The sequence below is a fragment of the Ectothiorhodosinus mongolicus genome (genome assembly GCF_022406875.1).
GTDB lineage: Bacteria > Pseudomonadota > Gammaproteobacteria > Ectothiorhodospirales > Ectothiorhodospiraceae > Ectothiorhodospira > Ectothiorhodospira mongolica.
Genome location: NZ_CP023018.1, coordinates 1,064,455 through 1,175,510 on the forward strand (window position 1 = coordinate 1,064,455; position 111,056 = coordinate 1,175,510).

The 111,056-nt window shown below is 54.3% G+C and carries 118 protein-coding genes, 3 tRNA genes, 2 pseudogenes and 1 riboswitch (2 of these 124 only partly in view); of the genes and pseudogenes, 53 read left to right on the plus strand and 70 right to left on the minus strand.

The window, feature by feature from the left end; translation table 11 throughout:
- Window positions 1-206: the 5' end (the start) of a thiazole synthase gene (locus CKX93_RS04915; RefSeq protein WP_076755571.1), read on the minus strand. Its footprint begins 580 nt before the window's first position; the window shows 206 of its 786 coding nt (coding positions 1-206); it begins with the start codon at window positions 204-206; its stop codon lies off the left edge, out of view.
- Window positions 207-236: 30 nt separating this feature from the next.
- Complete coding sequence (gene thiS, locus CKX93_RS04920) at window positions 237-470, minus strand: sulfur carrier protein ThiS (RefSeq protein ID WP_234982814.1); 234 nt, start codon at window positions 468-470, stop codon at window positions 237-239.
- Window positions 471-505: 35 nt separating this feature from the next.
- Here thiS and CKX93_RS04925 point away from each other — a divergent pair.
- The 3 genes from CKX93_RS04925 (at window position 506) to CKX93_RS04935 (ending at window position 2,202) form a co-directional block, all read left to right on the plus strand.
- Window positions 506-579: transfer RNA gene (locus CKX93_RS04925), tRNA-Gly, on the plus strand.
- A 43-nt stretch (window positions 580-622) separates the two neighbouring features.
- Window positions 623-1,711 carry a glycine oxidase ThiO gene (gene thiO, locus CKX93_RS04930; protein WP_076755572.1) on the plus strand — a complete coding sequence of 363 codons (1,089 nt, stop codon included), beginning with the start codon at window positions 623-625 and terminating at the stop codon, window positions 1,709-1,711.
- Window positions 1,712-1,770: 59 nt separating this feature from the next.
- On the plus strand, window positions 1,771-2,202 hold the full coding sequence (locus CKX93_RS04935; protein WP_076755573.1) for a Fur family transcriptional regulator: 432 nt from the start codon (window positions 1,771-1,773) through the stop codon (window positions 2,200-2,202).
- Here CKX93_RS04935 and ntrC read toward each other — a convergent pair.
- The 3 genes from ntrC to glnA form a co-directional block, all read right to left on the minus strand.
- Window positions 2,193-3,605, minus strand: coding sequence for a nitrogen regulation protein NR(I) (ntrC, locus tag CKX93_RS04940; RefSeq protein ID WP_076755574.1), 1,413 nt, complete (start codon window positions 3,603-3,605; stop codon window positions 2,193-2,195). The two genes, CKX93_RS04935 and ntrC, sit on opposite strands and share 10 nt — an antisense overlap.
- On the minus strand, window positions 3,592-4,662 hold the full coding sequence (gene glnL / locus CKX93_RS04945) for a nitrogen regulation protein NR(II) (RefSeq protein ID WP_076755575.1): 1,071 nt from the start codon (window positions 4,660-4,662) through the stop codon (window positions 3,592-3,594). Before glnL ends, ntrC begins: the two co-directional genes overlap by 14 nt.
- A 109-nt stretch (window positions 4,663-4,771) precedes the next feature.
- Window positions 4,772-6,181 carry a glutamate--ammonia ligase gene (gene glnA / locus CKX93_RS04950; RefSeq protein WP_076755576.1) on the minus strand — a complete coding sequence of 470 codons (1,410 nt, stop codon included), beginning with the start codon at window positions 6,179-6,181 and terminating at the stop codon, window positions 4,772-4,774.
- Window positions 6,182-6,462: 281 nt separating this feature from the next.
- Between glnA and glyQ the strand changes: the two genes are divergently transcribed.
- From glyQ to CKX93_RS04965, 3 genes are read left to right on the plus strand one after another with little or no spacing between them, the layout of a single operon-like run.
- Window positions 6,463-7,389 (plus strand): glycine--tRNA ligase subunit alpha, encoded by a 927-nt coding sequence (gene glyQ / locus CKX93_RS04955; RefSeq protein ID WP_076755577.1) that lies wholly within the window; start codon window positions 6,463-6,465, stop codon window positions 7,387-7,389.
- On the plus strand, window positions 7,386-9,461 hold the full coding sequence (gene glyS / locus CKX93_RS04960) for a glycine--tRNA ligase subunit beta (protein WP_076755578.1): 2,076 nt from the start codon (window positions 7,386-7,388) through the stop codon (window positions 9,459-9,461). The genes glyQ and glyS overlap by 4 nt, the downstream gene beginning before the upstream one ends.
- Window positions 9,462-9,465: 4 nt before the next feature.
- Entirely contained in the window at window positions 9,466-10,233 is a 768-nt protein-coding gene (locus tag CKX93_RS04965; protein ID WP_076755579.1) for a lysophospholipid acyltransferase family protein, read from the plus strand.
- Here the strand turns inward: CKX93_RS04965 and CKX93_RS04970 are convergent.
- Window positions 10,202-10,984, minus strand: a complete 783-nt coding sequence (locus tag CKX93_RS04970; protein ID WP_076755580.1) for a TatD family hydrolase — start codon at window positions 10,982-10,984, stop codon at window positions 10,202-10,204. The genes CKX93_RS04965 and CKX93_RS04970 overlap by 32 nt on opposite strands.
- A gap of 114 nt (window positions 10,985-11,098) precedes the next feature.
- Here CKX93_RS04970 and CKX93_RS04975 point away from each other — a divergent pair, with 114 nt between their 5' ends.
- On the plus strand, window positions 11,099-11,839 hold the full coding sequence (locus CKX93_RS04975) for a ferredoxin--NADP reductase (RefSeq protein ID WP_076755581.1): 741 nt from the start codon (window positions 11,099-11,101) through the stop codon (window positions 11,837-11,839).
- On the opposite strand, the gene CKX93_RS04980 is transcribed toward CKX93_RS04975, so the two are convergent.
- Window positions 11,817-12,326, minus strand: a complete 510-nt coding sequence (locus CKX93_RS04980; protein ID WP_076755582.1) for a Fur family transcriptional regulator — start codon at window positions 12,324-12,326, stop codon at window positions 11,817-11,819. The two genes, CKX93_RS04975 and CKX93_RS04980, sit on opposite strands and share 23 nt — an antisense overlap.
- 76 nt (window positions 12,327-12,402) lie before the next feature.
- On the opposite strand from CKX93_RS04980, the gene CKX93_RS04985 reads away from it, so the two are divergent.
- Window positions 12,403-12,609: a YdcH family protein gene (locus CKX93_RS04985; RefSeq protein ID WP_076755942.1), complete on the plus strand. Its 207-nt coding sequence runs from the start codon at window positions 12,403-12,405 to the stop codon at window positions 12,607-12,609.
- 50 nt (window positions 12,610-12,659) lie between these two features.
- On the opposite strand, the gene CKX93_RS04990 is transcribed toward CKX93_RS04985, so the two are convergent.
- The 4 genes from CKX93_RS04990 to fnr (CKX93_RS05005) form a co-directional block, all read right to left on the minus strand.
- Window positions 12,660-13,958: an NAD(P)/FAD-dependent oxidoreductase gene (locus CKX93_RS04990; protein WP_076755583.1), complete on the minus strand. Its 1,299-nt coding sequence runs from the start codon at window positions 13,956-13,958 to the stop codon at window positions 12,660-12,662.
- Between the two features lie 13 nt (window positions 13,959-13,971).
- The gene (locus CKX93_RS04995) at window positions 13,972-14,289 is read right to left on the minus strand and encodes a c-type cytochrome (protein WP_234982815.1); all 318 of its coding nucleotides are present in this window, start codon (window positions 14,287-14,289) and stop codon (window positions 13,972-13,974) included.
- Window positions 14,290-14,441: 152 nt separating this feature from the next.
- Window positions 14,442-15,305 carry a lysophospholipid acyltransferase family protein gene (locus CKX93_RS05000; RefSeq protein WP_076755944.1) on the minus strand — a complete coding sequence of 288 codons (864 nt, stop codon included), beginning with the start codon at window positions 15,303-15,305 and terminating at the stop codon, window positions 14,442-14,444.
- 280 nt (window positions 15,306-15,585) lie between these two features.
- Complete coding sequence (fnr, locus tag CKX93_RS05005; protein WP_076755584.1) at window positions 15,586-16,353, minus strand: fumarate/nitrate reduction transcriptional regulator Fnr; 768 nt, start codon at window positions 16,351-16,353, stop codon at window positions 15,586-15,588.
- A 147-nt stretch (window positions 16,354-16,500) separates the two neighbouring features.
- Between fnr (CKX93_RS05005) and hisB the strand changes: the two genes are divergently transcribed.
- The 11 genes and pseudogenes from hisB (at window position 16,501) to CKX93_RS05060 (ending at window position 23,518) form a co-directional block, all read left to right on the plus strand.
- Window positions 16,501-17,094 carry an imidazoleglycerol-phosphate dehydratase HisB gene (gene hisB, locus CKX93_RS05010; RefSeq protein WP_076755585.1) on the plus strand — a complete coding sequence of 198 codons (594 nt, stop codon included), beginning with the start codon at window positions 16,501-16,503 and terminating at the stop codon, window positions 17,092-17,094.
- An 11-nt stretch (window positions 17,095-17,105) separates the two neighbouring features.
- Window positions 17,106-17,753 carry an imidazole glycerol phosphate synthase subunit HisH gene (gene hisH, locus CKX93_RS05015; RefSeq protein WP_076755586.1) on the plus strand — a complete coding sequence of 216 codons (648 nt, stop codon included), beginning with the start codon at window positions 17,106-17,108 and terminating at the stop codon, window positions 17,751-17,753.
- A 22-nt stretch (window positions 17,754-17,775) separates the two neighbouring features.
- Complete coding sequence (gene hisA / locus CKX93_RS05020; protein ID WP_076755587.1) at window positions 17,776-18,513, plus strand: 1-(5-phosphoribosyl)-5-[(5-phosphoribosylamino)methylideneamino]imidazole-4-carboxamide isomerase; 738 nt, start codon at window positions 17,776-17,778, stop codon at window positions 18,511-18,513.
- Between the two features lie 14 nt (window positions 18,514-18,527).
- Window positions 18,528-19,301, plus strand: a complete 774-nt coding sequence (gene hisF / locus CKX93_RS05025; RefSeq protein WP_076755588.1) for an imidazole glycerol phosphate synthase subunit HisF — start codon at window positions 18,528-18,530, stop codon at window positions 19,299-19,301.
- A 1-nt stretch (window position 19,302) separates the two neighbouring features.
- Window positions 19,303-19,698, plus strand: coding sequence for a phosphoribosyl-AMP cyclohydrolase (gene hisI / locus CKX93_RS05030; protein WP_076755589.1), 396 nt, complete (start codon window positions 19,303-19,305; stop codon window positions 19,696-19,698).
- Complete coding sequence (locus CKX93_RS05035) at window positions 19,698-20,027, plus strand: phosphoribosyl-ATP diphosphatase (RefSeq protein WP_076755590.1); 330 nt, start codon at window positions 19,698-19,700, stop codon at window positions 20,025-20,027. The genes hisI and CKX93_RS05035 overlap by 1 nt, the downstream gene beginning before the upstream one ends.
- A gap of 76 nt (window positions 20,028-20,103) precedes the next feature.
- Window positions 20,104-20,346 (plus strand): Sec-independent protein translocase subunit TatA, encoded by a 243-nt coding sequence (tatA, locus tag CKX93_RS05040; protein WP_076755591.1) that lies wholly within the window; start codon window positions 20,104-20,106, stop codon window positions 20,344-20,346.
- A 10-nt stretch (window positions 20,347-20,356) separates the two neighbouring features.
- Window positions 20,357-20,644 (plus strand): annotated as a pseudogene (gene tatB, locus CKX93_RS05045) (Sec-independent protein translocase protein TatB); the annotation flags it as partial.
- 193 nt (window positions 20,645-20,837) lie between these two features.
- A pseudogene (gene tatC / locus CKX93_RS05050) lies at window positions 20,838-21,564 on the plus strand (twin-arginine translocase subunit TatC); the annotation flags it as partial.
- Window positions 21,565-21,709: 145 nt separating this feature from the next.
- Window positions 21,710-23,242: a 2,3-bisphosphoglycerate-independent phosphoglycerate mutase gene (gene gpmI / locus CKX93_RS05055; protein WP_076755593.1), complete on the plus strand. Its 1,533-nt coding sequence runs from the start codon at window positions 21,710-21,712 to the stop codon at window positions 23,240-23,242.
- 66 nt (window positions 23,243-23,308) lie between these two features.
- Entirely contained in the window at window positions 23,309-23,518 is a 210-nt protein-coding gene (locus CKX93_RS05060; protein WP_076755594.1) for a cysteine-rich CWC family protein, read from the plus strand.
- A 15-nt stretch (window positions 23,519-23,533) separates the two neighbouring features.
- On the opposite strand, the gene CKX93_RS05065 is transcribed toward CKX93_RS05060, so the two are convergent.
- The 5 genes from CKX93_RS05065 to CKX93_RS05085 are packed head-to-tail and all read right to left on the minus strand — an operon-like array spanning window position 23,534 to window position 28,738.
- The gene (locus CKX93_RS05065; RefSeq protein ID WP_076755595.1) at window positions 23,534-24,868 is read right to left on the minus strand and encodes an MFS transporter; all 1,335 of its coding nucleotides are present in this window, start codon (window positions 24,866-24,868) and stop codon (window positions 23,534-23,536) included.
- The gene (gene speA / locus CKX93_RS05070; RefSeq protein WP_076755596.1) at window positions 24,865-26,742 is read right to left on the minus strand and encodes a biosynthetic arginine decarboxylase; all 1,878 of its coding nucleotides are present in this window, start codon (window positions 26,740-26,742) and stop codon (window positions 24,865-24,867) included. Before speA ends, CKX93_RS05065 begins: the two co-directional genes overlap by 4 nt.
- A 4-nt stretch (window positions 26,743-26,746) precedes the next feature.
- Window positions 26,747-27,541, minus strand: a complete 795-nt coding sequence (locus CKX93_RS05075) for an ABC transporter permease (RefSeq protein ID WP_076755597.1) — start codon at window positions 27,539-27,541, stop codon at window positions 26,747-26,749.
- A 3-nt stretch (window positions 27,542-27,544) separates the two neighbouring features.
- On the minus strand, window positions 27,545-28,180 hold the full coding sequence (locus tag CKX93_RS05080; RefSeq protein WP_076755598.1) for an ABC transporter ATP-binding protein: 636 nt from the start codon (window positions 28,178-28,180) through the stop codon (window positions 27,545-27,547).
- A gap of 24 nt (window positions 28,181-28,204) precedes the next feature.
- Window positions 28,205-28,738, minus strand: coding sequence for a GspH/FimT family pseudopilin (locus CKX93_RS05085; RefSeq protein ID WP_084178664.1), 534 nt, complete (start codon window positions 28,736-28,738; stop codon window positions 28,205-28,207).
- Window positions 28,739-28,831: 93 nt separating this feature from the next.
- Here CKX93_RS05085 and typA point away from each other — a divergent pair, with 93 nt between their 5' ends.
- From typA to CKX93_RS05110, 5 genes are all read left to right on the plus strand, one after another.
- Complete coding sequence (typA, locus tag CKX93_RS05090) at window positions 28,832-30,655, plus strand: translational GTPase TypA (RefSeq protein WP_076755600.1); 1,824 nt, start codon at window positions 28,832-28,834, stop codon at window positions 30,653-30,655.
- A gap of 37 nt (window positions 30,656-30,692) precedes the next feature.
- Window positions 30,693-30,759: riboswitch (S-adenosyl-L-homocysteine riboswitch) on the plus strand.
- A gap of 84 nt (window positions 30,760-30,843) precedes the next feature.
- A complete protein-coding gene (gene ahcY / locus CKX93_RS05095; RefSeq protein WP_076755601.1) occupies window positions 30,844-32,259 on the plus strand; it encodes an adenosylhomocysteinase in 1,416 nt (471 codons plus the stop codon).
- A 15-nt stretch (window positions 32,260-32,274) separates the two neighbouring features.
- The gene (gene metF / locus CKX93_RS05100) at window positions 32,275-33,141 is read left to right on the plus strand and encodes a methylenetetrahydrofolate reductase [NAD(P)H] (protein WP_076755602.1); all 867 of its coding nucleotides are present in this window, start codon (window positions 32,275-32,277) and stop codon (window positions 33,139-33,141) included.
- A gap of 91 nt (window positions 33,142-33,232) precedes the next feature.
- Entirely contained in the window at window positions 33,233-33,976 is a 744-nt protein-coding gene (locus tag CKX93_RS05105) for a hypothetical protein (RefSeq protein ID WP_076755603.1), read from the plus strand.
- Window positions 33,977-34,111: 135 nt separating this feature from the next.
- The gene (locus CKX93_RS05110) at window positions 34,112-34,645 is read left to right on the plus strand and encodes a TorD/DmsD family molecular chaperone (RefSeq protein WP_076755604.1); all 534 of its coding nucleotides are present in this window, start codon (window positions 34,112-34,114) and stop codon (window positions 34,643-34,645) included.
- Here the strand turns inward: CKX93_RS05110 and bioD are convergent.
- A complete protein-coding gene (bioD, locus tag CKX93_RS05115; RefSeq protein ID WP_076755605.1) occupies window positions 34,642-35,316 on the minus strand; it encodes a dethiobiotin synthase in 675 nt (224 codons plus the stop codon). The genes CKX93_RS05110 and bioD overlap by 4 nt on opposite strands.
- Before the next feature lie 6 nt (window positions 35,317-35,322).
- Window positions 35,323-36,219, minus strand: a complete 897-nt coding sequence (locus CKX93_RS05120; RefSeq protein WP_076755606.1) for a phosphoribosylaminoimidazolesuccinocarboxamide synthase — start codon at window positions 36,217-36,219, stop codon at window positions 35,323-35,325.
- A 126-nt stretch (window positions 36,220-36,345) separates the two neighbouring features.
- On the opposite strand from CKX93_RS05120, the gene CKX93_RS05125 reads away from it, so the two are divergent.
- Window positions 36,346-37,287: a dihydroorotate dehydrogenase gene (locus tag CKX93_RS05125; protein ID WP_076755607.1), complete on the plus strand. Its 942-nt coding sequence runs from the start codon at window positions 36,346-36,348 to the stop codon at window positions 37,285-37,287.
- A 61-nt stretch (window positions 37,288-37,348) separates the two neighbouring features.
- Here CKX93_RS05125 and CKX93_RS05130 read toward each other — a convergent pair whose 3' ends face one another.
- From CKX93_RS05130 to CKX93_RS05155, 6 genes are read right to left on the minus strand one after another with little or no spacing between them, the layout of a single operon-like run.
- The gene (locus CKX93_RS05130) at window positions 37,349-38,116 is read right to left on the minus strand and encodes an FKBP-type peptidyl-prolyl cis-trans isomerase (protein WP_076755608.1); all 768 of its coding nucleotides are present in this window, start codon (window positions 38,114-38,116) and stop codon (window positions 37,349-37,351) included.
- Between the two features lie 27 nt (window positions 38,117-38,143).
- Window positions 38,144-38,617 (minus strand): tRNA (uridine(34)/cytosine(34)/5-carboxymethylaminomethyluridine(34)-2'-O)-methyltransferase TrmL, encoded by a 474-nt coding sequence (trmL, locus tag CKX93_RS05135; protein WP_076755609.1) that lies wholly within the window; start codon window positions 38,615-38,617, stop codon window positions 38,144-38,146.
- A 15-nt stretch (window positions 38,618-38,632) separates the two neighbouring features.
- Complete coding sequence (locus tag CKX93_RS05140) at window positions 38,633-39,250, minus strand: class I SAM-dependent methyltransferase (RefSeq protein WP_076755610.1); 618 nt, start codon at window positions 39,248-39,250, stop codon at window positions 38,633-38,635.
- Window positions 39,251-39,297: 47 nt separating this feature from the next.
- Window positions 39,298-40,020: an LrgB family protein gene (locus CKX93_RS05145; RefSeq protein ID WP_076755611.1), complete on the minus strand. Its 723-nt coding sequence runs from the start codon at window positions 40,018-40,020 to the stop codon at window positions 39,298-39,300.
- On the minus strand, window positions 40,017-40,367 hold the full coding sequence (locus tag CKX93_RS05150; protein WP_076755612.1) for a CidA/LrgA family protein: 351 nt from the start codon (window positions 40,365-40,367) through the stop codon (window positions 40,017-40,019). Before CKX93_RS05150 ends, CKX93_RS05145 begins: the two co-directional genes overlap by 4 nt.
- Window positions 40,367-40,990 (minus strand): NAD(P)-dependent oxidoreductase, encoded by a 624-nt coding sequence (locus CKX93_RS05155; RefSeq protein WP_159435528.1) that lies wholly within the window; start codon window positions 40,988-40,990, stop codon window positions 40,367-40,369. The genes CKX93_RS05150 and CKX93_RS05155 overlap by 1 nt, the downstream gene beginning before the upstream one ends.
- Window positions 40,991-41,113: 123 nt before the next feature.
- Here CKX93_RS05155 and CKX93_RS05160 point away from each other — a divergent pair.
- The 3 genes from CKX93_RS05160 (at window position 41,114) to CKX93_RS05170 (ending at window position 42,537) form a co-directional block, all read left to right on the plus strand.
- Window positions 41,114-41,189, plus strand: a tRNA-Thr gene (locus CKX93_RS05160).
- A 71-nt stretch (window positions 41,190-41,260) separates the two neighbouring features.
- Window positions 41,261-42,025 (plus strand): SDR family NAD(P)-dependent oxidoreductase, encoded by a 765-nt coding sequence (locus CKX93_RS05165; protein WP_076755613.1) that lies wholly within the window; start codon window positions 41,261-41,263, stop codon window positions 42,023-42,025.
- 32 nt (window positions 42,026-42,057) lie between these two features.
- Window positions 42,058-42,537, plus strand: coding sequence for a hypothetical protein (locus CKX93_RS05170; RefSeq protein ID WP_076755614.1), 480 nt, complete (start codon window positions 42,058-42,060; stop codon window positions 42,535-42,537).
- Here CKX93_RS05170 and fnr (CKX93_RS05175) read toward each other — a convergent pair whose 3' ends face one another.
- On the minus strand, window positions 42,538-43,311 hold the full coding sequence (gene fnr, locus CKX93_RS05175; RefSeq protein WP_076755615.1) for a fumarate/nitrate reduction transcriptional regulator Fnr: 774 nt from the start codon (window positions 43,309-43,311) through the stop codon (window positions 42,538-42,540).
- Window positions 43,312-43,488: 177 nt separating this feature from the next.
- On the opposite strand from fnr (CKX93_RS05175), the gene ppsA reads away from it, so the two are divergent.
- Together ppsA and ppsR are read left to right on the plus strand one after the other, a co-directional pair.
- A complete protein-coding gene (ppsA, locus tag CKX93_RS05180) occupies window positions 43,489-45,861 on the plus strand; it encodes a phosphoenolpyruvate synthase (protein ID WP_076755616.1) in 2,373 nt (790 codons plus the stop codon).
- A gap of 2 nt (window positions 45,862-45,863) precedes the next feature.
- Window positions 45,864-46,679: a posphoenolpyruvate synthetase regulatory kinase/phosphorylase PpsR gene (ppsR, locus tag CKX93_RS05185; protein WP_076755617.1), complete on the plus strand. Its 816-nt coding sequence runs from the start codon at window positions 45,864-45,866 to the stop codon at window positions 46,677-46,679.
- 7 nt (window positions 46,680-46,686) lie between these two features.
- On the opposite strand, the gene cysQ is transcribed toward ppsR, so the two are convergent.
- Together cysQ and nudE are read right to left on the minus strand one after the other, a co-directional pair.
- Complete coding sequence (gene cysQ, locus CKX93_RS05190) at window positions 46,687-47,496, minus strand: 3'(2'),5'-bisphosphate nucleotidase CysQ (RefSeq protein WP_076755618.1); 810 nt, start codon at window positions 47,494-47,496, stop codon at window positions 46,687-46,689.
- The gene (gene nudE, locus CKX93_RS05195; protein ID WP_076755619.1) at window positions 47,496-48,062 is read right to left on the minus strand and encodes an ADP compounds hydrolase NudE; all 567 of its coding nucleotides are present in this window, start codon (window positions 48,060-48,062) and stop codon (window positions 47,496-47,498) included. The genes cysQ and nudE overlap by 1 nt, the downstream gene beginning before the upstream one ends.
- 78 nt (window positions 48,063-48,140) lie before the next feature.
- Here nudE and CKX93_RS05200 point away from each other — a divergent pair, with 78 nt between their 5' ends.
- A complete protein-coding gene (locus tag CKX93_RS05200) occupies window positions 48,141-48,848 on the plus strand; it encodes a sulfite exporter TauE/SafE family protein (RefSeq protein ID WP_076755620.1) in 708 nt (235 codons plus the stop codon).
- A 3-nt stretch (window positions 48,849-48,851) separates the two neighbouring features.
- Here the strand turns inward: CKX93_RS05200 and CKX93_RS05205 are convergent, their stop codons facing one another.
- The 15 genes from CKX93_RS05205 to CKX93_RS05275 all read right to left on the minus strand — a co-directional run bounded on the left by CKX93_RS05205 (window position 48,852) and on the right by CKX93_RS05275 (window position 61,131).
- The gene (locus tag CKX93_RS05205; RefSeq protein ID WP_076755621.1) at window positions 48,852-49,406 is read right to left on the minus strand and encodes a YggT family protein; all 555 of its coding nucleotides are present in this window, start codon (window positions 49,404-49,406) and stop codon (window positions 48,852-48,854) included.
- A 13-nt stretch (window positions 49,407-49,419) separates the two neighbouring features.
- Window positions 49,420-50,247 carry a pyrroline-5-carboxylate reductase gene (gene proC, locus CKX93_RS05210; RefSeq protein WP_076755622.1) on the minus strand — a complete coding sequence of 276 codons (828 nt, stop codon included), beginning with the start codon at window positions 50,245-50,247 and terminating at the stop codon, window positions 49,420-49,422.
- 11 nt (window positions 50,248-50,258) lie between these two features.
- Entirely contained in the window at window positions 50,259-50,957 is a 699-nt protein-coding gene (locus CKX93_RS05215; RefSeq protein ID WP_076755623.1) for a YggS family pyridoxal phosphate-dependent enzyme, read from the minus strand.
- On the minus strand, window positions 50,954-51,838 hold the full coding sequence (locus CKX93_RS05220; protein WP_076755624.1) for a dihydroorotate dehydrogenase electron transfer subunit: 885 nt from the start codon (window positions 51,836-51,838) through the stop codon (window positions 50,954-50,956). The genes CKX93_RS05215 and CKX93_RS05220 overlap by 4 nt, the downstream gene beginning before the upstream one ends.
- Before the next feature lie 2 nt (window positions 51,839-51,840).
- A complete protein-coding gene (locus CKX93_RS05225) occupies window positions 51,841-53,127 on the minus strand; it encodes a dihydroorotase (protein WP_076755625.1) in 1,287 nt (428 codons plus the stop codon).
- Complete coding sequence (locus CKX93_RS05230) at window positions 53,124-54,131, minus strand: aspartate carbamoyltransferase catalytic subunit (protein ID WP_076755626.1); 1,008 nt, start codon at window positions 54,129-54,131, stop codon at window positions 53,124-53,126. The genes CKX93_RS05225 and CKX93_RS05230 overlap by 4 nt, the downstream gene beginning before the upstream one ends.
- Window positions 54,124-54,636: a bifunctional pyr operon transcriptional regulator/uracil phosphoribosyltransferase PyrR gene (pyrR, locus tag CKX93_RS05235; protein WP_076755627.1), complete on the minus strand. Its 513-nt coding sequence runs from the start codon at window positions 54,634-54,636 to the stop codon at window positions 54,124-54,126. Before pyrR ends, CKX93_RS05230 begins: the two co-directional genes overlap by 8 nt.
- Window positions 54,633-55,091 carry a Holliday junction resolvase RuvX gene (gene ruvX, locus CKX93_RS05240; RefSeq protein WP_076755628.1) on the minus strand — a complete coding sequence of 153 codons (459 nt, stop codon included), beginning with the start codon at window positions 55,089-55,091 and terminating at the stop codon, window positions 54,633-54,635. The genes pyrR and ruvX overlap by 4 nt, the downstream gene beginning before the upstream one ends.
- 109 nt (window positions 55,092-55,200) lie before the next feature.
- Complete coding sequence (locus tag CKX93_RS05245) at window positions 55,201-55,938, minus strand: energy transducer TonB (protein ID WP_076755629.1); 738 nt, start codon at window positions 55,936-55,938, stop codon at window positions 55,201-55,203.
- Window positions 55,935-56,450 carry a Gx transporter family protein gene (locus CKX93_RS05250; RefSeq protein WP_076755630.1) on the minus strand — a complete coding sequence of 172 codons (516 nt, stop codon included), beginning with the start codon at window positions 56,448-56,450 and terminating at the stop codon, window positions 55,935-55,937. Before CKX93_RS05250 ends, CKX93_RS05245 begins: the two co-directional genes overlap by 4 nt.
- On the minus strand, window positions 56,450-56,809 hold the full coding sequence (locus CKX93_RS05255) for a NusG domain II-containing protein (RefSeq protein WP_076755946.1): 360 nt from the start codon (window positions 56,807-56,809) through the stop codon (window positions 56,450-56,452). The genes CKX93_RS05250 and CKX93_RS05255 overlap by 1 nt, the downstream gene beginning before the upstream one ends.
- Window positions 56,809-57,846, minus strand: a complete 1,038-nt coding sequence (locus tag CKX93_RS05260; protein ID WP_076755631.1) for an FAD:protein FMN transferase — start codon at window positions 57,844-57,846, stop codon at window positions 56,809-56,811. Before CKX93_RS05260 ends, CKX93_RS05255 begins: the two co-directional genes overlap by 1 nt.
- Window positions 57,843-58,808 carry a glutathione synthase gene (gene gshB / locus CKX93_RS05265; protein WP_076755632.1) on the minus strand — a complete coding sequence of 322 codons (966 nt, stop codon included), beginning with the start codon at window positions 58,806-58,808 and terminating at the stop codon, window positions 57,843-57,845. The genes CKX93_RS05260 and gshB overlap by 4 nt, the downstream gene beginning before the upstream one ends.
- A gap of 53 nt (window positions 58,809-58,861) precedes the next feature.
- Window positions 58,862-59,608 (minus strand): 16S rRNA (uracil(1498)-N(3))-methyltransferase, encoded by a 747-nt coding sequence (locus tag CKX93_RS05270; protein WP_076755633.1) that lies wholly within the window; start codon window positions 59,606-59,608, stop codon window positions 58,862-58,864.
- 2 nt (window positions 59,609-59,610) lie between these two features.
- Entirely contained in the window at window positions 59,611-61,131 is a 1,521-nt protein-coding gene (locus CKX93_RS05275; protein WP_076755634.1) for a YifB family Mg chelatase-like AAA ATPase, read from the minus strand.
- A gap of 123 nt (window positions 61,132-61,254) precedes the next feature.
- Here CKX93_RS05275 and CKX93_RS05280 point away from each other — a divergent pair, with 123 nt between their 5' ends.
- Window positions 61,255-62,898: a tetrathionate reductase family octaheme c-type cytochrome gene (locus tag CKX93_RS05280; protein WP_234982816.1), complete on the plus strand. Its 1,644-nt coding sequence runs from the start codon at window positions 61,255-61,257 to the stop codon at window positions 62,896-62,898.
- Window positions 62,895-63,485, plus strand: coding sequence for a cytochrome b/b6 domain-containing protein (locus CKX93_RS05285; protein WP_076755636.1), 591 nt, complete (start codon window positions 62,895-62,897; stop codon window positions 63,483-63,485). Before CKX93_RS05280 ends, CKX93_RS05285 begins: the two co-directional genes overlap by 4 nt.
- 8 nt (window positions 63,486-63,493) lie before the next feature.
- On the opposite strand, the gene CKX93_RS05290 is transcribed toward CKX93_RS05285, so the two are convergent.
- Window positions 63,494-63,955: a hypothetical protein gene (locus CKX93_RS05290; protein ID WP_076755637.1), complete on the minus strand. Its 462-nt coding sequence runs from the start codon at window positions 63,953-63,955 to the stop codon at window positions 63,494-63,496.
- Window positions 63,955-64,212, minus strand: a complete 258-nt coding sequence (locus CKX93_RS05295) for an accessory factor UbiK family protein (RefSeq protein ID WP_076755638.1) — start codon at window positions 64,210-64,212, stop codon at window positions 63,955-63,957. The genes CKX93_RS05290 and CKX93_RS05295 overlap by 1 nt, the downstream gene beginning before the upstream one ends.
- Before the next feature lie 287 nt (window positions 64,213-64,499).
- On the opposite strand from CKX93_RS05295, the gene CKX93_RS05300 reads away from it, so the two are divergent.
- From CKX93_RS05300 to CKX93_RS05310, 3 genes are all read left to right on the plus strand, one after another.
- Window positions 64,500-65,177 carry a TorF family putative porin gene (locus tag CKX93_RS05300; protein WP_076755639.1) on the plus strand — a complete coding sequence of 226 codons (678 nt, stop codon included), beginning with the start codon at window positions 64,500-64,502 and terminating at the stop codon, window positions 65,175-65,177.
- A 76-nt stretch (window positions 65,178-65,253) separates the two neighbouring features.
- Window positions 65,254-65,592 carry a P-II family nitrogen regulator gene (glnK, locus tag CKX93_RS05305; RefSeq protein ID WP_076755640.1) on the plus strand — a complete coding sequence of 113 codons (339 nt, stop codon included), beginning with the start codon at window positions 65,254-65,256 and terminating at the stop codon, window positions 65,590-65,592.
- A gap of 39 nt (window positions 65,593-65,631) precedes the next feature.
- Window positions 65,632-66,885, plus strand: a complete 1,254-nt coding sequence (locus CKX93_RS05310; RefSeq protein ID WP_076755641.1) for an ammonium transporter — start codon at window positions 65,632-65,634, stop codon at window positions 66,883-66,885.
- Window positions 66,886-66,952: 67 nt separating this feature from the next.
- On the opposite strand, the gene ispH is transcribed toward CKX93_RS05310, so the two are convergent.
- From ispH to rpsT, 7 genes are all read right to left on the minus strand, one after another.
- A complete protein-coding gene (gene ispH, locus CKX93_RS05315) occupies window positions 66,953-67,888 on the minus strand; it encodes a 4-hydroxy-3-methylbut-2-enyl diphosphate reductase (protein WP_076755642.1) in 936 nt (311 codons plus the stop codon).
- A gap of 44 nt (window positions 67,889-67,932) precedes the next feature.
- Complete coding sequence (locus CKX93_RS05320) at window positions 67,933-68,373, minus strand: FKBP-type peptidyl-prolyl cis-trans isomerase (protein WP_076755643.1); 441 nt, start codon at window positions 68,371-68,373, stop codon at window positions 67,933-67,935.
- A complete protein-coding gene (gene lspA / locus CKX93_RS05325; protein WP_076755644.1) occupies window positions 68,373-68,843 on the minus strand; it encodes a signal peptidase II in 471 nt (156 codons plus the stop codon). Before lspA ends, CKX93_RS05320 begins: the two co-directional genes overlap by 1 nt.
- An 8-nt stretch (window positions 68,844-68,851) precedes the next feature.
- The gene (gene ileS, locus CKX93_RS05330; protein ID WP_076755645.1) at window positions 68,852-71,677 is read right to left on the minus strand and encodes an isoleucine--tRNA ligase; all 2,826 of its coding nucleotides are present in this window, start codon (window positions 71,675-71,677) and stop codon (window positions 68,852-68,854) included.
- A complete protein-coding gene (gene ribF, locus CKX93_RS05335; protein ID WP_076755646.1) occupies window positions 71,674-72,621 on the minus strand; it encodes a bifunctional riboflavin kinase/FAD synthetase in 948 nt (315 codons plus the stop codon). Before ribF ends, ileS begins: the two co-directional genes overlap by 4 nt.
- A 69-nt stretch (window positions 72,622-72,690) precedes the next feature.
- Window positions 72,691-74,250: a murein biosynthesis integral membrane protein MurJ gene (gene murJ / locus CKX93_RS05340; RefSeq protein ID WP_076755647.1), complete on the minus strand. Its 1,560-nt coding sequence runs from the start codon at window positions 74,248-74,250 to the stop codon at window positions 72,691-72,693.
- Between the two features lie 72 nt (window positions 74,251-74,322).
- Window positions 74,323-74,583 (minus strand): 30S ribosomal protein S20, encoded by a 261-nt coding sequence (gene rpsT, locus CKX93_RS05345; protein ID WP_076755648.1) that lies wholly within the window; start codon window positions 74,581-74,583, stop codon window positions 74,323-74,325.
- Window positions 74,584-74,682: 99 nt separating this feature from the next.
- On the opposite strand from rpsT, the gene CKX93_RS05350 reads away from it, so the two are divergent.
- A complete protein-coding gene (locus tag CKX93_RS05350; RefSeq protein WP_143339929.1) occupies window positions 74,683-75,183 on the plus strand; it encodes a DsrE family protein in 501 nt (166 codons plus the stop codon).
- 7 nt (window positions 75,184-75,190) lie between these two features.
- Here the strand turns inward: CKX93_RS05350 and proB are convergent, their stop codons facing one another.
- The 4 genes from proB to rplU all read right to left on the minus strand — a co-directional run bounded on the left by proB (window position 75,191) and on the right by rplU (window position 77,982).
- On the minus strand, window positions 75,191-76,315 hold the full coding sequence (proB, locus tag CKX93_RS05355) for a glutamate 5-kinase (protein WP_420828600.1): 1,125 nt from the start codon (window positions 76,313-76,315) through the stop codon (window positions 75,191-75,193).
- Window positions 76,302-77,324, minus strand: a complete 1,023-nt coding sequence (gene cgtA, locus CKX93_RS05360; protein WP_076755650.1) for an Obg family GTPase CgtA — start codon at window positions 77,322-77,324, stop codon at window positions 76,302-76,304. The genes proB and cgtA overlap by 14 nt, the downstream gene beginning before the upstream one ends.
- A 69-nt stretch (window positions 77,325-77,393) precedes the next feature.
- Window positions 77,394-77,651 carry a 50S ribosomal protein L27 gene (gene rpmA / locus CKX93_RS05365; protein ID WP_076755651.1) on the minus strand — a complete coding sequence of 86 codons (258 nt, stop codon included), beginning with the start codon at window positions 77,649-77,651 and terminating at the stop codon, window positions 77,394-77,396.
- A gap of 19 nt (window positions 77,652-77,670) precedes the next feature.
- The gene (gene rplU / locus CKX93_RS05370) at window positions 77,671-77,982 is read right to left on the minus strand and encodes a 50S ribosomal protein L21 (RefSeq protein ID WP_076755652.1); all 312 of its coding nucleotides are present in this window, start codon (window positions 77,980-77,982) and stop codon (window positions 77,671-77,673) included.
- 174 nt (window positions 77,983-78,156) lie between these two features.
- On the opposite strand from rplU, the gene ispB reads away from it, so the two are divergent.
- Both ispB and CKX93_RS05380 read left to right on the plus strand, forming a co-directional pair.
- Window positions 78,157-79,125: an octaprenyl diphosphate synthase gene (gene ispB, locus CKX93_RS05375; protein ID WP_076755653.1), complete on the plus strand. Its 969-nt coding sequence runs from the start codon at window positions 78,157-78,159 to the stop codon at window positions 79,123-79,125.
- Window positions 79,126-79,216: 91 nt separating this feature from the next.
- Window positions 79,217-79,293, plus strand: a tRNA-Pro gene (locus CKX93_RS05380).
- Window positions 79,294-79,310: 17 nt separating this feature from the next.
- Here CKX93_RS05380 and CKX93_RS05385 read toward each other — a convergent pair.
- Entirely contained in the window at window positions 79,311-80,264 is a 954-nt protein-coding gene (locus CKX93_RS05385; protein ID WP_084178666.1) for an alpha/beta fold hydrolase, read from the minus strand.
- 167 nt (window positions 80,265-80,431) lie between these two features.
- Here CKX93_RS05385 and CKX93_RS05390 point away from each other — a divergent pair, with 167 nt between their 5' ends.
- The 4 genes from CKX93_RS05390 to spoT are packed head-to-tail and all read left to right on the plus strand — an operon-like array spanning window position 80,432 to window position 84,616.
- Complete coding sequence (locus CKX93_RS05390) at window positions 80,432-81,439, plus strand: class 1 fructose-bisphosphatase (RefSeq protein ID WP_076755655.1); 1,008 nt, start codon at window positions 80,432-80,434, stop codon at window positions 81,437-81,439.
- Window positions 81,440-81,472: 33 nt separating this feature from the next.
- Window positions 81,473-82,105: a guanylate kinase gene (gene gmk, locus CKX93_RS05395; protein WP_076755948.1), complete on the plus strand. Its 633-nt coding sequence runs from the start codon at window positions 81,473-81,475 to the stop codon at window positions 82,103-82,105.
- Window positions 82,106-82,140: 35 nt separating this feature from the next.
- Window positions 82,141-82,398 (plus strand): DNA-directed RNA polymerase subunit omega, encoded by a 258-nt coding sequence (rpoZ, locus tag CKX93_RS05400; RefSeq protein ID WP_076755656.1) that lies wholly within the window; start codon window positions 82,141-82,143, stop codon window positions 82,396-82,398.
- 28 nt (window positions 82,399-82,426) lie between these two features.
- Window positions 82,427-84,616: a bifunctional GTP diphosphokinase/guanosine-3',5'-bis pyrophosphate 3'-pyrophosphohydrolase gene (gene spoT, locus CKX93_RS05405; protein WP_076755657.1), complete on the plus strand. Its 2,190-nt coding sequence runs from the start codon at window positions 82,427-82,429 to the stop codon at window positions 84,614-84,616.
- Window positions 84,617-84,627: 11 nt separating this feature from the next.
- Here spoT and CKX93_RS05410 read toward each other — a convergent pair whose 3' ends face one another.
- Window positions 84,628-84,915 carry a hypothetical protein gene (locus CKX93_RS05410; RefSeq protein ID WP_076755658.1) on the minus strand — a complete coding sequence of 96 codons (288 nt, stop codon included), beginning with the start codon at window positions 84,913-84,915 and terminating at the stop codon, window positions 84,628-84,630.
- An 80-nt stretch (window positions 84,916-84,995) separates the two neighbouring features.
- Window positions 84,996-85,631 (minus strand): thiol:disulfide interchange protein DsbA/DsbL, encoded by a 636-nt coding sequence (locus tag CKX93_RS05415; RefSeq protein WP_076755659.1) that lies wholly within the window; start codon window positions 85,629-85,631, stop codon window positions 84,996-84,998.
- Window positions 85,632-85,857: 226 nt separating this feature from the next.
- Between CKX93_RS05415 and CKX93_RS05420 the strand changes: the two genes are divergently transcribed.
- On the plus strand, window positions 85,858-86,619 hold the full coding sequence (locus CKX93_RS05420) for a sulfite exporter TauE/SafE family protein (protein WP_076755660.1): 762 nt from the start codon (window positions 85,858-85,860) through the stop codon (window positions 86,617-86,619).
- 8 nt (window positions 86,620-86,627) lie between these two features.
- On the opposite strand, the gene CKX93_RS05425 is transcribed toward CKX93_RS05420, so the two are convergent.
- The 5 genes from CKX93_RS05425 to gltB all read right to left on the minus strand — a co-directional run bounded on the left by CKX93_RS05425 (window position 86,628) and on the right by gltB (window position 95,934).
- Window positions 86,628-87,953 carry a TRAP transporter large permease gene (locus CKX93_RS05425; protein ID WP_076755661.1) on the minus strand — a complete coding sequence of 442 codons (1,326 nt, stop codon included), beginning with the start codon at window positions 87,951-87,953 and terminating at the stop codon, window positions 86,628-86,630.
- Window positions 87,943-88,419 carry a TRAP transporter small permease subunit gene (locus CKX93_RS05430; protein WP_240076646.1) on the minus strand — a complete coding sequence of 159 codons (477 nt, stop codon included), beginning with the start codon at window positions 88,417-88,419 and terminating at the stop codon, window positions 87,943-87,945. Before CKX93_RS05430 ends, CKX93_RS05425 begins: the two co-directional genes overlap by 11 nt.
- A 165-nt stretch (window positions 88,420-88,584) precedes the next feature.
- Window positions 88,585-89,703 carry a TRAP transporter substrate-binding protein gene (locus CKX93_RS05435; RefSeq protein ID WP_076755663.1) on the minus strand — a complete coding sequence of 373 codons (1,119 nt, stop codon included), beginning with the start codon at window positions 89,701-89,703 and terminating at the stop codon, window positions 88,585-88,587.
- Window positions 89,704-89,804: 101 nt separating this feature from the next.
- The gene (locus tag CKX93_RS05440) at window positions 89,805-91,271 is read right to left on the minus strand and encodes a glutamate synthase subunit beta (protein ID WP_076755664.1); all 1,467 of its coding nucleotides are present in this window, start codon (window positions 91,269-91,271) and stop codon (window positions 89,805-89,807) included.
- Complete coding sequence (gltB, locus tag CKX93_RS05445) at window positions 91,264-95,934, minus strand: glutamate synthase large subunit (RefSeq protein ID WP_076755665.1); 4,671 nt, start codon at window positions 95,932-95,934, stop codon at window positions 91,264-91,266. Before gltB ends, CKX93_RS05440 begins: the two co-directional genes overlap by 8 nt.
- 265 nt (window positions 95,935-96,199) lie before the next feature.
- On the opposite strand from gltB, the gene CKX93_RS05450 reads away from it, so the two are divergent.
- The gene (locus tag CKX93_RS05450) at window positions 96,200-97,084 is read left to right on the plus strand and encodes a patatin-like phospholipase family protein (protein WP_076755666.1); all 885 of its coding nucleotides are present in this window, start codon (window positions 96,200-96,202) and stop codon (window positions 97,082-97,084) included.
- Here CKX93_RS05450 and CKX93_RS05455 read toward each other — a convergent pair.
- From CKX93_RS05455 to ccmE, 6 genes are all read right to left on the minus strand, one after another.
- Complete coding sequence (locus CKX93_RS05455) at window positions 97,081-98,139, minus strand: Coenzyme F420 hydrogenase/dehydrogenase, beta subunit C-terminal domain (RefSeq protein ID WP_240076647.1); 1,059 nt, start codon at window positions 98,137-98,139, stop codon at window positions 97,081-97,083. The genes CKX93_RS05450 and CKX93_RS05455 overlap by 4 nt on opposite strands.
- A gap of 159 nt (window positions 98,140-98,298) precedes the next feature.
- Complete coding sequence (gene ccmI, locus CKX93_RS05460; RefSeq protein ID WP_076755668.1) at window positions 98,299-99,573, minus strand: c-type cytochrome biogenesis protein CcmI; 1,275 nt, start codon at window positions 99,571-99,573, stop codon at window positions 98,299-98,301.
- Window positions 99,570-100,049 carry a cytochrome c-type biogenesis protein gene (locus tag CKX93_RS05465; RefSeq protein ID WP_084178667.1) on the minus strand — a complete coding sequence of 160 codons (480 nt, stop codon included), beginning with the start codon at window positions 100,047-100,049 and terminating at the stop codon, window positions 99,570-99,572. The genes ccmI and CKX93_RS05465 overlap by 4 nt, the downstream gene beginning before the upstream one ends.
- A complete protein-coding gene (locus CKX93_RS05470) occupies window positions 100,049-100,585 on the minus strand; it encodes a DsbE family thiol:disulfide interchange protein (protein WP_076755669.1) in 537 nt (178 codons plus the stop codon). Before CKX93_RS05470 ends, CKX93_RS05465 begins: the two co-directional genes overlap by 1 nt.
- The gene (locus tag CKX93_RS05475; protein ID WP_076755670.1) at window positions 100,582-102,615 is read right to left on the minus strand and encodes a heme lyase CcmF/NrfE family subunit; all 2,034 of its coding nucleotides are present in this window, start codon (window positions 102,613-102,615) and stop codon (window positions 100,582-100,584) included. Before CKX93_RS05475 ends, CKX93_RS05470 begins: the two co-directional genes overlap by 4 nt.
- Window positions 102,616-102,617: 2 nt before the next feature.
- Complete coding sequence (ccmE, locus tag CKX93_RS05480; RefSeq protein WP_076755671.1) at window positions 102,618-103,088, minus strand: cytochrome c maturation protein CcmE; 471 nt, start codon at window positions 103,086-103,088, stop codon at window positions 102,618-102,620.
- A 215-nt stretch (window positions 103,089-103,303) separates the two neighbouring features.
- Between ccmE and ccmA the strand changes: the two genes are divergently transcribed.
- From ccmA to ccmD, 4 genes are read left to right on the plus strand one after another with little or no spacing between them, the layout of a single operon-like run.
- On the plus strand, window positions 103,304-103,948 hold the full coding sequence (ccmA, locus tag CKX93_RS05485) for a cytochrome c biogenesis heme-transporting ATPase CcmA (protein WP_076755672.1): 645 nt from the start codon (window positions 103,304-103,306) through the stop codon (window positions 103,946-103,948).
- A complete protein-coding gene (gene ccmB / locus CKX93_RS05490; protein WP_076755673.1) occupies window positions 103,945-104,622 on the plus strand; it encodes a heme exporter protein CcmB in 678 nt (225 codons plus the stop codon). Before ccmA ends, ccmB begins: the two co-directional genes overlap by 4 nt.
- 11 nt (window positions 104,623-104,633) lie before the next feature.
- The gene (locus tag CKX93_RS05495) at window positions 104,634-105,383 is read left to right on the plus strand and encodes a heme ABC transporter permease (protein WP_076755674.1); all 750 of its coding nucleotides are present in this window, start codon (window positions 104,634-104,636) and stop codon (window positions 105,381-105,383) included.
- Entirely contained in the window at window positions 105,380-105,550 is a 171-nt protein-coding gene (gene ccmD / locus CKX93_RS05500; RefSeq protein WP_076755675.1) for a heme exporter protein CcmD, read from the plus strand. The genes CKX93_RS05495 and ccmD overlap by 4 nt, the downstream gene beginning before the upstream one ends.
- On the opposite strand, the gene CKX93_RS09575 is transcribed toward ccmD, so the two are convergent.
- Window positions 105,547-105,783 (minus strand): NapC/NirT family cytochrome c, encoded by a 237-nt coding sequence (locus CKX93_RS09575; RefSeq protein WP_076755676.1) that lies wholly within the window; start codon window positions 105,781-105,783, stop codon window positions 105,547-105,549. The genes ccmD and CKX93_RS09575 overlap by 4 nt on opposite strands.
- A 348-nt stretch (window positions 105,784-106,131) precedes the next feature.
- On the opposite strand from CKX93_RS09575, the gene tkt reads away from it, so the two are divergent.
- The 4 genes in view from tkt to pyk are tightly spaced (at most 48 nt apart) and all read left to right on the plus strand, a layout consistent with a single transcriptional unit that may run on beyond the window.
- Window positions 106,132-108,129, plus strand: coding sequence for a transketolase (tkt, locus tag CKX93_RS05505; RefSeq protein ID WP_076755950.1), 1,998 nt, complete (start codon window positions 106,132-106,134; stop codon window positions 108,127-108,129).
- Window positions 108,130-108,177: 48 nt separating this feature from the next.
- Window positions 108,178-109,176: a type I glyceraldehyde-3-phosphate dehydrogenase gene (gene gap, locus CKX93_RS05510; RefSeq protein WP_076755677.1), complete on the plus strand. Its 999-nt coding sequence runs from the start codon at window positions 108,178-108,180 to the stop codon at window positions 109,174-109,176.
- Window positions 109,177-109,186: 10 nt separating this feature from the next.
- A complete protein-coding gene (locus tag CKX93_RS05515; protein WP_076755678.1) occupies window positions 109,187-110,365 on the plus strand; it encodes a phosphoglycerate kinase in 1,179 nt (392 codons plus the stop codon).
- A 3-nt stretch (window positions 110,366-110,368) separates the two neighbouring features.
- Window positions 110,369-111,056, plus strand: partial view of a pyruvate kinase gene (gene pyk, locus CKX93_RS05520; RefSeq protein ID WP_076755679.1) — the 5' end (the start) only. Its footprint extends 755 nt past the window's final position; the window shows 688 of its 1,443 coding nt (coding positions 1-688); it begins with the start codon at window positions 110,369-110,371; the stop codon falls past the right edge of the window.

The following is a 111,056-nucleotide window of genomic DNA, read 5'->3' on the forward strand; positions in this document are numbered from 1 at the left end:
CGATCAGGCGGCAGGACATCCAGCAGATTGGCTTCGTTAGGATTTTGGCCGATATTGGTGCGGCGAATAGCGACCGTGACAATTTCCGCTCCAGAGGCTTCGGTAGCCAGTCGAGTTTCCTCGAGATCCTGGTACTTGCCGGTACCGACCAACAAGCGCGATTGGTAGGTTTTGCCGGCGAGGGTAAATGCATCTGTATTCGACATCTAAGCTTCCCTAAGAGACTGGGTTAAACACTAGCCACCACCGATGGCCTGAACAATCTCAACCTTATCACCTGAGCGCAGTTGATGGCTGGCAAAATGGCTGCGTGGTAGAAGCTCACCATTGATTTCCATGGCCAAGCGGCGCTCGGTAAGACCCAGGTGTTGAATAAGCTCTGCAGCCGTCAAAGGATCCGAAAAATCTTGGGTGGCGCCATTCACTTCCAGCTGCATAGCTTTGTCCTGTTGTTCCTGCATTGCACTCATTTTATCGCAATCTATCATGTAAACTATGAGGCTTCGCGGGTGTAGTTCAATGGTAGAACCTCAGCTTCCCAAGCTGATGACGTGGGTTCGATTCCCATCACCCGCTCCAAATATCTATGGAGTCTCAGTCCGATACTCCTGGGAGATATGGCATGACCGATTGTGTCATCGTCGGTGGCGGCCTGATGGGCATGTTGTCCGCACGCATGCTCCATGACAAGGGATTGAACGTCACTGTGGTGGATAAAGGCACCCCCGGACAAGAATCTTCCTGGGCAGGTGGCGGCATTCTCTCACCTTTGTATCCTTGGCGTTATCCCGAGCCGGTAACCCGACTAGCAGCTCTTACGCAAGGGGCCAGCGAAGTCTTGGCTCAGGAATTGCTCGAGGAGACTGGTCTCGATCCAGAGTGGACGCAAAGTGGCTTATTGGTCATCGATTCCGAGGAAGCATTGACAGCCACCGCTTGGGCGGATGAGCATTCCGACATTCCGCTTCATCTTCTTCATGGACAGCAAGCTATAACGGCAGTCGAGCCAGCCATTGCAGCGTTGCATAACGAGGCTATTTGGATGCCGCAGATTGCCCAGTTTCGCAATCCGCGCTTGGTTAAAGCGCTGCGCGCGAGTCTGAAGCACCGAGGCATACCAATACTGGCCGATTGTGCGGTCACAGAAATTCAGGTGACTCAGGGCAAAGTCATCGGTGTCAACACGGAGCAGGGGCCTATGCCGGCGGGTCAAGTGTTGGTGTGTAGTGGTGCGTGGTCAGCGCGTCTTGTGGAATCTTGGGCCAGCTTGCCGGTCGAGCCAGTAAGAGGACAGATGTTGGCTTTTGCTGCGCCTCATGGCCTTCTTAATCGTATGGTCTTACACCGTCAGCATTATTTGATTCCACGTCGAGATGGGCTGATCCTGGCGGGTAGCACCATTGAGCACGTGGGTTTCGACCACTCGGTAACACAGTCAGCGCGTGATTCATTGACTTCTGCTGCCATTGATATTTTGCCGGCACTGAAAGACTGCCAGATTGCCCATCACTGGGCAGGTCTGCGGCCGGGGTCACCCAATGGGGTCCCCATCATCGGCGAGCACGCGGACATCAAAGGGCTTTTTATCAATGCGGGTCACTATCGAAATGGTGTGGTGATGAGCTGGGGATCTTGTCAGTTATTGACGCAATTGATGTTGGGCGAGGTGACCTGTTGTGACCCACAGCCGTATCGGTATGCTTTCAACTGAAGCGGCTTTATCCGAGGGTTTTACTGGACTTTAGCGCATTCCCGCCTATACTTTGAGCTATGGGGCATAGCACACTCTCAAAAACGCCAAGCCGCGAAGACATCCTGGTTAAGCTGCGCGATCACGATGTCACGCCGACACAGCAGCGCTTGGATATTGGTATGGTGCTGTTTGAGAAACCTCAGCATTTATCGGCTGATCAGGTGCTCTCCAAGGTGAATGAGAACGGCCCATTGGTCTCTAAAGCCACGGTTTATAACACTTTGGGATTATTCGCTCGCCAGGGACTGGTCCGCGAGGTGGTGGTTGATCCCACGCGCCTGCTCTATGACTCCAACCTAGACCCACATCACCATGTGCTCGATGTCGACACTGGCGATATGCATGATGTTGAGGTGGCCGGTGTCCACGTACACCAACTGCCGCCCCTGCCCCCAGGTGTGGAGGTAGAAGGTATTGATGTGGTGATTCGTATTCGCCATCAGTCTTGATGCGTTCCTGAACTCATATCTAATTCGTTGATCTTGCGCGTCAGGGTATTTCGACCCCAGCCAAGTAGGCGGGCCGCGTCTTGTCGCCGTCCACCGGTTCGTTTTAAAGCCGCTTGAATCATGATGCGCTCGAAAGTAGGCAGAGCCTGGTCAAGAATACCGCTGCGTCCTCGAGCCAATTCTTGTTCAGCCCAGTGTGCGAGATTGTGCTCCCAGCTGCCCCCGGCTGTCTGAGTGTCGCGTTCATGCAGCTCTGGGGGTAGGTCATCAATATGTATCTCTCTGCCCGAGGCCATAACAGTTAGCCAGCGACAGAGATTTTCCAGCTGACGCACATTGCCGGGCCAGTCCAAGGCCGATAGGTAATCGATCACCTCAGGAAGAGGTACTTTGCGCTCCACGTTGAGCTCCGAGGCCGCCTGAGCTAAAAAATAATTGAGTAACAGCGGTATGTCTTGGCGACGGTCGCGCAGCGAAGGGACATGAATGCGAATGACATTCAGTCTATGGAACAAGTCTTCTCGGAATAACCCGTCTTTGACGCGCGCCTCAAGATTCTGATGAGTCGCGGCAATAATACGGACATCAACGCGAACCGGCATATGCCCGCCCACGCGATAGAACTCCCCATCAGCCAGAACCCGCAACAAGCGCGTTTGCAGTTCAGCCGGCATATCGCCGATTTCGTCTAAGAACAGTGTGCCGCCATCAGCTTGTTCAAAGCGGCCGCGGCGAGAACTTTGCGCGCCCGTGAATGCCCCTTTTTCGTGTCCAAATAGTTCGGACTCCAGCAGATCGCGAGGAATAGCTGCGGTGTTGAGTGCGATGAAGGGCATGTTGGCGCGAGGACTATGACGATGCAGCGCATCTGCCACCAATTCCTTACCAGTCCCGGACTCGCCATTGATGAGTACCGTGATATTGGAGCGCGATAAGCGACCAATGGCACGAAACACTTCCTGCATCGCCGGTGCCTCACCAATGATTTCAGTGGTTTTCGTGAGTCCTTGTGCCGATTCTTTGCCCTGTTCACGGCGTGCCTGACAGGCGCGGCGCACCAAGGAAACCGCTTCATCGACATCAAAAGGTTTTGGCAAATATTCGAAAGCTCCGCCCTGATAAGCAGAAACGGCACTTTCTAGATCAGAGTGTGCGGTCATGATGATGACGGGCAGGTCGGGGTGATCTTTTTTGATGCGGTCAAGCATTTCTAGTCCGTCCATGCCAGGCATGCGAATGTCGGTGAGTAAGGCATCAGGTACCTCCTCATGTAAAGCTTGTAAGGCATCACCGGCACCGGCAAACGAGGTGACACTGATATCGGCACGGTTCAGTGCACGCTCTAAGACCCAGCGAATGGAACGATCATCATCGATCACCCAGATGTGCTCACGATGCGTCATCTTGTGACTCCACAGGTAGTAAAATTGAAAAATTGGTTTCACCGGGCCTTGATTCACATTCAATCAGGCCGCCATGCTGGTTGATCAGGGCTTGGGCAATGGATAGACCCAAGCCCGTGCCCCCATCTTTACCCGACACCATGGGAAAAAAAATCCGCTCACTTATGTCTTGGGCTATACCCGGCCCATTGTCGATCACCTCGATTTGCGCCACGAGCTTATGCCGCGTCTGTCCAATGGTGAACTGACGAAGCACACGTGTGCGTAAAATGACGTTGCCCGATTGATCCAAAGCTTGAATGGCATTGCGTACGATATTCAGCAGTGCTTGGATCAGCATATCTCGATCGGCGCTGATCTCAGGGATGCTGGGGTCATAATCGGTCACCCAGGTGATGGCCAAAGGCGCTTCAGCAGAGACCAATTGGCGCACATGTTCGAGGATTTCATGCACATTGATGTGCTGCATTCGGGGCAGGTTGTTGGGCCCCAGCATGCGATCTAAGAGGTCCTGCAGGCGATCGGCTTCACCGATAATGATGCGTGTGTACTCTCGTAATTCGGCATCGGGAAGTTCGCGTTCCAGTAGCTGGGCCGCACCTCGCAACCCTCCTAGAGGGTTTTTGATTTCATGGGCGAGACCGCGCAGCAAGGCGCGTGCTGCAGCATGTTGGGTGAGCAATTGTTCTTCTTTGAAGATCCGCATTTGGCGATCGATTTGCGTGATTTCCATGAGCAATTTGCGCTCGTGGCCGGGCTCGGAAATCGGCGATACTGTGATATCCACCGTCAATTCGCGGTCATGAGGCAGGCGCAGGGGTCGCTCACGCTCGGTAAACGGGTGTCCGGTTTGCAAGGACTGCCGCAAGCTGGCAATCAAGTCATCATGATCCAGTAACCACTCAGTTGCGGGCAGGCCCTCGACCCGTTTAAAGCTGTTCTCCAGCAACATTTCCGCAGCGGGATTCAAATAGCGCAGCCGCAATTGCGCATCTAGCATCACCACTGAAGTGGTCATGCTATCTAGCAGTTGACGGTGTACGCTGAGGATTTGCATGTTTTGGTTTAGTGCCGCTTAGTAATGTGCCTATGGTTTGTTGTTAGGAAAAAAAACCCCCGGCGTTGGGGCCGGGGGTTTCGGATCCCAAGTTGGATCGCAGCCCCTCTTACAGGCTGTAATACATATCGAACTCTGCGGGATGCGTGGTCATGCGCAGGCGCGTGACATCTTCCATTTTCAGGTCGATATAGGCATCGATCATGTCGCTGGAGAAAACGCCGCCAGCCATCAGGAATTCACGATCTTTGTCTAAAGCATCTAGAGCTTGATCCAAGGAATGGCAGACTTGCGGGATCATCTTTTCCTCTTCCGGCGGCAAGTCGTACAAATTCTTATCCATGGCTTCACCTGGATCGATCTTGTTCTGGATGCCATCAATGGCCGCCATGATCATGGCCGAGAAGGCCAGATAGGGGTTAGCGGTTGAGTCGGGGAAGCGCAACTCGATACGGCGTGCCTTCGGGCTGGTCACATAAGGAATACGGACCGATGCCGAGCGGTTACGAGCTGAGTAGGCTAGCATCACCGGTGCTTCAAAACCGGGCACCAGACGCTTGTAGCTGTTGGTTGACGGGTTAGTGAATGCATTGAGTGCACGGGCATGCTTAATCAAACCGCCGATCGCATACAGAGCTTCCTGAGATAGGCCACCATATTTGTCACCGGCGAAGATATTTTTGCCGCCCTTGGACAAAGAGAAGTTCACATGCATGCCGTTACCGTTATCGCCCACCAACGGCTTTGGCATGAAGGTAGCGGTCTTGCCGTAGTTATGTGCCACGTTGAGCACAACATATTTGAGAATAAGCACTTCATCGGCTTTACGGGTCAGTGCATCGGCGCCAACGCCAATCTCACACTGACCAGCGGTCGCCACTTCATGATGGTGCACTTCGGTTTTAAGGCCCATCGCATCCAAGGCCAGACACATCGCTGAGCGCAGGTCCTGTAGGCTATCAACCGGCGGCACGGGAAAATAACCGCCCTTGACAGTGGGTCGGTGACCAATGTTGCCGTCTTCAAAGACTTTCTCTGAGTTCCAAGAGGCTTCGTCAGCATCGATCCGGAAAAATGAGCCGTGAATTGAGTTGCCCCATTTAATGTCGTCAAAGACAAAGAATTCGTTTTCTGGACCAAACATACTACCGTCGGCAATGCCGGTGCTTGCCAGATAGGCTTCCGCACGCTTAGCTAGAGAGCGAGGGCAACGATCATAGCCTTGCATGGTGGCCGGCTCGACAACATCGCAGCGGATGATCATGGTGGAGTCATCGAAGAAGGGGTCCATGACCGCACTGCTGGAGTCAGGCATCAGGATCATGTCGGAGTCATTGATGCCTTTCCAGCCAGCAATGGAGGAGCCGTCAAATGTTTTACCGCCCTCAAGTACATCTTCATCGACCGTGTGTGCCGGAACCGATACGTGCTGTTCCTTACCGCGGCTATCCACGAACCGGAAATCGACGAATTTCACGTCGTTATCCTTCATCATTTTCAATACTTCACTGGTAGACATCTGTGCTCCTCCGGGGAACGAGTTGAGTTTCAGGTTGAAGCGGCGCGTCCATGCAACGCCGCATGGAGAACCTTGCAGAATTAGCTAGCAGGAACCGTGCCATCCATCCTGAAACTGCCAATATAGTGAAAACACGGCATTTTTTGCCCCGATTGAGGGCGTCGTACGCACTATTTTAAGGCATTAAGCCAAAATAAGCACCAATTCAGTGCATTTGTGTCCCGGCTAGCCGCAGCCCCAGCCCGCCCGCTATACTTTCGCCACACTTTTGGAAGCGCTCTATGTCCGTTCGAGATGTCGATACTTTTCAAGGCTTGATTTTGGCCCTGCAGGATTTTTGGGCTCAGCAAGGCTGCGTGTTGTTGCAACCCTATGATATGGAAATGGGTGCGGGGACTTTTCATGCCGCCACATTTTTGCGTGCCATCGGCCCTGAACCTTGGCATGCCGCCTATGTCCAGCCATCCCGGCGTCCCACTGACGGGCGTTACGGAGAGAATCCCAATCGATTGCAGCACTATTACCAGTTCCAGGTGCTGCTCAAGCCTTCCCCGGACAATATCCAGGACTTATATCTGGATTCCTTGCGGGCGCTCGGGATTGACCCCTTGGTGCATGACATTCGTTTTGTTGAGGATAACTGGGAATCCCCGACGCTGGGCGCTTGGGGTCTGGGTTGGGAGGTCTGGCTCGATGGTATGGAGGTAACGCAGTTCACTTATTTCCAACAAGTCGGCGGTTTGGACTGCCGACCTGTGAGTGGTGAAATTACCTACGGGCTGGAGCGCATAGCCATGTATTTGCAAGGCGCCGAGAGCGTGTACGATTTGATCTGGACACAAAGTGCGCGGGGCATCGTGACCTACGGTGACGTTTATCACCAAAATGAAGTTGAGCAATCGCGGTATAACTTCGAACAGGCCGATATCCAAGCCTTATTGTCTTGGTTTGAAACCTGCGAGGCGCAAAGCCAAAAACTGATTGAAGCCAACCTGCCTTTGCCTGCCTATGAGCAAATGCTCAAGGCTTCACACACATTCAACCTGCTGGATGCTCGCCGCGCCATTTCGGTCACTGAGCGGCAACGATACATACTTCGGGTGCGAGAACTCGCTCGAGCCGTGGCGCAGCTTTATTTTGCCTCACGTGAGCAGTTGGGCTTTCCCATGCTTTCAGGATCTGGCGCTGCCACTCAGGGTGACGTATGACGCAATGCGCTGATCTGCTCATTGAGCTGGGCACCGAAGAATTACCGCCGCGTGCTTTGCCAGAACTTGAGGCAGCCTTTGCGAGTGAGATTGACAAGGGTTTAGAGGCTGCGGGCCTGGGCCATCAGGGGTTGGAGTCCTTTGCTACACCTCGCCGTCTGGCGGTATTGCTGCGCCAAGTTCCTGCGGAACAAGCATCGCGCACCGTCGAGCGGCGCGGCCCGGCAGTGGCTGCTGCCTTTGATGATGCCGGAAAACCGACTCCTGCAGCTTTGGGGTTCGCTCGCTCCTGCGGGGTTGAGATGGCAGATTTGCAAACCTTAGAAACCGATAAGGGGCACTGGCTGGTGCATCGTCAGATGCAGTTGGGCTCTGCCTTAGCTAAGTTGTTGCCGGATATCGTTGCCACAGCATTAGCAGCATTGCCCATCCCCAAGCGTATGCGCTGGGGCAACAATGATGCCGAGTTTGTGCGCCCGGTGCATTGGTTGGTACTTCTGTATGGGGATCAGGTGATTGATGCCGATATCATGGGTATCTCTGCGGGCCGAGAAACACGCGGCCACCGTTTTCATTGCCCCGAGCCATTGCAGATCAACGAGCCCAGCGGCTATGCCGGGATGCTGCAACGCCAGGGCTGGGTCATACCTCAATTCTCAGAGCGTCGCGAACAAGTCCGTCAGCAGGTCATGCAAGCGGCAGCAGCGCTGGGTGGCCAGGCCATTATCGAAGAAGAGTTGCTTGCTGAAGTCACCGCCTTAGTGGAGTGGCCGGTACCGATTACTGGACATTTTGATGCGCGTTTTTTGTCAGTGCCTCAAGAGGCTTTGATGTCGACCATGCAGGACAATCAGAAGTATTTCCCAGTGATTGATACCGATGGTGTGCTGATGCCGCATTTCATCACCATTGCCAATATCGATTCTCAGTCTCCTGAGCGTGTGCAAGAGGGTAACGAGCGCGTCATTCGTCCGCGCTTTGCTGATGCGGAGTTTTTTTGGACTCAAGATCGTCGCCAGACCTTGGAGAGTCATCTGCCCGGCCTGAAAACAGTGATTTTTCAGCAGCGACTGGGTAGTTTGTTCGACAAGACGCAGCGCATAACAGCGATGGCCGAGTGGCTCGCGCCCCAAATTGGTGCAGACCGAGAACAGGCCAAGCGCGCCGCGCAATTATGCAAATGTGATTTGCAGACTTTGATGGTTTACGAGTTCACTGAATTACAGGGCATTATGGGTCGCTACTACGCTGCCCACGATGGTGAGACTAAGGCGGTTGCCCAAGCCCTAGAAGAGCAATATTTCCCGCGTCAGGCGGGGGATAAGTTGCCAACTTCTGCGGAGGGACAGACCCTCGCGCTGGCGGATCGTTTGGATACCCTGGTGGGGATTTTTGCGATCGGACAAAAACCCAGTGGCACTAAAGATCCCTTTGCCTTACGGCGCGCGGCTCTGGGTGTCCTGCGTATTCTCATTGAATCTCAATTGCCGCTGGACTTGCAGACACTGCTGCAGCAGGCCGCTAAGGCTTACCCAGCAGCAGTGCCGGCCGAAAAAGCTGTTCCCGAAGTGCTTGATTACATGCTCGAACGTTTGCGCGCTTACTATGCAGATCAGGGCGTGATTCCAGAAATCTTTGAATCAGTTCTGGCGTTGCGGCCTTTAAAGCCGCTGGATTTCGATGCTCGCGTGCACGCGGTAGCGCATTTCCGCGAATTGCCAGAGGCCGAGGCCCTGGCTGCTGCCCATAAACGCATCCACAATATTTTGCGCAAACAGGAAGTGGACACTGAGGCGGCAATAGTCGATGGCGAGCTTCTATCAGAAGTGGCTGAGCTGAGCCTTTTTAACGCACTAGAGGAGCTGCAGCCGCGCATTGGGGCACTATTTGATCAGGCTGACTACACTGCTGGGTTGACTGCTTTAGCAGCATTGCGAGGTCCTGTGGATACATTTTTTGAGCAGGTCATGGTAATGGCAGAAGACCCCAAGACTCGTGCCAATCGTTTGGCTTTACTGGGACAGGTCTCACGGTTATTGATTCGCGTTGCTGATCTGTCACGACTGCCTTAGCGCTGTGAAATTCCTGCTCACTATTCGCGCCTCTGTTTTTTGGCTGGGTATGGTTTTGTCGACGGTGATCGTCGGCCTGGTGATACCCTTGCTCGCACCCCTACCTTGGCGGTTACGCTACCGCCTCTTGGCTATGTGGCCGCGCTTCAATCTATTTTGGTTGCGACTTTGCTGCGGTATCCGCTACCGCGTAAACGGCATTGAGCATCTGCCGAATCAGGCTGCGATTGTCATGGCAAAACACCAATCGACCTGGGAAACCTTGGCGTTAACGCAAATTCTTCCACCGCAGGTCTGGGTGTTAAAACAAGAACTACTGAACGTGCCTGTTTTTGGCTGGGGCATGCGCTTGTTGAGCGCCATCGCTTTGGATCGCGCTGCGGGTCGTAAAGCCATGGTTGAGTTAGTTAGACAGGGCGGTGAGCGTTTACAACGGGGTCTTTGGGTGATTGTTTTCCCGGAAGGCACCCGCACCTCGCCTGGTGCGCCGCCGCGCTACCGCATGGGTGGGGCTGTTCTGGCTGCGCGCACAGGGGTACCTATTGTGCCCATCGCCCATAATGCGGGTTTGTTTTGGCCGCGCGGCAGTTTCATTAAATATCCCGGTACGATTGAAGTGGAGATTGGGCCGTTGATCCCCACTGAGGGGCGGCAAGCAGGGGACATCATGCGGGATGTTCAGCAGTGGATTGAACCACACACAAATCGCTTATGCGGCTTGTTGATGCCAACCGGCACAGCTAGTCACCCAAGCCAGAGGCATCAGGCTTAAAAAGATGCAGGGCGTTAGCAGTCGTGGCATTCGCTAGTGCCTCATGGGATTCACCACGGATGGCTGCGATTTGCTGCAGTATCTCCGCCAGCCAAGCAGGTTCGTTGCGCTCTCTGGCGTGGCCTGCTCCCGGCTGATCCGGTGCATCAGTCTCCAGCAGAAGGACATTGGCGGGGAGTGCTTGCAGTACCGCTTGCAGTCGCTTGGCTCGATCCCAGGTCACCGCGCCGCCAAAGCCAAGCATAAAGCCTTGATTCATGAGTTGCTCAGCTTGTTGCAAGCTGCCCGAAAAACTATGCACGACACCGCGTAGCCCGGGTCGTTGCCGAATGGCTTTGATCACTTGATCGACACTTTTTCTGGCGTGAATGATCACCGGTAAATCCCGCTCAAGTGCTATATCGAGCTGCGCTGTGAAATACGCCCACTGTTCCTCGAAGCGGGATAACGGCAGAGTGCCATCCAGACCGATTTCACCGATGGCAACGACATGCTGCCTTTCCTGGAGATGTGCTCTCAAATCCTCAATATGCTCAGGCTGGTGATCAGCCAGATATAGGGGATGCAGACCCAAGGCAAAATGCACGTCAGGATATTTCTGGGCAATCTCCATGACTCGTGGCCATCGAACTTTGTTGACCGCAGGAATGATCAAATGACCAAGACCCAAGCCTCTTGCGCGTTGCCAGCAGGCATCACGATCGGCGTCGAAGGCAGGGAAATCAAAATGACAATGGCTATCGATAAACATATTTTGAGTGGCTTATTAAGCTGCGTTAATGCCCTTACACATGGTAGCGTTGAAAAAATGGACGGGAATCTCCAACGTAGATTTAACGCCCAAAAACGCAAATAAGGATGTCGCATGGCCGGTTGGATTGATGCTGAAGTCGTTGAACTCAAACAATGGACCCCACGATTGTATTCCATTCGTGTTGAGGCCGATGTTCAGGATTTCAAGGCGGGCCAATTCAATCGGCTCAGCACCATGCTAGACGGTGAACGGGTAGCTAGGCCTTATTCCTACGTTAATGCTCCACAAGATCGGCCATTAGATTTTTATTTCATCACGGTTCCTGAGGGGCCATTGACCAACCATCTTGTCACCTTAAAGCCTGGTGATTCCATTCAGGTGATGGATAAGGCCAATGGCTTTTTCACACTCGATGAACTTCCAGATGCTGATGTCTTGTGGCTTTTTGCTACGGGGACAGCGCTGGGTCCTTATCTGTCCATGCTACGTACTGAAGCTCCTTGGCAGAGATTCAAGAGAATTGTGCTAGTGCATGCTGTGCGTAACGCTGAGGAACTCAGTTACAGCAATATCATCCGGGGTTTTCAAGAACGCGGTGAGCAGTTCCAGTTCGTGCCTTTTGTAAGCCGTGAAGCGTGTGACTTTGCGTTGCCGGGGCGAGTGCCTGCAGCCATTGAGAGCGGACTATTGGAAAAGCATGCCAACTTGCCAATCAGTGCTGATGCCGCCCAAGTGATGATCTGTGGTAATCCGGATATGGTGACCGACACCGTCGCCACCCTTAAAGCCCGCGGACTGACCAAAAACCGTCGTCGTGAGCCAGGGCAGATTACGACGGAGAATTACTGGTAGCGCCAGGGACAACCAATCCGCATTGCTCGCATAGGCCACGGCCTTCGACGATACGTTGATCCAATTGAAACCCTTGTTTTTTCGCCGCTGCGCGAAGCTTGCGATGGGTTTGGTCATCGGCTAACTCTAGAACCACGCCGCATTCTCGACAAACCAACAACATAACTTCATGCTCATGCTCGGGCTGAATACATCCGACGTAGCCATTCAGGCTCTCGATGCGGTGAATCAGGCCCATTTCTAAAAGAAAATCCAAGGCCCTGTAGACGGTTGGCGGCTTCACTGTGTGATCAGCAGAGCTGAGGCGATGAATCAGATCATAAGCTTTCACCGCCTCATGACTTTGCCAGATTTCCCTCAAAACGCGCTCTCGCATTGGGGTCAAGCGGGCGCCACGCTCGTGACATAGGCGCTCTGCACTGAGCATGGCCGAGTCAATGCAGTCCTGATGGTTGTGATCCGAGGGCGTTTTTAGCTCAGTACTCATCAAAGCGGGATTCCTATACATGGCATGAAAGCCAATCTTCTGGGATGATGACTGCCAATCTAGGGTGGATGCAAATGTGGACGCCGAATCCTTCGAGCAAATAAGGGCCCAGCTGGCTGAACTCAAGCAAGAGCATCGCGCTCTAGATGAGGCGATTGAGCGTCTCAATGAGGGGCCTTTTGTAGATCAGATACAGCTGACCCGCTTAAAAAAGCGCAAGCTCTATCTGAAAGACGCTATATCTAGACTCGAGAGCCGTCTAATTCCCGACTTAAATGCCTGAAAAATCGGGCCCCTGAGGGCCCGACTGCATCATTTCAGGGGGGCTTTCAATTAACCCCAGATATCTTGGGTGATGCTGGCATACCAGCCACGAGCATAATTGGCCTCCTGCCTGCGGAAAGCCGTTGTGGCGTTGCCCGGGCTGACGCCACCTGAGCCGGGAACTCCGCCAATGTTACCGTCTTGAACGCGATAAACTGCCGCCACAGAGATACCGTATTGCGGGCTGACGAGGCTATAACAGGTATTGACCGTCGACAGAGCAAGCATTTCTTGGCCGCGCATGGCGCGCACAATCGAAGCGGCAACGACCTTGCCTTGAGTATTAGCAGAGTGGCCTGATTTAGGCATAGCCCCAGCGATGCTGGCATCGCCGATCACAAAAATGTTTTCGTCCATTTGTGATTGGAATGTCAGCTGGTTTACCGGGCACCATCCAGTGTCGTTGGTCAGCCCTGAGTTCACAGCGATATCACCAGCACGCTGCGCAGGCACAAAGTTCAGCACATCAGCGCGAAACCGGGTTAAGCCGCCATCGGAGTACACTGTTCGGGAGGCCACATCCACGCGTTCGACTTGGCCACCCCTTGAGCTAGGTACCCACTCAATCATTTCACCATAGAGTTCTTGCCAGCCGGCCATGAACAGTCCCTGCTTAGAGAAGTTCTCTTTGTTATCCAGGATGATGATCTTCGAGCGCGGCTTATGCTGTTTAAAGTAATGCGCCACCATGCTGGCTCGTTCATAGGGTCCTGGCGGGCAGCGGAAGGGATTCCCAGGCGCCACCATGACGAAGGTTCCACCATTGGGCATGTCGCGCAATTGGTCACGCAAGATTTGGGTTTGCTCCCCGGCTTTCCAAGCATGCGGCACTTGTCGGACGTCATTAGCGGTGTAACCTTCAACAGCATCAAAGCGGAAATCAATGCCCGGAGAAACCACCAGACGGTCATAGCTCAAACGTCGACCGCTACCCAGCACGACCTGATTTTTGTCGGCTTCAATGGCGCTGACAATGTCGCGTACCACTGTGACTCCATGCTGATCCTGCAACGTTCCGTAGGTCTGCTGGATTTGGTCCATCTCAGCAATGCCGCCAAGCACCCAGTTGGAGCCATAGCAGGTGTGGTAGGTGGCATTAGGTTCCACCAATGTGACTTGGATGCTGGGATCAAAGCGTCGCAGATATTTTGCGGCGGTTGCACCACCAGAACCACCACCCACCACCACAACATGAGGTCCTCGCCCCGTTAGGTAGGTGGGTGCGCTGCCACAGGCCGCTAAGGCTGTTGCCGCACCGCCAGCCCCAAGGGCACGAATAAAATGACGTCTGCTAAATTTTTTATCCATGGTTTATTTCTCCTTAGCGCAGGGTGGACAGATAGGCAGCGATCTCGCGGATTTCCTCGTCGCTGTAACCCGTCGCATGACGGCCCATAACGGTCGCAGGGCGCGTGCCATCTCTAAAAGCAATCATGTTGCGCGTCAAGATCTCCTCTGGAATCCCGTAAATGCTGGGCATGTCGCCTGAAGCTCTGCCATCTGTGCCATGGCAGGCGAAACAGGTTGCCGCCATCAGAGCCCCGCGTGTCACATCTGTTGCCTGAGCATTGCCCGCAAAGCTGGCGACTACAAACAGGGCCGATAGTGCAGCGGTTTTTATAGCTGTGCTTTTTTTCACCGGCTTATCCTCCTATGGGTACTTCTTTATCTTTTAAACCAGGTTTACAAAAGTGTTCTTAAATGATCACGTGTCAATATTGAGACAGTCCCCCTACCAAATCAAACAGTATTTGCTAATAGGCTTTTGCTATAACGCTGAGAAGCCGCGGCTTAGAGATCGCCGAAACGCTCATAGCTCCAGACATATTGGTTGGGACACTGACGAACCAGTTGCTCTATAGCCTGGTTAAGCGCTTGGGTAGCTAGCCCAACATCAGGATTAAATAGATCTTTTGGGGTAGGGACGCAGCGGTAACGATAGCCTTGTCCCTTAGGAAGGCGCTCAGCAAAGGCAAATAAAACCCGCGCACTATGCTGGCGGGCAAGTTTGGGCAAAAGAGTCATAGTCAGTGCTGGCTGACCAAAGAACAAAGCGGGTATGCCCTGGCCGCGTTTGGGTTTTTGATCAGGAAGCAGACCAACAATTCCTCCAGTTTGCAGGGCATCACGAATCATTCTCAGACCACTGCGATCAGCCGGGGCAAGCTTTGCCCCCGTAGCGGATCTTGCGCGGCGAATCGGTTCATCCAGCCAATGGGCTCGCGGTGGGCGATACATGCTGGTCATGGGCCCAAAACTGGCGGCCTGTAAACCGGCAAATTCCCAGCTGCCTAAGTGCGGTGACACCAGAAAAACACCGGTTTTGCTGCGCAATGCCTCCTCGAGCAGATGCTCATTTTCACCAACTTGGCGCAATGCTTGAATGCGTTTGGGGCCTGCGCGCCACAACCAGGGAGCTTCAGTCAGGGCTTTACCCGTCTCGATCAAACTGGCGCGTGCTGTGGATTTTTGCCAGCTAGGGTCCTTGTCTACAAAACACCTAGCGATATTCTCTAAGGTGTTTTGCTTGAGGCGATTGGGGACCACCCACACCAGCCAACCCAGCGCTGCGCCGATCGCGTGATTGACGCGTAACGGTAGGCGAGAGAGTAGGGCGAAAGAAAAAAAGATCAGGGCGTGATCGGGACGCGTCATAACACGAGCAAGATAAGGCGAAAAAAAACCCCCGACAAGCGGGGGCATGAATTTCCTTGCGGAGGAATGGGTCTAGCCCGATCTTGGACTGTATTAGGGATCCTTCCGCTAGCTGGTTTGAGTTCCGTCTCTGTTACCAGCTTTGCTTCCTGCGCGCACACCCAGTACGCATTTGTAGTTTGCGGGAATGGATCGTGACTCGCAGCCACTCAAAGCGCCTCGAATGGCGCAAAAGAGCGGAAATCATGTAGGAATTTTCTGAAACCGCGAATTAAAAAGCTCAGGATGCCGTATCGCGCGCAGTGACGACATCTTCAACCGTGTGCGTTCCGGAGACTTTTAACAAACCGTCGAAATCATCAATCATGATCAGCTTGCGCTCTACGCGAACCAGCCCGGCACTTTGAAAGCGGGTAAACAAGCGGCTGACGGTCTCTACCGCCAAGCCGAGATAATTGGCGATATCATTGCGTGACATCGTCAGGTTAAATTCATTGCGGGAGAAACCTCTGGCTCCAAGCCGATTGGAAAGACCCAATAAAAAGGAGGCCATACGCGCTTCTGAGGATTTTTTTCCCAGCAACATCATAAAGTGTTCGTCAGTTTGGATCTCCCGACTCATCATGCGAAATAGCTGATGCTGTAGCCCGGGTATCCTTGATGACAGCTCCTGTAGGCGATCAAAGGGGATCTCGCAAATGCTGGTAGTTTCCAGCGCGCGAGCGGCACAAGGGTGCGCGCCATCGCTGATGGCATCTAGGCCCAGCAGTTCACCGGGTAGATGAAAGCCCGTGACTTGTTCTTGTCCATCATCAGTGAGGGTATAAGTCTTCACCGTGCCTGAGCGCACGGCATAGAGCGCGTGCAGGCGGTCGCCGGGGCGATAGAGGTGTTCTTTGCGTTGCAATGGGCGTCGCCGACTAATGATTTGCTCCAACAGATTAAGCTCTTCATCGCTGATTCCCAACGGAATACACAAATCGTGCAGACCACAGGTCTTACAAGCCTTTTTAAGGCTTCCCAGATCAAGGATTTTTGGGGCAGACATGGTGCAGCACATGCTCCTTTGGCCTTAATGCCAGCAAAAACCTTAACTTAAGTGCGGCTAAAAGGACAAGACTGGTTAATTTTTGTTAGCCACTGACGGGCTTTTCCTGTGATACGATAAGAGTTTAGCAATCTATGTCAGGATTTTATGGGCTCGCGCATAACTCAGATCAAGAGATCGACACTTGAAACACAAATTCAGGTCGATTTGGATCTCGATGGACAGGGGTGTTCGGAAATTAACACCGGTGTGCCCTTTTTTGATCATATGCTGGACCAAGTGGCGCGGCATGGGTGTTTGGATTTGAAGATTCAGGCCACGGGCGACGTACACGTTGACGATCACCATACGGTGGAGGACGTGGGAATTAGCCTTGGTCAGGCCTTTGCTGCCGCGCTCGGTGATAAATCCGGAATTCGTCGTTATGGTTATGCCTATGTGCCTCTGGATGAGGCTCTGTCCCGAGCGGTGGTCGATTTCTCGGGGCGTCCGGGCTTGGAGTATGCCGTGATCTACCCTCGTGCCCGAATCGGTCATTTCGATGTGGATTTGGTTGAGGAGTTCTTCCGGGGCTTTGTCAGTCATGCTCGCGCTACCGTACATCTGGATTCGATCCGCGGGCGCAATGCGCATCACATTGCTGAGACGGTATTCAAGGCCTTCGGACGAGCCGTGCGCATGGCAGCCGAGGATGATCCTAGAATGCAGGGGCAAACCCCTTCAACCAAAGGCGTCCTGTAAGCCCAAAAGCCATGAACCGCGTTGTTGTGATCGACTATGGCATGGGGAATCTTCGCTCTGTGGTGAAGGCTCTTGAGCATGTGGCTTCGAAGCAGGCCCATGTCGCTTTAACGGCATCTCCTGAAGAAATTTTGGAAGCAGACCGAGTGGTGTTCCCGGGCCAGGGAGCAGCGCGTGATTGTATGCAGGCTTTGAGGAATTCGGGTGTTCTCGCAGCGCTGCGTCAGGTGGCCACTGACCGTCCATTTCTAGGTATCTGCATGGGCATGCAAGTGCTGCTGGATCACAGTGAGGAAAACGCCGGAACAGACTGCTTGGGTTTAGTGCCGGGACGGGTCACCCGCTTTGCAAAACAGCAACCTGATGCGGATGGCAGCTGCTTGAAAATCCCCCACATGGGTTGGAATCAGATCCGCCAAACCGTCCCCCATCCGCTTTGGCGCGGGATTGCCCAAGACAGCCACTTTTATTTTGTTCACAGTTATTATGTGCAGCCGGAATCTGCAGAAAGCGTGGCGGGTATGACTGATTATGGCATCAGCTTTTGTTCAGCCATGGCCTGCGGTAATGTTTTTGCCATGCAAAGTCATCCGGAAAAGAGTGCTGCCCCGGGACTGAGGCTTTTGCAAAACTTCATGTCCTGGAAAGGCGACTGCTAATCGCATCTCAAGAGAAACGATCATGTTGGTGATACCTGCCATAGACTTAAAGGAAGGCAAATGTGTCCGCTTGCGCCAAGGACGCATGCAAGACAGTACCGTGTTTTCGGATGATCCGCTGGAGGTGGCAGAGCGCTGGGTCGAAGAAGGCGCCAAGCGCTTGCACATGGTTGATCTAGATGGCGCTTTCGCGGGCAAGCCGAAAAATGCGGGTATCATCGCGAAAATCGTCGAGCGGTTCCCGGACTTGGCCGTGCAAGTGGGTGGTGGAATCCGTGATGATGATACCGTCCAAGCCTATCTGGATGCCGGAGTGGAATGGGTCATTATCGGCACCAAAGCCGTAAGTACACCGCATTTTGTGAACGATCTATGCTTGGAGTTCCCTAACCGAATTATCGTCGGTCTGGATGCTCGCGACGGGAAGGTCGCGATCGATGGCTGGTCCAAGTTGTCCAATCATGATGTGATCGACATGGCTCAGCTATTTGAACGCGATGGGGTGGCAGGCATTATTTTTACGGATATTTCCCGAGACGGCATGATGCAAGGGGTGAATGTCGAGGCCACCCGTGAATTGGCGCAAAGTGTCCATATCCCGGTCTTTGCCTCTGGTGGGGTGACCGATATTGAAGACATCCGCCGCCTGTGTGATGTGGCCCATGAGGGTATTGATGGGGTGATCGTTGGGCGCGCGCTGTACGAGGGCACTATCAGTTTGGCAGAAGCTCAAGCCCTAGCCGATAGCTTCGACCGCTAGGATTGACGAACGCGATGCTCGCCAAACGCATAATCCCCTGTCTCGATGTGGATCGCGGTCGCGTTGTTAAGGGCGTCAATTTTGTCGACATTCGTGATGCGGGCGATCCCGTTGAAGTGGCGCGACGCTATGATGCCGAGGGCGCTGATGAAATCACCTTTTTGGACATTACAGCCAGCTCAGATGAGCGGGAAACCATTGTTCATGTGGTCGAGGAAGTAGCAACCCAAGTATTTATTCCCCTGACCGTGGGGGGTGGCATCCGTCAGGTCAGTGACATCCGACGTTTATTGAATGCGGGTGCTGATAAGGTTTCGATTAACACGGCGGCGGTTTTCAATCCCAATTTCGTGCATGAGGCTGCCGATAAGGTGGGCTCACAATGTATTGTGGTGGCCATCGATGCCAAGCGGGTATCCGCGCCCGACGCCGAGCCTCGATGGGAGATTTTTACCCATGGGGGACGTAAGCCCACAGGTTTGGAAGCCGTAGCCTGGGCCCAGCGCATGGTGGATTATGGGGCCGGTGAATTGCTGCTCACCAGTATGGATAGAGACGGCACAAAGATCGGCTTTGATTTACCGCTAACCCGTGCCATCTCAGATGCGGTGAGTGTTCCAGTGATTGCTTCTGGAGGTGTCGGCAACTTGCAGCATTTGGTAGAAGGCGTCACTCTGGGTCACGCCGATGCCGTATTAGCTGCCAGTATTTTCCATTTTGGCGAACACACCATTGGTGAGGCGAAAGCCTACATGCGGGAGCATGGCGTTGAGGTGCGACTGGACTGATATGGATACGCTGCTTGAAGACATAGCTTGGAATAGCGATGGGTTATTGCCGGTGATCACCCAAGATGCAGGCAGCGGCCAAGTGCTTATGCTGGCTTGGATGAATCGTCAGGCTTTGTTGAAAACCGTCGAATTGGGTGAGGCCGTCTACTGGTCACGTTCGCGTCAAAGACTATGGCATAAGGGCGAAGAGTCGGGGCACGTGCAGCGGGTGAAGCAGCTGCGCTTGGATTGTGATGGCGATACTTTGTTATTGCAGGTAGAACAGGCCGGCGGAGTGGCCTGTCACACGGGCCGTGCGCACTGCTTTTTCAGGGGGCTGGTGGATGGTCAATGGACGGTCTTAGAGCCGATATTGAAGGATCCTGATTTGTTGTACGGCAAGGGGCGTCAATAATGTCTGAGCAGGCACAGATTCTGCAAAACCTTATGGAACTACTTGAGTCCCGGAAAACGGCCAGCCCTGATGCATCATATGTATCCAGTCTGTATCAAAAAGGCTTGGATGTCGTGCTTAAAAAGATTGGTGAAGAGTCAGCAGAGACCATTATTGCGGCGAAAAATGGCGAACAAGATGCGCTGATTTATGAATTGGCTGACTTGTGGTTTCACACCTTGGTGTTGATGAGCCATCAGGGTATCCATCCTGATCAAGTCCTTTCTGAGCTGCAGCGTCGATTGGGAGTTTCAGGGCTGGAAGAAAAGGCCGGTCGTTCAACATCTTGAAAGCGGCTCTTTTAGCCACAAGATTTCTGGTATAACTCCAGGCAGAACATTATTTAAACGGGTTGAGGAGAAAAATATGGGTATCGGTGGCATCAGTATTTGGCAGCTGCTTATTATTCTGGTGATTGTCGTGCTGCTATTTGGCACGAAGAAGCTACGCAATATGGGTGGCGACTTGGGTAGCGCCATTAAGAATTTTCGCCAGTCGGTGAAAGAGGGTGAAGCTGAGGGTGACGAGAAAAAGACCCTCGAAGAGAATTCCGGGCATGTTTACGATGCCGAGGCAAGCGAAGACAAGACCAAGTCTGGCGATCGCTGATTGCTAAGCCATGTTCGACTTCGGTTTTTGGGAGCTGGTCATTGTCGGTGTTGTCGCTTTGCTGGTGGTGGGCCCCGAGCGACTGCCTGGGCTGGCCCGGCAAATTGGCCGTTGGGTAGGTAAGATCCGGCGCTTTGTCACCACGGTTAAATCAGACATCGAACAAGAGTTGCGTACTGATGAGCTCAAAAAAATGCTCGAGGATCAGGAGCGTGAGATTGGCCGTCTGAAAACCATGATGGAAAGCACCGAGGAAGACATACGCCAAGAAGTCGATAAAACCACCGAGTCGGTGAAGTTGATGGAAGCTGAGCTGCGTCAAAATGGCCCGGCTACTGATTTCCCTAAGCCCGCGCAAGCTCAGCCCCCCAAACCGACTGCTGCCAAGACCAAGACGCCTACTAAGACCAGCCAAAGCAAGCCTACTAAGACCAGCCAAAGCAAGCCTACTAAGACCGCTAAGTCAGGTGGGAAAGCGGTAAAAGCCAAAAATGTCGACTGAAAGCCAAAACGACGAAACACCGGTTAGCGGCGAGGGAACACTGCTGTCCCACCTAGTAGAGCTGCGTACTCGGTTGTTGCGCATTGTGGTCGTCATTCTGGTGATTTTTCTGGCCTTATTCCCGTTCGCCAATACGATTTATGCGGCGCTTGCCGGCCCCCTGATGGTGCATCTGCCCGAGGGCTCAAGCATGATCGCCATCGAGGTTGCGGCTCCGTTCTTGATTCCCTTTAAGTTGGTGTTGATGCTCGCGATTGTGATCGCCGTGCCCTACCTTTTGTATCAGATCTGGGCCTTTATCGCGCCTGGCCTATATCGCCATGAGAAGCGCCTGGCCGTGCCTTTGCTGATATCCAGCACTTTGCTGTTTTATATTGGCATGGCTTTTGCCTACTTTATTGTATTTCCTCTGATTTTTGCCTTTTTCACGGCTTCGGCACCCGAAGGTGTGTCCGTCATGACGGACATTGCCCGCTATTTGGACTTTGTGATTTTGCTGTTTTTGGCTTTTGGCATCGCATTTGAAGTGCCCATCGCCACCATCTTGTTGGTTGCCTTGGGGCTGACTACGCCTAAGGAGCTAGCGAAAAAAAGACCCTACGTGATCGTGGGTGTGTTCATGGTGGGTATGGTGCTCACCCCCCCCGATATCATCTCCCAGACTCTGCTGGCGCTGCCCATGTGGGTGCTCTTTGAGATTGGCATTGTTCTCTCGAAATTCGTGGTGAAGAAAAAACAAGCAGACGACTCATCGAGCGACAGTGACGCTGAAGCTGATGAGGATTTGGATGCAGAGTTTGATCGCGCCATAGCCCAAGAGAGTCAGCTGCGTGGCGGTAAATCCGACCCCTCGGAGAAGGCATGAGTCAGCCAGTATCCAGTCCGCCCCGACGCAGGACCCTGTTGGTCATCATGGATGGTATTGGGGTCAACCCCTCGAAACACCACAACGCCTGGCATTTGGCTGCCACGCCACGATTGGATGAACTTTTGGCGCATCACCCGCATACGCTCATCGAGACGGCGGGACGTGCTGTTGGGCTACCCGATGGTCAGATGGGAAATTCGGAAGTGGGGCACCTCACCCTGGGTTGTGGAACCATTATTCGCCAAGATCTAGTGCGCATTGACGATGCCATCGCTGATGGCAGTATCACCAACAACCCCGCGTTAGTCGCTGCGATCGATGCAGCGGCTCAAGCCAACCGACCGTTACATTTGCTGGGGTTGGTATCCGACGGGGGAGTACACAGCCATTTGCGGCATCTGCTGGCTTTGGTGCATTTGTGCGGCGAACACGGTGTTAGGCCTGTCGTGCACATGATCACCGATGGACGAGATACGGCTCCGCGCTGTGCTGCCAGCTATTTGCAGGAATTGGAGCCCGCTTTAAATGCCACCGATGGTGTTATCGCTAGCGTCTGCGGGCGTTATTACGCCATGGACAGAGACAAACGTTGGGATCGCATCAAACTCGCCTTTGATGCGTTGGTGCATGGGGCCGGACAAGTCGCTGAGAGTGCTAGCGCCGCGATTGAAGACGCCTATCAGTGCGGCGAGACCGATGAATTTATCAAGCCACGCGTGATTCATCACAATGGCTGTATTCGTCCTGGTGACGCGGTGGTGTTTTTCAACTTTCGTAATGATCGCCCTCGGCAACTGACCGAAGCGCTGAGTCAGGCTGATTTTGAAGGATTTGATCGCGGCGAATTCCAGCCGATTCAGGTCACCTGTCTGACGCTTTATGATCGCCGCTTTGACCTGCCTGTGGCTTTCTCGCCCGAGCGCCCCGAACTCACACTGGCCAAGGTGATTAGTGAAGCAGGCCTGAGCCAGTTTCATTGTGCGGAAACCGAAAAATATCCGCATGTCACTTTCTTTTTTAACGGTGGCGTAGAGAAGCCAGCCGTGGGGGAGGAGCATGTGATGATCCCCTCGCCGCCAGTGGCCACGTATGACCTACAACCAGAAATGAGTGCCCCGGGTGTGGCTGACGCGACGATTGGCGCGTTGCGGGCCAAGCGAGATTTTGTCTTGGTGAACTTTGCCAATGGCGACATGGTGGGTCATACCGCGATTCCCGAAGCAGTGATTGCTGCTGTTGAGGCGGTGGATAGCGCTATAGGTCGTCTGGTGGATGTCGCGTTAGAGGAGGACTACAGCATCATCATTACCGCTGACCACGGCAATTGTGAAGAAATGGTTGATCCGGTCAGCGGCGAGCCGCACACCCAGCACACGGTTTATCCCGTGGCCTGTATTGTTATGGATCCATCGAGCTGTCGGCTACGCACCGGGGGTGGTTTAAGCGACATTGCCGCCACCGTGTTGATGCTTATGGGTTTAAACAAGCCCGAGGGCATGAGTGGCCGTTCCTTGCTCATCGATTGATGCCCGCTGCATTCGCTGGATAGAGGCGTTATGATGAGCACAAAGACTCATTAAGAGGATGGCATCATGGCTTGGGAAGAACCGGTTTTAGATGGTCCTAAGGCCTGCCCTAGGTGCGGCAGCCCATTTCATTGCAAGGTCACTGATATTAAACACTGTGACTGTGTGGCCGTGCGGGTAGAACTGCCAGTGCTGAAAACCCTAAAGCAAGAATTCCCGGATTGTTTGTGTACTGCTTGCCTAAGAGAGCTAGCGGAAGGCCACATCAGCGGCTAAGCGGGACATTGAACTCTACACCTGCGGCGTAATATGGGCGCGCTCCTGCGCTACCTCCTCAATGCTTTTGCCCGGGGCCTTCCAGCGCACCCATAGACTGGCAAAAATCAGCAGAAAGTTGATGCAGCCGACCAACACAAACGGCGCTCTGGGGTCAATTTGATCAAACAGTCGTCCGCCGATAAAGATAATCAGCAGGATGCCCAAAGCACCACTGATATTGAACGCAGCCAGAACCGAGCCGCGTTTGGCCACCGGCGCTTCCTGACCAATGAGTGATTGACCGCCGAGAAATACAGCCATTTGTCCGATGCCCAACAGGACAAAGAAAAGAATGGATTGCGGCAATTCAAGCGGGTTGGCGAGAAGCACCACTGCTAAATTGCCCACCGCCGCCAAGGCCATGCAGATCGCTAATGCGGTGACCCGATTCAAGCGATCAATAATAGGGCCTAAAAAAGGTGCTGACAGTAAGGCAGAGATCTGGGTAATCACAAAAATAATGGTTGCCTGGGTAATGGCTTGAGCGGAACTTAAACCCATGGTGATACCAACAGTGGTGCCCCAAAGCACCACGAAAGTGGCGTTGATCGACTGGTCTCCGCGAGCAATAAATGCAGCGGCATAGGAGAGCAGGATGCGCGGATTGCGGGCTTCGGCAAAGCCGCTGGTGAACAGCTCTTTGATGCCTGGCTGAGCGATGCCCGTCACCGGCACTCCGGGTTTTAAGCCCATGGCGAGCACTAAGGCAGAAAACAGTGCTAGAGCGGCGACCAGCGCATGAGTATAGATGCCCGCTTCAATGCCGGAGAAGCCCTTGGCCACGAACAGCTCCGGGAAAGCCCCAAACCCCTGGCTGATCAGCACTACACCCAGTCCATTCAACATGCCAATGGCGGCGACCAACTTACCGCGCGAGGGCTCAGCGGGATAATCAGCCAGTACCGTAGATAGCGCACCAGCAATGGCCACAACGCCAAGAGCATAGATCGTGCGATAGAGAAACAAATCACTGGCTTGAGTAGCCAGCGGGTATAGCGCATAAGTCGTTGCCAAAAACAGCATGCCGGCGACAAAAACTGGTTTACGACCGATTTTATCGATCAATATGCCGGCAGGAATAAAAAGTAGTAGGGCAACTATCTCCGTCCAGAAGACCAGATCACCGCTGAGCGTGCCTTGTTGCTCAATGGGGATATTCAGATGTTCATTGAGAATGTAGGTCTGGCCAATCGTAATAAAGACCAGCAGGCCAATGGAGACAAAGCCGCCATACATGAAGGTCCAACCATGGATGGGGCGAACTCCAGGCGCGAGTTCAATGGGGCCAATGCGGTGTGAAGGGTTCATTCTTCGAGGTAGGTATAGCCGGAGAGGCCGTTATCAAGCTCAGCCAGAATAGCCGCTTGCCGGTCTTCGGTCAGCCCTGATGCGGCTACCTTGCGCCGGTAGGCGCCCGCCAGCAGCTGCGTATCAAAATGCACATACCGTAGAAGCTCTTCTACGGTATCGCCCTGTTCCGGTTCAACGATCTCATAACCTCCGTGGGCATGAAGAACAACGTTGATGGCATCGGTGTCACCAAATAAGTTGTGCAAATCCCCGAGAATCTCTTGATAAGCGCCCACCATGAAAATGCCCAATAAATAGGGTTCACCCTCACGCAAAGCATGCAAAGGTAGCGAAGGGACGATGGTCTCACCGTCAACATAACGATCCACGTGACCGTCAGAGTCGCAGGTCAGATCTTGCAAAACTCCGCGCTGGGTTGGTCGCTCATCGAGTCGATGCAATGGCATGACCGGGAAAATCTGATCAATGGCCCAAGCGTCCGGGATCGATTGAAACACCGAGAAATTACAGAAGTATTTGTCGGAGAGTTTTTCGCTTAGCTCGTCGCTGATTTCCCGTGGTAGACGATCGGGATGTTGGGTGAGCAAATGTCGGCACGTAGCGAAATAAATCTGTTCTGCCAAGGCGCGATGCTCAAGATCCAACAGACCTAGTGAGAACATGGATTGAACCTCGGCCAGCCAATCCACCATCGTATGGAACACTTCGGTGGGTGCAATGCTCTCGATGTCCTGGAATAGCTGCCACATATCCTGTAGCAACAGCGGTGCATCCTCATCGGGCGCTTGAATGTCCGCTGCCACGGGTGGGCGTTCTGAGTCGATGACATTGGTGATCAACACTGCGTGGTGAGCCGTCATCGCTCGGCCGGACTCAGTAAAGATTTCTGGAGTCGGCAGATCAAACTCGCGACAGACATTGGCCAGAATCCGCACCACACTGGAAGCGTAGTCATCGACGCTGTAATTAACGGAAGAGATGTTACGAGAGCGGGTGCCCTCGTAGTCCACGCCCAGGCCACCGCCCACATCAACCACCTTGATCGGTGCACCCAAGCGATGCAATTCCGCAAAAAAGTGGGCGGCCTCATGCATGCCTGCTTGGATATCACGCAGATTGGCAATTTGTGAGCCCATGTGAAAATGCAGCAGCTGCAGACAATCCAGCATTTGCGCACTACGCAATTGCTGCAACAGCTTGAGCGCTTGCGCAGCTGAGAGGCCAAACTTGGCTTTTTCTCCACCGGTATTTTGCCATTTGCCCTTGCCAATAGAGGCCAGACGAACCCGCAACCCCAAGGTGGGGCGAACGCCTAGATCCTGGGCGGCTTCGAGTACACCAGCCAGTTCGGAGGGTTTCTCAATGACGATATGGACACGGTGCCCCAGTAGCTGACCAATCATGGCCAGGCGCAGATACTCGCGGTCCTTATAGCCATTGCAAATGATCACGCCGCCCGGACGTGATAAGGCCAGTACAGCCATCAGCTCGGGTTTGCTGCCAGCTTCCAGACCAACATGATCCCCACAGGCCAGAATGCGCTCAACCACACTGCGTTGTTGGTTGACCTTAATGGGGTAAACGGCAGTGTAATGACTGTCAAATTCCGCATCTTCAAAGGCATTTTGAAAAGCTTGGCTAAGGCGCATGACCCTATCGGTGAGGATATCGGGGAAACGCACCAGAACCGGTACGTCGATTTGCAACGCTTTGACTCGCTCAATCAGTTCATATAGGTCAACGCCAGGGTGCTCAGCAAATGCGGGTGGCCTGACGATCACGCGCCCTGAAGCATTGATGTGGAAATAATCGCCATTCCAGTGATCAATGTTATAGGTGCGGCGTGCCGCCTGAAGATTCCAATCTGTCATCCACTTAACTCCGCAGTCGATCCAGGCGCAGTCGTTCCCGGTCGTCAAAAAGACGTTTGGATGCCAACCATATGGCGCCCAGCGTTCCAAAGCCAGTCCCCGCGGTAATTAAAAACATCACGAGGATTTGATATTTAACCGCTTCCATAGGCGGTGTCCCGGCAAGAATTTGCCCAGTCATCATGCCTGGCAAACTGACAATGCCAGCCGCCGCCATGGCATTGATGATGGGCATGAGCCCACTGCGCGCTGCATCTAGGCGGATATTGGCGATGGCATGGGTCGCGGTTTGACCCATGATGAGACGGCCCTCCACCTGATGTCTTTGTTGCCAAGCGCTGTGCGTTAGTCGGTCCAAACCTAAGGCGATGCCCGTCATGGTATTGCCAAGCAGCATACCGAGTAGGGGAATGGCATATTGCGGCTCCCACCAAGGAGCCGGTCCAATAATGACTGTCAATGCCAAAACCGTGCAGCTGAATGCCGAAATAAACATCGCCAAGGTGCCAATGCCGTACCCCCACCAGCCGCTGAATCGTTTGGCTTGCCTGGCCATGACCTCATGGCCGGCTACCAGCAACATAATCAGCGCGATAAGCGCTACCCAATGCAGGGCGGCAAACTCAAATAGGGTATTGAGTACTAGGCCGATTAACAGCAGCTGCACGACGGTGCGCGCCGCCGCGATCAGCATGCTTTTCGATAAACCCAATCCCACCCGGCTTAAAAGCACTGCCAAAGCCATAACTAGCAAGGCGGCCACACTTAAATCCAGCGGTGAGAGTCTAATCACATCCATGGTCTAGGCCGATTCAGCGACTTCGGAAGCCAAGAGTTTGCCGTCCACAATATGCAGAGTTCGCGCCTGCAGACGCCGCAGCTGTTCGGCATCATGGCTAACCCATAAAGCGGCTGCTTGATGCTCTTGAAGATAGGATTTCACCAGTGCCTCGATACGCTCTGCATTCGCCAGATCGAGATTCGCGGTGGGTTCATCGAGTAACAGTACTTGCGGTTGATTACCCAGCAGACGAGCCAATGCCAGTCTTTGGCGCTCACCACTGGATAATCGCTCGACCGTCCACTCTCTGACTTCCGGCGTAAACCCCAGCCCTTTAAGGAGGCTGTCAGAGGTATCTCCCAGATGAGGCCCAACGCTGTCTTCCCACCAAGCGGGGTCCGCTGGCAGGTAAGCTACTTTGCGACGCCATTGCGACGGTGGGTATGTAATTCTCTCACGCCCCGCGAGTAGCACTTGTCCGTGATGCTCATCAAGGTCACAGATGGCTCGCAATAATAGGGATTTGCCTGCCCCAGACGGCCCGGAAATCGTCACCAGTTCGCCACTATCCAGACTAAGCGCTAAGGGTCCGATCTGCTCTGAGCTCAGAGCCCGCAGCTCAAGTAGTGGTTGGGTTTGCGGCTGGCTGAGGTTCATGCCGCGCAGTATAACGTCCCTCTTTCAGGATTGTTGATTTGCGCAAGCCCAAGGCTCAATTCGGGCACGGCCAATGCGATTAATCACGATTCTTTGGCCATGCGGTGGCAGGCAAATTTCGACGGTGCCCATTAATAAGGCATCATTGAGCTGACGCGTCTGTCCATCGGGCCGATAGGCGATATAGCTAGCCATGGCGCCATTGGCAGTGATGCTTACGCCGTTTGATAGCGGGCCCTGGTAATGCAGTACAGCCCTTGATGCCACGGGTGCGGTAAGCCCGCTGATATCGTTGGGTGCAAGCCGAATCAGCCAACCCAAGTGGTAAGGGCCAGAGGTGCAGGTCAAGCCATCGCGGCTGGGGCAGAGCAAAACCTTTTGCTGGCGGGCAATGGCTTCCGATCGAGCCAAGCGCAGGGATGAGGCCAAGCTGTTTGTGGCTACAGAAACAGTGCGCGCAGCCATCCATTGCTGCATGCCGGGTGAAGCAAATTGCCAGAGTAGGCCGACTATGGCCATGACCACTAGGGCCTCAAGTAGGGTCCATCCTTTTTGCATGAAATCAGTCCAAAGGCGTTTTTTTGAGCATATTTAGCGTCTAAGGCCCCGGCAAGCGTATAATGCGGCACCCCGCTAAACGGCCAGAAATTTATGACAGACAAGCTTCGTAACATCGCCATCATCGCCCACGTCGACCATGGCAAAACCACCTTGGTGGATAAACTCCTGCAACAGTCGGGCACCTTGGATGCGCGGGCGCAGCCAGTAGAACGTATGATGGATTCGAATGCTCTGGAGAAAGAGCGGGGCATCACCATTCTCGCCAAAAACACCGCGCTGGAGTGGAATGATTACCGCATCAATGTGGTCGATACCCCCGGGCATGCGGACTTTGGTGGTGAAGTGGAGCGCGTGCTCTCCATGGTCGATTCCGTTTTGCTTTTGGTGGATGCGGTAGATGGTCCCATGCCACAGACTCGCTTTGTGACCGCTAAGGCCTTCGCCATGGGTTTTAAGCCAATCGTTGTGGTCAATAAAATCGATCGTCCTGGCGCTCGCCCTCATTGGGTGGTGGACCAGATCTTCGATTTATTTGATCGTCTCGGGGCCAGCGAGGAGCAATTGGATTTTCCGGTGGTTTATTGCTCGGCTCTTAAAGGCTTTGCGGGGCTAGAACACACCATTAGCGATGGCGACATGACACCGCTGTTTCAAACCATCATCGATAAGGTTCCGCCACCACAGGTAGACCCCGATGGGCCGTTTCAAATGCAGGTGTCCTCTCTGGATTACAACAGTTATCAGGGCCTAATCGGTATCGGTCGCATCACCCGCGGCAAGATTGGCAGCAATACGCCAGTCAAGGTCATGGATCGCGAAAGCAACGTGCGTAACGGCCGAGTCTTGCAGATTTTGGGATTTCGTGGCCTTGAGCGTATTGAGGTGCCCGAGGCACGAGCGGGTGACATTATTGCCTTCACTGGCATGGATGAGCTTTATATCTCCGACACCCTCTGTGACCCCGCAGCGGTCGAGCCTTTGAAGGCGTTGACCGTTGATGAGCCCACCGTGAGTATGACGTTTCAGGTGAACACCTCGCCTTTCGCCGGCCGCGATGGCAAGTTCGTGACGTCGCGCAATCTGCGCGAGCGCTTGTTTGAAGAGCTCAAGCACAATGTCGCCTTGCGCGTTGAGGAGACGGATGATCCCGACAAATTTAGGGTTTCGGGCCGTGGCGAGTTACATCTCTCCATTTTGATTGAAAATATGCGTCGTGAAGGCTACGAGCTTGGGGTCTCACGGCCAGAAGTGATTGTGCGCGAAATCGATGGGGTCAAGCAGGAGCCCTATGAGATGGTCACTGTAGATGTCGAAGAGCAGCATCAGGGCGCCATCATGGAAAAGCTGGGCAGCCGCCGAGGTGAGTTGCTGGATATGATTCCCGACGGCAAGGGACGAGTGCGTTTGGACTACCGCGTTCCTTCCCGTGGCTTGATTGGATTTCAGACCGAGTTCCTAACCGCGACTTCCGGCACGGGCATTTTGCATCATGTTTTCGATAGTTATGGTGAGTACCGAGCGGGTGCTGTCGCGCCGCGCAACAATGGCGTGTTGATTGCCAACGGGGCGGGTAAGGCATTGGCTTTTGCCTTGTTTAATCTTCAGGAACGCGGCCGTTTGTTCCTCGGCCACGGAGATGAAGTCTATGAAGGGATGGTGATCGGCATTCACAGCCGTGACAATGATCTGGTGGTGAATCCCCTCAAAGCCAAGCAACTGACCAACATCCGTGCTGCGGGCTCGGATGAGAACATTATTCTGACTCCCGCTTTGCGTCTTTCGTTAGAACAGGCGCTGGAGTTCATTGAAGAAGATGAGCTGGTTGAGGTGACGCCTCAAGCGATTCGCGTGCGCAAGAAATTGTTGTTGGAACATGAGCGTAAGCGTGCGTCGCGCTCTGCTGGCGCGGGTTGAACTTGCCATCTACGCCCTTGAGCTTTAGACTTTGGCCTTGCTTGAGGAGCGCTGCAACGGTTTAACCGCCAGGCTCAGGCATTTAAAAACGGCGCTCGTTCATCCCGCGAAGGCGGTGTGGCGAGCCAAGGCCGAATGCCTCAAAGCCCATACTGCACTCGCCTGAACGATTCAGGAGTTGGAATTTCATGAGTGCTGTGATTGATACCCGAAACACCGATTTTAGTGTGGCTGATTTGAGCTTGGCTGATTTTGGCCGCAAAGAAATCGCCATTGCCGAAACAGAGATGCCTGGCCTCATCGCTACGCGTCAAGCCTATGCCGCCAGCCAGCCGTTGAAAGGCGCGCGCATCGCCGGCAGTCTGCATATGACCATTCAGACGGCTGTTCTGATCGAAACCCTCACCGCTTTGGGCGCCGATGTGCGTTGGGCCTCCTGCAATATTTTCTCCACCCAGGATCATGCTGCCGCCGCTATTGCCGCCGGCGGTACGCCAGTATTTGCCCATAAAGGTGAAACGCTAGAAGAATATTGGGACTTTGCGCATCGGATTTTTGAGTGGTCTGATGGCGGCACGCCCAACATGATTCTCGATGACGGCGGTGATGCGACGTTACTGATTCACCTTGGCGCCCGGGCTGAGCAGGATGCTTCGATTTTGGATAACCCCGGCAATGAGGAAGAGCAGGTATTGTTCGGACAAATCAAAAAACGCCTAAAAGGCCAGCCGGGCTGGTACTCCAACGTTCTGAAGAACATCCAAGGCGTAACCGAAGAGACCACCACCGGCGTGCATCGCCTGTACCAGATGGCCAAAGAGGGAGCGCTGCCCTTCCCGGCTATCAATGTGAATGATTCGGTGACCAAGTCCAAGTTCGATAACTTATATGGCTGTCGCGAGTCTTTGGTGGATGCCATTAAGCGCGCCACCGATGTCATGGTAGCAGGCAAAATTGCTGTGGTTTGTGGTTACGGTGATGTGGGCAAAGGTTCAGCTCAGTCTTTGCGTGCCCTGTCGGCCCAAGTTTGGGTGACTGAGATCGATCCGATTTGTGCACTGCAAGCGGCAATGGAGGGCTTCCGTGTCGTGACCATGGACGAAGTGTGCGACAAGGCCGATATCTTTGTGACTGCCACCGGCAATGTGAATGTGATTACGGCGGATCACATGCGCCGCATGAAAAACGAGGCCATCGTCTGCAATATCGGGCATTTTGATTCGGAAATCGATGTAGCGGGTCTGCGCCAGTTCACTTGGGAAAATATCAAGCCGCAAGTTGATCATGTCATTTTCCCCGAAGGCCATCGCATTATTCTGTTAGCCGAAGGGCGACTGGTGAACCTAGGTTGTGGCACAGGCCATCCCAGTTTTGTGATGTCTAATTCCTTCACCAACCAGGTTATGGCACAGATCGAGCTTTGGCAGAATGGAGACCAGTACCAAAATCAGGTCTACGTTTTGCCTAAACATCTGGACGAGCGGGTGGCTGAATTACACCTTCAAAAACTGGGTGCGCAGCTGACCCAGTTGACTGATGAGCAGGCTAAGTACTTGGGTGTTCCGGCCCAAGGCCCATTCAAGCCCGACCATTACCGCTATTGATAACGGGGCTGACTGATGGAGACTCAAAAGCGCTTTGAGCGCACCTTCAGTTTTGAGTTTTTCCCGCCCAAAAATCCCGAAAGTGCTGCTCGACTGCGTGACACCTGGACGCAGTTGGCGGCACTGGGACCGCGGTTCTTCTCGGTGACCTATGGTGCGGGGGGCTCAACTCAAGCTAGGACCCTAGAAACGGTGCTGGAGATTCATCGTCAATCGGGGGTGGATGCGGCGCCGCATTTGTCCTGCATTGATTCCTCGCGGGAGCAAATGCGGGAAATACTGCAAACCTACCAGGATGCGGGCTTGAAGCATATCGTCGCTTTGCGGGGTGATTTGCCCTCGGGCATGCATGACCCCGGCGAGTTTCGCTATGCCAACGAGCTGGTGGGTTTTATCCGCGAAGAAACGGGTGATCACTTCACCATTGAAGTGGCGGCTTATCCTGAGTTTCATCCGCAAGCGCTCAGCCCGCAAAAGGATTTATGGCATTTCAAGCAAAAGGTCGAAGCCGGCGCCGATTCGGCAATCACGCAGTATTTTTATTCGGCTGATGCTTATTTTCGCTTTATTGATGATGTGACAGCATTGGGAGTGAATATTCCTATTGTTCCGGGCATTATGCCGATTACTAATTTTAGTCAGCTGGCGCGATTTTCAGATGCGTGTGGCGCTGAAATACCGCGTTGGATTCGCCAGCGTTTGCAACATTTTGGCGATGATAAAGCCTCGATTCGTTCCTTCGGAGAAGCGGTGGTCACACAGATGTGTGAGCGGCTTTTGGATGCCGGTGCACCAGGCCTGCATTTTTATACAATGAATCAGGTAAGCCCTTCGATGGCTATTTGGACAAACCTTGGTTTGGCCGGGGCAGAAACCGAATAGAGCATTTGTCTTCGGGATGGGCTAGAATGCGCGCCATTTAATGCTTTATGTTGCCTCGCACAAGCCAGAATTCAGTTAGGAGTAGTAGTCGGTGAATCAAGCGGAAGTCGAAGTTCAGCTCAAAGTTTGGAAAGAGCTTGCGGTGAGCAAGCAAATGTTGATGAAGGCCGCCACGGATGCTCTGGGGTTGCAAGCCGATTGCACGGCGGAGGAATTGAAACAGGCATTGGCCGAGACCATAGAGCACGGTAAACAGGCCGATGCTCGCATCAAGGCGACTCAGGATGAGACGCGGCAGCAGTTAGATGCCATGGAAAAACGCATCAAAGCCAGTGAGAAAGCCCAGAAAACGGCTGATCAGGAACGTGACACCGCACAGACAAAACTGGATAAGTTCGAGCGCGATATGGGTGTGGAACGCCAAGCGCATCTTCAGGAAATGAAGGCCATTAAGGCGCAGATTGGTGAGCGTGATCGGGAAATAAAAGCCATCCATAAGGCTCTGGCTGATACTCCGGAAAACGTGGTCAAAAAACTCAAACAACTGAAAAAACAAAAGACTGACGAAGCTGATGCCCGCAAACAAATCGAAGCCCAAGCTGCAGGGCTGCGTAAGGAAAAGCGCAAGGTTGAAGAAAGCTTGAGCGCGGCTGAAGAGAACTTAAAAAAAGCCGAAAAACTGGTCAAACAGTTCCGTGAGCTGCATGAGTTAGCCAAAGAATGGGCCAGTGACGAGAAGCAGGCGAAGAAACTTCCCGTAGTCGATGAAGAGATGCTTAAAGATCTGGAAAAGGCAGTTCCCGGTAAGGACAAGAAAGGCGGCAAGTCCTCGTAAGCCCGTGCAGGTACTTGTTGAGCAGAATCAACAAGTGCTCGCATTTCGTTTTCCACAGACCATCGACTGGGTTCATAGTCTCACTGCACCGCTGAGTTTCGCGGATTTAACCCCTATGAGCAGTGAGGTCGCTCCGTGGAGCACACCGAACCGGGCATCGAACTCGATGTGGATGAACTCTGCATCCTGAGTGGCTTATTGTCGCAGCCCAATCAAGAAACGCTGGATACCCTAGAGGAAATGGCTTCGGGGTGGACGTGGTTGTCGCCTGCGGTGATGGAGATCCGTCGTCTCGGTTTGCCTGCTTTGCGTCGCGAATATGAGCGTCTTATGCTGCTCGGTGACTGCCCTCCCTGTGAATCTGCTTGGAACCGTGAGGTCTTGGGCGGGAGTATGCATAAGTTGTCGCGTCTGTATCGTCAGGCGGGTATCGCACTTAATGGCCGAGAGCCAGACTCGCTAGCCATGCAACTGATTTACGCAGCGTGGTATCTCGAACAAGATCTGAATAATGGCACCAGTGGTTGGCGCCAACTCTGGGAGCATTTATCGGCGTGGGTTCCCGCATTCGCGCGCTGTCTGCAGGCCAGAGCCAATTCTGAACTGTATCGCGCTTTAGGTAGGCGGCTAGAGCAGATTTTCAGCGTGCGCGAGCCGATACTCTCTTAATACAGACGCTGTAGCACTTCTTGCGCGATTTGCTGTGCCGAGTTGGCGGCCCCACCCTCAAGTGTCCAGATGGGCAGATCTACTCGACTTCTCAGGTCGCTCAAGTTGTCTATGCCTTCCGGCAATGCAGGGCTTCCCAACGCATCTATTCGGTTGAGAACAACACCTAGGGTGTTTAGCCCTCGCAGATCCAGCACCTCGAGATTGAGCATGACATGATTGATGACGCCCAGTCGATCCGGGGCCACCAGCAACACCGGTAGAGCTAATGCCTTAGCCAGATCGGCATTCAGGGCGTCACTGGCGAGCGGCGATAGCAGTCCCCCGGCGCCTTCAACGATCCGCAAGCCCCTGCAGGGCTGAGTGCAAATCGCCGTGAGTTGCTCAAGCGTGACAGTTTCACCGACCAGTTTGGCCGCTCGATCGGGAGCCAAGGCATGTGCAAAGCGCAGCGGCGTCACCTCATGCAAAGCTTCCTCACCACCTGCGGCTTGAAACAATAAAGCACCATCCGCCGGCCAGAGTTCACCATTTTTTAGCGCACAACCCGATTCCACGGGTTTGCGCGGACTGACGGCTTGACCCAAAGCGACCCAGGCTTCAATCAGCTGACAGCCCACATAGGTTTTGCCCACACCGGTGTCGGTTCCGGTGATAAATAACCCGCGCATGGCTGATTAGTCCAAAGTTTGCCCAGTGAGTAGCCAGAGTGCTTCGCGATAGCGTTGACTGATCTGGTCAACAACCTCGGCAGGTAATTCTGGACCGGGATCCGTTTTATCCCAATCCAGCGTCTCCAGATAATCCCGCAGATATTGTTTGTCATAGGAGGGCGGACTACTGCCGGGAGCGTAGGTCTCCGCCGGCCAGAAACGCGATGAATCGGGCGTTAAAGCCTCATCGATAAGGTGCAGCACCCCATCTTCATCCAGACCAAACTCAAATTTGGTATCGGCGATGATAATGCCCTTGGTGCGCGCATAATCAGCTGCTTGCAGATATAGCTGTCGCGCTGTATCGCGGACTTTGGCCGCCAGTTCACCACCCAATAGTGTTTCCGTGTAGGCGAAGTCGACATTTTCATCATGGTCACCCACAGCAGCCTTGGTGGCAGGGGTGTAAATCGCCTCAGGCAATTGTTCGGCAAGTTGCAAACCCGTTGGTAATGCGATGCCGCAGACTTTTCCCGTGGACTGATAATCTTTCCAACCTGAACCAATGAGATAGCCGCGCACAACGGCCTCAATGGGCAGCGCTTTTAGGCGGCGCACAACGATACTGCGACCCTCTAATGGGGCTCGCTCGTTAGGGTCGGTAATGACATCCTCTAAGCTCAGTGCGCAGAGTTGATTGGGAACCACAGAAGCCAAACGCTCAAACCAAAACTGTGAGATGCGGGTGAGAACCCGGCCTTTATCGGGAATCGGTGTGGGCAGTATGACGTCAAATGCCGAGAGGCGATCCGTGGTCACAATCAGCATATGTGCGTCATCAACGGCATAAATATCGCGCACTTTGCCGCGATGAATCATGGGTAGGCTGGTGACGTGGCTGTCAAAAAGCGGCTCAGACATCGAGTTTTCTCTGTGGGCGTTAAGGCGTGATTTTAACCCGGAATAGCCCTTCCGGTCGCGCCTATTGATCTGCGCCGTGTTTGTTGCTTTATGGCCATAGCAAGGCCTGTCATACTTGGGCGCACCATGGATAACGCACATAAAAAACTCCTGGCTATCGATTTTTGTGGCCTGCGCTTCGCTACCCCCCAAGTGCTGCTGTCCGGCTGCGTGGGTTTTGGTGAGGAGTACACGCGTGTCGTGGGATTCTCGAATCGCCACGTCGGAGCTGTGTGCCTGAAAGGGACGACTGGGGCAGCGCGTTTGGGCAATCCGCCGCATCGCATCTACGAGACCCCGGAGGGTATGCTGAATGCGATAGGTCTACAAAATCCCGGGGTTAATCAGGTAGTGGATGAGATCCTGCCGCAGCTAGATTTTGAGGAGACCCGTTTTATTGCCAATGTATCGGGTTCCACTCTTGAAGAATATTTTGAAGTCACCCAGAGGTTTGATGACTCGCCTATTGATGCCATTGAGATCAATATTTCCTGCCCTAACGTGAAAGAGGGTGGGGTGGCGTTCGGGAATGATCCTGATATGTCCGCGCGGGTTGTTGAAACCTGTCGTAAGGCGACGCAAAAGCCCATTATCACCAAGCTTTCCCCCAATCAGACCGATATCGCCGAGAATGCTCGGCGCTGCATTGAGGCCGGCACAGACGCGCTATCGGCCATAAATACACTCATGGGCATGGCGATTGATGTAGAGGCCAGGAAAACCATCATCGGTAACAATCAAGGGGGGCTATCTGGGCCTGCCATCAAGCCCATCGCTTTGCTTAAGGTGCATCAGGTCTATCAGGTGGCCAAACATCATCATGTGCCCATCATCGGCCAAGGTGGGGTCACCAGTGCCGAAGACGCTATCGCTTTTATGCTGGCGGGCGCCACAGCCGTGGGCGTGGGTACCGGTCTTTTTTACGACCCCTTGCTGTGCAGTAAGATCAATCAAGGCATGATTGACTACTTAAGCAGGCACGAAATCAGCCATGTTTCGGAATTGATTGGCACACTGCAACTGCACTAAGAGCCTCAGGCCAGCGTCTCGAGCACACGCCGAAGACATAGCGGCTCAAAGCTATTTGTATCTAGCAGCGCGATCCTGACTCCAAGCTGGGGCATTGAGAACGGACTTCGCGTTGTTCGCCGATCCATGAAACAATCCCTTCGGTGACATTCTGCACATTCGGGTAGACACCCTGTTCTACCATAGCTCTGGCCAACACCCCTGTGCGGTTACCCACGCGGCAAATAATCACGAATGACTCATCTTGGCTGACTACTTCAGACAGGCTTTGTGCAAATTGCGGTATGAAACGCCCCTGCGCATCAAATGCCGTAATCAAGTAGCTCCCGGGCACTACACCGCTCTGTTGCCACTCATCGGGCCGGCGAATATCAATGACCTTGGTGCCAGCGTCTATCAGGGCTTGCAGCTCGTCATTGTTAACATTACTAAACGGTGGTGGTTCGGCACTGACCAGCTCGACCTCAAAGCGCAAAGTCGCATTGGGCGGAATGACGTTGCCGGCCCCGCGCGTTCCGTAGGCCAGAGCCGGCGGGATGATCAGTTCACGCTTGCCGCCGACTTTCATGCCGCGGATGCCCATCTCCCAACCGGGGATCACCTGACCTTGACCCAACACCAAAGACAAGGGCTGGCCGCGATCATGACTGGAGTCAAACTGCGTGCCGTCCTCAAGCCAACCGGTATAGTGCATCTCCAAAGTGAACTGTGGCTGTGCCTCGACACCGGTCCCCACATGCAAGTCTTGGATACCTAACTCATTGGCCTGAGAGAGGCTGATCACAGATGCCCATATGACTACCAGTAGGCTCAAGCGACGGAGAGACATACTGAGCTCCTTAATACGATTCAGTGCTTACGTTAAGGCTTGCGCACCCTGAAAGTCCACCTGTCGCCAAGCCTCGAACAAGATGATAGCCGCTGTATTGGATAGATTCAGACTGCGGCTTCCGGGCAGCATGGGCAATCTAAGCCGTTGCTCGGGTGGAAGAGAATCTAGAACAGACTGCGGTAGGCCGCGGGTCTCCGGCCCCAGTAAAAAAGCATCGCCGAGCTGAAATCGGGCCTCGGAGTGCGTCATGCGACCGCGGGTACTCAGGGCAAAGATCCGTTTGCGATCAAGTGTTTTCAGACAATCATCTAGGTTGGCATGGCGTTTGACCGATGCCCATTCGTGATAATCCAAGCCAGCCCGGCGCAGACGACGGTCATCCAGCGTAAAACCCAAAGGCTCAATCAGGTGTAGAGTCGCCCCGGTGTTCGCGCAAAGGCGAATGATATTTCCAGTATTGGGAGGGATCTCCGGCTCATAAAGTACCACATGAAACATTCAATCAACGCCCAGTCATGCTTTTTTGGCAATCACCCAAAAGAAGGTTTCGCCTCCCGTCTCTCGGGTTTCAGCCATAACCGAATGCAGGCCCGCTTGGCTGAGCTTTTGCAAAGCAACCTCAGGACGATCATGGCTGTAGGGTAGGGAATGACCCAGAAACTCGATGTTGCCATCAAATTCATCCTCGCCGGTATAGCCTTTACAGGCCAAGGTCAAAAGCGCGATGCCTCCTGGCTTGAGGACGCGGGCAAAGCCATCAAAGATGGACTGATGTTCTTGTCTATCCAGATGAAACACGCAGTACACCGCGGTCAACAAATCAAAATGCGCTTCAGCAAATTCCAAATGGCGCAAATCCATGTGCGTGAACTCGGCTGCTGGCACTTGCCTGCTGGCCAATTCAAGCATTTCCGATGAGATATCAATGCCCGTCACTTGATCGCCACGTTCTGCAAAATAAGCACTCACCGGCTCGCCAGCACCGCATCCCACGTCCAAAACGCGCGCGTCGGTTGGGATAAGCGCTGCGCATTGATGGAGCAGGGGGCTGGTATCAAAAAGATGTCTGCCTGAGGCGTAAGTGGCAGCAAGAGCATCGTAACTCTGAGAAAGTTCCGTGATCCGATTCATGGCCGACCTATGCTGAGCTTAGTATTTACTCAGCACTATAACGGCATTTAACCAAAAGGCCAGAACAGCAGCAGTAAAGCAGTCAATACGCCATTGAGGCCCATCGCAATACCGGCAAAAGTGCCGGCAGTCTCATTCACCTGAAAAGCCCTAGCAGTGCCAATGCCGTGTGACGCAACACCAACCGCAAACCCCCGGGCTGCATAGTTTTGGATACGCAAGGCATTCATCAAGGGGGTGACCGTCAATGCACCAAAGATGCCAGTGACAACGACGATAATGGCGGTCAGTCCCGGCAAACCGCCGATATTTTCCGCCAGACCCATGGCAATGGGAACGGTCGCCGATTTGGGGGCCAGTGAGGCCAAGATGGGTTCGGGCGCTAACAGCCACCAAGCGATGCCCACGGCTGAGAGGATCGCCACGGTGGATCCAGCAAGCAGTGCCATCAGCATGGGCAGCAGATTGCGGCGTACCATCTGCCGATGACGCCACAAAGGCACGGCCAAAGCCACAATCGCTGGCCCCAGCATGAAGTGGATGAACTGTGCCCCAGTGAAATAATCTTCATAAGTTGTTTCTGACAGCAACAAAACGACGATCAACAGCGTCGCGGCAATTAAGACTGGGTTGACCAGCGCATGGCGGCCGGATTTGGCTGCCAGCATCTCGGCGATCACATAAGCCACCAGAGTCGCTGTCAGCCACAGTAACGGGGTGCCACTGAGATACACCCAGAGTTGGAACAGATCGCTGCCTTCGGTGCTCATGCGCGCGCCTGCATGAGGCGGGCTACGCCCAGAAAAACGCCCACGGTGACCAGCATGGTCAGCAGTGTAGAACCGATGATGGCCAGACCTAGCGCTAGCCATTGATCCTGAATCAGGCCTAGCTGCTGAATGACGCCAACTGCTGCCGGCACAAACAGCAGGGAAAGATTGCGCAAAATGCCATCAGAAACTTCATTCAGTCCTTGGTCGGGGCCGCCCTTGTAGGCCAGAAAAACCAGCAGCAAGCCCATACCCACCAAGGGGCCGGGGATGCCTAAAGACAGCAGCCGCACCAATGTTTCCCCCAGCAGCTGACACACCAGTAAGAGGGTCAGTGCCTGCAACATCAGCGCATGACCCAAGGAGTTTGGTGAAGGTAAGTGCCTTCCGATAATTCCTTGAGCACGAAATGCGCGACATCACCGCGATTAATGCTTTTGCCCAAAGTGGTTGAGTCTGTACCCGTGCGATAATCGCCAGTATGAGGCCCGTCCCAGAGCCCGCTGGGCCGCACGATGGTCCAATCTAGGCCGCTACTGCGAACCACCTCTTCTTGTCGCGCTTTGTCTTGCATGACGTTTCTTAATAAGGTTTTCATCAAGCCACGAAATTGCCAGGGCACCTGAGCTTCACTCTCCCCCAAGCCCAAAGAAGTGATCGCCACCAGGCGAGGAACACCCAATTCCTTCATCTCATCTATCACAATTTGGGTGCCATCGGCACAAATGGTTTTGGGATTTTTCCCCGAGGCGCTCAAAGAGACAACAGCGCAATCACAGCCCTCAAGCGTCAGACGCACAGCATCGGGATCCAGCACATTGCCGGAAATGACCTTGAGCCGTTCAGCATCATGCAGCACGTCAGGCTCGCGGGCCAAAACGCGGCATTCATGCCCTTGGGCGGTGGCTTGTTCAACCAGAGCCAGGCCAACGCCGCGCGTGGCCCCAAAAATAGCGATTCGCAAACTCATCCCCTTTCGTGGTCTGTTTTCTCCGTTATCTACAGGCATATACACGAAAACGCGTTTGGACATAGGTCTGTGTGCAAGATAATTGAGTCAGGACAGCGCTTGGGATAAGCTTTGCACCCTATCGCCGGAGTAGCTCAGTTGGTAGAGCAGGGCATTCGTAATGCCAAGGTCGTAGGTTCGACTCCTATCTCCGGCACCATTTTTTGGGGCAGCGATAAGCTGCCCTTCCTATCTGGACCACCAGAATCGTGTCATACGTAAGGAGGTCGCATGTCAGATTTTTCCAACAAAACCATCGTTATCACGGGTGCTGCCGGCGGTATTGGTGACGCTACCGCGCGCTATCTTCATGCTCGAGGCGCTAATTTGCTGCTGACTGATGTCGGCACGGAAGGCTTAGAAAAAATAGCTGCGCAGCTTGGGGAGCGGGTGGCCATCCAAGCCGTTGATGTGAGTAGCGAGGCAGACAATGAAGCCATGATTGCGCGTGCTGAGGAGCTGTTTGGGCATGTGCATGGCATCTTTTTGAACGCTGGTATTGAAGGGCATGTGGGACCTTTTGAAACTCAGACCAATGAGCATTGGGATAAAGTATTCAGCGTCAACGTTAATGGCGTGCGTTTTGGACTGAAGGCAGCGATTCCGGCGTTGCGCCGTGCCGGCGGCGGTTCTGTGGTCATCACGGCCAGTGTGGCCGGCGTCCGCGGCACTAATGGGCTGTCACCCTATGTCACCAGCAAGCACGCAATTATGGGCTTAATGCGGTGCGCGGCGATTGAGTTTTCTCCTGAGGGCATTCGCGTCAATTGTGTCAATCCTGGTCCCGTGGATAACCGCATGATGCGCTCCATTGAGGACCAAGCGAATCCCGGACATGGTGATGAGGTGAAAGCAGGCTTTATCAATCGCTTGCCCCTAGGCCGCTATGTGACCAATGAGGAAGTAGCTTCCGTGGCCGCCTTGCTGTTGTCCGAGGAGTCCAGTGGCGTCACGGGCTCGCATTACATGGTGGATTCTGGCTTTACCGCGACTTAAACTGGTCTGTCTGTTTGGACAGGAGTCTTGCTATGAGCGAATCCCGGCGTTTTTTGCCGATAGCTGAGCGCATTGTTTGGGTCGGCTTTATGATGTTTTTTCTCATCATCGCGATGATTTATATTTTTCGCGGTATGGGTTTGGAGCGAGATTTGCAGGACGCTCAAGCAGAAGCACTTGCCCTGCAGATGCAGCTTTTTCAGCGGGAATCCGTTGAGGTTATCGATGATGCCATCATCGGTTTAACACGCGAGCAGGAGCGGCGCCTGCAGCGATTGGGATTGCGCAACCCCGCGGCACAGTTGCGCGATGATTTATCGATCCATGCTGATCTGATCGCCGGTGCGGGCAGTGATTGGCGCTTTGTAGAACACGACATTCACATTCTCAGTGATCGCTGGATTCTGGCCGGAGTCACTGATGGCCGTCAAAGTTCCCAGGTATTACTGGCTTTTGATGTGGCTTTTGGGCGTATCCAATGGCAAATGCTGGATACGGCGTTCGATCGCTAACTAGCTATGGGTGTCTGACTGCCGCATCGACTGCTGATCGTTAGGGGTGCGTATGCCGGCGATTTCCTGTAGGGCATCCACATCTAAGATCGTCACCAAGCGTCTGTCGATCTCCACCAAGCCATCGGTCTGAAATCGGCTGAACATGCGGCTGACAGTTTCCACAGCCAATCCTAGATAGTTACTGATATCTATCCGCGACATGCTGAGATTGAATTCCCGGCGGGAAAAACCACGCTGGCCAAAGCGATCGGACAGATTCAACAAAAAGGCTGCGACCCGAGCATCCGAGGCGCGCTTGCCTAAAAGCAGCATGAGCTGCTCATCACTTTGCAGCTCGCGGCTCATGATGCGAAATAGCTGGTGTTGGAGGCTAGGCGTATGTGAAGCGAGTTCTTCGAGCTGGTCAAAGGGAATCTCGCAGACGCTGGTGGTTTCCAAAGCTACCGCGGTGCAGGGATGAACGTCATGAATAATGGCGTCCAGACCCAACAGCTCGCCTGGCAAATGAAAACCCGTGATTTGTTCTTCGCCATCGTCAGTGATGATGAAAGTCTTGATGCAGCCTGCACGCACGGCGAACAGGCAGCTCAAGGGGTGGCCCGCTTGGTAGAGAACATCTCCGCGATGCACGGGGCGTTTGCGGCTGATGATGTTTTCCAGCAGCTCTAAGTCATTGGGAGAAATACCCAACGGCAGACAAAGGTCGCGGAGACTGCAGGACTTGCACGCCTGCTTGAGGTCTTGAATCCGCATTACGTTGTTGTTCGACATGCGCGCACTCCTCAAAATCACGGGCGCTGTTCAGTGACGACTTGCCCACAATATACCGAGTGTAGCACTTGGTGTAGAAGAATTGCTGAATGTACTTAAAAACGATAAGGCTTTGTTCCAAGTTGTCGCGGCCCTGATACAATAAGAAGGGTTAGCAACACGCGAAAAGGCAGTGCTATGGACAAGTATGTGATGTGGTTCCAAGACTTGGGCATGAATGACGTCGGTGATGTCGGCGGGAAAAATGCTTCGCTGGGAGAGATGATTAGCGGCCTGGCTCAGGCAGGAGTTAAAGTCCCGGGTGGTTTTGCCACCACCGCGTATGCTTTTCGCGAGTTTCTTCAACATGAAGGACTGGCGGACCGCATCAATACTTTGCTGGATAGCCTGGATGTGGACAATATCACTGCCCTGCGTGAAGCAGGCGCCACCATTCGGCGTTGGATGGTAGAGACTCCTTTCCCACCGGCACTGAATGAGGCCATAGCCATCGCCTGGGAAAAGATGGTGGCTGAGGCCGGTGATGAGGCATTCACCGTTGCCGTGCGCTCCTCAGCCACCGCAGAAGATCTACCCGATGCTTCGTTCGCGGGTCAGCAAGAGACTTTCTTGAATGTCAGTGGCTTGGACGAAGTGCGCCAACGCATTCATGAAGTGTTTGCTTCACTATATAACGATCGTGCCATTTCCTATCGTGTGCATCAGGGGTTTGCGCATGCTGACGTGGCTTTATCAGCAGGCGTGCAGCGCATGGTGCGCTCGGATATTGGCGCCAGCGGTGTGATGTTCACTTTAGATACCGAGTCTGGATTCAGGGATGTGGTCTTCATCACAGCTGCTTGGGGTCTGGGCGAAACGGTGGTTCAAGGCGCGGTTAATCCTGACGAATTCCATCTTTACAAGCCGGCGTTAGAAGCAGGTCGCCCTGCTGTGCTGCGCCGCCATCTGGGTAGCAAAGCCATCAAAATGACCTTTGGCGAAAATGGCCAGTCCACGCAAACCGTAACTGTGGATGAGGCTGATCGTCAGCGCTTCTGTATTGGCGATGAGCAGCTGCAATCGCTGGCCCAGCAGGCCGTGATTATTGAAAAGCACTACGGCCGGCCCATGGATATCGAGTGGGCAATGGATGGCCATGATGGCGAGATTTACATTGTTCAGGCGCGCCCTGAAACAGTGGAAAGCCGGCAGGATGGCCAGATTATTGAGCGTTTCCGCATTCGCTCGCCGCGTACCGAGGTTTTGGCGCGCGGTCGCGCGATCGGCCAAAAGATCGGCGCTGGCAAGGTGCGTGTCGTTATGAGTTTAGACGATATGCATAAAGTCGAGGCAGGTGACGTCTTGGTCACCGACATGACCGATCCTGATTGGGAGCCGGTGATGAAAAGGGCCGCAGCGATTGTCACTGATCGTGGCGGGCGGACCTGCCACGCTGCCATTATCGCTCGTGAGTTGGGTATTCCCGCGGTGGTTGGCTGCGGCGATGCTTCCAAAACGCTAAAAGAGGGTCAGGAAGCGACCGTCTCCTGCTCTGAGGGCGACGAAGGCCGAGTCTACAAGGGTGAGTTGGACTTTGAGGTGACTCAGACCCGCGCAGATTCCATGCCTGATGTGCCGGTGAAAGTCATGATGAATGTGGGTAATCCTGGTCGTGCTTTCCACTTCCGCAATATTCCTAATGCAGGGGTGGGTTTGGCCCGCTTGGAATTTGTCATTAACAGCATGATTGGCGTGCACCCCAAAGCTCTGTTGAATTTCGACACCTTGTCAGCAGACCTCAAAGAGGAAATCACTCGACGTATCGCCGGTTATGCAGATCCCGTAAGTTTCTATGTCGATAAGCTGGCTGAGGGTATCGCGACCTTGGGCGCGGCCTTCCACCCACAACCGGTGATCGTGCGACTCTCAGATTTTAAATCCAATGAGTACGCGAATCTGTTGGCGGGTGAGTTATATGAGCCGCATGAGGAAAACCCCATGATTGGCTATCGCGGTACTTCGCGCTATCTCTCTGAGGAATTCCGTGACTGTTTCGAGCTTGAATGCCGCGCGGTGCGAAAGGTGCGAGATGAGATGGGTTTGACCAACGTTATTATCATGGTGCCCTTCGTACGTACGCTTAGCGAGGCTGAGGGCGTGATCAAATTGCTCGCCGACAATGGATTAAAACGCGGGGAAAACGGCCTCAAGATTTATATGATGTGCGAGATTCCCTCAAATGCCATTCTCGCAGATCAATTTCTCGAACACTTTGATGGATTCTCCATTGGTTCTAACGACCTAACCCAGCTGACCTTGGGGCTGGATCGCGACTCGGGATTGGTCGCAGCCGGCTTTGATGAACGCGATCCTGCGGTGAAAGTACTATTGGGTCAGGCCATCGCCGCGGCCCGTAAAGCCAAAAAATACGTCGGTATTTGTGGCCAGGGCCCGTCCGACTACCCCGATCTGGCCGAGTGGTTGATGGAGCAAAAAATCGAGTCCATCTCTCTGAATCCCGATACGGTGGTCGAAACCTGGTTGCGCCTTGCCGGACAGCGCCAGAGTTAGGCATGCGCCGCTCGGTTTTCTATGTTTCTGATGGGACTGGCATTACCGCTGAGACCTTGGGGCATACGCTGCTGACACAGTTTGATCAGATGACTTTTTGTCAGCACAGCCTGCCTTTCGTGGTGGATGAGAAAAAAGTCGATGAGGCGGTGAAACAAATCAACGCCGCTGCCAAAGCCGACGGCACACGTCCTTTGGTGTTTTCCACCTTGGTTGATGATGCGCTGCGGGCGCGCTTATGTACCTGCAATGGCGCTGTTTTTGATTTTTTTGAGACTTACACAGCGGCTTTAGAAACTGAGTTGGGTGTGGCCGCTCTGGATGTGCCGGGTCGTTCCCACGGCATGGGTAATGTTCGTACTTATTCTGATCGCATAGATGCACTGCATTTCGCTATTCAAAATGATGATGGCGCCACCACCCGCAACTACCCACATGCCGATGTCATTTTGATGGGGGTCTCACGGGCCGGTAAAACGCCGACCTGCATGTATTTGGCCCTTACCTACGGCATTCGCGCCGCTAACTACCCGCTCGCCGACGGCGATTTCGAGCGCGGAAGTTTGCCCATGGCGCTGGAACCTTTTCGGCAAAAACTATTTGGTCTGACAGTGGATCCTGAAAGGCTGCAACAAATACGCAGCGAGCGTCGGCCCAATAGTCACTATGCCAGTTATGAACAATGTGCTTTGGAATTGCGCGCGGTGGAAAAGCTGTTTCGTCGCGAACGCATCCCATTCCTGAACATTACCCAGCGCTCGGTGGAGGAGATATCCGCGCAACTGATGCAGCTGGCCGGCCTAGAGCGGCGTATCTAAGCCCAGTTTAAAAAATCGCAGACCAGTCGCGTTTCAACCCACCCAGCACCAGAAAATCAGGATTCAACAAGGATTCTCGACGGTTGTACCGCAGAGGATTGAAGTTTAAATCCACCACACGCCCTCCGGCTTCTTCAACAATGCATTGGGCTGCCGCTGTATCCCATTCACTGGTCGGACCCAGTCGCGGGTAGATGTCTGCTTCGCCGCTGGCGACCAGGCCAAATTTAAGTGAACTGCCCATGCTGATCAGACGGTGCTGGCCAATTTTACTGAGCATACTCTGAAAGCGTTCCGAGCCATGTGAGCGGCTACCCGCAATGACTGGATGGCGCTTGCGGGCGTTCACATGAATGAGCTCGGGAACCTGTTGCGTTGCCTTTTGTCGCCAACTGCCTTGCCCGCGGCTTGCCATATAAAGAAGGCCTATAGCCGGGGCATAAATCACGCCCATGATGGGTTGGTGCTCGTCAATCAAAGCTATATTGACCGTGAACTCGCCATTTTTTTTGATGAATTCACGTGTGCCATCCAAGGGATCCACCAGCCAGTATCGGCGCCAGCGACCTCGTTCGCTGAAGGGGATATGTTCTGATTCCTCGGATAGGACGGGCAAATCTGGCGTTAATTCACGCAGGCCGCGCTCAATACAGCGATGCGCTGCCATATCAGCTGCGGTCAGCGGCGTCAGGTCCGCTTTGCGCATTACCTCAAATTCTTGATCATAGATCTCCATGATTTTGTCGCCGGCCTCGCGGGCTAACTGACAAACGGCCGGCATCAGGGTCGGCGTCGGTTCATTATTAAAAAGCATCATTATCCCATCAGTTTCTCGCGCGCCATAAATAACGCAGCAATAGATCTGGCTTCGGTACAGTCTTCACAAAGCAGCAGTTTGGTCAGATTTTGTAGCGGCCAGGGCACGACTTCTATGGTCTCTGGTTCATCACCAGGAACCCTTTTAGCGTACAAATCTTGAGCCAAAATGACGTGGGTAGTATGGCTCATATAGCCCGGAGCCACCGTCAAAGCACCCAGAATCTCTAATCGATTTGCACCAAAACCAATTTCTTCCATGATTTCCCGGTTGGCAGCAGCCAGCAGATCCTCTTCTTGTTCAACCAGCCCTTTGGGCAAGCCCAGTTCATAGCGATCGGTGCCCGCCGCATACTCGCGAATCAATAATACGCTGCCGTCAGCTTGCATGGGCACAATAATGACCGCACCACGACCGGAGCCCACCAATCGCTCGTAACAGGTTTCCACGCCATTGGAAAAGCGCAGATCGATCTCCTCAACATGAAATAAGCGACTGCGCGCTACGCTGCGCCGCGCCAGGATTTCTGGCTTTCGCTTAGGCTTGTCTGTGGGTGAGTCCGCCATGCAAGCAGATTCCTCGATAACCGGGGGAGGTGTTAGTCTCCGGTTTCAGGCGCTGGGTGGCAAGTATTTGGAGTGTTTATGGGATTGGAGACAGGTACGCTGCTGGCGGCTTTCGTCGTGGGTTTGCTGGGCGGCGTTCACTGCGTGGGGATGTGTGGCGGTATTGTGGGTGCCTTAACGCTGAGTACTGAAGCCAAGCAGGTCTCGCAACGTTTTGGTTTAGCCCCCTTCTTGTTGGCCTACAACGGGGCCAGAATTTTGAGTTATACGGCTGCAGGCGCCATAGCCGGCGGTCTGGGTTGGTTGGCTATCAGCTGGACTGACGTACAGTGGGCGCAAAGTATCCTGCAAGTGCTGGCTGGGCTTTTTATGGTGGCTCTGGGTTTGTATCTGGCAGGTTGGTGGCAGGGTTTGGTGCGTATTGAAAAAGCGGGAGGGCTTTTATGGCGTCGCATTGAGCCTTTGGGTCGGCGCCTATTGCCGGTGAAAACCCTACCTCAGGCATTCGTGCTGGGCCTGCTTTGGGGTTGGTTGCCCTGCGGTTTGGTGTACAGCGTGGTGATTTGGTCTTTGACGGCCGGCGGGGCTATTCAGGGCGCAGCACTCATGTTGGCCTTTGGCTTGGGCACTTTACCCAATTTGCTGCTGATGGGCATATTTGCGGCGCGATTGGCCCAATTTGCGCGTCGGCCTGTAGTCAGGGCGGCCGCCGGCCTTGCCGTAATGGCCTACGGCCTATTCATGCTGCTGGCAGCCTTGGATATCTGGCCATACCAAGCCCTGTGAACTTCACAATGAATTGATCAGGATAAGTAGGACATTGAGACCGATAATGGCGACCAGAGGGGAGAGGTCCACCATGCCCATCTGCGGTAAGACACGACGAATAGGCGTCAGAATCGGGTAGTTCAGGCTGAATACCAAGTCTGCCACCGGGTTGCGGCCCATGCCGCCGCCTGCCTGAAACCAACTCATTACGGCCTGTACGATGATACTGATGATATAAATCCAGATCACCAGCCGCACAATGGCGATGAGGCTAACCACCAATAAGCCAGCAATCGGCACACTGACCCCATGCATTCCGGCAATCAGGCCAATCTCGAGCATCTTTAGGGCGAGCGCCAGAAGTAAGGCACTGCTATCAAAGCGACCGATAGATGGAACCAAGCGACGCATTAATAGCAAGGGTGGATTGGTGATGGTCACAATGAACTGGCTGATGGGATTGTAGTAGTCAGCCCGTGATAGCCCAAAAAGCATGCGTAAAACCATGGCGATGACATACAGGCCCAGCAAGGTACCCAACAAAAATTCACTTACATTTTGTAATGCGGAAGGCATGATGACTCCATATTCATTGGCGTCCGAGCTGATCGGCCAGTTCGCCAGCACGGTCTTTGGCTGAGGCTAATGCTTTGGCCAGCAAGGGACGCAGACCCCCTTTTTCCAAAACGGCAATGGCTCGCTCTGTGGTGCCGCCAGGGGAGGTGACGCGCTGTCGCAATTGGCCGGCGTCTTCATCCGCCTCTAAAGCCAGTTTGGCCGCCCCAAATACCGTCTCTAGAGCCAATAAAGCAGCGGTTTCTGGCGGCAAGCCAAGCTCTATTCCGGCTTCCTGAAGTGCCTCAATAAATAAGAAAACGTAGGCAGGGCCACTGCCCGATAAAGCGGTTACCGCATCCAGCAAAGTTTCATCATCCAGCCATACTGTCATGCCTACGGCGCGCAATATCGATTCGGCCAGATCGCGCTGCGCATCGGTGACCTGCGTATTGCGCACCAGACCGGTAGCGCCGCTACCCACCAATGCCGGGGTATTGGGCATACTGCGCACCACTGCCAATTGGCCTCCGAGCCAGCGATCAATATCAGCACTACGCACGCCAGCGGCGATAGATAGGATCAAGGGCCTGTTTTTTTGGACGGTTTTGGCTAGGGGTAAACAGACTTCTGCCATAACTTGCGGTTTGATCGCCAAAACAAGCACATCTGCTTGATCTAGAGCTGTTTCATTGTTGGCCGTCACTCTAAGCTCAGGCCAGCGTTCCAGAAGGTGTTGACGTTGCTGCGCATCCGGGTCGCTGGCGCAAAGACTGGAAGCTGGCCAGCCATCCACAATCAGCCCGCCGATCAGGCTGCGTGCCATGTTTCCAGAACCGATAAAAGCGATGCGCGGTTTCATAGTTCGCCATGTTAACCCGAACGTGAGCCAAAGATCGCGGTGCCAACGCGCACTATCGTCGCTCCCTCGGCAATCGCTGCTTCCAGATCATCACTCATACCCATGGATAGGGTGTCCAGCTCATAACCACGAGTTTGCAGATCCTCTAGGCAGGCGCGTAGTTGGGCGAAAGCTTGGCGTTGCTGTGCTGGATCATCGGTTGGCGCGGGTATGGCCATTAACCCCCTTAAGCGCAGACGGGGCAAAGCCCGTATTTGCTCAGCAAGTCCGAGTATTTCCTCAGGAGCAACACCAGACTTACTGGGTTCGTCACTGATGTTGACCTGAATACAAACATTCAAAGCAGGCCGCTGCTCAGGCCTTTGATCATTCAGCCGGCGAGCAATGCGCTCTCGATCTAATGAATGCAGCCAATCAGCGCGCTCGGCAATCAGGCGGGTTTTATTGCTTTGTACTGGGCCAATAAAGTGCCAACTCAACGCTTTATCAGCCAGTACGGCGGACTTTTCTTGAAGCTCGGAGGCGTAGTTTTCGCCAAACGCCCGTTGTCCGCAGGCCACAGCCTGACGAATTTCGTCAGCAGTGCGTGTCTTACTCACGGCCAGCAAGGTGACATCTTCACTGCGGCGCCCATATTGCTTTGCGGCTCGATCAATCGTTGCACGCACGGCGTCAATACGCGCACATAAAGTATTTGCCGAAGCCATCATGCTACAGAGAAAAACACCGTTTCAGCGGCAAATACGGGGCCATCAACGCAAACGCGTTTCATGGCTGACCCTTGAGGTGTTTTGACCTCGACCACACAACCAGCGCACCCACCCACGGCACAGGCCATGTACTCCTCCAACGACACCTGACAGGGTAGATGATACTCGCGGGCCAGCGCGGCGCAGGCTGCCAGCATGGGATGCGGTCCACAGGCATAGATTTGTACTTCTTGCCGCTGACCATCACTCAAGGCATCCAGCCAGTGCCGAGCCAGATCAGTGACGTAACCTTCATAGCAGCCGGGAAACCCCGCTTGACTGGTGAGTCGGGAGGCCACCCCCCAGTCCTCTAGCAAAGGCATGGCAGCAATCGTGCCCTCGGGCATGCCTGGCACCAATATTTTTGAGGGCCGGGTTTTGAAGGGGAACGGGACTTCTGAACCCATGATGACAAAGGGCTCACAGATAGGCTCATGCCGTAAAGCATCAGCCAAAAAAACCATAGGGGGTATGCCAACGCCGCCGCCCAACAGCAAAGCGCGTGGGCGATCGCCATGGGGTAGCGTAAAGGGATGGCCAATCGGACCCATCATACTCAGGCGCTCACCGACGCGGCGTGTGGCCAACAGCTTGGTGCCGTCACCAATCGCCTTGTATAGAAACTCTACCCAGCCGGCTCGGGCATCCACACGCATGATAGACAACGGGCGGCGCATGGCCAGTTGCGGGCCACACTGAAGATGTACAAAGCTCCCTGGCTTGGCATGGGCAGCACACTGAGGGGCAGCAACACGTAAGATATATTGATCTGCCGGATAGACGTCGTGGCTGAGGACCTCCGCGTCTTCAACAAAAATCGTGCCGCGGTGTGGTTTATCCATGCCTAATTTTCCTTTTGGGCTTCATAAATGATCTGACCATGCACCATTGTATGGGTCACACGGCCGTTGAACTCCCAACCAAAAAATGGACTATTGCGTCCGGCGCTTACCCAATTTTCAATATCGGGCGCATACACGGCATGTGGATCAAATAGAACAATATCCGCCGCTTGGCCGGCAGCCAAGCTGCCACAAGGCAGGTTGAGAACGCTGGCCGCCCCACTGGTGACTCGTTGAATCGCATCCAGCAAGGGCATAACACCCTCTTCTACCAATCGTAGCGTCAGCGGCAGCAGGGTTTCTAGGGCGGATATCCCCGGTTCAGTCGCCGGAAATGGGGCTAACTTGGCATCCAGATTATGCGGCTGATGATCCGAACATATCGCCTGTATGTGTCCCTGAGCCACAGCGCGACGCAGACCGTCCCTGTCACGTAGGGTCCGCAGCGGCGGCATCACATGGCATAAGGCGTTGAAATCCGCCACATCCATTTCCGTGAGGAACAATTGATGAGCGCAAACATCGGCAGTCACGGGTAAGCCATCGGCAACCGCGCGCGCCACCATCTCCGCTCCGCCCGCGCTGGAAAGGCGGCATAAATGCACCCTTGCACCGGTTTGTGCCACCAAGGCCAAAATAACACCCAGCGCTGCTGTCTCAGCCGCCTGTGGGATACTGCGCAGTCCCAGCCGCGTGGCCACAGCCCCCTCATGGGCGCAGCCATGAGCAGCGAGATCATGATCCAGAGGATGCAGCATCACGGTGATGTCATGGCTGGCGGCATATTCCAAAGCACGACGTAGGAGTAAATGGCTGCCCATGGGCTTTAAAGCCTGAGTCAGTCCCACTGCGCCGGCACGCTGCAGGGCTGCCATGTCCGATAATTGTCGCCCTTCCAGTCCTGATGTGAGCGCCCCCAAAGTGTGGACCCGCACGCCACAGGCCTGTTGCGCACGGCGATGGATGAGTTCGATTTGTGCCGGCGAGTCGACCGGTGGGGATGTATCCGGCAGGCAGACCAAGGAAGTGATCCCAGCATGGGCAGCCGCTCGAGTCTCCGAGGCGATACTGGCTTTGTGAGTTTGTCCCGGTTCGCGTAGGCGGCAAGCAAGGTCGACCAGCCCAGGAAATGCCCATAGGCCTGTGGCATCAATACGCCGATCGGGCTCAAAGCCCGCAGAGCTATCATCAATGCTCAGTAACTGGCCATCAACGATATGCAACGAGCCAATTTGATCTAGTTTTTGTGCGGGATCCAGCAGGCGGGCATTTTCAATGAGGATTTTCATGCTTCGGCCTCCGCCTGCGCGCCGCTGCCCATAATCATGGCCATCACCGCCATGCGCACGGCCACCCCATTGCTGACTTGTTCGAGAATGACCGAGCGCGGCCCATCGGCAACGCGCGTGTCAATTTCCACGCCGCGATTGGTGGGCCCGGGATGCATAACAATGCTGTCTGACGCGGTTAGAGATAGCCGCTCCTCATCCAATCCCCAAAGCGCAAAGAATTCTTGCTCTGAGGGCAAAAGCCCGCTGTCCATGCGCTCTTTTTGCAGTCTTAACATGATCACAACATCAACATCTTTCAGGCCTTGGCGGATGTCATGATAGACATGCACACCCAGGTCTTCGACATAGGCGGGCAACAGAGTTTTCGGGCCAATCACCCGCACCTCGCCGGTATTCAGCAGATTCAGGGCATGAATTTGTGAGCGCGCCACACGTGAGTGCAGGATGTCACCGACGATAGCCACCCGCAGTTGCGTGAAATCTGGCTTGTGGCGGCGAATTGTAAACATATCCAGTAATGCCTGCGTCGGATGCGCATGGCGGCCGTCTCCGGCATTTAAAACGCTGATGTGCGGCGCTACATGGCGGGCAATAAAATGCGCGGCACCACTGTCGGCATGGCGGACCACAAACATATCTACCAACATGGCCTCCAGGTTACGTAGGGTATCCAGCAGGCTCTCACCCTTCACCGTGGCAGAGGTGCTGATGTTGATATTGAGTACATCAGCAGACAGCCGTTTAGCCGCCAGTTCAAAAGTGGTTCGGGTGCGCGTGCTGGCTTCAAAAAACAGATTCATCACCGTTTTGCCGCGCAGCAGCGGGACTTTTTTGACGGTTCCCATGCCGCTGAAAGACTCAGCCGTATCCAAGATCTGCAAAATCAGCTCGCGTGACAGACCTTCGATGGTCAGTAGGTGGCGCAGGTTGCCGCGCGCATTAAACTGCAGAGATGGCGGCAGAGGTCCTGATGCGGTCGTCATCTGAGTCTCTTCAGTCATCCTCTGGCTCCAAGCTGACGATATCCAAATGCAGGGGGTCTGGCCCGCGCAGCTTGATCTGCTCATCGGCGGCTAGCTGCAAATGCGCACCCACAACTTGAGCCTCTATCGGTAACTCGCGACCATCGCGCTCGACTAAGACCACCAAGGTGATAGAAGCAGGCCGCCCGTAATCAAAGATCTCATTCATCGCAGCGCGAATGGTGCGCCCGGTATACAGCACATCATCGACCAGTAGCACATGCCGATTTTCTATTGAGAAAGGGATGTTGCTGGGCCTCACTTGGGGGTGCATGCCAATGCGACTGAAGTCATCGCGATAAAATGAGATATCCAATTGTCCCAAAGAGATGTCATCGCCAAGGCGTGCTTGCAAGGCTTGAGCTACCCAAGCCCCGCCCGTATGTATTCCTAACAGGACTGGATCATCAATTTTGTGGGTTTGCAGATAGGTCTTGAGATCGGCCACCATACCATCGAGCGTCTCACTGACTGGTTTCTTCATATCTGCTCTCCTCGAGACCTATCGGCCAACCATTGTTCTACCAGCATGGCTGCTGCCAATGCATCAATATCCTGTTTTTTGATGCGCCCACGGTTACCCTGTTGGCGTTGCATCAAAAGATGTGATTCTGCCGCCCGCGAGCTAAATTGCTCATTGACTTCATACAGGGGCAGATCAAAACGTTGGCTGAGTTTATCGCCAAAGGCGCGGATGTGCGCTTCCAAGGGGTGAGTCTGATCATCTTGTTTGGGCTGGCCGAGAATGAAGCAGCCGGGCCGCCATTGCTGAATCAGCCGATCCAAGCGCGACCAGTCAGGTTCCCCATCGTTGGCTTGGAGGGTGTCCACGGGTTGAGCGGTACCCGTGATGTCATTACCCACCGCAATGCCAATACGTCTTAAACCAAAATCCAGTCCCATCACCGTACCCAAATCATGGCGCAGCGAGTCAGGCATGAATCGCTAATCCTAGGTTGGCATTGATAACGACGTCGATGTGGGTGGAAACTGGCATGTGCTAAGTTTACACCTAAGCCCGCATAACGAGCAGCCCCATCTGTGAGATTCACCGCCCAGGCGTCAAGCGTTCACCCCGAAATGCCCAAGTGCGTGTAATCATCAATTGATCATATTGGCGCCGCATTTCGGGCGGAAACGGCGCAAAAGGTGAGGCCAAGGCGACAATATGCTTGGCGGCCTCGTCTAAGACGGCATGGCCGGAGCTCTGTCCGAGCTGAATGCTGATGACGCGGCCATCTTGGTCTAAAAGCACGCTCAGCAGCAGTTGACCGCTGAGACCCTCTCGTCTAGCGGCGCCCGGATAATTGCTGTTGCCGACCTGTTCGACTTTGCGCACCCAGGCCTCGATATAGGCCGCTTCAATCGCCGATTTGGCGCTCAGCGCATCGAGGTAGTGTATGCGCGGCTGGGTGCCGGCTTGTGTCGAGCCATCGGCACGTGCGCCCCTCGCCAAATCAAGGCTGCTACTAAGTAATTGATTCAAAGAGGGCTCGCTTGGGGCTGACTCAGCGCGACTGGGTTCACTCACTGGCGCCGCCGCTTCGGGCGCGGGCAAGGGCTGAGCTATTTGCGCTTGCTCGGCAATGGCTTGCGCCTCTTCGGGTTCGACCTCGCTGGGGCTGCTGACCAAAATCACATCCAAAATCTGCGTTGGGATCAGGGGTTTGATCTGCGTGCTGGGTGATCCCAAGCCAAAAATCATTAGCGCATGCAGTGCCAGTGCCGCCAGCAATGCGCAAAGAAAGCGCTGATCAACGGGGTTTTGTGAGACTGCTGGCGTCATGTTTGATGCGTGCCAATGGTCAGGCGGCGATGAATCATGGCGGCAATGGTACCGCTCAAGACACCAAAGATCATGGCAAAAGTGAGCAACACCGGGAGTAGCTTAAACAGGGCAGGGTGGGGGATGAACAGCCACCAGGCAAGCAGAAACTGACCCAGCATATGGCTTAACGCAGCAACAATACTCAGGCCAATGGCGGTCAGTCCCAACCGCAGCCGCCATGCCAAACCCAACATTGCCAGGCTAAGCCCGGCCCCAGCAGCGCTGAGTAGAAAGGTCGGGCTTAAGAAGCTGCCGATCACAAGACTGCCCGCCAAAATCCGCAGTGCCGTCACCCAGGCCGCGGTGTGCCAGCCAAATTGCAGCAAAACCAAAACGGTGATGACATTGGCCAAGCCCGGCTTGATGCCCGGAATCGGGCTGGGTAGCGCGGTTTCCAGAACATGAATCGCGATCGCCAGTGCTGCCAGCACCGCTATTCGATGGTCCTCTGCCGTGGTTGCGATACGCATCAATAATTCAGGCTGTCGAATCGCTCCGCCTGTCCCAATACTTCAATAATAAGACGATTGGGCAGGCTGACCGCGACATCGCCCGCCTCGCGCAGCCAGCCCGCGCCTTCACAAATACCTCGGGGCCCTGGTGAGGATGCGCAGCGCGCGGCACCGTCACGAATCTCTACGTGAGTGATACCCGCTGGGCCCGCCACTTCCAGCACTTGGTCACTGGACAGGGACAGCCGCATCAGTTCGCTATCGCCTTGCACAATACGCAGCTCAGAACCTGGCGCGGCGGGGGCCCAAAAACTGGCGTAGCTGAAGGCCACCAAGCCAGCGGCCATGATCAATACCAAAGCGTCAGCGCGGCTCATCATGGGCGATACACCCGAACCGCCGCTGGTTGGCGTTCCAGCACCAGTCGATTTTGCATGGGTTCAGTGACATGCAGGACATCCTCATCATCCAATAGCATCACATAGTGCATACCCATTTGTTGGGCGATATCCAGCCAGCGTTCAGGACCAGCAACGAATAAGGCGGTCACCGCGGCATCGGCCTGCGCGGCGTTTTCGTGAATCACCGTCACCGAGCGGGTGCCGCGCGCTGGGTAACCCGTGCGTGGATCCAAAATATGATGAAAGCGTTGACCCTCGAACTCAAAATAGCGCTCATAATCCCCCGAGGTGAAGATCGCTTCGTTGTCCCGGGTGTCTATTCCTGCCAACACGCCATTATTGGGGTCGCGTATGCCGATGCGCCAAGGCCGCTTGCCCGGCCGGCCCATGGCCTTTAGGTCGCCGCCGGCATTAATGATGGCATTTTCAATACCCTGTTTTCTGAGTAAGTCGCTCAGTTGGTCTAGGGCATAGCCCTTGGCATAAGCCCCCAGATCCAGTTGCAGGGCTGGATTAGTGCTTTTGATAAAACCCGCATCAATGATCAGATCTTGCATGCTGGGATGGGCATCCAGCAGGGCGGTAATTTCTTCGTCTGAAGGGGATGGGCCAAGAGGCTCGTCCGAATGAAAACCCCACAAGGCAAAGAGTTGCCCCAGGCCTGGATGAAACAGCCCATCACTGGCCTCTGACAGGCGCCGCGCATCCTCCAGTAGTGGCAGTAATTGGGGATGGATCAAAAGCTCATGACCCAATGCCAATAGCTCATTGGTTTGGGTGAGCAGGCTGGGCTGCCAGGCGTGCCAAGCTTGGTGCATTTCCTCCAGTTCCTCGCGAATAAGCTGTGCCGCCTCGGCAGCGGCCCGGGCATCCGAGGAATAAATGCTCAGCTCGATGACCGTACCAAAGGCGATAAAACGATCGCGGTGGATGTCAGGGCGGTCACATGCCGTCAGCAAGGCCGTGATGCCGATTACGCCCAAAAATAGGCACAGGCGAACCCCTGCCTTCATGATGTCTCGGCTCGTTTGGTATCAAGACAATCCATCAGCTGCCCGGCGATATCCAATCCATAAATCGCGTCCAGCTCGCGAATGCAGGTAGGGCTGGTGACATTGATTTCCGTGAGATAGTCACCAATCACGTCGATGCCCACAAACAGCAAGCCTTTATCGCGCAGTACGGGCCCAATCTGCTCGCAAATGGCGCGATCTCGGTCTGAGAGCGCCACGCCTTCACCGCGTCCGCCCGCGGCGAGATTGGCGCGGGTTTCGCCCACCGCCGGGATGCGCGCCAAGGCAAAAGGCACGGGCTCGCCATTGATCAGCAGGATACGCTTGTCCCCCTGCCGATACTCCGGCAAAAATCGCTGCGCCATCACGGTTCGTTGCCCGAACTGAGTCATGGTTTCTAAGATAACGCTTAGATTGGGATCCTCTGGCCTTAAGCGAAAAATCGAAGCTCCGCCCATGCCATCCAGAGGTTTCACAATGATGTCCTGTTCTCTGGCCAAAAAATCCCGAATTCTTTGCGGGTCGCGGGTCACCAAGGTCGCAGGACAACAGTCAGGGAACCAGGCGGTAAATAGTTTTTCATTGGCATCACGCAGTGCCGCCGGATGATTGACCACCAAAGTACCTGCCTGCATCGCCAGTTCAAGCAGGTAAGTGGTGTAGATGTATTCCATGTCAAAAGGCGGATCCTTGCGCATCAGCACGATATCCATGCTGGCTAGGGTAGAGGTCTGCACCTCACCCAGCTCAAACCACACGCTGGGGTCATCCTGAACCCGAACCACGCGGGTTTGGCATTGCACCTGCCCGCCCTCCAGCCAGATATCGGACTGTTCCAGATAGTGAACTTCCCAGCCGCGCGCTTGCGCCGCCAGCAACATGGCAAATGTCGAATCTTTCTTGATGTTGATCTGCGCGATGGGATCCATGATCACACCGAGGCGAAGTGGGGTCTTATTCATGCCTGCAAGATAAACCAAAAACCGCTCAAAATCCCGCTAGAGCGCACATGCGCTTAACGCATATCTCCGCAGCGTGATTGTAGGATTGCTAAAGCTGCCAATCCTGCGGTTTCGGTGCGCAAAATACGCGGACCTAAGGTTAGACCCCGAAAGCCGGCCGTTTGTGCTTGCGCGATTTCTCGAGGATCCAAGCCGCCCTCAGGGCCAATCAATAAATGCGCACCCGATACAGGGCAATCCGCCACAGACAAGCTTTGTGAGGCGCCAGGGTCTAAGTAAAAGCAGCCCCATTCCGCAGCCGATGTTTCCCCCATTTGATTGATCCAATTGCTCAATGCCAAGACGGGGTGCAATAGAGGCAAGTCATTGCGGCCACATTGTTCGCAGGCGCTAATGACAACGCCCTGCCAATGCTGCAGGCGTTTGGCCAAACGTTTGGCATCATCTGGCCCGACGCTGCGTTGGGCGATCACCGGCTGAATCTCAGCAACGCCCAGTTCAGTGGCCTTTTGCAGAATAAAGTCCATGCGCTCGCCCTTGGCCAGTCCTTGAGCCAATTGGATGCGCCATTTTGGGCGAGTGTCTCGGTTCACAAAAGTATCGATAACGGCCCGAGATTCCCGCCGCTGCACGTCTATCAGCCGCGCCTCATGCTCGCCACCTTGTCCATTAAATAAAACCAGCGGTGTGCCTACGCGCAGCCTCAGTACTTGCACCAGATGGCGATGCGCGCGTTCATCCAGGATCAGCTCTTGCCCGCAGTGCAGTGGCTGATCGACATAACAGCGGTTGAGTCTCATCCCTACAGCATATCGGATTGTCGCCAGCGATCCATGGCCCGGTAAGACAAGGCTTCTGATAAATGAGTCATGGTGATGTTCACGGATGCTTGCATGTCGGCAATGGTGCGGGCCACGCGAATAATCCGATGACGGCTGCGTGTGGATAGGCGAAAGCGTTGCATCGCTTGCTCTAAAAGCGCCTGGGCAGGCGCATCAAGTGCGGCAAACTCCGCTAACTGATGGCCCAATAGCTGCGCATTAAGGCATTGCTGACGGTTGATTTGTCTATCCTGACAGGCGCTAACGCGGGCGCGAATGGCCGCAGAATCCTCGGCTTTTGCGTCTGGACTAGTGTTCAGGCCGCTGGGGCGGGGCACTTCGATGCACAAATCCATGCGATCCAAAAAGGGTGCCGAGAGCCGGTTGCGGTGTCTGCGGCGTTGCTCCGCGGTGCACTCACATCGCTCCCCCAGATCGCAATCAAATCCCTGAGGGCAGGGGTTCATCGCCGCCACCAGTTGAAATTGTGCTGGGAATGTCGCCTGTTGGGCGGCGCGTGAGACATTCACTTCGCCGCTTTCCAATGGCTCGCGCATTACATCCAAAACGCCCTTTCTAAATTCCGTCAATTCATCCAAAAACAGCACCCCATTGTGGGCCAGCGAGATTTCACCGGGTCTAGGGCGCGCTCCGCCGCCAATCAGTGCAATGCCTGAAGCCGTGTGATGCGGTGCCCGGAAGGGCCTCGCCTGCCAGTGCTGCAAATCAATGCCCTGATAGCTGATGGCGTGGATGGCTGCGGTCTCCAGTGCTTGATTTGTGGTCATCGGCGGTAAAATCCCCGGCAGTCGTGTGGCCAGCATGGTTTTGCCGGTCCCGGGCGGTCCGATCATCAAGAGATGATGGTGGCCACTGGCAGTCACCTCAACGGCCCGGCGCGCCAAGCCCTGTCCCTGTACATCCGCCATATCGGGGTAGGAAGGGCTTTGCGTTTGAATATCGGATGTGCCTGTATGCAGCTCAAGCGGGGGATTGTCGCGGAAATGGTCACAAATGGCGCTAAGGTGATTGGCCGCTATCACTTCTACCCCATCCACTAGCAGGGCCTCAGCCGCATCGTGTTCAGCAACAAACAAACGATGCTTTTGCGTTTTTGCGGCCAGCGCCGCGGTCAATACGCCGCCCACACCGCGAAGCTCGCCGGTGAGTCCCAATTCACCGATGAACTCAGCCTGATCCAGCGCATTTGCGGGTATTTGCCAAGAGGCGATCAAAATGCCGATGGCTATGCCTAAATCAAAGCGGCCTCCCTCTTTGGGCAGATCAGCAGGAGCCAAATTCACGGTGATGCGCCGCGCTGGGAACTTATAGCCGCTGGTGATAATGGCGGCGCGCACGCGTTCACGACTTTCTTTGACCGCGGTTTCTGGCAGGCCAACGATGCCAAAGCGCGGCAGGCCATTGGCTAGATGAACCTCAATGGTGACTTCGGGCGCCTTCAGGCCCAGTAAGGCCCGGCTGGTGATAATGGCTGGATTCATGGTGTGTGATGACTAATGGTTAAACGAGTTGTGACCTATATCATTGGGGGCTAACGTTCCTATGGAGAGGTGTCGGTGAACCTCGCTAAGGTGTAGGTAAGCCCCAAACCTCGGGAGTCCATCGTGTTTAGTAAGGCACTCGTGCCGCTTATTGCTCTGAGCCTCATGCTGGCAGTTGCCGGTATGCCTGCTTTGGCGCAAACGCCATCGCAAGAATCCCTAGATGCTAATCCGCAAACCCGTTTAGATGTGACCGCTGATCACCGGAAATTCCAACGTTTGTCGCGTGAGTTTGCCTCGGGCCCAGAAGTCACTGAGGCCTGTATTCATTGTCATACTGAAGCGGCGCGCCAAGTGCACAACAGCATCCATTGGACCTGGGAATATGATCAACCCGAGACCGGCCAGCGACTGGGTAAGCGCTTTGTGCTGAATAATTTCTGTCTGGGGATTGCCGGCAGTGAACAGCGCTGCGCCAGTTGTCATGTGGGTTATGGCTTTGACGGTCCAGACTTTGATTTCACTGCGGAGAACCGCGTGGACTGCTTGGTCTGTCATGACAATACCGGGACTTACAGCAAATTCCCTACGGCAGCAGGTCATCCCTTATATGAAGACACGATGTTTCGCGGCCGCATGGTTGAGGCGCCCGATCTGAATCACATCGCCCGCCATGTCGGTAAAACCACTCGCACCACCTGTGGCAGCTGTCATTTCGAAGGTGGCGGCGGTGATGCCGTCAAACACGGGGATTTGGACAGCAGCCTGATTGACCCACCGTTCTTTGTTGACGTGCATATGTCGCCGGAGGGCTTGGATTTCAGTTGCTCCACCTGTCATGAGTTCAGTGGGCATGTGCAAGAAGGCAGCCGCTATCACAAGAAAACCCATTCGGGTGAGGTCACGGTGCCCGGTCGCGTGAATGAACGCCCCGGCTGTCAGTCATGTCATGGCGCCGAGCCGCACAGTGCCGGTATCCATGACAAGCTCAATCAGCACAGCCAGTTTATTGCCTGCCAGACTTGTCATATTCCAGAGATGGCACGCGGCGGCTTGGCCACCAAGACGCTGTGGGATTGGTCTACCGCAGGAGAGCTTGATGCCGAGGGTCGCCCCGTGGTGCGTCGCGATGGCAATAACTATGTGACCTATGACGGCATGAAAGGTGATTTTGCTTGGGCGGAGAATTATCCACCGATCTACCGCTGGTTCGATGGCAACATGAGCTACACGCTACTCGAAGATCCGATTGATCCCAGCCAGGTCGTTGATATCAATACCCCACAGGGCGAGCCTTGGGGGCCCGGAGCTTTGATTTGGCCGTTCAAACTGGTGGATGGACGCCAGCCCTATGATGTGGTTCATCAGCGCTTATTGGTGCCGCATCTGTTTGGCCAAGATGAGTATGCTTACTGGCGCAATTATGACTGGGACCGGGCCTTGGAGTCCGGCATGCGCCAGGCCAATCTCTCCGGACAGACCAGTGCTGAATACAGCGGCCAATATGGTTTTGTGAATACGCAGATGTTTTGGAGCGTGAACCACATGGTGGCGCCCGCCGACGAAGCCTTGAGTTGCGCCTCATGTCATACCACCGGTGGTCGTCTTGAGGGCTTGCCTGGTGTGTATATCCCGGGGCGTGATCGACACTCTGTGATCGAGCTGGTGGGTTGGGTGGCTGTGCTTGCCACGCTACTGTCGGTGCTTGCGCACGGGGGCTTGCGGGTGTTTTTGGCGCGCCGCCGTCGGTCGGGAGATGAAGCATGAGTGGTGAAATTCTTTTTTCCCGCTTTGAGCGTTTTTGGCATTGGACCCAGGCGATCCTGATTTTTGGCTTGCTGTTCACCGGCCTAGAACTGCACGGAACTCATAGCAGCCTGGGCTATGAGACCGCTTACTCCGCCCATATCGTCATGGCGCTGAGCCTGATTGCTCTATGGGCTTTTGCCATCTTCTGGCACATCACTACCGGGGAGTGGCGTCAGTATGTCCCCACCCATAAGGGCATGATCCCGGTGATGCTGTATTACGCTTATGGAATTTTTTCTGGGGAAGCCAAGCCTTACACCCAGACACCATCAGCCAAACACAACCCCCTACAGCGGGTGGCATATTTCAGTTTTAAGGTGTTTATTGCTCCGGCCTTATGGATCTCCGGTGTATTGCTCTTGTTGTATGGCAGCTGGCGCTATAGCCCCTTGGGGGAGATCTTGCCCTTGGCAACGGTGGCCTATGTGCATGTCACAGCCAGCTTCGCGCTGATGATTTTCATCATCGGCCATATCTACATGGCAGGGACCACGGGTACCCCTTGGTATGCGTATTTGCGCAGTATGATCACCGGCCGCAAATAGCCGCGCGCTTAGCCACTGATTGCGTCCCACATGCACAGTGGTTCATTGTCTGAGATCGCCAAGCCATGCGTTACCGAGATGGCGTTAGCCCCGCCTGAATAATCCAAAGCGGCATGGTGGCGGGAGCTTAACTCCGCCAAAAACCAGGCGATCTCAGAGGGATGCACAACATAGCCATCACGATTGAGGTGACGCAAAAGAATCATGTTTTCCTCAACGCGAGCCAGCAGCGGTAAGGGCAGCCCGATGGGCAGGATATGCGTTTGAACCAGCCACTCCACCGGTGTTGGCTTGGCGGCTGGTAGCGGACGGGCATCAATACGAAAGTGGCCGCCACCCCCGGCTTGGCGCAGCAGTTGTTTCATCCAGTTGCTCGGAAAGCCCTCATGAATAATGAGGGTGCGCCCGCCATAGCGCTGTAAAAACCGCTCTAACTGAGCCTCTGGGCCCGGCCGAAACAGCCCAAACATTACTTCCCGCCGTTGAGCATGGCCTTTTCCAAAGCGGTGACGCGTTCTTCCATGGCCGCTAAGCGCTCACGTGTGCGCTCCAAGAGCGCGACCTGCACGTCAAACTCTTCGCGCGTGACCAGGTCCATGCGCTGAAAAGTGCCAGACAGACTGGCCTTAACGTTCTTCTCAATATCTTTCTGCGCGTTGCGCACCGATTCGGGCAGCATTTCGGTGAACTTGCGGGTCATCTCATCCAAGGTCTTGTTGTCGATCATGGTTGCTATTCCTCACCAAAGCCAAGGGCATCAGCCCAAAGTGTAGCAGTGCCGCCCGGCGCTTGCGCAAGCTGCGTGTCGAAGATGACAGAAAATATGCACCGAATGAGTGCACCTTTTCGGTGCCTTTGAACCACATTGAAGCACATGATCACTGCTGTGCTGCAGCAAACATTTCAAACTATTGTTTTTATTGAAAAATAAAACTTGGCACGGCAAATGCATATTGCATTGCGGCAGTTTCATTTTCACCACAACGATTCGCATACCGCGAGGAGAATATTAAAATGAGCAATACCTTTAGCAAGAAAATCCTAAGCTCTGCCGTTGCTGGCGCACTGTTAGTCGGTGCCGGTGGCATCAGCACCGCCAAAGCCGATTTGGAATTCAATGTCGGCGTTTTCAGTGACTACATCCTTTGGGGTACGACTGCATCCAACAACAATGCAGTAGTCCAAGGTGGAGTAGATTACGCTGATGACTCCGGTATTTATGTTGGGACTTGGATCTCCACGCTGGATGCCGACGATGGACAGGAAGTTGACCTTTATGCTGGTTATGAATTCTCAGCGGGCGACTTGGACTTTGACCTCGGCTTAGTTTACTACTACTACACTGCTGATAGTGATGCAAACTACGCGGACATCTATGCCAGCGTTGGGTTCGGGCCAGTTTATGCAGGTGTTAATTACGCTGCATATGCCAAAGACAGTGATTACGAGGGTTCCATCGTCTACACGATTGGAGGTGGCTTCGAGGTCATGCCAACCATTTCTCTCGATGGTGAAGTGGGATACACCAAACAAAAGGCCATCCTTGATACCGGCGAGGATTTTAGTTGGACCTTCTGGAGCCTGAGTCTGACCAAGAGCACCGACATGGGTGATATCTCGGTGACCTACGCGCAGACAAATGAGAGTGATATTGACGAGCTGTTTGTTGTTGGTTACAGCCTGAGCTTCTAATCCGAACTAAGAGGCACACCCATCTAATGGGGGAGCGGCCCCTTCGGGGGCCGCAACCTTCTGAGGAGCAAAAACTATGAAATTGGTTACCGCAATCATCAAGCCGTTTAAGCTCGACGACGTGCGCGAAGCCTTGTCCGAGATCGGTGTGCAAGGCATCACCGTGACCGAGGTAAAGGGTTTCGGCCGTCAAAAGGGCCATACGGAACTTTATCGTGGCGCTGAATACGTCGTGGATTTCCTGCCCAAGGTGAAATTGGAAGTCGCTGTCGATGACACGCTCGTTGAGCAAGTCATTGAAGTCATCAGCAAGGCTGCCAACACCGGCAAGATTGGCGATGGCAAGATCTTCGTCTTTCCGCTGGAGCAGGCCATTCGCATCCGTACCGGGGAAACCGGTTCCGACGCACTGTAATCAAACCCAACAGCTGACTATGTTGGCGGAGGAAACACTGTGGATACACAAGTAATAGAAGTTGCATATGCGTTGGACACGTTTTATTTCCTCGTGTCTGGCGCACTGGTCATGTGGATGGCCGCTGGATTTACCATGCTCGAGGCCGGTTTGGTTCGGACCAAAAGCACAGTAGAAATTTTGACGAAAAACATCGCGCTGTATTCGACGGCATGCATCATGTACATGCTGATTGGGTACAACATCATGTATGGCGACGGAATCAGCTCGTTTATTCCAAGCTTCATGCCGATTCTGAGTGGCGCCGATAACACCGCCGCAGAAGTCATTGCCAGTGATGGAGATATCTACTACTCCAACCTGTCTGACTTCTTCTTCCAGGTGGTGTTCGTGGCAACCGCCATGTCGATCGTCTCGGGTGCTGTTGCCGAGCGTATGAAGCTCTGGGCTTTCCTCGCATTCTGCGTGGTTCTCACCGGCTTCATCTATCCTTTCCAGGGATACTGGAGCTGGGGTGAAGGCTGGTTGGATGACTTCGGTTATCTCGACTATGCCGGTTCGGGTATCGTGCACATGACCGGTGCGGTGGCTGCTTTGGCAGGTGTCATCCTGCTGGGCGCTCGTAAAGGCAAGTATGGTCCTGATGGTCAGATCAACGCCATCCCAGGTGCGAACATGCCTTTGGCAACGCTTGGTGTGCTGATCCTGTGGTTGGGTTGGTTCGGTTTCAACGGCGGTTCTGAGCTGAAAGTCTCTGACGTTGAATCTGCCAATGCTGTGGCTCGTGTGTTCACCAACACCAACCTGGCTGCCGCTGGTGGTGTGATCGCCGCGATCATTGCTTCACGCCTGATCTTTGGCAAAGCTGATTTGACCATGGGCCTGAACGGTGCGATCGCTGGCCTGGTGTCGATCACCGCTGAACCGCTGATGCCGCATCCCTTCTTGGCGATGATCATCGGTATGGTCGGTGGCGTGCTCGTGGTGCTGTCAATCCTGGCCCTCGACAAGATGCGTCTGGACGATCCGGCTGGTGCCATCTCCGCTCACGGTACCGCAGGTATCTGGGGTGTGTTGGCGGTGCTGCTGTCCAATCCCGACGCGACCTTTGCCGGTCAGATCGTGGGTCTGGTCGCTATCTTCGCCTTCGTCTTCGTCCTTAGCTTCATCTTCTGGGGCCTGCTCAAAGCCACGATCGGTATTCGTGTCAGCGAGGAAGACGAGTACAACGGTGTGGATATCGCCGAATGTGGTCTCGAGGCTTATCCGGAATTCACTTCCGGTCGCAAGTAAGCCTAAGCACGATCTTCAAGGAAGAAACGCAGGCGCCCTCGGGCGCCTGCTTTTTTATGTGCGGCGGTTAAGCGCGTAATTCGCGGGGGAGTTGGAAAATGACCTGTTCCTTGCGGCCCTGGTTTTCGATACAGGCCTCAACACCGCGTTCTTTGAGATAGCTAATGACCTGTTGCACCAAGAGTTCGGGGGCAGAGGCGCCTGCGGTCAGGCCAATGTGCTGCCGGTCTTTAAGCCAAGCCTCATCAATGTCTTCCGGACCATCAATAAGATAGGCTTCAACACCCATCTTCTCGGCAATTTCTCTCAAGCGATTGGAGTTAGAACTATTGGGCGAACCCACCACTAACATTAAATCGCATTCCGTGGCCAGCGATTTCACCGCATCTTGGCGGTTCTGAGTGGCGTAACAAATATCGTCGCGACGTTGACCCATGATACTGGGGAAGCGCTTGCGCAGCGCATCAACAATATTTTGGGTGTCATCCATCGACAGCGTCGTCTGGGTCACAAACGCCAGCTTTTCTGGGTTTTTCACCTGTAGTTTTTCGGCTTGTTCGACATCTTCGACGAGATACATTTCGCCACCTTTGCTGCGATCGTACTGGCCTAGGGTTCCGTCCACCTCGGGATGGCCGGCATGGCCAATGAGAATCACCTCTTCACCACGACTAGCATGTCTCGAAACTTCCATATGGACTTTGGTGACCAGTGGGCAGGTAGCATCGAAAACTCTCAGACCGCGCTCATCGGCTTCTTCGCGTATGCGCTTGGCTACCCCATGAGCGCTGAAGATCACCGTGGCCCCATCGGGCACTTCACTGAGTTCTTCGACGAAAATGGCACCCTTGTCACGCAGTTCATTGACCACATAGCGGTTATGTACGACTTCATGGCGCACATAAATGGGCTTACCAAACATCTCTAAAGCGCGTTCAACAATCTCGATTGCACGGTCAACGCCAGCGCAAAAGCCACGCGGATTGGCCAGAAGGATATTCATACATCAATCGCCTGTAATAAGTGCCACAGACCAAGCATAGTACATCATTCGCCCGGTGCCTTGACTTCGAGGATTTCGACGTCCACCACAATGGTGTGCCCCGCGAGCGGGTGATTGAAATCCACGCGCACTTGATCAGCCTCCAATGCTTGGATCACTCCCGGGATTTGGGTGCCGGTAGGTGTATCAAAACCGATCAGCATGCCTAGTTCTAATTCCATATCTTTGGGAAAATCTCCGCGCGGCATCGTCTGGATGGCGCTGCTGCTAGGCAGGCCAAAGGCTTTTTCCGGCGGCAAGGTGGTTTGCTGGCGCATGCCCACATCTAAACCAGCGATCAGGCCCTCCAAACACTCGTGAAATTCTCCCGAACCAACAACAAACTCAACCGCTTGGCTTTGCGGTTGCCGGGTATCGTCCACCACGCGCCCATCTTCTAAAGTGATGGTGTAATGCATGCGAACGCGACTGCCTGGGGTAATCATCAAGAATTCCTGTGTTTTCCCTGCCCGGGAAGTAGGTGGGCAAAGATGAGTAAGAGGGCACCAACGGTGATGGCACTATCGGCCAGATTAAATACCGGCCAGTGATAGCCGGCATAGTGCAAATCGATGAAGTCGATCACATGACCATGCCATAGGCGATCAATCACATTGCCAATAGCACCGCCCAGAATTAGCGAGAGTGAGAAAGCAGTCAGGCGCTCGCCTTCAATGCGCCGCAGCCACATAATTAAAATCGCACTGATGATCAGAGCCAAAACGGTGAAAAACCAGCGCTGCCAACCCCCAGCCTGACTTAAGAAGCTGAAGGCCGCACCTGGGTTGTAGGCTAAGGTGAAGTTAAAAAAAGGCAGCACCGGGACAGGTGCATAAAGCACCAGAAGGCGCTCAGCAAAAAACTTGCTGAGCTGGTCCAAAATCACCACCAAGGCAGACAGCCATAGCCAATGCATAAAGATTCCTAGGCCAAATGGCGTTGTTCGCCCGTGCCGCTGACATTCTCAACGCAACGGCCACACAGTTCAGGATGCTCGCTATGCGACCCCACGTCTTCACGTCGATGCCAGCAGCGCACGCATTTCTCATGCGGGCTGCGGCGTGCCTCAATGGCCAGTGCTGTGCCGTCAGGTAGCGCGGTGACCGAGGCCTCATTTGGTGCATGTTGGCGATGCTTTACGTGGGCCTCGGAGGTGATCAGCACAAAACGCAATTCATCGCCCAGCGTCTCTAAAACCTGCAACAGCTCATCTTGGCAATAAACCGTCACATCGGCATCCAGACCCGCACCAATCTCTCCCTCGGTACGCAGCTTTTCCAGCTCCCGACTGACGCATTGGCGTACTTCCAAGACACGCTGCCAGTCAGCGGCACTGAGCACGGCATCGGCATCCAGAGCGAATAAATCTGAGTACCAGGTTTGCAGGAAAATGGAGGCGGACGACTTGCCGGGGATAGCTTGCCAGATTTCCTCGGCGGTGAAGCTGAGGATCGGCGCCAACCAGCGGGTCATGGCTTGGATAATGTGGTACATCGCCGTTTGCGCTGAACGCCGAGCACGACTATCGGCTTGGGTCGTGTACTGACGGTCCTTGATCACGTCTAGATAAAAACTCCCCAGCTCGATCGAGCAGAAGTGGTGCACCCGTTGGTAAATCTGATGAAACTGATACTGCTCATAAGCAGCCACAACTTGGTTTTGCACTTTAAGAGCTTGGTCCACGGCCCAGCGATCCAAAGGCAGCATGGCATCGGCGCTAAGCAAATCCTTTTCAGGATCAAAACCATTCAAATTGGCGAGCAAGAAGCGCGCCGTATTGCGCATGCGCCGATAAGCATCAGCGGTGCGTTTTAAGATTTCATCGGATACGGCCATTTCACCGCTAAAATCCGTGGCCGCCACCCATAGGCGCAGAATATCGGCGCCCAAGGTATCCATGATTTTTTGTGGGGCCACCACATTGCCGCGGGATTTGGACATTTTTTGGCCCAAAGCATCGACCGTGAAGCCATGGGTCAACACAGCGCGGTAGGGTGCTTCACCGCGCATTGCTACAGCGGTCAAAAGTGACGACTGGAACCAACCGCGATGCTGATCCGAGCCTTCTAAATACAGATCGGCTGGCAAGTGACCCAGCTCGGGCCTAGCTTCGGTAACCGTGGCATGGGTGACGCCAGAATCAAACCAAACATCCAGCGTATCGGTGATTTTTTCGTATTGATCGGCTTGATCACCAAGTACTTCTTGCGGCTCTAGCGTAAACCAAGCCTCGATCCCTTGCTGAGCCACGCGCTCAGCCACGGCTTCAATTAGCGCCGGCGTATCGGGATGCAGGACACCGGTATCTTTGTGCACGAACAACGGAATCGGTACACCCCAGTTGCGTTGGCGGGAAATACACCAATCGGGGCGATTTTCTACCATGCCTTGAATACGTGCTTCGCCCCACTCGGGGATCCAGCGCACGTGTTCGATGGCACCGAGCGCTGCTTTGCGCAACTGATGACGCTCCATGCTAATAAACCACTGTGCGGTGGCACGAAACAAAATAGGGGTCTTGTGGCGCCAGCAGTGCGGGTAACTGTGGGTGAGTTTTTCACTGTGCACCAGACTGCCGTTATCCCGCATCAGGTCAATGATGAGGGTATTGGCCTGCTCGGTACTCTTGCCCTCCAGTAAGGGCGTTCCGGTAACAAAGTAACCGCGGGCATCCACCGGGTTGTCAATCGGTAGCTGATAACGAGTACCAACGACATAGTCTTCCTGACCATGCCCAGGGGCGGTGTGTACTGCACCTGTGCCGGCCTCTAGGGTGACATGCTCGCCGAGAATTAGCGGCACTTCCCGTTCGTAAAAGGGATGTTTGAGGATCAGGCCCTCTAAAGCAGCGCCCGGCGCAAAGCCAATGACTTGGAAGCCCGTAATGCCATAGCGCTGCATCAGGCCCTCAACCAGCTGCCGAGCCAGCAGCAAGGCTTCACCATTGATTTTCACTAGGGCGTATTCCAGCTCCGGGTGAATGGCCACGGCTTGGTTGGCGGGCAAAGTCCATGGTGTGGTGGTCCAGATCACCACACTGGCTGACTCCAAATTCGGTTCACCCGCTAAATTCAGTCGGCGCAGCAAGTCTTCGCTATCGACGCAGGTAAAGCGTACATCGACGGTGAGTGAGGTTTTATCGTGATACTCCACTTCCGCCTCAGCCAGAGCTGAGCCGCAGTCCAAGCACCAATGCACGGGCTTATGGCCTTTCTCCAGATGGCCTTGCTCAATGATGCGCCCTAGACTACGAATAATGTCGGCTTCTACCGCGTAATCCATGGTGAGATAGGGATTGTCCCAATCTCCCAGCACGCCAAGGCGCTTGAAATCCTGACGTTGGCGGTTGACTTGCTCTAGGGCGTACTCACGACAAGCGTGGCGAAAGGCTTTAGCATCAATGCCCTTACCAGCCTTGCCCAAAGCTTTTTCCACCTGCAGTTCGATGGGCAATCCATGGCAGTCCCAACCGGGCACATAGGGCGCGTCAAAGCCAGCCAAAGTGCGGCTTTTGACGATGATGTCCTTGAGGATTTTGTTTACCGCATGACCGATGTGAATATCCCCATTGGCATAGGGCGGCCCATCCGCCAGGACGAACTTAGGGCGACCCGCACTGGCTTGGCGAATGGCCTGATAGAGCCCATCTTTTTCCCACTGCGCCAACCGGTCAGGCTCGCGCCGAGCCAGGTCGCCACGCATGGGGAAATCAGTCTGCGGCAGGTTTAATGTGTGTTTGTAATCGGTCATTGCCACTGGCTTCCCGTTGGCCGTTGAAAGAACGCATGAGCCAAAGCGATATCTTCGCCGATACGCGCGCGCAGCGCATCTAACGACTCAAAACGAACCTCGTCGCGAATGTGGTGCAGCAGGTCCACTTGTATGTGCTGTCCGTATAAATCACCCGTAAAATCAAACAGGTGGACTTCTAAACGCAGCTCAGTGCCATTCACAGTCGGCCGTCTGCCGACGTTAGCCACCCCTTGGATGGGGGCGCCCTGTGGGCCAAAAACCTCGGCGGCAAAGACGCCGCGCACTGCCATAGCGTGTTTGCCCAAGCGCAAATTGGCGGTGGGGAAGCCCAATTGTCGGCCGCGTTTATCGCCATGGGCAACGCGGCCATTCATGCGATAGGGTCGGCCCAAGAGGCGCTCGGCATCACGCATATTGCCGGCGGCTAGAGCGGCGCGCACCCGGGTGCTACTGACCCGCTCACCATCGATTTGGAAACTGTGCATGTGCACTACCTCAAAGCCCAGTCTCTCTCCCGCTTCTGCCAGTGTCGTAAAATCACCGGAGCGATTCTTGCCGAAGCGAAAATCATCACCCACCACCAGATAGCGAACATTCAGGCGGTCGACTAAAAGACGCTGGATAAAATCATCGGCGCTCAAGTTGGCCAGTGGCGCATCAAAGCGCAGACACAGCAGGCGGTCCACAGAAAATCGGCTCAGCGCCAGATATTTATCGCGGAAACGCTGCAAGCGCGCGGGTGCCTTCTCACCCATGAAATACTCCCTAGGTAAGGGCTCAAAACTGATGACAGTGGTGGGCAGGTTGAGCAGAGCCGCTTTTTCCGCCAGCTGACCCAGAACGGCTTGATGTCCCAAGTGCACGCCATCAAAGTTGCCAATAGTGGCAACAGTCCCGCGATGGCGGTCCTTCAGGTTGTGCGCGCCGCGAATAAGTTCCATGAACCTGCAATGCAAAAGGCAAGATTATACGGGTCTGGTGTTCCGCATGACCACCTTCAAAGCGGATTATTACTCGCCGCTGAGCAGGAATTGTCGGGGCCGTAAGCCCAGGGCGAGCAGAGCCAGGATGTAGGTGAGCGCGCCTGCAGCAATTAGCAGTAGCAATTGGGTGAGGCGTTGCGGCGCCAACCACTGACTCCACAAAGTCACATCCGGCAGCATCCACAGCAGCAAACCGACCAGTAGCGCATTGGCTGTCAGGATACGCAGCAGAAAAGAACGCCAGCCCGGATTTAAGGTGAGGATGCCACTGCGGCGCAGTCCCAGGAACAACAGTAAAGCATTCAGATAGGCCGACAGTGTTGTCGCCAGAGCCAGACCCGCATGCGGCCCTGCCCAGCCCAACATTACCCACGGCACGACAATGGCGATATTAAGAATAATGTTGGCCAGCATGGCAATCACCGCTACCTTGACCGGGGTTTTTGTGTCCTGTCGAGAGAAATAGCCGGGGGCGAGAATTTTGATCAACATGAAACCAGGCAGGCCGGCTGCATAGGCCATCAAAGACAAAGCCGCCATATGTGTGTCGCTGGCCAAAAACTCTCGATATTGAATCAAGCTGGCGAGAATCGGCGTGGCCAAAAGAATCAAGCCAAGTGCTGAGGGGATGGCAATGAGTACAGCCAAGCGCAGCGCCCAATCCAAAGTTTGGCTAAAGCCCTGGCGATTGGATTGCGCATGTTCTTTGGAGAGGCGGGGCAGGATGACCGTGGCAATGGCGATGCCAAACAGCGCCAGAGGCAATTCGACAAAGCGATCCGAGAAATACAACCAGGTGATGGAGCCTGCCATGAGGAACGATGCGATCAAGGTGTCAATCAATAAATTGATTTGCACCACCGAGGTCCCAAAGATGGCGGGCAGCATCAATCGAAAGATGCGCTTCACGCCCTCATGCGCACGTCGCCAACGCGGCCGCGGCAACAGGCCATGGCGCATCAAAAAAGGGATTTGAAAAGCCAACTGAATGGCACCTGCTGCGAATACTCCCCAAGCCAGTGCCACCACCGGTTCAGAGAAGTAGGGCGCGCCATACAAAGCCGCGACAATGAGCGAGAGATTGAGAAATACTGGGGTGAAAGCGGGGACGGCAAAACGCCCAAGGCTATTTAAAATTCCCCCAGCCATCGCCGTTAGTGAAATGAATAACAAGTAAGGAAAGGTGATGCGCAGCATCTCCGCGGCCAGCACATGCCGCCCGTCGTCGCCCTGAAAGCCAGGGGCGAAAATGCTGATTAATACCGGGGCGGCGATAATCCCTACGGCCGTCACCAAAAACAGGACCAGCGTCAGCGCGCCGCTGACATGATCGACCAAGTCTTTGAGCGCAGCCGCCCCCCGCTTTTCTCGATACTCAGCAAAAACCGGCACAAAGGCCTGCGAAAAGGCGCCCTCAGCAAACAGGCGACGCAGAAAGTTGGGGATGCGAAAGGCGACGAAAAAGGCATCGGTGGCGCCGCTCGCACCAAAGGTGATTGCCAACACCATATCGCGTAGATAGCCAAATAGGCGCGATATCAGCGTCATGCTGCTGACAATGGCGGTAGATTTAAAGATTCGGCTCATGGGCGGCTAAACAGGCGGACATGAAAAAGCCCGGCGTACCGGGCTTTTATATCACGAGAAAGTGCCTGACGCTCAAAGCGCGCGGACGCGACTATTGAGTCGGCTTTTGTGGCGCGCGGCCTTATTCCGATGAATAATGCCTTTGGTGACGGTTTGATCAATCACTGGCACGGCAGCTTGATAGGCTGCGGTGGCGGTTTCTTTATCGCCAGCGCGAACGGCTTTGAGCACTTTCTTCACCGCGGTGCGGAAATGTGAACGAGCCGCCATGTTACGCTGCCGGTTATTCTCCGCCTGACGGGCGCGCTTACGGGCTGAGGCGATATTGGCCAAAGGACTCTCCTGATGAATACAATTCGATAAAAGCGCGAAAGTGTGCCCCGACGGGCGCTTAATGTCAATAATAAGATGTGGTTTTTAAAAGGAGGAGTGATGATGAAAAGACGAAGCGTGAAGAGCTTTTTCCTGATTTTTTTGTTGTTGTCTTTGGTTTGGGCTCCCGCTCCTTTGATTGCCGGGGATCAGACTGCTAGGGTCGTCTGGCATGTGGATTTTTCGGACCCTCGACGCTTCAGCGCCATGCTAACCAGCATCAACAATATGGCGGTATTGTATGAGAGCGAGTTGATGGAGCATGACATTCGCATTGTTGCTTTGTCACATGGCATTCGTTTTCTCACTGATGACCCACTCACGGGTACGCCCTTCGTTGAAGACGAGGTATTAGCAGCAGAACGTGACAATCTTCGAGGCCGATTGATGACTTTAATGAGTATGCATGATGTCAAAGTCGAGCTATGCGACATCACGCGCACGGCGGTAGGGCTCGACGCGGGCATTTTCTACGATGGCATCGAGATCGTCCCCTCAGGGGTGGTGCGTATTGCCGACCTGCAAAGTAACCACGGATTTGCTTACTTAAAAGCAGAGTAGCCAGGGCTTATAACAACACTAAGTTGTCTCTGTGGATGAGTTCCAACTCATCCACATAGCCCAGTATGGCGGCAATTTTCTCGGCGCGATGGCCTTTGATGCGGCGCGCTTCATCGGCCCCATAATTCACCAACCCGCGAGCAATGGCCACCCCATCGGGCGCGACGCAGGTGACCACATCGCCTCGTGAGAATTTACCCTTTACTTCGGTCACGCCTACCGCTAAGAGGCTGCGCCCAGCGCTGCGGATGACATCAGCAGCGCCCGCATCAAGAATCAGCTGACCGCGCGAGACCAATTGTCCAGCGATCCACTGTTTGCGTGCCGCAACCGGCTCCCGATCAGGGCGCAGCAATGTGCCTAGGTTCTCTCCAGCTGCCAAGCGTTCCAAAATTCGCGGCTGACGTCCTGAAGCAATGATGGTATGCGTGCCCGAGCGGGCCGCCCGCGCCGCTGCCGAAAGTTTGGTGGCCATGCCGCCACTGCCTAATGCGCCAAAGCGTGGCGCTACCAGTTTTTGCAGAGCAACGTCAGATGCCCAGCCTTCACTCACCAGATTGGCCTCAGTCTGCGCACGCGGATCGGCATCAAATAGACCCTCTTGATCAGTGAGAATCACCAGCATTGAGGCTTCAACCAGATTACATACTAGGGCTGCCAGCGTGTCATTATCACCGAAGCGAATTTCTTCTGTGGCCACCGTATCGTTTTCATTGACCACGGGGATGGCGCGCATCTCCATTAAGGTTCTCAGGGTGCTACGGGCGTTGAGATATCTGCGTCGATTGGCCAGATCATCATGGGTGAGTAAGACTTGCGCGGCATGTAAGCCATGGCGCTGAAAAATGCTCTCATAGGCCTGAATCAAACCCATCTGACCGACTGCAGCAGCTGCTTGCAGTGCGTAGAGTGCTTTTGGGCGCTGTTTTAGGCCGAGGCGAGACATGCCCTCGGCCACTGCGCCAGAGGAAACCAAGATAATCTCACGGCCCTCGCGACTCAGGCGCGCGACCTGCTCCGCCCAGTCGGTTAAAGCCGCTTGGTCCAGACCTCTGCCTTCATCAGTGATTAGGGCTGAGCCAATCTTGACTACCCAGCGCTGCGATTGACCCAGCTGTTCACGCGTCATCATGTTCACTTTCCAAATATCTCATGATGTCCTGCATGAGTCCCTGGGTACCTTCGCCGGTGGCAGCTGAAATGGCATAAACTGGGCCCGGCCAGTTTAATTCCTCAGCCAATTGGGACGCACAAGCAGCCCGTTCTTCCGGAGGCAGAAGATCCATTTTGTTGATCACCAGCCAGCGCGGCTGTTCCAGCAACTCGGGATCAAACTGCTGCATTTCTGATTCAATAACTGCCACCGCTTGTTTGGGCTCTTGTGAGGGATCTGCTGGCTGAATATCAACCACATGCAGCAGTAAGCGATTACGCGCCAAATGCTTGAGAAACCGAATGCCTAGGCCCGCGCCCTCAGCAGCCCCTTCAATCAGTCCAGGAATATCCGCCATCACGAAACTTTGTAAGGCGCCGACCCGCACCACACCCAAGTTGGGATGCAATGTTGTGAACGGATAATCAGCGACTTTTGGCGTTGCCGCCGATACCGTGGAAATCAGCGTCGATTTGCCGGCATTGGGTAGGCCCAACAAACCCACATCGGCCAGTAGTTTCAATTCCAGCCTGAGTTGCCGCAGCTCACCCGGTGTTCCGGGTTTGGACTGACGCGGTGCCCGGTTCACCGAGCTTTTGTAGCGGGCATTGCCCAGCCCATGAAAGCCGCCCTGAGCCACTTTGAGTTTTTGTCCATGGGCCACCAAATCGCCAATCAGCTCATCAGTTTCCGCATCAAAGCACAAAGTGCCCACTGGCACGGGTATCTCTAAATCTTCGCCCGAGTGACCGGTCATGTTGCGGCCACGGCCATTTTCACCCCGACCCGCTTCAAAATGACGCTTGAGACGAAAGTCTGCCAAGGTATTCAAGTCATGGCTAGCAACGAGAAATATCGATCCGCCATCACCGCCATCGCCGCCATCAGGTCCGCCAAAGGGTACATATTTTTCCCGTCGAAAACTGACACAGCCATTGCCGCCATCACCGGCTTTGACTTTGATGAGCGCTTCGTCGACGAATTTCATAGTGTTTTAATCCACAAAAAAGCCCCGGGCAGGCCGGGGCTTTCGCATTCAGCCTGCGCTGAGCAACCGTTAGGCAGGCTGCACGCTCACAAACTTGCGATTTTTCGGGCCTTTGTTATGAAACACAACCAAGCCGTCCACTTTGGCAAACAGCGTATGGTCTTTGCCACAGCCCACATTGACTCCCGGATGGACTTTGGTACCGCGCTGACGGACCAGGATATTACCGGCGAGTACGCTTTGCCCGCCATAGCGCTTGACGCCAAGGCGTTTGCTTTCTGAATCGCGGCCGTTGCGTGTACTGCCGCCTGCTTTCTTATGTGCCATGTCTGCTTACCCTATTCAATCAACCGGCAATCGAGGTGATTTCCAGCTCGGTGTAGTGCTGGCGATGACCCATTTGCTTGCGGTGGTGTTTGCGGCGGCGGAATTTGATGATTTCAATCTTTTCGCCACGCCCGTGCGCCTTGACCGTTGCTGTGACTTTGGCGCCCTTAACCATGGGCTCGCCAATTTTCACGGCGTCGCCGCTACCAACCATCAACACATCACTGAATTCCACAGCTGCGCCGGCGTCGGCGTCGAGTTTCTCGACCCTGAGCACGTCACCCTGGGTAACCCGGTATTGCTTGCCACCGGTGGCGATAACCGCATACATCCTGTTGTTCTCCAAAAAGGGGGTCACGCAAAGAGGCGGAATTCTAACTGCGTAGCTGCCACAGGTCAAATACTGGCGTCATCTCTTCAGAGAAGCTGCTTGACAGCGAACCGCGTCATTCCTAGCATGCCGTAAGACTTTTCCCTCCCCAAGCCCGTTGGCACTGATAATTTCATGCAATTGGATCAAATACGTGAATTGATCGCCGCTGATATGACCGCGGTAGACCAGTGCATTCGTGAGCGCTTGCAGTCGCCCGTGGTGCTGATCAATCAGCTTGGACACTACATTATTAATAGTGGTGGTAAGCGTCTGCGGCCTTTGTTGGTATTGCTTTCTGCGGGCGCCTGTTCCTACTCGGGTCGTGATCATATTTCTATGGCGGCAGTCATCGAGTTCATTCACACCGCAACGCTACTGCATGACGATGTGGTCGATGACTCCCAAATGCGTCGCGGTCGTCAAACCGCCAATGCTTTATTTGGCAATGAAGCCAGCGTATTGGTGGGTGATTTTCTCTACTCGCGTTCCTTTGAAATGATGGTCGAGCTAGGTGATATGCGCATCATGCAAATCGTCTCCAATACCACCAGCACCGTGGCTGAGGGTGAAGTGATGCAGTTGCTCAATTGCCATGATGCCGACACCACAGAAGAGCGCTACATGCATGTGATTCAGTCCAAAACCGCGAAATTATTTGAAGCCGCCGGCCGCATGGGGCCGATTCTGGCAGGTCAGTCAGAGGTCATTGAACAGGGTTTGGCAGCCTACGGCATGCACCTCGGCACGGCGTTTCAGCTCATTGATGATGTTCTGGACTACAGCGGTCAACAGGGAGAGATGGGCAAAAACATGGGCGATGACTTAGCCGAGGGTAAACCCACTTTGCCGTTAATTCATGCCATTCGCACGGGCGCTGCTGAGAATGCCACCTTGATTCGTGAGGCGATTGAACAGGGCGGTCGCGAGTACGCGGATAGAGTTTTGGCTGCTTTAGCCGAGTCTCAGTCCATCGATTACGCCCGAGCCATGGCACAGCGGGAAATTGATCATGCCATCGATAACCTGAAGGTATTGCCAGAAAGCCAGTATCGCGATGCATTGATTGAACTGGCCCGCTTATCGATTGATCGGGCCTCATAAAGATCTACTTCTAAATACCGTCCTACCGTAGACATCGCGATCTGCTGAAGTCACAATACCCAGCCTGTCCACTAGGTGCAGAAAACGACCTCGGAGTGTAGCTCAGCCTGGTAGAGCACTGCCTTCGGGAGGCAGGGGTCGAAGGTTCGAATCCTTTCACTCCGACCAAATTCTTTAAAGGTTCCTTACTCGTTTGGCTGGTCGGCCAACGGCCGAGCGGTTTCTGCATGCTTCTGCAAAAACGCGTCATAGTGTTTAAAGAACGTCTCAGGAATCTCAAAATACGGTAGCGCGCCTGCCTCCAGAAGATGGATATCCCATTGGGGATTGTCGGCAAACAAGCCAACGCCGCGATAGTCCACAAAATCTCCGCGGTCACCATGCGTCATGAATACTGGGATTTTCAGCGATTCATAGACTCGGGTGATGTCATTGCTGAACAAATTACCCGAAAGAAAGTGATAGGGAGCATGCATGGCACCCGGCTGGTTGGTGGTTGTTGTACTGTAGTCCAACAAGCCCTCATCAATATTTTTTGAACCCCAAGCTTTGTTCAGGAAAAAGCGCACAACAGAGCGTCGCGTGAGTGCGTTATAGACCGACTGAGACCAAGGTGGGCGAGTAAACATGGCGTAAAGCCAAGGCATGCCGCGTGTGCTACCCGGCGGACCGTCACGACGGGTCGTGCCTTTAAAGCCGGTCGGGCTGATCATGGCGATGCTATGCAACCATTGGGGCTGCTCAGCAGCTGCTCTGGCTAGGAATTCAGACCCCAGCGAGAGAGATAAGGCGTCAATGGTCATGTCTTGATGCCGACTGCGCAGCTCGCTAACGCCGCGCAAGATGGCATCGGTCATGAGACGTGGTGTGTAATTCCTGTCGCTGCGGTCAGAGCGACCAAAGCCTGGCAGCTCCAGCGCGTAAACGGGACGAGACCCGAGAAAATGATCGTAAATCGGTTTGATCTCATAGGCTGACCCTGCTGCGTTGACACTGTGGATCAACAATAGCGGTCGCGCTTTTGCGGCATCTGGTTCGATATGGGCGTAAAGACTGAGCCTGCCGGTTTGCGGGTCATCGATGTAACTATGCTCCCCCGAAAGCGCTGGAGGTAGGGGGCTTGTGACCGTTTGCTTCATGGAAATCCACTCCCGGGCTTAAAAACCCCATTCAGATTAAGGCATAGGCCATAGCAGCCTGTTCTGCTAGTATAACGGCAGTGTACGCGCTCCCGGCTGACGCTGGCAAAACAACAACAAAAGCGCGCGAAAAATCATCAATTATTATCGCTAAAAGGGGTTTGAGTATGCATATCGGTACTACACTGACCAATTTTATCATTGAGTCACAACGTAAATTTTCTGGCGCCACAGGGGAATTCACTGGCCTACTGAATGATATCGCTGTCGCTTGTAAAAAGATTTCTGACCTGGTGAATAAGGGTGATCTGGTCGGTATCCTGGGGACTGCCGGGTCTGAGAATGTTCAGGGCGAACAACAGAAAAAGCTCGATGTGATCTCCAATGAGATTTTTATCGAGGCCTTGGCACATAACGGTCATGTTGCTGGCCTGGCCTCGGAAGAAATGGATGAGATCTACGAGTTGCCCAAACAGGCGCCGCGTGGCAAGTACTTGGTGTTGTTCGATCCCCTAGATGGGTCTTCGAATATCGATGTCAATGTATCGGTGGGGACCATTTTTTCCATACTCAAAGCCCCGCCTGGCGTCGATAATCCTTCCACTGAGGATTTTTTAAAGCCGGGAACTGAGCAAGTGGCTGCTGGCTATTGCCTGTATGGTCCATCAACCATGATGGTGCTGACCACTGGCCAAGGCACAAATATGTTCACCTTGGATCGTGATTTTGGCGAATTTCTTTTGACCCATTCGGACATTCAAATTCCAGAAGATACTCAGGAGTTTGCGGTGAATGCCTCCAATATGCGTTTCTGGGAAGAGCCTGTGCAGCGCTATATCGACGAATGCCTCGCGGGCAAGGATGGCCCCCGCGGTAAAGACTTCAATATGCGTTGGATTGCTTCCATGGTGGCGGAAGTGCACCGCATTTTGACGCGGGGCGGAATTTTTATGTACCCATTGGACTCCAAGCTCCAGAGCAAGGGACAAACAGGCAAATTGCGGCTGATGTACGAAGCCAATCCTATGGCCTTTATCATCGAGCAGGCAGGCGGGGCCGCCACAACGGGTCGTGAGAGAATTCTTAGCATGAGTCCGGCAGCGATTCACCAGCGAGTGCCCGTCGTTCTGGGTTCAAAAAATGAGGTAGACCGCTTGACCGGTTACCATCACTGATCGATACGCACTGGGTATGGGGGCTGATATTTGTTGACTCGCGGAAGCTTATTTGTTGTTTCAGCCCCATCCGGCGCGGGCAAAACCAGTCTGGTTGCGGCTTTGCTTGAGTCGCGGCCAGACATAGTTGTTTCGGTGTCGCATACGACGCGCAAGCCTCGTCAGGGTGAAGTGAATGGTCGGCATTATCATTTTGCTAGCGCCGAAGACTTTTTGGGTATGGTTCAGGATGGAGCATTCTTGGAGCATGCTCGAGTCTTTGACCACTACTACGGAACCTCCAGGCAGGCAGTGGAAGACGAGCTCACGGCCGGTCATGATGTGATACTAGAAATTGACTGGCAGGGTGCGCAGCAGGTGCGGCGTTTGATGCCAGAATGTTATTCCATTTTTATTTTGCCGCCATCGAAAGCGGCGTTAGAACAGCGACTGCGGTCACGTGGTAAGGACAGCGACGAGATCATCGCCAGACGTTTGCGTGATGCCACGGAAGACATCAGTCATTACGACGAATACGACTACGTGGTGGTGAATGATAATTTCGACCTGGCGCTGGGCGAGATGGAATCTATTTTTCGCGCCAATCGCCTGCGCACTAGGTCGCAGATGCAGTCTTATCGCAGTTTGTTAGACGAGTTGCTGGCAGATACCAGCAAAACCCCCTAGAATCCATTAAGTTAGAGAATCATTTCGAGGTTTTTATGGCACGCATTACCGTAGAAGATTGTTTGGACAATGTAGACAACCGGTTTCAGCTGGTTTTGGTCGCCGCTAAGCGTGCCCGCCAGCTCGCCAGCGGTATACACCCGCATGTGGACTGGGAGAATGACAAGCCCACGGTTGTCGCGCTGCGGGAAATTGCCGCCGGTCATATCGGCCGGGAAGTGCTGGATGAAGTGACGGCGCAGGAGCATGCCATGCCCACAGCCATTGTCGAAGAGGTCACTCCGGAGCAATAGTCCGGTGAGCTGACCTCATCTCCGCGCCATGGTCGAGACCGCAACCACTGCCAAGACCACTGCGACATCGACCTCGCTGGATAACACGCGCTTTCTTGCGCGTGATTTATGTTCCTATCTGGAAACCTACCTAGACTCGGATCAGGTGGCCGAAGTGTACCGCGCTTACCTGTTGGGTGCCGAAGCCCATGACGGCCAGATGCGCCTCAGCGGCGACCCCTATATCATCCATCCGCTGGCCGTTGCCAAGACCATGGCGGAGATGCGTTTAGACCATAAGAGCATCGTTGCCGCGATCCTTCATGATGTGATGGAGGATACCCACATCAGCAAAGAACGCATTGTCACCGAGTTTGGTGAGGATGTGGCCGAATTGGTGGATGGAGTATCCAAACTAACCCATCTAAAATTCAGTTCCAAAGCCGAAGCCCAGGCAGAAAACTTCCGCAAAATGATGCTGGCGATCACCCGAGATTTGCGCGTGATCCTCATTAAACTGGCCGATCGTCTCCACAATATGCGCACCTTGGGCGTGATGCGTGCTGACAAGAGTCGCCGCATTGCGCGTGAGACCTTAGACATCTATGCGCCGATTGCACAGCGCTTGGGCATGAATGCGATTCGCAGAGAGCTGGAGATGCTCGGTTTTGCCGCGCATTATCCGATGCGCTATCGCATCCTTCAGGAGGCGGTAAAAAAATCACGCGGTCATCGCAAGGAAGTGATGCAGAAAATTGAGACCGCCATTTGTGCGCGCATGGAAGAAGCCAGCATCGAAGCACGCATTACCGGTCGTGAAAAACATCTATACAGCATCTACCGCAAGATGCAGGAAAAGCGGCTGTCGTTTGCAGAAGTCTTTGATGTTTATGCCATCCGTATCGTCGCCGGTGATGTTGATGCCTGCTATCGAGCACTGGGTGTGGTGCATAACTTGTATAAGCCAGTGCCGGGGCGATTCAAGGATTACATCGCCATTCCTAAGGCCAACGGGTACCAAAGCCTGCATACCGTGTTGTTTGGACCGCATGGTATTCCCATCGAAGTGCAAATCCGCACCCAGGAGATGGATCAGGTTGCCGAGAGCGGCATTGCCGCCCACTGGCTGTATAAGACGGGGGATCGCCAGTCAGGGACGGCCCAGGCTCGTGCGCGCGAGTGGCTAAAAAGCGTGCTGGAAATTCAGCAGGCGGCCGGTAACTCCATGGAGTTTCTCGAGAGTGTGAAAGTCGATTTATTCCCTGAGGAGGTTTACATCTTCACACCTCAGGGTGAAATCATGGAGTTGCCGCGCGGGGCCACCGCAGTAGATTTTGCCTATGCCGTCCACTCAGACGTGGGCAATACCTGTGTGGCAGCTAAGATTGACCGACGTTTGGCGCCATTATCCACGCGTTTGGAAAGTGGCCGTACGGTTGAGATTGTTACAGCGCCGGGGGCCCGACCTAATCCGGCTTGGCTTAACTTTGTGGTCACGGGTAAGGCGCGTACGGCCATTCGCCACTATTTGAAGAATCTGCAGCTGAGTGAAGCCATCAGTTTAGGTCAGCGGTTATTGGATAAGGCGCTTAATAATGTGGGCAGCAGTCTGGCTGATGTGGACCCTCAGCGTTGGGTGCTCATTTTGTCCGAGCTTGAACTTAAGGATCAGGAAACCTTGCTGGCTGATATTGGCCTCGGGAATCGCATGGCCGCTTTGGTGGCACGACGCCTATTGCTCGATTGGGAGCAAGATGAAGCGGCATCCGCCGAAACAGAGGGTGATGATGCTAATGCGCCTTTGGCAGTTAAAGGCACCGAAGGCATGGTCCTGTCTTTCGCCCGTTGCTGCTATCCCATCCCGGGTGATGCCATCGTTGGGGTGATGAGTGCGGGTCGAGGGCTGGTGGTGCATCGCGAAAATTGCGGCAATGCGCTAGAAAACCGTCACAAGCCCGACAAGTGGATACCACTGCAATGGCATCCTGAAACCCAACCCGAATATAACGCAGCGATCCGGGTTCAGACCGCCAATAAACGCGGTGTTTTGGCTAACTTAGCCGCCGTCATCTCTGATCTGGGATCGAATATTGAGAATGTCTCATTTGATGAACGAGATGGTCATGTGTCAACGATCACGTTTACCGTCAGTGTTCGCGACCGGAAACATCTAGCCGACATGATGCGTCGTATGCGTCATGTCCCAGAGGTGCTTCGCATTAATCGATCTCGGGGCTGAGCCCCGTCAGATTAGTCGCCTGCTCCTTGAGAGCTCTGCTGCGCGGGACGATTGCCCCCTGGTTTTCTGGAAAAAGATTTCTTTCTTCCCGAGCTTGGACGATTGCGACTGCCCCGCGAACGGCCAGAGCCATTACTGTGCGCATCATGGCGATCAGAAGCGGATTTTTGATTGACAGGTGCGAGCGATATTTCCAGCTCAATCAACTCATCCCATTGCGCTTCGGAACGCTTGCTATCGGGTATAGACAAAAGTTCTTTGAGGCGTTGCTTAGGGTGGACGGTTTCTGATTCAGTCATGGTAGATTTTCATGGTTTTTACCCCTTTTTTGAGGCTGGTTGATGAAGATTCGGCGCACTTGCGCCGTTTCTGGATAGCTTTAGCTGCGTGCCCTAATAATCAGTTGATCAGCGATATCAAATAGCTCTTGATAAGAGGTGGCGCCTTGGCCGACAACTGCATAGCGGCCGTCGACCACCAAAGTGGGTACGCTGCGGACCTCGAAACGTGTTTGTAGCCGATCACTGCGAGCGACCAGACTGCTTGTCTGTGATGCCTGAAAGGCCTGACGAAAGGCTGTTGCATCGACACCACGTGCAGTAACCCAGGCGGTAATCTGTGCCTCATCAAACAGTGGCTCACGCCGTACACCGATAGCGTCATAGATTTCTTGGCTTAGACGCTCTGCATCGCCAGTAGTTTCAAGGGCAAAATACAGCCGAGAGAGCATGGCCCAAGCATCACGGTTAAAGCTGACTGGTACCCGTTGGAATACAACATCTTCAGGCAAACTGGCCAGCCATCCGCCCATCGCTCTATGCATTTGCCCACAAAAGGGACAGCCATAAGAGAAGAACATCGTCAGGCCGATTTGACCGTCTGGCAGGGTGCGCTGAGGTCTGGCAATGCTGCGCCAATCGCTACCTTCCACCATATTGGCGAAAACAGAAGGCGACAGTGCCACGGCCATGCCGCCCAGCAGGGTTTGGTTAAAACGCCGACGTGATAAAGCCATCCGGTGCTCCCGTGGTCTCAGCGGCTCTAGGGCTCGCTACACCATATCAAGGAAATTTTTTGGCAGTTTTCATGCGGTTTCCCCAAAGGACATCCGCTTTGCGCCGTCATGCAGCGACTATTGCCAAAACACAAATCCGATTATATCGCTTTTGTTAGATTTTTTCCCAGTCTCTATCAGACATGTAGAATACGCGATTCTATTTGGGTTGTGGAGTTGCATCATCGTGATTCTTGAGCCGGGCGTCCTCGCCCTGATAGCGCTGGCTGCTTTGTTTGCCGGCGCTATAAACGCACTTGCTGGCGGGGGTAGTTTTTTGACTTTGCCCGCATTGGTTTTTACTGGCGTGCCGCCGGTTGCTGCAAATGCGACCGGGACTGCAGCTTTACTCCCTGGCTATTTGGCCAGCGCCTGGGCCTATAGAGATCTCATGAAGGCGCCACCGGGCATGACTGTGCTCGCGGTTGTGTTGATCGGCGCCGTGGGCGGTGCTGCAGGCGCGTTACTGCTTCTGGCAACATCCAATGAGGCTTTTCGCGTCATTATTCCTTGGTTGTTACTGTTTGCAACCCTGTTGTTTGCTTTCGGGCCGCGCCTACAACTCTGGATTCAAGCGCGCAGCCGAGGTGAGGGTGGTTTGCTGGGACGAGTGAGTGTTTTTCTCGTTTCTGGTTACGGGGGCTATTTCAATGGGGGCATGGGGATCGTCATGCTGGCGGCCTTTCGCGTGCTTGGGGTGCACGATCTGAATACCGCCAATGCACTGAAGAACCTGCTCTCTGCAGTACTCACATTGATCGCCGTACTCATTTATGCGCTGGGCGGCGTAATTCAATGGGCGCAAGCATTGCCGATGGCTGTGGCTGCTACTATCGGCGGGTATGCTGGTGTTTCCTTAGCGCGTGCCTTACCTCAAACCGTGCTACGAAACGCGATTATCATCGCCGGCATCCTCACCACCGCGATCTTCTTTTGGGACCTGCGCTAGATTTTGGTTTACCAGCCAATGGCTTCGGGCAGCCACAAGGCAATAGCTGGGAAAGCAATAATCAGGGCCAATGCCACCAGTTGAATGATCACGAAGGGAATGGCGCCGCGGTAGATGTCTGAGGTCTTAATGCCTTTGGGCGCCACCCCCTTCATAAAGATCAGCGACCATCCGAAAGGTGGCGTCAGGAAGGATGTCTGTAGATTCATGGCAATCAGAATCGCGATCCAGACCATGGAGAACTCGGGAACCCCCGCAAGGAAAGGCAGAAATAGCGGAACAACGATGTAGGTGATCTGAATCCATTCCAAGAAGAATCCGAGCAGAAAAATCAGCAACATCATGAACAATAAAGTGCCATAAGGTCCGCCCGGTACCCAGTTAAGCATTCCCTCCACTAACAACTCTCCATCCAAACCGCGGAAGGCCAGAGCGAATACCTGCGAGGCAATCAATACGAAAAAGACCATGGCAGTGATGCGCACAGTGGTTAGCAAAGCGTCATTAAGCACGGGCATGCTCAAGCGACGCATTAAGGCGGCGACCACCACAGCCCCCACAGCGCCCACCGAGGCTGCCTCCGTGGGAGCGGCAACGCCGCCAATAATGGCACCTAGTACAGCCAGCACCAAAGCCAATGGAGGCAAGACTGAGGTGACCAAATCTTTCATGATCTGAGTCTTACTGATTGAGGCCCGCTCAGCAGCATCGAGTGCCGGAACATCCGCTGAGTTATACCAGGCCAGTACCAGCAAATAGAGCACGTAGAGCGTCGCCAGCGCTAAGCCGGGCACCAAGGCGGCAGCGAACAAGCTGCCCACCGATAGATTCATGGTGTCTGCTAAAACCAGCAAAACGAGGCTTGGCGGGATGATCTGACCTAGCGTTCCCGAGGCACAAATCGTTCCACAAGCGACTGTTGGTTTATAGCCGCGGCGAATCAGGGTGGGCAGTGCCATCAATGTCAGAGTGACAATGGCGGCGCCAACAATCCCGGTAGCCGCGCCCATGAGCACTCCCACGAGGATAACCGCCAGAGCCATACCGCCTGGTAAAGCACCACTGGCATGGCCAATCACATCGAGCATGCGTTCAGCCACCCTAGTTTTATCCAGCATCACCCCCATGAATACGAACAGCGGGATGGCTAACAGAGTGTAATTTGTCACACTGCCAAAAATCCGCGAGGGTAGTAATTCAAATAGCCAGCCGTCAAAACCGATAAAACCAAAAATGAAGCCCACTGCAGCAATAGCAAAAGCCACCGGCATGCCGGTTAATACCAGCACGAAGAAACCGATGATCATCATCAGAGCAATATATTCAAGCGGCATGATTGCGGTTCCGAGGCGGGTTAGCGGGGCGCCGATAGTGGAAACTCAGGCGGCGGCCGACACTGATTATCTTGCGGATTGATTCGCTTAGTATGAGAAAAAAGCCTAGCAGAATCATCGCCTTGGGGAGAAAAGTCCACGGCATGCCACCGGCATTGGGCGAGCGTTCTCCGCGCACATATGAAGTTTGTACAAAAGGCCATGTGTAATAAAGAACCAGAATGGCGACAGGCACCGCGACCAAGGTCATGGTCAGCATATCCAGCCACATGCGGCCTTTACGATTTAAGCGGCTGGAGAAAATATCAACGCGCACATGCTCATCGGCGCGCATGGCATAGGCGATCGCCGTCATCACGCTCAGCGACAGAATGTACCACTCCAGCTCTTGCAGCCAAACCGCGCCAAAGCCCATCAAATAACGAGCTGCCATATTGCCAAACACCAGCAATATTAGTGCTGCCATAGAGACCGCAGCCACCCAGCCAGAAATGCTGGTGATCCGATAAAGCACGCGTTCTAGACGATGCAAAAATAGATACATGGGGTACTGGAAAGATTAGCCAGTTGGAGAAAAAAGCCCCTCTCTCGCAAGCGAAAGAGGGGCGGTTCGCGCTAAAAAATCATGCTATCAGCCAAGAATCTGCTGACCCAGATCGCGAATCTGCGTCTGGAACATGGTCTCAGAGTTTTGATTCCAGCGGTCGTGCTTGGCTTTAAAGGTGAAGTAGCTCTCATTCACGCGACGCACCAGATCATCACGACGAGCATTGTCTGACAGGATATCCTTGGTGGCTTCCAAAAGCGCTTGAATAACATCATCAGGCAGCGGCAGGAACTGCGTGCCGTGGTTGTTGATGAGGTCGTCCAAAGCGTCTGCATTCTGCGCTTCCAACCAAGTATGCGAGGTGATATTGCAGGCAGCTGCAGCATTGCGCATAACGGCCTGCAGGTCAGCCGGCAGGGAGTCCCACGCACTGCGGTTGACAACCACTTCCGTACTGGTGGCCGGTTCATGCCAACCTGAGCTGTAGTAGAGGCTTGCGGCCCGATGCAGGCCGAGTTCACGGTCAGAGTAAGGTCCGACCCATTCTGCCGCATCAATAGCACCACGCTCCAACGCGGCGAATAGTTCGCCGCCGGGCAGCAAACGGGCATTAGCGCCAATAGCATTGTAGATGTCACCAGCCAGACCCGGCATACGAATGTTCAAGCCACGGAAATCAGCTAGGCTTTCCACCGGACGGCGGAACCAGCCCACGGGCTGAACGCCTGTGCAGCCCACCACCAAAGGTACGAGATTGAACGGGCGATAGGTTTCTTCATAAAGCTCATAACCGCCGCCAAAGTTCATCCACGCATTATGACCTTGGAAAGTCATGCCGAAAGGCACAGTGGTGAAATACTGGGCGGCAAAGGACTTGCCCGCCCAGTAGTAGGCGCAGCCATGGTTGAGTTGCACCTGGCGCCCTGCAGAGGCGGCATCGAAGCCCTCGAACGCCGGCACTAACTCGCCAGCGGAGTAAACGCGAATGCGAATGCGCCCGCCAGACATTTCTTCCACGCGGCGCGCAAAGTCGGTAGCACTACCCGGACCCGTTTGGAAAAACGGCAGCCCAGCAGGCCAAGTGGTCGTCATGCGCCAGTTAAAAGTTTGCTGAGCTTTAACAATGGCTGGTGCCCCTAAAATGGTGGCGCCTGCGGCAGCTGCTGTTCCTGCTTTGAGAAAATCGCGACGTTTCATCGACATTGTTTGGGTAACTCCTCCGAATTTAAAGTTTTATGCACAACACAGTGTCAGCCAAGATTTTGGCCACGAAACCATAAATGAGTCAAAACGGTTTTTCCAGCCTAACGAGGCAGGATAGTACTACCCATAAGCCATTCATCGACGGCTCGGGCACATTGCCGGCCCTCACGAATAGCCCAGACCACCAAAGACTGGCCGCGGCGCATATCACCAGCGGCAAACACGCCATCCACGTTGGTGTAATAGGCTTTGGGACCTTCCGTGCTGCCTTGAACATTGCCGCGCTGATCGAGTTGTAGATCTTTTTCCGAGCGTAACTGTTCAAGCATGCCTTCATGAATGGGATGCACAAAGCCCATGGCTAAAAGCACCAAATCGGCCTTCATCTGTCCCTCTGAACCGGGTACCTCTGACATTTGCCAGCGGCCCTGTTCATCCTTATCCCAACGCACCAGAACATAGTTCAAGGCGATGACATGACCATCTTCATCGCGTTCGAAGGACTTGGTTAATACATTCCACATACGCTCACAGCCCTCTTCTTGAGAACTGGAGGTGCGCAATTTATTGGGCCAGTTCGGCCATGTCAGACCCTTGTCTTCTTTTACCGGTGGTTTGTCGAGAATCTCAATTTGAGTCACCGAGGCGGCACCATGACGATTCGAGGTGCCAATACAGTCGGAACCGGTATCACCACCGCCGATAACGATGACATGCTTGCCCTTAGCGCTGATGAAATCATCATCCAGAACAGTAACACCCTGAACGCGCTTGCTATTGCGCGTCAGAAAATCCATGGCGTAATGAACGCCTAGGGCTTCACGACCGGGAACAGGCAGGTCACGTGGCTTTTCCGAGCCGCCAGAGAGTACCACCGCATCAAATTCTTGTTGCAGATGGCTAATGGGCATATTTACGCCCACATGGGTCAGGGTGTGGAACTTGACCCCCTCGGTACGCATTTGTGCAATGCGTCGATCGATCAGTGACTTATCCAGCTTGAAGTCCGGAATGCCATAACGCATTAAGCCGCCGATGCGATCATTTTTTTCAAAAACTTCAACACTGTGGCCGGCGCGTGCCAGTTGCTGAGCACACGCCAAACCAGCGGGTCCAGAGCCGATAATGGCGATGCGCTTGCCGGTGCGATGTGCGGGAACCTGAGGCTTTATCCAGCCTTCTTTCCAGGCACGATCGACGATGGCGCATTCGATGGACTTAATGGTGACGGGGTTGTCATCGATATTTAGTGTGCACGAAGCCTCGCAGGGGGCTGGGCAAATGCGCCCCGTGAATTCAGGAAAATTATTGGTGGAATGCAGTACCTCAATGGCTTGCTGCCAATCATCTTGGTACACCAGATCATTCCAGTCAGGAATTAGATTGTTAACCGGGCAGCCCTGATGACAAAAGGGGATGCCACAATCCATGCAGCGTGCACCCTGCTCTCTGAGCGATTCATCTTTCAGGGGAATGACGAATTCGCGATAGTGGCTGAGCCGATCACTGACCGGCTCGTAGCGCCGTTCCTGACGTTCAATCTCAATGAATCCCGTGGGTTTACCCATGAGCCGTACTTCCTTCCAAAGTCTGTTGCTGTTTGGTTTTGTTAGATTCCTGCACGTTGGCCTGCAATGCCTTCATATCACGCAAGGCGCGACGATAGTCTACCGGCATGACTTTTACGAACTTGGGCAGCATCGTTGCCCAATGATCCAAAATACTCTGTCCGCGTTCGGATCCGGTGTAAGCCACATGTCTTTCAATCAGCGCTCTGAGCCGCAGGGCATCAAAGCGCGTCATGTCATGACTAACATCGACCCGGCCATGCGTCTCTAAATCACCGCCTTGGTGGTCATGGGCTTCCAACGCATCATCTTCTTCACTAATCGGTTCCAGTTCCACCATCGCCAGATTGCAACGGTCGGCAAAATTGCCTTCTTCATCCAGGACATAGGCAATACCACCCGACATCCCTGCTGCAAAATTACGCCCGGTCTGACCTAAGCACACCATGATGCCGCCGGTCATGTATTCGCAACCATGATCACCAACCCCTTCGACAACGGCTGTGGCGCCTGAGTTTCGAACACAGAAACGCTCGCCGGCTACGCCACGGAAGAATACCTCACCAGTGATGGCGCCATAGAGGACTGTGTTGCCCACGATGATGTTGTTCGCTGCGGCATCAATGGCCGAATGGGCGGGTGGATAGATGATGATGCGCCCACCCGAAAGGCCTTTACCCACGTAATCATTGGCTTCGCCTTCGAGTTCAATGGTGACGCCCTGAGCCAGCCAGGCACCAAAAGACTGTCCGCCGGTTCCTGTGCCCTTGATGTGAATCGTGTCATCGGCCAATCCAGCATGTCCGTAGCGCTCCGCCACTCGACCGGAGAGCATCGCCCCAACACTGCGATGATAATTGTGGATTGGAGTCTCGATGGTCACGGCCTCAGCGCGTTCTAATGCCGGTGCTGCACGCTCAATTAGCTCGTTGTCGAGCGCATGATCTAACCCATGGTCCTGGGTCTCACTATTGTAGATAGCCACGGATTCGGGCACCTCAGGACGCGCCAGCAGGTTCGAGAAATCCAAGCCATGCGCTTTCCAATGGTTGATAGCACGACGCATTTCCAAGCGCTGTGACTGACCAATCATCTCATTCATGGAGCGATAACCCAGTTTGGCCATCAACTGCCGCACTTCTTCGGCGATAAAGAAGAAGTAATTGATCACGAATTCGGGCTTGCCAGAGAATTTTTTGCGCAGTTCTGGATCTTGGGTTGCTACGCCTACCGGGCAGGTGTTGAGATGGCATTTGCGCATCATGATGCAGCCTTCAACAATCAGCGGTGCCGTGGCGAAACCAAATTCGTCTGCGCCTAGTAAAGCGCCGATGACCACATCGCGTCCGGTGCGCAGGCCGCCGTCGACCTGCAGGGCAACGCGGCCTCGCAGGCGGTTGAGTACCAGTGTTTGATGGGTTTCGGCGAGGCCAATTTCCCAGGGGCTGCCGGCGTGCTTAATGGAAGTCAAAGGGCTAGCCCCGGTGCCGCCATCATAGCCCGCTACCGTGATGTGATCGGCATGCGCCTTAGAAACACCAGCAGCGACTGTGCCCACGCCCAACTCGGAGACGAGTTTGACCGAGATCCGCGCGTTGGGGTTGACGTTTTTCAGGTCATGAATCAGCTGAGCCAAATCCTCAATGGAGTAGATGTCATGATGCGGGGGCGGTGAAATCAGACCCACCCCAGGCGTTGAATGACGCACCCGGGCAATTCGCGCATCCACTTTATGGCCAGGTAACTGGCCACCTTCACCCGGCTTGGCGCCCTGAGCAATCTTGATCTGGATATCATCACCATTGACCAAATACTCAGTAGTGACACCAAAGCGCCCTGAGGCGACCTGCTTGATCGCTGAGCGATTGGGGTTGCGTGAGCCGTCGACCAGCGGGATAAAGCGTTCGGGTTCTTCCCCCCCTTCGCCGGTGTTGGACTTGCCGCCAATCGCATTCATGGCTTGGGCCAGTGTGGTATGCGCCTCAGGAGAGATGGAACCAAAAGACATGGCACCCGTGGCAAAGCGCTTGACGATCTCTTTAGCTGGCTCGACCTCGTCTAAGGGAACAGCGGTATCGGCGAACTTGAATTCCATTAGGCCGCGGAACGTCAGTAGGCGCTCGGTCTGTTCATTGATGAGGCGGGAGAACTCGGCAAAGGTATTGGCATCATTGGACCGCGTGGCATGCTGCAATTTGCTGATCGTATCGGGGGTCCATATATGATCCTCACCGCGTAAGCGGAAGGCATAGTCACCGCCCACATCCAGCTGCTTGCGATAGATTTCCGCATCGCCAAAAGCTTGTGTGTGCCAGCGCACCGCTTCCTCAGCCACTTCTGCCAGACCAATGCCTTCTACCCGGGTTTGGGTCCCGGTGAAATACTCACCAACGAAGGGAGACGAGAGGCCCACAGCATCAAAGATCTGGGCGCCACAATAAGACTCCAGAGTGGAGATGCCCATTTTTGACATGACCTTTAACAGGCCTTTGCCAATCGCTTTGATGTAGCGCTTTTGCGCCTCCTCAAAACCCAGCTTCTCCGGTAGGTGTGGCAGCAGTGATTCGATGGTATCGAAGGCTAGGTAGGGATTAATGGCTTCAGCGCCATAGCCGCTGAGCGTGGCGAAATGATGCACTTCCAGAGCTGAACCGGTCTCCACTACCAAGCCTGAGCTGGTGCGTAGTCCTTGGTTAATCAGATGATGATGCACGGCTGATGTCGCCAGCAGCATGGGAATCGGAATGCGATCAGGATTGCTGTCGCGGTCGGACAAAATAAGAATATTAAAGCCATCCAGAACGGCTTTTTCAGCATCTTCACAGAGTTTCTTTACGGCGGCGGCCATGCCCGCTGAACCCTCAGTCGAGGCATAGCAAACATCCAAGGTCCGGGTGCGGAAGGCGCCTCCGGAGTGATACTCGATGTGACGAATACGCTCCAAGTCCTGATTGGTTAGGACCGGTTGCGGGGTCTCTAAGCGCCAGTGCGAACCAGCCTCGTTAATACCCAATAGGTTCGGTCGCGGCCCGATCATGCAGACCAGCGACATCACCAGCTCTTCGCGAATCGGATCAATCGGTGGATTGGTGACTTGGGCGAAATTTTGTTTGAAATAGGTTGATAAATGCTTGGGTCGTGAGGACAGCACCGAGGGAGGGTTATCCGCGCCCATAGAACCCACCGCTTCCTGGCCGGTCATGACCATTGGCGTGAGTAGGAACTTTACATCCTCTTGGGTGTAACCAAAGGTTTGTTGCTGATCCAATAAGGTGGGGGCATCGGGGGACATTGGGGCGATGCCTGCTGGCAAATCCTCCAGGCGGATCTGGGTTTTCTTCAGCCACTCCCCATAGGGACGCGCTTCGGCGAGTTGGGTCTTGATTTCATCATCGCTGATAATCCGGCCCTGCTCGAGATCGATCAGCAGCATTTTGCCGGGCTGGAGACGCCATTTCTTCACAATCCGTTCTTCAGGAATATCCAACACGCCCATCTCAGAGCCCAGCACGACCATGTCATCGTTGGTCACCAAGTAACGCGCCGGACGCAGGCCATTACGATCCAGGGTCGCGCCGATTTGTCGGCCGTCGGTGAAACACATCGCTGCAGGGCCGTCCCAAGGTTCCATGAGTGCCATGTGGTATTCGTAGAAGGCGCGGCGGTTTTCTTCCATGAGTTTATTGCCTGCCCAAGCCTCAGGAATCAGAATCATCATGGCGTGGGCCAGTGAGTAGCCCCCCATGACTAGCAGTTCCAGTGCATTATCAAAGCAGGCGGAGTCGGATTGGCCCTCGGGAATCAGAGGCCAGATGGTATCCAAATCTTCGCCTAGGATTTCTGAGCGCATGGTGTGACGACGAGCCGCCATCCAGTTCACATTGCCGCGGAGTGTGTTGATCTCCCCATTGTGGCAAATCATGCGAAACGGCTGGGCTAAGTCCCAGGTGGGGAATGTGTTAGTCGAAAAGCGCTGATGCACCAAGGCCATGGCGCTGACCAAGCGCTCATCCTGCAAATCGTGATAGTAGCGGCCAACTTGGCCGGCTAGCAGCATGCCCTTGTAGTTGAGCGTGCGTGAGGACATTGAAGACACGTAACAAGCGGCAAAGCCCAAGCCCAGATCGCGCACTTCATTATCCATGCGCTTACGGATCACAAACAGCTTGCGTTCAAAGCTATCTTGGTCGGCGCAATTATCGCTGCGGCCGATAAACAACTGTTTCGTGAGGGGTTCGGTGGGTAGGACACTCTCACCCAGATCGCCGTTGTCAACTGGCACATCGCGCCAGCCTAGAACCTTCTGGCCAGCCGCTGCGACCTGTTGTTCGATAATGGCGACAACTTGATCACGTACTGTGGCATCACGATCCAGAAAAATCATGGCGACGCCATACTCACCCAGTGATGGTAGATTGAAGTCGACTACCGCGCGCAAGAACGCATCGGGCATTTGAATGAGTATCCCGGCACCATCCCCCGCTTTGGGATCTGCGCCCACAGCGCCACGATGATTGATGCGATTGAGGATTTCGAGGCCTTGTTGAACAATGGCATGGCTTTTTTGATTTTTGATATGACAAACAAAGCCAACGCCACACGCGTCGCGCTCGAGGGCAGGATCATAAAGGCCCTGTTTGGGCGGCAAAGCATGAAAACTCATTACGGACCTCACTCTCAAAGTGCCACGGCCTGATCGCCGTCGGCAGCACAACAGCTCTGATTCTCAAGAGCGGTTATTTTTGACCGGGACATGCCAGTGTTATCACCAGCGGGTCTGCGAGAATAAAATTAATTGCGTTCTAACGCCAGAGCCAATAGCAGTTTTATGCTTATATGCACCAGCATGGTGCATCAAGTGGATGACATTACGGAGTTGGTGCGGCTGATATCATGTCTTGCATGTACAACCCACAGGACCAATTTTGATGCCAAAGCAGGTGCAGCGCAATAAACCCAAATCAGTCTCCCTCGTGTTGGGATCCGGCGGCGCGCGTGGCTTGGCTCATATCGGCGTTATCCAAGAGCTAGAGGCTCGGGGTTTTAAGGTGCAAGCGATCGCTGGCAGCTCGATGGGTGCCTTGGTAGGTGGTATTTACGCGCTGGGTAAGCTCCAAATCTATGCGGATTGGGTTAGTGGGTTGGAGCAATCCGATGTGCTTTGGCTCATCGATTGGAGCTTTAGTGGCGGTGGCATCATCCGCGGTCAAAAGGTCATTAATAAGTTACGTGAGCTGGTCGGCGAGGAGGACATCGAGCGCCTACCCATTGCATTCACAGCCGTAGCCGTCGACATCGAGCGGGGAAAAGAGATTTGGTTCCATGATGGCCCCTTATTTGATGCCATCCGAGCATCCATTGCCATCCCTGGTTTGTTTACCCCACATCACTATCGCGGATTAACGCTGGTAGATGGTGGGCTTCTAAACCCTGTCCCTGTAGCGCCCACCCTGAGCGCGCTAACCGATCTCACCATCGTCGTGGATGTGAATGGACCCGCCGAAGATTTGACGCCGGAAGTTTCGCCGGGCAACGATCACGGCCGTTTTTTGGAGCGCTTAAGATCTTATGCCGAAGCCTTGGGGTTGGATATCAACGGAGATAATGAGGGGCTGGCTTTATCGGATATTTTGATGCGCTCTTTCGACACGATGCAGGCAGCGCTGACGCGCCAGCATTTGGCTGTTTTTCATCCTGATGTTGTGATCCGCATTCCCAAGAATGCCTGCATGGTCCACGAGTTCTATCAGGCCAAACCGATTATTCAACTGGGTCGCGAGCGGGCTAAAGCGGCTCTGGATGAGTGGCTTTAGCGTTCCCCTTCCTCAGGTTTGAGCCCGTAGGACTCAACCAAACGCCAGACATGATCAGGAATCATGTGACGCATGCGCCTAGGTTTGACACGTCGCAAATGCAAAACGGTCTCCACTGCTTTCATTTCCAGTCGCGCCCGAGCAAATTCAAGACCTCGGGGTCCGATGCGGGGCATGAGATAGGCGGCAATGGGTCGAGCCCAGTCGGGCATAGCTCGCAGCGGTAGACCGCCAGCGGCGCGCTCAGTATTTTTCAAAAAGCCTTTCACTGGCCCGGCTCTATTGCCCGCGCTGCTGGGCGTTTTCAGGCTGATCTCCTCGCCCAGTAAGTCCAGCATTTCCTGTCCGCGCGCATTGCGCACCAGCAACCATTGTTCGCCTCGGCCCGCCATGTAACCCACGGTGATGTCAGCCAAAACATTGGTGTAATCAACACAGGTCTGGCACGTCAGCGGAAAGAAATCTCGCGGTAACTGGGACAGCGGTAGTTTCAGAAAGGGAATGGTTTTGATTTCACCATTCTGAAAACGCATCTCCACATGGTAGTCCGCGCGAAACTCCAAATAAGTACAGGTCTCAGGCTGCTCGCAAAGCAAAGCGAGAAACTCATGAAAACGTTCGGTGGTCGTGTTGTCGGAGCACGGTGTGCCAATGACATACAGTTGCTCAATACCCATCTCGTCCTGCAAAGCCCGCAAAGCATAGACTTGGCAGGGGATGCCAATAATGGCTAGGCGCTTGAGTCCCACTGCTATGGCAGGCTCAACCAAACTGAGCAGAGGGGCATAACCCATGCGCATGCCGCGACAGGCTGCTAGATCGTCGACATTAGTCACCAAGGTAGGTACTGGTCTCCAGCGATCATTCGGATCAGCAGTCATGGTAAGCACGGCATCGACTTTTCCAGATACAAGAAGCTTTTCGGCGATTTTGGTGGTGATGCCAGTCCACTGGGCGCCCGCCGAGGGTTGCTTCAGGCCGGCCTGAAACATGCTTAGATAGGGACCAAAAAACGCCTCGTCACCGCTTTTTGTATCGCGTGCACGACCATGCACTTGTTGCTCTAGTTTCGGATAATTTGGCCGGATGAACTGACAGGCGCGTCCGCAGCGACTGGCGTCAGGGGTCCTGCTGATGCCGCAATCTGTGCATAGATCACGATGCGGCGGGTTCTCCGCGTTGGGTGATGGTAGCGGCCGGATGGGGATCATGCCCTAGGGCAGCACGCGATTAATACGAATCTGAACACGCGCATCAGGTAGCGTTGGGTTCACAGGCTCAGCGACGCCTTCAAGGTCGCCACTTTGGACTTCTGCCATGCCACTTTTTGAGACCCGTGCAACCACTTCGACCTGATCAAACTGCGCCATTGAGGCGCCGCCCATCATCTCATGCGAGGCGTCTAGGACCAGTTCGAGGGGAAACTGAGCGCTTACTCGTTGCACCGCAATCGGCATCCGCGGCCCTCCAACAGGGCGAGCAAAAACCATCACCATCTCCTCGCCACTGAGTTCAGCGCCCAGAGCTGGATCCAGATCAACCTGCACGCGGATGGAGGTAGTTTCTGAGCTTTCCAAGCGTGTTTGCGGCGCTGGAACTGGGGCTGGCGCGGGACTTGCCGAAGACTGACGCAGTGCGTCGCGCACATCATCCAGCGCACTGCGTACCACTTGCTCACTCTCAGGATCGCCTTGAACTAGCGGCACTAAGCGTTCCAGTAATTCCAAAGAAACCGTGAAATTATTGGTTTGGAAGTGACTGATGGCCTTAAGCCATAGGGCATTGGGATGGTTGGGCTCCAATTCCAGCGCTGTATCTAACAAGGCATTGGCTTGGGGAGTAAAGGCGCCCATGGAAGCCAGCATGAGATGCTCCGCGTAGCTCACATTGAGATCAGCCTCGTCACCTACAATGCTGTGGGCTCGGCCAAATGCTCTTGCTGCATCTTCATATTGCTCCATGAATCCATAGGTGCGTCCCAACATTATCCAGCCTTCGGCATCCTCAGGAGAGTCACCCAGTCGGGTTTCCATTTGTTGCGCCATAGCAGTTAGGTCGGCTGCATCGGGCATAGCCATGGTTGTTTCCGGCGCACTAGAGATATGCCCGGGCCGGAGGTCCGGATCATGTACCTGCAAATAGATATAGATGGCGAAGGCTGGCACCACCACCGCACTCACAGCCAGCACGGTAAGCCCTTGGCGCGGCTTGGGGGCTGATTTGAGAGATTCCGGCTCGGGTTCGAGCTCGACATCCGTTAACAGGTTGTCTTCGAGCTCGGCGCGGGCCGAGTCATATTGTTCCTGATTCAGGTACCCAGAAGCCAGTTCCTGATCCAGTTCCGCCAGCCGTTGGCGGTAGATGGTGATGTTCAGTTCTCGCTGTTTGACTTCGTTAGCTGTCTTGGCACTGCGCAGAAAGGGCCAAAGTAAAATCACCGCTGCCAGGAGGACTAACGCCCCGGCAGCCAACCAAAAACTGACATTCATACATCTTTTCCTTCGCTAAGCAGACGTCGGGCTTTTTCCCGAGCCTGTTCATCTGTGGGCTGCAATTGTCTTGCTGTTTGGCTACCTCGGGCTGTAGCCCAAAGCACTATCAAACCAAACACCAGCAGTACAAAGGGCCCGATCCAGAGTAAATAAGTGGCGGGGGAAAAGGGCGGGCGATACAAGACGAATTCGCCGTAGCGTGCCACCATAAAATCAATGATTTGAGGATTGCTCGACCCCGCATTGAGTTGATCCCTTAACTCTCGCCGCAAATCCCTAGCCAATCCAGCATCTGAATCAGCCAAAGATTGGTTTTGACAGACGGTACAACGCAATTCATGCAGGAGCTCGCGGTAGCGCTGTTCTAAGCTGGGGTCCTCAAAGTATGTCACCCCTGCTTGTTGACTGGAGGCGGGCGCCGTTGCCAAGGCAAATGCTAGGGCAACCGCCAGGGCAGCAATCAGCCTAGGCATCAGGTCTCGCTCCGTAGTCGCTGAATGAGGGGCAGGATATCTCGTTCAACCTTGGCCCAAGTTATCGGACCCACATGTTTGTAGCGAATTACACCCTGGCGATCGATGACGAAAGTTTCGGGCGTACCATAAACACCCCACTCGATGCCGACCCGGCCCTCATGGTCAAAGGCATTCCAAATATAGGGATTGCCAAAGCGCCGCAGATACTCAAGTCCATCAGCCCGCTCATCTTTATAGTTCAATCCATAAATGGGAATGCCATAGTCACGCGCCATTCTCACCAAATAGCGATGTTCCTGACGACAGGATACGCACCATGACGCCCAAATATTGAACACCACGACTTCGCCCTCAAAATCAGCCGTGCCCACCTCGCGCTCCGCTGCTTGAAGTTCAGGCAGACTAAATTGCGGTATCGGATGATTGACCAGCGGCGAGGGCAGAAGGCTGGGGTCTAAAAGCAGACCCTTGGCCAAGAAACCGCCCAACACCGCCAGCAATACCAGCGGCGATAAAAACAGCAGCTTTTTCATCCGGAGCTACTCCGCGTGGCGACACCAGAGGGATTGGCATTGTCATCCGGCTTGGATTCAGCGATTCGATTTTCTTTCGCAAGCGCTTCTGAGCGACGCCGTGAGAATACCCGATAGCGGCGGTCAGCAGCGGCAATGAATCCCCCCAGAACGATGAATGTTGCGCCAATCCATAGCCAGGACTGGAAGGGGTTGTGATACAGCCGCAGTGACCAAGTATTGCCCGACATGGGCTCACCCAGCGCCACGAAGATATCGCGTAGTAAGTTCGACTGATAAGACGCTTGCGCCATTGGCATTGTCTGCACACGGTAGACCCGGCGCTGCGGGAACAAGTCAGTCACGTGGCTCCCATCGCGAGTAACGCCAACGCGTGCTTCGATCGCATCCCAGTTCGGGCCGGCGACAGAGTAAACCTCTTGCAGTTCAAAAGTGTAGCCACCCAAGGTGTGACTCTGTCCCATACCCAGACGCACATCGGTCTCGGACTCAAAAGCCATAAGCATGGTAATGCCCATGACCAAGATGGCAAACCCGAAATGGGCCACGGACATACCCCAGTAACCGGCTGGCATCTTACGCAGGGTTTTCATTGGAGTGCCTTGTTTACGAGCGCGCTGGTAAAGATCGCGGCCAATGCTAAATACGATCCAAAAAGCCATAGCCATGCCCACAGTCACCATGAAGGTCGTGCTGCCCACCATCACCAGTGGGAAAATCACGCCCACCACCACCGCGGCTAGCAGGGTATGCCACAGCCGCTGCGAAAGCTCCCAAGCAGAAGATCGTTTCCAGCGCAACAGCGGACCCAAACCCACCATGAAAACCAGTGGCACCATGAGCGGAGCAAACACAGAGTTAAAGTACGGGGGGCCGACGGAGATCTTACCCATGTTAAGCGCGTCTAAGAACAACGGATACAGCGTCCCTAGAAGCACGGCCGCCAGAGCTACCACCATGATGACGTTGTTGACCAACAGGCCAGACTCGCGCGAGACCGGATGGAACTCAGTCTGGCTGCGCACCTTAGGCGCGCGCCATGCATACAACAGGAATGAGCTTCCGGCGATAGCAAGCAGTAGCATCAGAATATAGACGCCGCGTGTGGGATCGGTGGCGAAGGCATGCACCGATACCAGCACCCCGGAGCGCACCAGAAAGGTTCCCAACAGACTGAGACAGAACGCTGAGATAGCCAGCAACACCGTCCAACTGCGAAACACGCCGCGTTTTTCGGTAGCCGCCAGGGAGTGGATTAGGGCAGTGGCTGCCAACCATGGCATCAGTGAGGCATTTTCCACGGGATCCCAGAACCACCAGCCGCCCCAGCCCAGCGTGTAGTAAGCCCACCAGCTGCCTAGAGCAATGCCAGCGCCCAAAAAGGCCCAAGCGCTGGTTGCCCAAGGGCGCGTCCAGCGTGCCCAAGTGGCATCCAGTTTACCGCCAATAAGAGCGGCTACAGCAATGGCGAACGGCACAGCCAAACCTACATAACCCATGTAAAGCATAGGCGGATGGATCACCAGCCCAGGGTCCTGTAGCAGCGGATTCAGATCGCGGCCATCGGCAGGAATCGGGAACAGGGCTTCGAAGGGGTTAGAGGTAAACAGCGTGAAGGACAGAATGCCTACACTCACCAAACCCATGACGGCGATGGTGCGTGCTGCCATGTCCGTCGGCAGACCTTTGCTGAATAGGGATACGGCAAGCGACCAGCCGCCCAACATGAGGGCCCAAAGTACCAAGGATCCCTCATGACCACCCCAGACACCCGAGATGCGATACATCAAAGGAAGCGCGGTATTCGAGTGGTTTGCGACGTACGCTACCGAGAAGTCATGCGTGATAAAGGCGTAGGTGAGGGCCAAGTACGCAATCAGAAGAAAGATGAATTGCCCCGCGACCGCCGTGTGTGCTGTGCGCATCCACGATAAAGTGCCGCGATGCGCACCAATAAGAGGGATGGTGCCCTGGACGGCGGCCATTAAAAGGGCCAGCACCAGGGCCATTTGGCCGATTTCTGGGATCATAATCAGTAGGTCGCTGTGGGTGAGCCGCCCGGATGTTCTTCAAAGCCAGCCGCTTTCAGCGCGGCCGCAACTTCCGGAGCCATATAATTTTCATCATGTCGCGCCAAAACCCGCTCGGCGCGGAAGATGCCATCACCGCCCATACGTCCATGGGTGACAACACCTTGTCCTTCGCGAAATAAATCAGGCAGCAAGCCGACGAACTGAACCGGAATGCTGTGGCGCGTGTCGGTGACGCTAAACGAGACCATCAGGCCTTCGTCAGCATGCTTGATGGAATTAGCTTCCACCAGTCCCCCCAAGCGAATAATTCGATCGGGGTTGGGCAGCTGCTCGCCTTCCGCAATTTGTGATGGTCCGTAGAAGTACATCATGTTGTCGCGGAAGGCGCTGAGCGCTAGCGCTGAGGCAGTCGAGACAGCGACGACAATCAATACTACCCCGGCCAGTCGTTTCTTTTGTCGAGGGGTCATTACACACTCCAACTACATCAGGTTTATCCGCTTATTTTGGACCGCAGGCCACTTTTTTCGCAATTACTTCGCCAATATGACCGTGCGCATTGCCGGAGGTTCGCCTGCTTTCGTGATCAAGCGCAAGAGTCATGATAGCTCGTGCGGGTTCGCATGGCAGCAGCATCGTTGTAGTATCCTGCGCCAGATTATCGCCACCCATCTATTGGAGTGACATGTCGCCGTCTTTTGCCGATCAGACGCTCGAGGTCAGAGATCTTGTTTTGGAGCGCGGGGAGCGTGAGCTGTTTCACGGACTCGCTTTCAAGCTGGATTCAGGAGAGCTACTACAGCTAGCGGGCCGCAATGGCTCAGGTAAAACCAGCCTGTTGCGAGTTCTTTGTGGATTGTCCCGACCGTTGCAAGGAGAAGTGCTGTGGAATGGTCAGTCGTTATCTGCTCAAGAGGACGGTCCGGCAGCACACCTTGCCTATCTGGCGCATCTGAATGCTTCTAAAGAAGAGCTGAACGCCGAGGAAAATATTCGCCTCTCATCAGCGCTTCAGGGACGTAACATAGGTCGCGAAGAAGCCTGGGAAATGCTCGGCCAATTGGATCTGCGTGGTTTTGAGGATTTGCCGGTCAAATTCCTAAGCCAAGGTCAGAAACGACGCGTTGCCCTGGCTAAGTTATTGTTGTCTGCGCGACCGTTGTGGATTATGGACGAGCCCTTTGCTGCTCTCGATGTGCAAGTCATCCAGGTACTTAAAGCCTGTATGGAAGATCAGCTGAAGCGCGGTGGCATGATCGTTTTGACAACGCATCAAGCCGTTCCCATCGAGGGTCCACAACAGACGGTCACCCTAGGAGATGCGCGATGAGTGCTCTCTTAAGTGTACTTTGGGTTTTATTGCGCCGCGATCTGACCTTGGCAATGCGCCGACGCCAGGATGCTTTGGTGGTACTGGGGTTTTTTATCGTCGTCGTGTCTTTGTTCCCATTGGGCGTTGGCCCAGATCCACAGTTATTGCGCAGTATGGCGCCCGGAGTCATTTGGGTGGCGGCCTTGTTGGCTACCATGCTGTCCTTGGAACGCTTATTCTCGGATGATTTTCGTGATGGCAGTTTGGAGCAATTGCTACTAGTACCGCAGCCACTCAGCGTTCTGGTGATGGTGAAGATTTTGGCGCACTGGCTGGTGATTGGCCTGCCGCTGGTGCTGGTCTCACCCCTGCTGGGCATGCAGCTGAACCTTTCTGGCGAAGAAATACTCGTACTCATGGCTGCATTGTTGCTTGGGACGCCCATCCTGAGTCTGGTGGGTGCGATTGGTGCGGCATTGACTCTGGGTATACGCGGTGGCGGGGTGCTGATTTCTTTGTTGATTTTGCCACTTTACGTACCACCGCTGGTGCTAGGCGCTGGTGCTATTGATGCCGTTATGTTTGGCTCAAGCCCAATGGCGCATCTTTCAATGCTGGCAGCGCTCGCAATTCTGGCATTATTGTTGGCACCCTTCGCAATCGCTGCTGCGTTGCGAATTATGCTGGATTAAGGAGAGCAGACGTGGCTGAACGCGGTATTCAGTGGTTTAAGTTTTCATCGCCACCGAATTTTTATTATTTGACCGGCGTGCTCGCACCCTGGTTTATGGGCCTGGCAGCGGTTTTGGCACTGCTGGGGCTTTATTGGGGCTTTGTGGTTGCGCCTATCGATTATCAGCAGGGCGAGAGCTATCGCATCATGTTCATTCATGTGCCTGCTGCCTGGATGGCTATGTTCATCTACATATTAATGGCGGCCTACGGCGCTATTGGCTTGGTTTGGCGCATTAAGACCGCCGAAGTCATGGCTAAAGCCATGGCGCCTACGGGTGCCATTTTTTGTTTTCTTGCGCTTTGGACTGGGGCCTTGTGGGGCAAACCGACCTGGGGAACCTACTGGGTTTGGGATGCGCGTATCACCTCTAACCTGATCCTATTGTTTTTGTATATGGGTTACATAGCGCTGCACGCTGCGATCGAAGATCGTCAGCGCGCAGCAAACGCCAGTGCTGTGTTGGCTTTGGCGGGTGTGGTTAATGTGCCGATCATCTATTTCTCAGTGATTTGGTGGAATACCCTGCATCAAGCGCCTTCCATCACCGTGACTGACTCACCGTCTATGGAAACGTCAATGTTCACGGCCTTGATGCTGATGACCTTTGCCTGTTGGATGTACTCAATCGCCGTGATTCTCAAGCGGGCACGCCTTGAACTGCTGGATCGGGAGCGCAAGGCCAGTTGGGTGACAGAACGGCTGGGAGATAAGTCATGATGGAGTACTTAGCCATGGGTGGGCACGGCTTTTACATCTGGGGATCCTATGGGGTTGCCCTACTGTTGCTGATCATCGAGCTTTTCTTGTTACGCCGACGTCGCGTCACCCAAGCCGCTACGCTGCGGCGCCTCGCGCGTTTGAGTGAGCAACAAGAAAACGTTTAAGGCGAGCTGAGCTGTTTCATCCCCTGGAGTTCAGCGTGATGTCCTGAGTCTGCATGGCAACCGAGGCATGTGGTGTGCCGTTGCATCATCGAGGTGTGCATGCGGAAAAATGCTGGATCCCTCTCGCGGGCCTCGTCTGTCATGTGACAGGACGTACAGTTGGCACTAATGGCTTCAGGGAAGGATCGGCTGGGTGAATCATTAAAGATGGGAGAGTGTTCCCCGGGATTCACGGGCTTTTCATGCGTTTTTTTGTATGGCTTATGCCTGAAGATCGAATGTGCACAGCATGTCCCGTGGCGCCAACTTGGCTCGCCAAAAACTCTGTGTCGTATCCATTTCGAGCAGTAGCATCAATCACTAACATGCTTTTTTTTGTGCATTTTGTGATGTGCATCCGCGCTATTTCTGTCAACCGGGTATGCACGCTTACTTGCCCCTAGTCATTGTGTGGGTGACAATAGCGACCCTATAAGAATATCCAAGTCAGTCAGGCCGCATAACTAAAGCATAACTGTCGACCCGCGGGTCGCTCGGCCAAAAAACGGATACCACCGAATTTTTTTAATCAGGAGATGTTCATGCCTTCTCGCAGACAGCTAGCGAATGCCATCCGTGCGCTCTCGATGGATGCTGTGCAAAAAGCCAATTCAGGCCATCCCGGTGCCCCAATGGGCATGGCGGACATTGCTGAAGTGCTTTGGAACGATTACCTAAAGCACAATCCGGCGAATCCTAAGTGGGCAGACAGGGATCGGTTCGTGATGTCCAATGGTCACGGTTCCATGTTGGTTTATTCCTTATTGCATCTTTCTGGCTACAACCTGCCGATGGATGAGATCAAACAGTTCCGCCAGTTCCATTCACAGACACCGGGGCATCCCGAGTACGGGTATACAGAGGGTGTGGAGACAACCACCGGACCATTGGGTCAGGGCATCACCAACGCCGTGGGTATGGCGCTGGCCGAAAAAGCACTGGCAGCGCATTTTAACCGGCCGGGCCATGAGGTTGTTGACCATCACACCTATGTATTTTTGGGCGACGGCTGTCTCATGGAAGGCATTTCCCATGAAGCCTGTTCTCTGGCTGGCACTCTAGGCCTAGGCAAACTCATAGCTTTCTACGATGACAACGGCATTTCCATTGATGGTGAGGTCGAAGGCTGGTTCACTGATAACACACCCAAGCGATTTGAGGCCTATGGTTGGCATGTGGTCGCTGATGTGGATGGGCATGATGCTGATGCGGTCAAAGCCGCGATCGAAGCCGCGCGGGCTGTTACTGATAAGCCCAGTATTATCTGCTGCAAAACGGTTATTGGCTGGGGTTCACCGAATAAGCAGGGCAAAGAAGAATGCCATGGCGCGGCTTTAGGGGAGGCCGAAGTGGCTTTGGTGCGCGAGACCATTGACTGGCCTCACGCTCCCTTTGAGATACCCGAAGAAATTTATGCTGGATGGAGCGCTAAAGATAAGGGCGGCAGGGCAGAACAAGATTGGGAGACCCGATTTGCAGCCTACAGTCAGGCTAATCCGGAGCTGGCGGCTGAGTTTAAGCGACGTATGGCAGGTGATTTGCCGGCGGACTGGGTTGAAAAGGCCCAAGCCTACATCGCTGAAACGATCAACAAAGGTGAAACGATTGCCAGCCGTAAAGCTTCGCAGAATGCGATCGGCGGTTTCGCCCCCGCATTGCCAGAATTGCTCGGTGGCTCGGCGGACTTGGCCGGTTCCAATTTGACCCTTTGGAAAGGGTCCAAAGGCATCAGCAAGCAAGACGGTGACGGCAATTACGTGTTTTACGGCGTTCGTGAGTTTGGCATGGCGGCCATCATGAACGGCATCGCTTTGCATGGTGGGTTCATTCCCTATGGCGGCACCTTCCTGATTTTCAGCGACTATGCGCGTAACGGTATTCGCATGTCGGCGCTGATGAAACAGCGCATTTTGTATGTGATGACACATGATTCCATTGGTTTGGGTGAAGATGGCCCCACCCATCAGCCTATCGAGCAGGTCGCCAGCTTGCGCTTGATTCCCAACTTGAATGTCTGGCGTCCTTGCGATGCTGTTGAGACGGCTGTTGCATGGCGTTGTGGCATTGAGCGCACTGATGGTCCCAGTCTGTTCAGCCTGTCTCGGCAGAATCTGCCGCATCAGGCGAGATCCGATGAACAACAGCAAAACATCGCGCGCGGTGGTTATGTGTTGCATGACAGCGATGGCACGCCTGATGTCATTCTCATGGCTACGGGTTCTGAGGTGGGTATTTGTATGGAAGCCGCGCAGCAGCTCGAAACCAAGGGCCGTAAAGTGCGCGTTGTGTCCATGCCCTGTCTTGACGTATTTGAGTCTCAAGATGCCAGTTATCGTGAATCCGTATTGCCCAAATCGGTACGCAAGCGTTTAGCGGTAGAGGCCGGTGTTACCAATGGCTGGGCTCGATATGTGGGGTTTGAAGGGGCGGTGATTGGTATGGATCGCTTCGGTGAGTCCGCGCCTGGCGGCGAGTTAATGAAACACTTTGGATTCACAGCCGATAATGTGGTCAGCCAGGCAGAAAGTCTATTGGCCTAAAGTTTTGACTTAAATTTTCAATTAAGACGATTTGGAGAGAACAGCACTATGACGATTAAAGTGGGCATCAATGGTTTTGGGCGCATCGGCCGAATGGTTTTCCGAGCCATTGCCAAAGAATTCCCTGAGCTGGAAGTCGTAGCCATCAACGATCTGTTGGATCCTGAATATCTGGCTTATATGCTGAAGTATGACTCAGTTCACGGGCGTTTCGCCGGTGATGTCAGCGTTGAAGGAAGCCACATGGTAGTTAATGGCAAAAAGATTCGCCTGACTGCCGAGCGCGATCCCGCCAATCTGAAATGGAACGAAGCAGGCGCTGAGTTGGTCATTGAGTCCACAGGATTTTTCCTCACCGAAGAGACCTGTCAAAAGCATCTGGATGCTGGCGCTAAAAAAGTCGTTCAAAGTGCTCCCTCTAAAGACAGTACGCCGATGTTCGTTTACGGCGTTAATCATGAGGAATATGCTGGTCAGGCTATCATCTCTGCCGCTTCTTGTACGACCAACGCTCTGGCGCCCGTGGCCAAAGTGCTCAATGATCATTTCGGCATTAAGCGCGGCTTGATGAGTACCGTACATGCAGCAACCGCTACTCAGAAAACCGTTGATGGTCCCTCACAAAAAGACTGGCGCGGCGGCCGCGGTATTCTGGAAAACATTATTCCTTCATCCACAGGCGCCGCTAAAGCGGTAGGCAAGGTCTTGCCAGAACTCAATGGCAAACTCACGGGTATGGCATTTCGTGTGCCCACTTCTGACGTCTCCGTTGTTGATCTTACCGTTGAGCTAGACAAAGGTGCGGAATACAGCGCCATTTGTCAGGCCATGAAAGAGGCATCGGAAGGCAAGCTCAAAGATGTGCTGGGTTATACCGATGAGAAGGTCGTCGCCACAGATTTCCGGGGTTGCAGTCAGCCCTCTATTTTCGACGCTGAGGCCGGCATCGCGCTGGACTCAACATTCGTGAAAATCGTCGCCTGGTATGACAATGAGTACGGCTACACCTGCAACCTGCTGCGCTTGGTTCGCCACGTAGGCCAGTAAGGTGGCTACCATGAGCGTTAAAAAGATGTCTGGGTTGGATCTGGCCGGTCAGCGTGTGCTGATCCGGCAAGACCTCAACGTGCCAGTGAAAGATGGCAAGGTGACCTCTGATGCGCGCATACGCGCAAGCCTTCCCACCATCAAGCAGGCCGCGGAGGCTGGCGCCCGCGTCATGTTGATGTCGCACTTGGGCCGCCCAGAAGAGGGTGTGTTCAGCGAGGCTGATTCGCTGGCGCCCGTAGCCGAACATCTCTCAGGACTGTTGGGAAGTCAGGTGCGCCTAGTGCGTGATTATCTCGATGGTGTAGATGTTGCCGAAGGAGAGGTCGTCCTGCTGGAGAATGTGCGTTTCAATAAAGGCGAGAAAAAAGATGACGAGACATTGGCACGCCGTTATGCCGCACTCTGCGACATATACGTGATGGATGCCTTTGGTACGGCGCATCGTGCCCAGGCCTCTACCCATGGTGTGGGTCAGTTCGCCCCGGTTGCGTGCGCCGGTCCCTTGCTGGCAGCTGAACTGGACGCTTTGAGTAAAGCCTTGGGTAGCCCAAAACGACCGCTGGTAGCCATCGTCGGTGGGTCTAAAGTGTCAACCAAACTCACCGTGCTCGACTCACTGTCTCAGGTTGTTGATCAGCTGATCGTCGGCGGTGGAATCGCTAATACTTTTATTGCGGCCCAAGGCCACCGTGTGGGCAAGTCCTTGTGTGAAGACGATCTGATTCCCGAGGCCAAGCGCTTGATGGAAGCTGCCCGTGCCAAGGGTGGTGAGATTCCTGTACCTACTGATGTGACGGTGGGTCAGGAATTTTCCGAGACTACGCCTGCAACGGTCTGTGGTGTTGCGGAGGTGGGTGGTGGTGACATGATTTTCGATGTGGGCCCCAAAACCGCTGCCAGTTATGCCGCATTGCTAAAAAAAGCCGGGACCATTGTGTGGAACGGTCCAGTGGGCGTATTCGAGTTCGATCAGTTTGCCGGTGGCACCAAAGCCATGGGTGAGGCGATTGCCGCCAGTGATGCATTTTCGATTGCTGGCGGTGGCGATACCCTGGCAGCCATCGATAAATACGGTCTGGCCGATAAGATTTCCTACATCTCCACCGGTGGCGGTGCCTTTTTGGAGTTTCTTGAGGGCAAGACACTGCCAGCAGTAGCGATGCTGGAGGCTCGAGCCAAAGGCTAGCTGATGCGCAGAACCAAAATCGTCGCCACCTTGGGGCCGGCAACGGACTCGCCGGCCGCCATGCGTCGACTTGTCGATGCGGGCATTGATGTGGTGCGTCTTAATTTTTCTCATGGCAGTGCCGATGATCACCGGCGGCGTCTGGCCTTGTTACGTGAGGCAGCAGAGGCAGCGGGTCGTATCATTGGTATTTTGGGAGACTTGCAGGGACCGAAAATCCGTATCACCCGGTTTGCTGATGGGGCAATCGAGCTGGCTGAGGGCGATGACTTCGTTCTGGACGCATCCTTAGATGCTGCCGCCGGCGATCAGCATCGAGTGGGTTTGACCTATCAAGCTTTGCCCGACGATGTGGCGGTGGGCGATATGCTGTTGCTCGATGATGGCCGTTTGGTGCTAAGCGTGAAAAAAGTGCAGGGTTCGGCGATTCACACCCAGGTTCTCGTTGGCGGAACACTGTCCAATAATAAGGGCATTAATCGTCAGGGCGGAGGGCTATCTGCGCCAGCTTTAACCAACAAAGATCTGGAAGATATCCGTTTGGCTGCTGAACTACAGGTCGACTTTCTGGCTGTCTCGTTTCCACGCTGCGGGGACGATATTCGGCTGGCTCGAGAAAAGCTGCAGGCAGCCGGAGGGCAAGCGGAAATCTGCGCCAAGATCGAGCGTGCCGAGGCGGTCACGGCTATTG

Excerpts from the sequence above, each read along its gene's own strand:
- thiS (WP_234982814.1), bottom strand. The coding sequence starts at position 470 with ATGAGTGCAATGCAGGAACAACAGGACAAAGCTATGCAGCTGGAAGTG.
- thiO (WP_076755572.1), top strand. The coding sequence starts at position 623 with ATGACCGATTGTGTCATCGTCGGTGGCGGCCTGATGGGCATGTTGTCC.
- CKX93_RS04935 (WP_076755573.1), top strand. The coding sequence starts at position 1,771 with ATGGGGCATAGCACACTCTCAAAAACGCCAAGCCGCGAAGACATCCTG.
- ntrC (WP_076755574.1), bottom strand. The coding sequence starts at position 3,605 with ATGACGCATCGTGAGCACATCTGGGTGATCGATGATGATCGTTCCATT.
- glnL (WP_076755575.1), bottom strand. The coding sequence starts at position 4,662 with ATGCAAATCCTCAGCGTACACCGTCAACTGCTAGATAGCATGACCACT.
- glnA (WP_076755576.1), bottom strand. The coding sequence starts at position 6,181 with ATGTCTACCAGTGAAGTATTGAAAATGATGAAGGATAACGACGTGAAA.
- glyQ (WP_076755577.1), top strand. The coding sequence starts at position 6,463 with ATGTCCGTTCGAGATGTCGATACTTTTCAAGGCTTGATTTTGGCCCTG.
- glyS (WP_076755578.1), top strand. The coding sequence starts at position 7,386 with ATGACGCAATGCGCTGATCTGCTCATTGAGCTGGGCACCGAAGAATTA.
- CKX93_RS04970 (WP_076755580.1), bottom strand. The coding sequence starts at position 10,984 with ATGTTTATCGATAGCCATTGTCATTTTGATTTCCCTGCCTTCGACGCC.
- CKX93_RS04975 (WP_076755581.1), top strand. The coding sequence starts at position 11,099 with ATGGCCGGTTGGATTGATGCTGAAGTCGTTGAACTCAAACAATGGACC.
- CKX93_RS04980 (WP_076755582.1), bottom strand. The coding sequence starts at position 12,326 with ATGAGTACTGAGCTAAAAACGCCCTCGGATCACAACCATCAGGACTGC.
- CKX93_RS04990 (WP_076755583.1), bottom strand. The coding sequence starts at position 13,958 with ATGGATAAAAAATTTAGCAGACGTCATTTTATTCGTGCCCTTGGGGCT.
- CKX93_RS05000 (WP_076755944.1), bottom strand. The coding sequence starts at position 15,305 with ATGACGCGTCCCGATCACGCCCTGATCTTTTTTTCTTTCGCCCTACTC.
- fnr (WP_076755584.1), bottom strand. The coding sequence starts at position 16,353 with ATGTCTGCCCCAAAAATCCTTGATCTGGGAAGCCTTAAAAAGGCTTGT.
- hisB (WP_076755585.1), top strand. The coding sequence starts at position 16,501 with ATGGGCTCGCGCATAACTCAGATCAAGAGATCGACACTTGAAACACAA.
- hisH (WP_076755586.1), top strand. The coding sequence starts at position 17,106 with ATGAACCGCGTTGTTGTGATCGACTATGGCATGGGGAATCTTCGCTCT.
- hisA (WP_076755587.1), top strand. The coding sequence starts at position 17,776 with ATGTTGGTGATACCTGCCATAGACTTAAAGGAAGGCAAATGTGTCCGC.
- hisF (WP_076755588.1), top strand. The coding sequence starts at position 18,528 with ATGCTCGCCAAACGCATAATCCCCTGTCTCGATGTGGATCGCGGTCGC.
- hisI (WP_076755589.1), top strand. The coding sequence starts at position 19,303 with ATGGATACGCTGCTTGAAGACATAGCTTGGAATAGCGATGGGTTATTG.
- CKX93_RS05035 (WP_076755590.1), top strand. The coding sequence starts at position 19,698 with ATGTCTGAGCAGGCACAGATTCTGCAAAACCTTATGGAACTACTTGAG.
- tatA (WP_076755591.1), top strand. The coding sequence starts at position 20,104 with ATGGGTATCGGTGGCATCAGTATTTGGCAGCTGCTTATTATTCTGGTG.
- gpmI (WP_076755593.1), top strand. The coding sequence starts at position 21,710 with ATGAGTCAGCCAGTATCCAGTCCGCCCCGACGCAGGACCCTGTTGGTC.
- CKX93_RS05060 (WP_076755594.1), top strand. The coding sequence starts at position 23,309 with ATGGCTTGGGAAGAACCGGTTTTAGATGGTCCTAAGGCCTGCCCTAGG.
- CKX93_RS05065 (WP_076755595.1), bottom strand. The coding sequence starts at position 24,868 with ATGAACCCTTCACACCGCATTGGCCCCATTGAACTCGCGCCTGGAGTT.
- speA (WP_076755596.1), bottom strand. The coding sequence starts at position 26,742 with ATGACAGATTGGAATCTTCAGGCGGCACGCCGCACCTATAACATTGAT.
- CKX93_RS05075 (WP_076755597.1), bottom strand. The coding sequence starts at position 27,541 with ATGGATGTGATTAGACTCTCACCGCTGGATTTAAGTGTGGCCGCCTTG.
- CKX93_RS05080 (WP_076755598.1), bottom strand. The coding sequence starts at position 28,180 with ATGAACCTCAGCCAGCCGCAAACCCAACCACTACTTGAGCTGCGGGCT.
- CKX93_RS05085 (WP_084178664.1), bottom strand. The coding sequence starts at position 28,738 with ATGCAAAAAGGATGGACCCTACTTGAGGCCCTAGTGGTCATGGCCATA.
- typA (WP_076755600.1), top strand. The coding sequence starts at position 28,832 with ATGACAGACAAGCTTCGTAACATCGCCATCATCGCCCACGTCGACCAT.
- ahcY (WP_076755601.1), top strand. The coding sequence starts at position 30,844 with ATGAGTGCTGTGATTGATACCCGAAACACCGATTTTAGTGTGGCTGAT.
- metF (WP_076755602.1), top strand. The coding sequence starts at position 32,275 with ATGGAGACTCAAAAGCGCTTTGAGCGCACCTTCAGTTTTGAGTTTTTC.
- bioD (WP_076755605.1), bottom strand. The coding sequence starts at position 35,316 with ATGCGCGGGTTATTTATCACCGGAACCGACACCGGTGTGGGCAAAACC.
- CKX93_RS05120 (WP_076755606.1), bottom strand. The coding sequence starts at position 36,219 with ATGTCTGAGCCGCTTTTTGACAGCCACGTCACCAGCCTACCCATGATT.
- CKX93_RS05125 (WP_076755607.1), top strand. The coding sequence starts at position 36,346 with ATGGATAACGCACATAAAAAACTCCTGGCTATCGATTTTTGTGGCCTG.
- CKX93_RS05130 (WP_076755608.1), bottom strand. The coding sequence starts at position 38,116 with ATGTCTCTCCGTCGCTTGAGCCTACTGGTAGTCATATGGGCATCTGTG.
- trmL (WP_076755609.1), bottom strand. The coding sequence starts at position 38,617 with ATGTTTCATGTGGTACTTTATGAGCCGGAGATCCCTCCCAATACTGGA.
- CKX93_RS05140 (WP_076755610.1), bottom strand. The coding sequence starts at position 39,250 with ATGAATCGGATCACGGAACTTTCTCAGAGTTACGATGCTCTTGCTGCC.
- CKX93_RS05145 (WP_076755611.1), bottom strand. The coding sequence starts at position 40,020 with ATGAGCACCGAAGGCAGCGATCTGTTCCAACTCTGGGTGTATCTCAGT.
- CKX93_RS05150 (WP_076755612.1), bottom strand. The coding sequence starts at position 40,367 with ATGTTGCAGGCACTGACCCTCTTACTGGTGTGTCAGCTGCTGGGGGAA.
- CKX93_RS05155 (WP_159435528.1), bottom strand. The coding sequence starts at position 40,990 with ATGAGTTTGCGAATCGCTATTTTTGGGGCCACGCGCGGCGTTGGCCTG.
- CKX93_RS05165 (WP_076755613.1), top strand. The coding sequence starts at position 41,261 with ATGTCAGATTTTTCCAACAAAACCATCGTTATCACGGGTGCTGCCGGC.
- CKX93_RS05170 (WP_076755614.1), top strand. The coding sequence starts at position 42,058 with ATGAGCGAATCCCGGCGTTTTTTGCCGATAGCTGAGCGCATTGTTTGG.
- fnr (WP_076755615.1), bottom strand. The coding sequence starts at position 43,311 with ATGTCGAACAACAACGTAATGCGGATTCAAGACCTCAAGCAGGCGTGC.
- ppsA (WP_076755616.1), top strand. The coding sequence starts at position 43,489 with ATGGACAAGTATGTGATGTGGTTCCAAGACTTGGGCATGAATGACGTC.
- ppsR (WP_076755617.1), top strand. The coding sequence starts at position 45,864 with ATGCGCCGCTCGGTTTTCTATGTTTCTGATGGGACTGGCATTACCGCT.
- cysQ (WP_076755618.1), bottom strand. The coding sequence starts at position 47,496 with ATGATGCTTTTTAATAATGAACCGACGCCGACCCTGATGCCGGCCGTT.
- nudE (WP_076755619.1), bottom strand. The coding sequence starts at position 48,062 with ATGGCGGACTCACCCACAGACAAGCCTAAGCGAAAGCCAGAAATCCTG.
- CKX93_RS05200 (WP_076755620.1), top strand. The coding sequence starts at position 48,141 with ATGGGATTGGAGACAGGTACGCTGCTGGCGGCTTTCGTCGTGGGTTTG.
- CKX93_RS05205 (WP_076755621.1), bottom strand. The coding sequence starts at position 49,406 with ATGCCTTCCGCATTACAAAATGTAAGTGAATTTTTGTTGGGTACCTTG.
- proC (WP_076755622.1), bottom strand. The coding sequence starts at position 50,247 with ATGAAACCGCGCATCGCTTTTATCGGTTCTGGAAACATGGCACGCAGC.
- CKX93_RS05215 (WP_076755623.1), bottom strand. The coding sequence starts at position 50,957 with ATGATGGCTTCGGCAAATACTTTATGTGCGCGTATTGACGCCGTGCGT.
- CKX93_RS05220 (WP_076755624.1), bottom strand. The coding sequence starts at position 51,838 with ATGGATAAACCACACCGCGGCACGATTTTTGTTGAAGACGCGGAGGTC.
- CKX93_RS05225 (WP_076755625.1), bottom strand. The coding sequence starts at position 53,127 with ATGAAAATCCTCATTGAAAATGCCCGCCTGCTGGATCCCGCACAAAAA.
- CKX93_RS05230 (WP_076755626.1), bottom strand. The coding sequence starts at position 54,131 with ATGACTGAAGAGACTCAGATGACGACCGCATCAGGACCTCTGCCGCCA.
- pyrR (WP_076755627.1), bottom strand. The coding sequence starts at position 54,636 with ATGAAGAAACCAGTCAGTGAGACGCTCGATGGTATGGTGGCCGATCTC.
- ruvX (WP_076755628.1), bottom strand. The coding sequence starts at position 55,091 with ATGCCTGACTCGCTGCGCCATGATTTGGGTACGGTGATGGGACTGGAT.
- CKX93_RS05245 (WP_076755629.1), bottom strand. The coding sequence starts at position 55,938 with ATGACGCCAGCAGTCTCACAAAACCCCGTTGATCAGCGCTTTCTTTGC.
- CKX93_RS05250 (WP_076755630.1), bottom strand. The coding sequence starts at position 56,450 with ATGCGTATCGCAACCACGGCAGAGGACCATCGAATAGCGGTGCTGGCA.
- CKX93_RS05255 (WP_076755946.1), bottom strand. The coding sequence starts at position 56,809 with ATGAGCCGCGCTGACGCTTTGGTATTGATCATGGCCGCTGGCTTGGTG.
- CKX93_RS05260 (WP_076755631.1), bottom strand. The coding sequence starts at position 57,846 with ATGAAGGCAGGGGTTCGCCTGTGCCTATTTTTGGGCGTAATCGGCATC.
- gshB (WP_076755632.1), bottom strand. The coding sequence starts at position 58,808 with ATGAATAAGACCCCACTTCGCCTCGGTGTGATCATGGATCCCATCGCG.
- CKX93_RS05270 (WP_076755633.1), bottom strand. The coding sequence starts at position 59,608 with ATGAGACTCAACCGCTGTTATGTCGATCAGCCACTGCACTGCGGGCAA.
- CKX93_RS05275 (WP_076755634.1), bottom strand. The coding sequence starts at position 61,131 with ATGAATCCAGCCATTATCACCAGCCGGGCCTTACTGGGCCTGAAGGCG.
- CKX93_RS05285 (WP_076755636.1), top strand. The coding sequence starts at position 62,895 with ATGAGTGGTGAAATTCTTTTTTCCCGCTTTGAGCGTTTTTGGCATTGG.
- CKX93_RS05290 (WP_076755637.1), bottom strand. The coding sequence starts at position 63,955 with ATGTTTGGGCTGTTTCGGCCGGGCCCAGAGGCTCAGTTAGAGCGGTTT.
- CKX93_RS05295 (WP_076755638.1), bottom strand. The coding sequence starts at position 64,212 with ATGATCGACAACAAGACCTTGGATGAGATGACCCGCAAGTTCACCGAA.
- CKX93_RS05300 (WP_076755639.1), top strand. The coding sequence starts at position 64,500 with ATGAGCAATACCTTTAGCAAGAAAATCCTAAGCTCTGCCGTTGCTGGC.
- glnK (WP_076755640.1), top strand. The coding sequence starts at position 65,254 with ATGAAATTGGTTACCGCAATCATCAAGCCGTTTAAGCTCGACGACGTG.
- ispH (WP_076755642.1), bottom strand. The coding sequence starts at position 67,888 with ATGAATATCCTTCTGGCCAATCCGCGTGGCTTTTGCGCTGGCGTTGAC.
- CKX93_RS05320 (WP_076755643.1), bottom strand. The coding sequence starts at position 68,373 with ATGATTACCCCAGGCAGTCGCGTTCGCATGCATTACACCATCACTTTA.
- lspA (WP_076755644.1), bottom strand. The coding sequence starts at position 68,843 with ATGCATTGGCTATGGCTGTCTGCCTTGGTGGTGATTTTGGACCAGCTC.
- ileS (WP_076755645.1), bottom strand. The coding sequence starts at position 71,677 with ATGACCGATTACAAACACACATTAAACCTGCCGCAGACTGATTTCCCC.
- ribF (WP_076755646.1), bottom strand. The coding sequence starts at position 72,621 with ATGGAACTTATTCGCGGCGCGCACAACCTGAAGGACCGCCATCGCGGG.
- murJ (WP_076755647.1), bottom strand. The coding sequence starts at position 74,250 with ATGAGCCGAATCTTTAAATCTACCGCCATTGTCAGCAGCATGACGCTG.
- CKX93_RS05350 (WP_143339929.1), top strand. The coding sequence starts at position 74,683 with ATGATGAAAAGACGAAGCGTGAAGAGCTTTTTCCTGATTTTTTTGTTG.
- proB (WP_420828600.1), bottom strand. The coding sequence starts at position 76,315 with ATGATGACGCGTGAACAGCTGGGTCAATCGCAGCGCTGGGTAGTCAAG.
- cgtA (WP_076755650.1), bottom strand. The coding sequence starts at position 77,324 with ATGAAATTCGTCGACGAAGCGCTCATCAAAGTCAAAGCCGGTGATGGC.
- rpmA (WP_076755651.1), bottom strand. The coding sequence starts at position 77,651 with ATGGCACATAAGAAAGCAGGCGGCAGTACACGCAACGGCCGCGATTCA.
- rplU (WP_076755652.1), bottom strand. The coding sequence starts at position 77,982 with ATGTATGCGGTTATCGCCACCGGTGGCAAGCAATACCGGGTTACCCAG.
- ispB (WP_076755653.1), top strand. The coding sequence starts at position 78,157 with ATGCAATTGGATCAAATACGTGAATTGATCGCCGCTGATATGACCGCG.
- CKX93_RS05385 (WP_084178666.1), bottom strand. The coding sequence starts at position 80,264 with ATGAAGCAAACGGTCACAAGCCCCCTACCTCCAGCGCTTTCGGGGGAG.
- CKX93_RS05390 (WP_076755655.1), top strand. The coding sequence starts at position 80,432 with ATGCATATCGGTACTACACTGACCAATTTTATCATTGAGTCACAACGT.
- rpoZ (WP_076755656.1), top strand. The coding sequence starts at position 82,141 with ATGGCACGCATTACCGTAGAAGATTGTTTGGACAATGTAGACAACCGG.
- spoT (WP_076755657.1), top strand. The coding sequence starts at position 82,427 with ATGGTCGAGACCGCAACCACTGCCAAGACCACTGCGACATCGACCTCG.
- CKX93_RS05410 (WP_076755658.1), bottom strand. The coding sequence starts at position 84,915 with ATGACTGAATCAGAAACCGTCCACCCTAAGCAACGCCTCAAAGAACTT.
- CKX93_RS05415 (WP_076755659.1), bottom strand. The coding sequence starts at position 85,631 with ATGGCTTTATCACGTCGGCGTTTTAACCAAACCCTGCTGGGCGGCATG.
- CKX93_RS05425 (WP_076755661.1), bottom strand. The coding sequence starts at position 87,953 with ATGCCGCTTGAATATATTGCTCTGATGATGATCATCGGTTTCTTCGTG.
- CKX93_RS05430 (WP_240076646.1), bottom strand. The coding sequence starts at position 88,419 with ATGGCAGCACTAATATTGCTGGTGTTTGGCAATATGGCAGCTCGTTAT.
- CKX93_RS05435 (WP_076755663.1), bottom strand. The coding sequence starts at position 89,703 with ATGTCGATGAAACGTCGCGATTTTCTCAAAGCAGGAACAGCAGCTGCC.
- CKX93_RS05440 (WP_076755664.1), bottom strand. The coding sequence starts at position 91,271 with ATGGGTAAACCCACGGGATTCATTGAGATTGAACGTCAGGAACGGCGC.
- gltB (WP_076755665.1), bottom strand. The coding sequence starts at position 95,934 with ATGAGTTTTCATGCTTTGCCGCCCAAACAGGGCCTTTATGATCCTGCC.
- CKX93_RS05450 (WP_076755666.1), top strand. The coding sequence starts at position 96,200 with ATGCCAAAGCAGGTGCAGCGCAATAAACCCAAATCAGTCTCCCTCGTG.
- ccmI (WP_076755668.1), bottom strand. The coding sequence starts at position 99,573 with ATGAATGTCAGTTTTTGGTTGGCTGCCGGGGCGTTAGTCCTCCTGGCA.
- CKX93_RS05465 (WP_084178667.1), bottom strand. The coding sequence starts at position 100,049 with ATGCCTAGGCTGATTGCTGCCCTGGCGGTTGCCCTAGCATTTGCCTTG.
- CKX93_RS05470 (WP_076755669.1), bottom strand. The coding sequence starts at position 100,585 with ATGAAAAAGCTGCTGTTTTTATCGCCGCTGGTATTGCTGGCGGTGTTG.
- CKX93_RS05475 (WP_076755670.1), bottom strand. The coding sequence starts at position 102,615 with ATGATCCCAGAAATCGGCCAAATGGCCCTGGTGCTGGCCCTTTTAATG.
- ccmE (WP_076755671.1), bottom strand. The coding sequence starts at position 103,088 with ATGACCCCTCGACAAAAGAAACGACTGGCCGGGGTAGTATTGATTGTC.
- ccmA (WP_076755672.1), top strand. The coding sequence starts at position 103,304 with ATGTCGCCGTCTTTTGCCGATCAGACGCTCGAGGTCAGAGATCTTGTT.
- ccmB (WP_076755673.1), top strand. The coding sequence starts at position 103,945 with ATGAGTGCTCTCTTAAGTGTACTTTGGGTTTTATTGCGCCGCGATCTG.
- ccmD (WP_076755675.1), top strand. The coding sequence starts at position 105,380 with ATGATGGAGTACTTAGCCATGGGTGGGCACGGCTTTTACATCTGGGGA.
- tkt (WP_076755950.1), top strand. The coding sequence starts at position 106,132 with ATGCCTTCTCGCAGACAGCTAGCGAATGCCATCCGTGCGCTCTCGATG.
- gap (WP_076755677.1), top strand. The coding sequence starts at position 108,178 with ATGACGATTAAAGTGGGCATCAATGGTTTTGGGCGCATCGGCCGAATG.
- CKX93_RS05515 (WP_076755678.1), top strand. The coding sequence starts at position 109,187 with ATGAGCGTTAAAAAGATGTCTGGGTTGGATCTGGCCGGTCAGCGTGTG.